The organism is Ruegeria sp. Ofav3-42 (assembly GCF_022347725.1).
Lineage (GTDB): Bacteria > Pseudomonadota > Alphaproteobacteria > Rhodobacterales > Rhodobacteraceae > Ruegeria.
The window spans coordinates 1-113,502 of the sequence record NZ_JAKRGB010000007.1; the positions used below are offsets into that span (position 1 = coordinate 1).

108 protein-coding genes and 1 tRNA gene (1 of these 109 only partly in view) are annotated in these 113,502 nt (G+C 58.0%); 50 read left to right on the forward strand and 59 right to left on the reverse strand.

All coding sequences use genetic code 11. The features are described from left to right. Positions 1-391: 391 nt before the first annotated feature. Both katG and MHN28_RS11690 read right to left on the reverse strand, forming a co-directional pair. Positions 392-2,593, reverse strand: coding sequence for a catalase/peroxidase HPI (katG, locus tag MHN28_RS11685; RefSeq protein WP_239339281.1), 2,202 nt, complete (start codon positions 2,591-2,593; stop codon positions 392-394). A 268-nt stretch (positions 2,594-2,861) separates the two neighbouring features. Further along, entirely contained in the window at positions 2,862-3,707 is an 846-nt protein-coding gene (locus MHN28_RS11690) for an SDR family oxidoreductase (protein WP_239339284.1), read from the reverse strand. 90 nt (positions 3,708-3,797) lie between these two features. Here MHN28_RS11690 and MHN28_RS11695 point away from each other — a divergent pair, with 90 nt between their 5' ends. Further along, the gene (locus tag MHN28_RS11695; RefSeq protein WP_239339286.1) at positions 3,798-4,430 is read left to right on the forward strand and encodes a class I SAM-dependent methyltransferase; all 633 of its coding nucleotides are present in this window, start codon (positions 3,798-3,800) and stop codon (positions 4,428-4,430) included. 6 nt (positions 4,431-4,436) lie between these two features. On the opposite strand, the gene MHN28_RS11700 is transcribed toward MHN28_RS11695, so the two are convergent. The 3 genes from MHN28_RS11700 to MHN28_RS11710 are packed head-to-tail and all read right to left on the reverse strand — an operon-like array spanning position 4,437 to position 8,405. Next, a complete protein-coding gene (locus MHN28_RS11700) occupies positions 4,437-5,216 on the reverse strand; it encodes a carnitinyl-CoA dehydratase (RefSeq protein ID WP_239339288.1) in 780 nt (259 codons plus the stop codon). Then, positions 5,213-7,228: an acetate--CoA ligase family protein gene (locus MHN28_RS11705; protein WP_239339290.1), complete on the reverse strand. Its 2,016-nt coding sequence runs from the start codon at positions 7,226-7,228 to the stop codon at positions 5,213-5,215. The genes MHN28_RS11700 and MHN28_RS11705 overlap by 4 nt, the downstream gene beginning before the upstream one ends. Positions 7,229-7,244: 16 nt before the next feature. Beyond that, positions 7,245-8,405 (reverse strand): acyl-CoA dehydrogenase family protein, encoded by a 1,161-nt coding sequence (locus tag MHN28_RS11710; RefSeq protein WP_239339292.1) that lies wholly within the window; start codon positions 8,403-8,405, stop codon positions 7,245-7,247. A 77-nt stretch (positions 8,406-8,482) separates the two neighbouring features. Here MHN28_RS11710 and MHN28_RS11715 point away from each other — a divergent pair, with 77 nt between their 5' ends. Beyond that, positions 8,483-9,424 (forward strand): GlxA family transcriptional regulator, encoded by a 942-nt coding sequence (locus MHN28_RS11715; RefSeq protein ID WP_239339294.1) that lies wholly within the window; start codon positions 8,483-8,485, stop codon positions 9,422-9,424. Here the strand turns inward: MHN28_RS11715 and MHN28_RS11720 are convergent. Both MHN28_RS11720 and MHN28_RS11725 read right to left on the reverse strand, forming a co-directional pair. Further along, positions 9,421-10,410 (reverse strand): sterol desaturase family protein, encoded by a 990-nt coding sequence (locus MHN28_RS11720; protein WP_239339296.1) that lies wholly within the window; start codon positions 10,408-10,410, stop codon positions 9,421-9,423. The genes MHN28_RS11715 and MHN28_RS11720 overlap by 4 nt on opposite strands. 22 nt (positions 10,411-10,432) lie before the next feature. Then, entirely contained in the window at positions 10,433-11,188 is a 756-nt protein-coding gene (locus tag MHN28_RS11725) for a class II aldolase and adducin N-terminal domain-containing protein (RefSeq protein WP_239339301.1), read from the reverse strand. Between the two features lie 118 nt (positions 11,189-11,306). Between MHN28_RS11725 and MHN28_RS11730 the strand changes: the two genes are divergently transcribed. The 4 genes from MHN28_RS11730 to MHN28_RS11745 all read left to right on the forward strand — a co-directional run bounded on the left by MHN28_RS11730 (position 11,307) and on the right by MHN28_RS11745 (position 16,006). Next, positions 11,307-12,182, forward strand: coding sequence for a LysR family transcriptional regulator (locus MHN28_RS11730; RefSeq protein ID WP_239339303.1), 876 nt, complete (start codon positions 11,307-11,309; stop codon positions 12,180-12,182). A gap of 143 nt (positions 12,183-12,325) precedes the next feature. Next, the gene (gene ade / locus MHN28_RS11735) at positions 12,326-14,128 is read left to right on the forward strand and encodes an adenine deaminase (protein ID WP_239339305.1); all 1,803 of its coding nucleotides are present in this window, start codon (positions 12,326-12,328) and stop codon (positions 14,126-14,128) included. Continuing rightward, positions 14,125-15,588, forward strand: coding sequence for an AMP nucleosidase (locus MHN28_RS11740; protein ID WP_239339307.1), 1,464 nt, complete (start codon positions 14,125-14,127; stop codon positions 15,586-15,588). The genes ade and MHN28_RS11740 overlap by 4 nt, the downstream gene beginning before the upstream one ends. 130 nt (positions 15,589-15,718) lie before the next feature. After that, positions 15,719-16,006 carry an HU family DNA-binding protein gene (locus MHN28_RS11745; RefSeq protein ID WP_039533371.1) on the forward strand — a complete coding sequence of 96 codons (288 nt, stop codon included), beginning with the start codon at positions 15,719-15,721 and terminating at the stop codon, positions 16,004-16,006. Positions 16,007-16,132: 126 nt separating this feature from the next. On the opposite strand, the gene MHN28_RS11750 is transcribed toward MHN28_RS11745, so the two are convergent. Both MHN28_RS11750 and MHN28_RS11755 read right to left on the reverse strand, forming a co-directional pair. Then, a complete protein-coding gene (locus MHN28_RS11750) occupies positions 16,133-16,600 on the reverse strand; it encodes a nuclear transport factor 2 family protein (protein WP_239339309.1) in 468 nt (155 codons plus the stop codon). Between the two features lie 230 nt (positions 16,601-16,830). Beyond that, complete coding sequence (locus MHN28_RS11755; RefSeq protein ID WP_239340337.1) at positions 16,831-18,027, reverse strand: BCCT family transporter; 1,197 nt, start codon at positions 18,025-18,027, stop codon at positions 16,831-16,833. A gap of 181 nt (positions 18,028-18,208) precedes the next feature. Between MHN28_RS11755 and MHN28_RS11760 the strand changes: the two genes are divergently transcribed. Further along, on the forward strand, positions 18,209-19,096 hold the full coding sequence (locus tag MHN28_RS11760) for a DMT family transporter (RefSeq protein WP_239339311.1): 888 nt from the start codon (positions 18,209-18,211) through the stop codon (positions 19,094-19,096). Here MHN28_RS11760 and MHN28_RS11765 read toward each other — a convergent pair. Further along, the gene (locus MHN28_RS11765; RefSeq protein ID WP_239339313.1) at positions 19,072-19,593 is read right to left on the reverse strand and encodes a glutathione peroxidase; all 522 of its coding nucleotides are present in this window, start codon (positions 19,591-19,593) and stop codon (positions 19,072-19,074) included. The genes MHN28_RS11760 and MHN28_RS11765 overlap by 25 nt on opposite strands. A 144-nt stretch (positions 19,594-19,737) precedes the next feature. Here MHN28_RS11765 and msrB point away from each other — a divergent pair, with 144 nt between their 5' ends. After that, positions 19,738-20,187, forward strand: a complete 450-nt coding sequence (msrB, locus tag MHN28_RS11770; protein WP_239339315.1) for a peptide-methionine (R)-S-oxide reductase MsrB — start codon at positions 19,738-19,740, stop codon at positions 20,185-20,187. Further along, positions 20,184-20,696, forward strand: a complete 513-nt coding sequence (msrA, locus tag MHN28_RS11775) for a peptide-methionine (S)-S-oxide reductase MsrA (protein ID WP_239339318.1) — start codon at positions 20,184-20,186, stop codon at positions 20,694-20,696. The genes msrB and msrA (MHN28_RS11775) overlap by 4 nt, the downstream gene beginning before the upstream one ends. A 24-nt stretch (positions 20,697-20,720) precedes the next feature. On the opposite strand, the gene MHN28_RS11780 is transcribed toward msrA (MHN28_RS11775), so the two are convergent. The 8 genes from MHN28_RS11780 to MHN28_RS11815 all read right to left on the reverse strand — a co-directional run bounded on the left by MHN28_RS11780 (position 20,721) and on the right by MHN28_RS11815 (position 32,974). Next, positions 20,721-22,724: a hydantoinase/oxoprolinase family protein gene (locus tag MHN28_RS11780; RefSeq protein ID WP_239339320.1), complete on the reverse strand. Its 2,004-nt coding sequence runs from the start codon at positions 22,722-22,724 to the stop codon at positions 20,721-20,723. Between the two features lie 72 nt (positions 22,725-22,796). Continuing rightward, positions 22,797-23,834 (reverse strand): tRNA epoxyqueuosine(34) reductase QueG, encoded by a 1,038-nt coding sequence (gene queG / locus MHN28_RS11785; RefSeq protein WP_239339322.1) that lies wholly within the window; start codon positions 23,832-23,834, stop codon positions 22,797-22,799. 74 nt (positions 23,835-23,908) lie between these two features. Beyond that, the gene (locus MHN28_RS11790; protein ID WP_239339325.1) at positions 23,909-24,574 is read right to left on the reverse strand and encodes a glutathione S-transferase family protein; all 666 of its coding nucleotides are present in this window, start codon (positions 24,572-24,574) and stop codon (positions 23,909-23,911) included. A gap of 58 nt (positions 24,575-24,632) precedes the next feature. Next, on the reverse strand, positions 24,633-25,367 hold the full coding sequence (gene mtgA, locus MHN28_RS11795; protein ID WP_239339328.1) for a monofunctional biosynthetic peptidoglycan transglycosylase: 735 nt from the start codon (positions 25,365-25,367) through the stop codon (positions 24,633-24,635). Between the two features lie 39 nt (positions 25,368-25,406). After that, a complete protein-coding gene (locus MHN28_RS11800; protein WP_239339331.1) occupies positions 25,407-26,357 on the reverse strand; it encodes a Hint domain-containing protein in 951 nt (316 codons plus the stop codon). Positions 26,358-26,544: 187 nt separating this feature from the next. Then, positions 26,545-31,077, reverse strand: coding sequence for a glutamate synthase large subunit (gltB, locus tag MHN28_RS11805; protein WP_239339333.1), 4,533 nt, complete (start codon positions 31,075-31,077; stop codon positions 26,545-26,547). Further along, on the reverse strand, positions 31,074-31,511 hold the full coding sequence (locus MHN28_RS11810) for a GFA family protein (protein WP_239339344.1): 438 nt from the start codon (positions 31,509-31,511) through the stop codon (positions 31,074-31,076). The genes gltB and MHN28_RS11810 overlap by 4 nt, the downstream gene beginning before the upstream one ends. Positions 31,512-31,540: 29 nt before the next feature. Further along, positions 31,541-32,974, reverse strand: coding sequence for an NAD(P)-dependent oxidoreductase (locus tag MHN28_RS11815; protein WP_239339346.1), 1,434 nt, complete (start codon positions 32,972-32,974; stop codon positions 31,541-31,543). Positions 32,975-33,204: 230 nt separating this feature from the next. On the opposite strand from MHN28_RS11815, the gene MHN28_RS11820 reads away from it, so the two are divergent. Further along, positions 33,205-34,008 (forward strand): undecaprenyl-diphosphate phosphatase, encoded by an 804-nt coding sequence (locus MHN28_RS11820; protein ID WP_239339348.1) that lies wholly within the window; start codon positions 33,205-33,207, stop codon positions 34,006-34,008. On the opposite strand, the gene MHN28_RS11825 is transcribed toward MHN28_RS11820, so the two are convergent. Further along, a complete protein-coding gene (locus tag MHN28_RS11825; protein ID WP_239339349.1) occupies positions 34,009-34,992 on the reverse strand; it encodes a complex I NDUFA9 subunit family protein in 984 nt (327 codons plus the stop codon). It abuts the gene before it with no gap. 198 nt (positions 34,993-35,190) lie between these two features. Here MHN28_RS11825 and MHN28_RS11830 point away from each other — a divergent pair. Continuing rightward, a tRNA-Leu gene (locus MHN28_RS11830) sits at positions 35,191-35,277 on the forward strand. 105 nt (positions 35,278-35,382) lie between these two features. Here MHN28_RS11830 and MHN28_RS11835 read toward each other — a convergent pair. The 11 genes from MHN28_RS11835 to MHN28_RS11885 form a co-directional block, all read right to left on the reverse strand. Further along, positions 35,383-35,835 (reverse strand): carbon monoxide dehydrogenase subunit G, encoded by a 453-nt coding sequence (locus tag MHN28_RS11835; protein ID WP_239339351.1) that lies wholly within the window; start codon positions 35,833-35,835, stop codon positions 35,383-35,385. A 106-nt stretch (positions 35,836-35,941) separates the two neighbouring features. Beyond that, positions 35,942-36,754 (reverse strand): XdhC family protein, encoded by an 813-nt coding sequence (locus MHN28_RS11840; RefSeq protein ID WP_239339353.1) that lies wholly within the window; start codon positions 36,752-36,754, stop codon positions 35,942-35,944. A gap of 11 nt (positions 36,755-36,765) precedes the next feature. Further along, positions 36,766-37,905: a VWA domain-containing protein gene (locus MHN28_RS11845; RefSeq protein WP_239339362.1), complete on the reverse strand. Its 1,140-nt coding sequence runs from the start codon at positions 37,903-37,905 to the stop codon at positions 36,766-36,768. 47 nt (positions 37,906-37,952) lie between these two features. Continuing rightward, on the reverse strand, positions 37,953-38,819 hold the full coding sequence (locus MHN28_RS11850; RefSeq protein WP_239339364.1) for a MoxR family ATPase: 867 nt from the start codon (positions 38,817-38,819) through the stop codon (positions 37,953-37,955). 52 nt (positions 38,820-38,871) lie between these two features. After that, positions 38,872-41,289 carry an aerobic carbon-monoxide dehydrogenase large subunit gene (locus tag MHN28_RS11855; RefSeq protein WP_239339366.1) on the reverse strand — a complete coding sequence of 806 codons (2,418 nt, stop codon included), beginning with the start codon at positions 41,287-41,289 and terminating at the stop codon, positions 38,872-38,874. After that, positions 41,286-41,780, reverse strand: a complete 495-nt coding sequence (locus tag MHN28_RS11860) for a (2Fe-2S)-binding protein (protein ID WP_239339368.1) — start codon at positions 41,778-41,780, stop codon at positions 41,286-41,288. Before MHN28_RS11860 ends, MHN28_RS11855 begins: the two co-directional genes overlap by 4 nt. A 14-nt stretch (positions 41,781-41,794) precedes the next feature. Beyond that, positions 41,795-42,628 (reverse strand): xanthine dehydrogenase family protein subunit M, encoded by an 834-nt coding sequence (locus MHN28_RS11865; protein ID WP_239339371.1) that lies wholly within the window; start codon positions 42,626-42,628, stop codon positions 41,795-41,797. Between the two features lie 139 nt (positions 42,629-42,767). Next, positions 42,768-43,865, reverse strand: coding sequence for an MHYT domain-containing protein (locus MHN28_RS11870; protein WP_239340339.1), 1,098 nt, complete (start codon positions 43,863-43,865; stop codon positions 42,768-42,770). A gap of 155 nt (positions 43,866-44,020) precedes the next feature. Beyond that, complete coding sequence (locus tag MHN28_RS11875; protein ID WP_239339374.1) at positions 44,021-45,025, reverse strand: ABC transporter substrate-binding protein; 1,005 nt, start codon at positions 45,023-45,025, stop codon at positions 44,021-44,023. Beyond that, entirely contained in the window at positions 45,004-46,371 is a 1,368-nt protein-coding gene (locus MHN28_RS11880) for a sensor histidine kinase (RefSeq protein WP_239339376.1), read from the reverse strand. Before MHN28_RS11880 ends, MHN28_RS11875 begins: the two co-directional genes overlap by 22 nt. Beyond that, positions 46,361-47,029, reverse strand: coding sequence for a response regulator transcription factor (locus tag MHN28_RS11885; RefSeq protein WP_239339379.1), 669 nt, complete (start codon positions 47,027-47,029; stop codon positions 46,361-46,363). The genes MHN28_RS11880 and MHN28_RS11885 overlap by 11 nt, the downstream gene beginning before the upstream one ends. Positions 47,030-47,137: 108 nt before the next feature. Between MHN28_RS11885 and MHN28_RS11890 the strand changes: the two genes are divergently transcribed. The 5 genes from MHN28_RS11890 (at position 47,138) to MHN28_RS11910 (ending at position 52,131) form a co-directional block, all read left to right on the forward strand. Beyond that, positions 47,138-48,115: a tripartite tricarboxylate transporter substrate binding protein gene (locus MHN28_RS11890; RefSeq protein ID WP_239339382.1), complete on the forward strand. Its 978-nt coding sequence runs from the start codon at positions 47,138-47,140 to the stop codon at positions 48,113-48,115. Positions 48,116-48,182: 67 nt separating this feature from the next. Then, positions 48,183-48,665, forward strand: coding sequence for a tripartite tricarboxylate transporter TctB family protein (locus MHN28_RS11895; RefSeq protein WP_239339386.1), 483 nt, complete (start codon positions 48,183-48,185; stop codon positions 48,663-48,665). 1 nt (position 48,666) lies between these two features. Further along, on the forward strand, positions 48,667-50,178 hold the full coding sequence (locus MHN28_RS11900; RefSeq protein ID WP_239339389.1) for a tripartite tricarboxylate transporter permease: 1,512 nt from the start codon (positions 48,667-48,669) through the stop codon (positions 50,176-50,178). Continuing rightward, positions 50,168-51,355 (forward strand): CaiB/BaiF CoA-transferase family protein, encoded by a 1,188-nt coding sequence (locus MHN28_RS11905; protein WP_239339392.1) that lies wholly within the window; start codon positions 50,168-50,170, stop codon positions 51,353-51,355. Before MHN28_RS11900 ends, MHN28_RS11905 begins: the two co-directional genes overlap by 11 nt. After that, positions 51,352-52,131: a citryl-CoA lyase gene (locus tag MHN28_RS11910; protein ID WP_239339395.1), complete on the forward strand. Its 780-nt coding sequence runs from the start codon at positions 51,352-51,354 to the stop codon at positions 52,129-52,131. The genes MHN28_RS11905 and MHN28_RS11910 overlap by 4 nt, the downstream gene beginning before the upstream one ends. A gap of 76 nt (positions 52,132-52,207) precedes the next feature. Here MHN28_RS11910 and MHN28_RS11915 read toward each other — a convergent pair whose 3' ends face one another. Genes MHN28_RS11915 through MHN28_RS11925 form a run of 3 tightly spaced genes read right to left on the reverse strand, consistent with a single transcriptional unit; the run spans position 52,208 to position 55,742 of the window. Then, on the reverse strand, positions 52,208-53,716 hold the full coding sequence (locus MHN28_RS11915; protein WP_239339398.1) for a heme biosynthesis protein HemY: 1,509 nt from the start codon (positions 53,714-53,716) through the stop codon (positions 52,208-52,210). 10 nt (positions 53,717-53,726) lie between these two features. Then, the gene (locus tag MHN28_RS11920; protein ID WP_239339401.1) at positions 53,727-54,974 is read right to left on the reverse strand and encodes a COG4223 family protein; all 1,248 of its coding nucleotides are present in this window, start codon (positions 54,972-54,974) and stop codon (positions 53,727-53,729) included. Positions 54,975-55,028: 54 nt separating this feature from the next. Beyond that, positions 55,029-55,742, reverse strand: a complete 714-nt coding sequence (locus MHN28_RS11925; RefSeq protein WP_239339414.1) for a uroporphyrinogen-III synthase — start codon at positions 55,740-55,742, stop codon at positions 55,029-55,031. Positions 55,743-55,838: 96 nt separating this feature from the next. Between MHN28_RS11925 and tsaD the strand changes: the two genes are divergently transcribed. The 4 genes from tsaD to MHN28_RS11945 are packed head-to-tail and all read left to right on the forward strand — an operon-like array spanning position 55,839 to position 58,588. After that, positions 55,839-56,936 carry a tRNA (adenosine(37)-N6)-threonylcarbamoyltransferase complex transferase subunit TsaD gene (tsaD, locus tag MHN28_RS11930; RefSeq protein WP_239339426.1) on the forward strand — a complete coding sequence of 366 codons (1,098 nt, stop codon included), beginning with the start codon at positions 55,839-55,841 and terminating at the stop codon, positions 56,934-56,936. Beyond that, on the forward strand, positions 56,933-57,895 hold the full coding sequence (locus MHN28_RS11935) for an NAD(P)H-dependent glycerol-3-phosphate dehydrogenase (protein WP_239339428.1): 963 nt from the start codon (positions 56,933-56,935) through the stop codon (positions 57,893-57,895). The genes tsaD and MHN28_RS11935 overlap by 4 nt, the downstream gene beginning before the upstream one ends. Position 57,896: 1 nt before the next feature. Beyond that, complete coding sequence (locus MHN28_RS11940; protein ID WP_239339433.1) at positions 57,897-58,166, forward strand: YciI family protein; 270 nt, start codon at positions 57,897-57,899, stop codon at positions 58,164-58,166. Continuing rightward, the gene (locus MHN28_RS11945; RefSeq protein WP_239339435.1) at positions 58,166-58,588 is read left to right on the forward strand and encodes an EVE domain-containing protein; all 423 of its coding nucleotides are present in this window, start codon (positions 58,166-58,168) and stop codon (positions 58,586-58,588) included. Before MHN28_RS11940 ends, MHN28_RS11945 begins: the two co-directional genes overlap by 1 nt. 9 nt (positions 58,589-58,597) lie before the next feature. Here MHN28_RS11945 and MHN28_RS11950 read toward each other — a convergent pair whose 3' ends face one another. Both MHN28_RS11950 and MHN28_RS11955 read right to left on the reverse strand, forming a co-directional pair. Then, complete coding sequence (locus MHN28_RS11950) at positions 58,598-59,587, reverse strand: alpha/beta fold hydrolase (protein ID WP_239339446.1); 990 nt, start codon at positions 59,585-59,587, stop codon at positions 58,598-58,600. A gap of 280 nt (positions 59,588-59,867) precedes the next feature. Then, entirely contained in the window at positions 59,868-60,209 is a 342-nt protein-coding gene (locus MHN28_RS11955) for a DUF2853 family protein (protein WP_239339448.1), read from the reverse strand. Positions 60,210-60,408: 199 nt separating this feature from the next. On the opposite strand from MHN28_RS11955, the gene MHN28_RS11960 reads away from it, so the two are divergent. Then, entirely contained in the window at positions 60,409-61,056 is a 648-nt protein-coding gene (locus MHN28_RS11960; protein WP_239339459.1) for a DUF899 family protein, read from the forward strand. 58 nt (positions 61,057-61,114) lie between these two features. On the opposite strand, the gene ahcY is transcribed toward MHN28_RS11960, so the two are convergent. After that, positions 61,115-62,503 carry an adenosylhomocysteinase gene (gene ahcY / locus MHN28_RS11965; protein ID WP_239339479.1) on the reverse strand — a complete coding sequence of 463 codons (1,389 nt, stop codon included), beginning with the start codon at positions 62,501-62,503 and terminating at the stop codon, positions 61,115-61,117. 100 nt (positions 62,504-62,603) lie between these two features. Continuing rightward, the gene (locus MHN28_RS11970; protein WP_239339490.1) at positions 62,604-62,918 is read right to left on the reverse strand and encodes a hypothetical protein; all 315 of its coding nucleotides are present in this window, start codon (positions 62,916-62,918) and stop codon (positions 62,604-62,606) included. Positions 62,919-63,124: 206 nt separating this feature from the next. On the opposite strand from MHN28_RS11970, the gene MHN28_RS11975 reads away from it, so the two are divergent. Then, positions 63,125-63,718, forward strand: coding sequence for an HD domain-containing protein (locus MHN28_RS11975; protein WP_239339492.1), 594 nt, complete (start codon positions 63,125-63,127; stop codon positions 63,716-63,718). 94 nt (positions 63,719-63,812) lie between these two features. Here the strand turns inward: MHN28_RS11975 and MHN28_RS11980 are convergent, their stop codons facing one another. From MHN28_RS11980 to MHN28_RS11990, 3 genes are all read right to left on the reverse strand, one after another. Further along, positions 63,813-64,268: a hypothetical protein gene (locus MHN28_RS11980; protein WP_239339494.1), complete on the reverse strand. Its 456-nt coding sequence runs from the start codon at positions 64,266-64,268 to the stop codon at positions 63,813-63,815. Positions 64,269-64,381: 113 nt separating this feature from the next. Further along, entirely contained in the window at positions 64,382-64,936 is a 555-nt protein-coding gene (locus MHN28_RS11985; RefSeq protein WP_142637470.1) for an ActR/PrrA/RegA family redox response regulator transcription factor, read from the reverse strand. Positions 64,937-65,022: 86 nt separating this feature from the next. Continuing rightward, positions 65,023-65,643: an SCO family protein gene (locus tag MHN28_RS11990; protein ID WP_239339497.1), complete on the reverse strand. Its 621-nt coding sequence runs from the start codon at positions 65,641-65,643 to the stop codon at positions 65,023-65,025. Between the two features lie 92 nt (positions 65,644-65,735). Here MHN28_RS11990 and regB point away from each other — a divergent pair, with 92 nt between their 5' ends. The 8 genes from regB (at position 65,736) to trxA (ending at position 77,573) form a co-directional block, all read left to right on the forward strand. Next, the gene (gene regB / locus MHN28_RS11995) at positions 65,736-67,133 is read left to right on the forward strand and encodes a sensor histidine kinase RegB (protein WP_239339500.1); all 1,398 of its coding nucleotides are present in this window, start codon (positions 65,736-65,738) and stop codon (positions 67,131-67,133) included. Between the two features lie 78 nt (positions 67,134-67,211). Then, on the forward strand, positions 67,212-68,720 hold the full coding sequence (locus tag MHN28_RS12000; RefSeq protein ID WP_239339504.1) for a PAS-domain containing protein: 1,509 nt from the start codon (positions 67,212-67,214) through the stop codon (positions 68,718-68,720). 41 nt (positions 68,721-68,761) lie between these two features. After that, the gene (gene tsaE / locus MHN28_RS12005; RefSeq protein WP_239339508.1) at positions 68,762-69,235 is read left to right on the forward strand and encodes a tRNA (adenosine(37)-N6)-threonylcarbamoyltransferase complex ATPase subunit type 1 TsaE; all 474 of its coding nucleotides are present in this window, start codon (positions 68,762-68,764) and stop codon (positions 69,233-69,235) included. Continuing rightward, on the forward strand, positions 69,232-70,236 hold the full coding sequence (locus MHN28_RS12010) for an aminoglycoside phosphotransferase family protein (protein WP_239339510.1): 1,005 nt from the start codon (positions 69,232-69,234) through the stop codon (positions 70,234-70,236). The genes tsaE and MHN28_RS12010 overlap by 4 nt, the downstream gene beginning before the upstream one ends. Then, complete coding sequence (locus MHN28_RS12015; RefSeq protein WP_239339513.1) at positions 70,233-70,919, forward strand: nucleotidyltransferase family protein; 687 nt, start codon at positions 70,233-70,235, stop codon at positions 70,917-70,919. The genes MHN28_RS12010 and MHN28_RS12015 overlap by 4 nt, the downstream gene beginning before the upstream one ends. Continuing rightward, positions 70,912-73,839 carry a double-strand break repair protein AddB gene (gene addB / locus MHN28_RS12020; protein ID WP_239339547.1) on the forward strand — a complete coding sequence of 976 codons (2,928 nt, stop codon included), beginning with the start codon at positions 70,912-70,914 and terminating at the stop codon, positions 73,837-73,839. The genes MHN28_RS12015 and addB overlap by 8 nt, the downstream gene beginning before the upstream one ends. Next, the gene (gene addA, locus MHN28_RS12025; protein ID WP_239339549.1) at positions 73,836-77,192 is read left to right on the forward strand and encodes a double-strand break repair helicase AddA; all 3,357 of its coding nucleotides are present in this window, start codon (positions 73,836-73,838) and stop codon (positions 77,190-77,192) included. Before addB ends, addA begins: the two co-directional genes overlap by 4 nt. Positions 77,193-77,252: 60 nt before the next feature. After that, positions 77,253-77,573: a thioredoxin gene (gene trxA / locus MHN28_RS12030; RefSeq protein WP_170410773.1), complete on the forward strand. Its 321-nt coding sequence runs from the start codon at positions 77,253-77,255 to the stop codon at positions 77,571-77,573. Positions 77,574-77,627: 54 nt separating this feature from the next. Here the strand turns inward: trxA and MHN28_RS12035 are convergent, their stop codons facing one another. After that, entirely contained in the window at positions 77,628-78,392 is a 765-nt protein-coding gene (locus tag MHN28_RS12035; RefSeq protein ID WP_239339552.1) for an FkbM family methyltransferase, read from the reverse strand. 221 nt (positions 78,393-78,613) lie between these two features. Between MHN28_RS12035 and MHN28_RS12040 the strand changes: the two genes are divergently transcribed. Then, positions 78,614-78,964 (forward strand): Lin0512 family protein, encoded by a 351-nt coding sequence (locus MHN28_RS12040; RefSeq protein ID WP_239339555.1) that lies wholly within the window; start codon positions 78,614-78,616, stop codon positions 78,962-78,964. Further along, entirely contained in the window at positions 78,961-79,323 is a 363-nt protein-coding gene (locus tag MHN28_RS12045) for a Lin0512 family protein (protein ID WP_239339558.1), read from the forward strand. The genes MHN28_RS12040 and MHN28_RS12045 overlap by 4 nt, the downstream gene beginning before the upstream one ends. 61 nt (positions 79,324-79,384) lie before the next feature. On the opposite strand, the gene MHN28_RS12050 is transcribed toward MHN28_RS12045, so the two are convergent. Then, positions 79,385-79,579 (reverse strand): DUF1127 domain-containing protein, encoded by a 195-nt coding sequence (locus MHN28_RS12050; protein ID WP_239339561.1) that lies wholly within the window; start codon positions 79,577-79,579, stop codon positions 79,385-79,387. A gap of 197 nt (positions 79,580-79,776) precedes the next feature. Here MHN28_RS12050 and hslV point away from each other — a divergent pair, with 197 nt between their 5' ends. After that, on the forward strand, positions 79,777-80,328 hold the full coding sequence (gene hslV, locus MHN28_RS12055; RefSeq protein WP_239339564.1) for an ATP-dependent protease subunit HslV: 552 nt from the start codon (positions 79,777-79,779) through the stop codon (positions 80,326-80,328). Here hslV and MHN28_RS12060 read toward each other — a convergent pair. Together MHN28_RS12060 and MHN28_RS12065 are read right to left on the reverse strand one after the other, a co-directional pair. Continuing rightward, complete coding sequence (locus MHN28_RS12060) at positions 80,325-81,566, reverse strand: MFS transporter (RefSeq protein ID WP_239339567.1); 1,242 nt, start codon at positions 81,564-81,566, stop codon at positions 80,325-80,327. The genes hslV and MHN28_RS12060 overlap by 4 nt on opposite strands. Before the next feature lie 116 nt (positions 81,567-81,682). Then, the gene (locus MHN28_RS12065; protein WP_239339572.1) at positions 81,683-82,084 is read right to left on the reverse strand and encodes a DM13 domain-containing protein; all 402 of its coding nucleotides are present in this window, start codon (positions 82,082-82,084) and stop codon (positions 81,683-81,685) included. A gap of 199 nt (positions 82,085-82,283) precedes the next feature. Between MHN28_RS12065 and hslU the strand changes: the two genes are divergently transcribed. The 3 genes from hslU to MHN28_RS12080 all read left to right on the forward strand — a co-directional run bounded on the left by hslU (position 82,284) and on the right by MHN28_RS12080 (position 86,007). Next, positions 82,284-83,591: an ATP-dependent protease ATPase subunit HslU gene (gene hslU / locus MHN28_RS12070; protein ID WP_239339574.1), complete on the forward strand. Its 1,308-nt coding sequence runs from the start codon at positions 82,284-82,286 to the stop codon at positions 83,589-83,591. A 98-nt stretch (positions 83,592-83,689) separates the two neighbouring features. Then, positions 83,690-84,790: an alpha/beta fold hydrolase gene (locus MHN28_RS12075; RefSeq protein WP_239339586.1), complete on the forward strand. Its 1,101-nt coding sequence runs from the start codon at positions 83,690-83,692 to the stop codon at positions 84,788-84,790. Continuing rightward, positions 84,787-86,007 carry an MFS transporter gene (locus tag MHN28_RS12080; RefSeq protein WP_239339589.1) on the forward strand — a complete coding sequence of 407 codons (1,221 nt, stop codon included), beginning with the start codon at positions 84,787-84,789 and terminating at the stop codon, positions 86,005-86,007. The genes MHN28_RS12075 and MHN28_RS12080 overlap by 4 nt, the downstream gene beginning before the upstream one ends. Here the strand turns inward: MHN28_RS12080 and MHN28_RS12085 are convergent. Genes MHN28_RS12085 through MHN28_RS12095 form a run of 3 tightly spaced genes read right to left on the reverse strand, consistent with a single transcriptional unit; the run spans position 86,004 to position 88,281 of the window. Then, complete coding sequence (locus MHN28_RS12085; protein WP_239339599.1) at positions 86,004-86,591, reverse strand: Smr/MutS family protein; 588 nt, start codon at positions 86,589-86,591, stop codon at positions 86,004-86,006. The genes MHN28_RS12080 and MHN28_RS12085 overlap by 4 nt on opposite strands. Continuing rightward, the gene (locus MHN28_RS12090) at positions 86,591-87,625 is read right to left on the reverse strand and encodes a murein transglycosylase A (RefSeq protein ID WP_239339602.1); all 1,035 of its coding nucleotides are present in this window, start codon (positions 87,623-87,625) and stop codon (positions 86,591-86,593) included. The genes MHN28_RS12085 and MHN28_RS12090 overlap by 1 nt, the downstream gene beginning before the upstream one ends. Next, entirely contained in the window at positions 87,622-88,281 is a 660-nt protein-coding gene (locus tag MHN28_RS12095) for a Tim44/TimA family putative adaptor protein (RefSeq protein ID WP_239339614.1), read from the reverse strand. The genes MHN28_RS12090 and MHN28_RS12095 overlap by 4 nt, the downstream gene beginning before the upstream one ends. Positions 88,282-88,388: 107 nt before the next feature. On the opposite strand from MHN28_RS12095, the gene MHN28_RS12100 reads away from it, so the two are divergent. Both MHN28_RS12100 and secB read left to right on the forward strand, forming a co-directional pair. Next, positions 88,389-88,889: an FxsA family protein gene (locus MHN28_RS12100; RefSeq protein ID WP_239339625.1), complete on the forward strand. Its 501-nt coding sequence runs from the start codon at positions 88,389-88,391 to the stop codon at positions 88,887-88,889. Between the two features lie 54 nt (positions 88,890-88,943). Next, a complete protein-coding gene (secB, locus tag MHN28_RS12105; RefSeq protein ID WP_239339633.1) occupies positions 88,944-89,441 on the forward strand; it encodes a protein-export chaperone SecB in 498 nt (165 codons plus the stop codon). Between the two features lie 27 nt (positions 89,442-89,468). Here secB and dnaQ read toward each other — a convergent pair whose 3' ends face one another. The 4 genes from dnaQ to MHN28_RS12125 are packed head-to-tail and all read right to left on the reverse strand — an operon-like array spanning position 89,469 to position 92,203. Beyond that, entirely contained in the window at positions 89,469-90,191 is a 723-nt protein-coding gene (gene dnaQ / locus MHN28_RS12110; RefSeq protein WP_239339635.1) for a DNA polymerase III subunit epsilon, read from the reverse strand. Beyond that, positions 90,184-90,777: a dephospho-CoA kinase gene (gene coaE, locus MHN28_RS12115; RefSeq protein ID WP_239339640.1), complete on the reverse strand. Its 594-nt coding sequence runs from the start codon at positions 90,775-90,777 to the stop codon at positions 90,184-90,186. Before coaE ends, dnaQ begins: the two co-directional genes overlap by 8 nt. Next, positions 90,774-91,607, reverse strand: coding sequence for a shikimate dehydrogenase (locus MHN28_RS12120; RefSeq protein WP_239339643.1), 834 nt, complete (start codon positions 91,605-91,607; stop codon positions 90,774-90,776). The genes coaE and MHN28_RS12120 overlap by 4 nt, the downstream gene beginning before the upstream one ends. Further along, entirely contained in the window at positions 91,604-92,203 is a 600-nt protein-coding gene (locus MHN28_RS12125; RefSeq protein WP_239339646.1) for a nucleoside triphosphate pyrophosphatase, read from the reverse strand. Before MHN28_RS12125 ends, MHN28_RS12120 begins: the two co-directional genes overlap by 4 nt. Positions 92,204-92,607: 404 nt before the next feature. Here MHN28_RS12125 and MHN28_RS12130 point away from each other — a divergent pair, with 404 nt between their 5' ends. The 7 genes from MHN28_RS12130 to MHN28_RS12160 all read left to right on the forward strand — a co-directional run bounded on the left by MHN28_RS12130 (position 92,608) and on the right by MHN28_RS12160 (position 99,973). Further along, the gene (locus MHN28_RS12130) at positions 92,608-93,057 is read left to right on the forward strand and encodes a CopD family protein (RefSeq protein WP_239339650.1); all 450 of its coding nucleotides are present in this window, start codon (positions 92,608-92,610) and stop codon (positions 93,055-93,057) included. A 121-nt stretch (positions 93,058-93,178) separates the two neighbouring features. Then, complete coding sequence (gene rho / locus MHN28_RS12135; RefSeq protein ID WP_239339666.1) at positions 93,179-94,450, forward strand: transcription termination factor Rho; 1,272 nt, start codon at positions 93,179-93,181, stop codon at positions 94,448-94,450. Between the two features lie 31 nt (positions 94,451-94,481). Next, positions 94,482-95,768: a tRNA uridine-5-carboxymethylaminomethyl(34) synthesis GTPase MnmE gene (mnmE, locus tag MHN28_RS12140; RefSeq protein WP_239339669.1), complete on the forward strand. Its 1,287-nt coding sequence runs from the start codon at positions 94,482-94,484 to the stop codon at positions 95,766-95,768. Positions 95,769-95,780: 12 nt separating this feature from the next. Beyond that, entirely contained in the window at positions 95,781-97,649 is a 1,869-nt protein-coding gene (mnmG, locus tag MHN28_RS12145; RefSeq protein WP_239339686.1) for a tRNA uridine-5-carboxymethylaminomethyl(34) synthesis enzyme MnmG, read from the forward strand. Further along, positions 97,646-98,260, forward strand: a complete 615-nt coding sequence (gene rsmG / locus MHN28_RS12150; RefSeq protein ID WP_239339696.1) for a 16S rRNA (guanine(527)-N(7))-methyltransferase RsmG — start codon at positions 97,646-97,648, stop codon at positions 98,258-98,260. Before mnmG ends, rsmG begins: the two co-directional genes overlap by 4 nt. Then, positions 98,253-99,056, forward strand: coding sequence for an AAA family ATPase (locus tag MHN28_RS12155; protein ID WP_239339698.1), 804 nt, complete (start codon positions 98,253-98,255; stop codon positions 99,054-99,056). The genes rsmG and MHN28_RS12155 overlap by 8 nt, the downstream gene beginning before the upstream one ends. A 20-nt stretch (positions 99,057-99,076) precedes the next feature. Further along, positions 99,077-99,973 carry a ParB/RepB/Spo0J family partition protein gene (locus MHN28_RS12160; protein ID WP_239339700.1) on the forward strand — a complete coding sequence of 299 codons (897 nt, stop codon included), beginning with the start codon at positions 99,077-99,079 and terminating at the stop codon, positions 99,971-99,973. On the opposite strand, the gene MHN28_RS12165 is transcribed toward MHN28_RS12160, so the two are convergent. The 4 genes from MHN28_RS12165 to rph are packed head-to-tail and all read right to left on the reverse strand — an operon-like array spanning position 99,963 to position 102,788. Continuing rightward, entirely contained in the window at positions 99,963-100,316 is a 354-nt protein-coding gene (locus MHN28_RS12165) for a YbaN family protein (protein WP_239339702.1), read from the reverse strand. The genes MHN28_RS12160 and MHN28_RS12165 overlap by 11 nt on opposite strands. 3 nt (positions 100,317-100,319) lie before the next feature. After that, positions 100,320-101,474: a radical SAM family heme chaperone HemW gene (hemW, locus tag MHN28_RS12170; RefSeq protein ID WP_239339704.1), complete on the reverse strand. Its 1,155-nt coding sequence runs from the start codon at positions 101,472-101,474 to the stop codon at positions 100,320-100,322. After that, positions 101,464-102,078 (reverse strand): RdgB/HAM1 family non-canonical purine NTP pyrophosphatase, encoded by a 615-nt coding sequence (gene rdgB / locus MHN28_RS12175; RefSeq protein WP_239339714.1) that lies wholly within the window; start codon positions 102,076-102,078, stop codon positions 101,464-101,466. Before rdgB ends, hemW begins: the two co-directional genes overlap by 11 nt. Next, positions 102,075-102,788 (reverse strand): ribonuclease PH, encoded by a 714-nt coding sequence (gene rph, locus MHN28_RS12180; protein WP_170735534.1) that lies wholly within the window; start codon positions 102,786-102,788, stop codon positions 102,075-102,077. Before rph ends, rdgB begins: the two co-directional genes overlap by 4 nt. 112 nt (positions 102,789-102,900) lie before the next feature. Between rph and hrcA the strand changes: the two genes are divergently transcribed. Both hrcA and MHN28_RS12190 read left to right on the forward strand, forming a co-directional pair. Further along, positions 102,901-103,965, forward strand: a complete 1,065-nt coding sequence (gene hrcA / locus MHN28_RS12185; protein WP_239339716.1) for a heat-inducible transcriptional repressor HrcA — start codon at positions 102,901-102,903, stop codon at positions 103,963-103,965. Positions 103,966-103,975: 10 nt separating this feature from the next. Continuing rightward, a complete protein-coding gene (locus MHN28_RS12190; RefSeq protein WP_239339718.1) occupies positions 103,976-104,539 on the forward strand; it encodes a nucleotide exchange factor GrpE in 564 nt (187 codons plus the stop codon). Positions 104,540-104,569: 30 nt separating this feature from the next. Here the strand turns inward: MHN28_RS12190 and mutS are convergent, their stop codons facing one another. Next, positions 104,570-107,185 carry a DNA mismatch repair protein MutS gene (gene mutS / locus MHN28_RS12195; protein WP_239340341.1) on the reverse strand — a complete coding sequence of 872 codons (2,616 nt, stop codon included), beginning with the start codon at positions 107,183-107,185 and terminating at the stop codon, positions 104,570-104,572. A gap of 161 nt (positions 107,186-107,346) precedes the next feature. Between mutS and MHN28_RS12200 the strand changes: the two genes are divergently transcribed. Together MHN28_RS12200 and MHN28_RS12205 are read left to right on the forward strand one after the other, a co-directional pair. Then, on the forward strand, positions 107,347-109,602 hold the full coding sequence (locus MHN28_RS12200) for an NADP-dependent malic enzyme (protein WP_239339720.1): 2,256 nt from the start codon (positions 107,347-107,349) through the stop codon (positions 109,600-109,602). Between the two features lie 3 nt (positions 109,603-109,605). Beyond that, positions 109,606-110,478: a ribokinase gene (locus MHN28_RS12205; protein WP_239339722.1), complete on the forward strand. Its 873-nt coding sequence runs from the start codon at positions 109,606-109,608 to the stop codon at positions 110,476-110,478. Here MHN28_RS12205 and msrA (MHN28_RS12210) read toward each other — a convergent pair. The 3 genes from msrA (MHN28_RS12210) to MHN28_RS12220 all read right to left on the reverse strand — a co-directional run bounded on the left by msrA (MHN28_RS12210) (position 110,475) and on the right by MHN28_RS12220 (position 112,897). Continuing rightward, entirely contained in the window at positions 110,475-111,146 is a 672-nt protein-coding gene (msrA, locus tag MHN28_RS12210) for a peptide-methionine (S)-S-oxide reductase MsrA (RefSeq protein WP_239339724.1), read from the reverse strand. The genes MHN28_RS12205 and msrA (MHN28_RS12210) overlap by 4 nt on opposite strands. A gap of 98 nt (positions 111,147-111,244) precedes the next feature. Beyond that, positions 111,245-111,526: an SCP2 sterol-binding domain-containing protein gene (locus MHN28_RS12215; RefSeq protein WP_239339736.1), complete on the reverse strand. Its 282-nt coding sequence runs from the start codon at positions 111,524-111,526 to the stop codon at positions 111,245-111,247. Between the two features lie 144 nt (positions 111,527-111,670). Then, positions 111,671-112,897, reverse strand: coding sequence for an argininosuccinate synthase (locus tag MHN28_RS12220; RefSeq protein WP_239339738.1), 1,227 nt, complete (start codon positions 112,895-112,897; stop codon positions 111,671-111,673). 249 nt (positions 112,898-113,146) lie between these two features. Between MHN28_RS12220 and MHN28_RS12225 the strand changes: the two genes are divergently transcribed. Then, positions 113,147-113,502, forward strand: partial view of a hypothetical protein gene (locus MHN28_RS12225; RefSeq protein WP_239340342.1) — the 5' portion only. 304 nt of this gene lie beyond the right edge of the window; 356 of the gene's 660 nt are visible here — the first part of the coding sequence; it begins with the start codon at positions 113,147-113,149; its stop codon lies off the right edge, out of view.

Sequence of the window (113,502 nt, forward strand, 5' to 3'; positions counted from 1 at the left end):
ACCAGACCGTTGCGCCAATCCCTCAGCGCGCCCGCCTACTCAGTCCCTCAAGATGCCCCCGGTCTCTCCCGAGCGTCTCCGCCGCTTCCGCCGCGTCCCGAGCGCCTCAGCAGCGCCGGTGAAGGGGTATTTACGGATTAGGTCTGGGACCTGCAACCCCTATTTTGGAAAAACTTCACATTTCTCTGCAGAAACTTGTTCATGTTAATGAAAACAACAGGTTAGCTTTAGAATTCACGCCTCCGGTCCGCTCGCAAGCTGCTTGAACAGCGAGAGAATTCAGTCTTTCGGCGGAATCGTACCCAGTGCTGGGTATGCACCCGAGACCCGGACCAAAGAAAACGCCGCCCGAGTCTCCCCGAGCGGCGTAATCACAGTAATGAGCGCGGAATTACTTCAGATCGAAACGATCCGCGTTCATCACCTTGTTCCAGGCCGAAACAAAGTCGCAGACAAATTTGCCTTCGGCGTCGGCCTGACCATAGACCTCAGTCAGCGCCCGCAGTTGCGAGTTCGAGCCGAAGACCAGATCGACGCGGGTGCCGGTCCATTTGATCTCACCACTGGAAAGGTCACGACCTTCATAGATACCATTGCCTGCAGGCTTCCATTCGGTGCCCATGTCCAGAATGTTGGTGAAGAAGTCGTTGCTCAGCACACCAACCCGATCTGTGAAGACACCGTGCTTGGTGTCACCAAAGTTGGCACCCAGAACCCGCAGGCCACCGACAAGTGCGGTCATCTCCGGGGCCGACAATGTCAACAACTGCGCCCGGTCTACCAGCAACTCTTCGGGCGAGACTGCGTACTCGGCCTTCTGATAGTTGCGGAAACCATCAGCAACTGGTTCCAGAACCGCCATGCTGTCCACGTCCGTCTGATCCTGAGTCGCATCGGTGCGGCCCGGAGTGAACGGAACCTCGACATCAATACCCGCCGCCTTGGCAGCTTGTTCAACACCAGATGCTCCGGCAAGAACGATGACATCGGCCAAAGACACTTTCTTGTCGCCCGCCTGCGCATCGTTGAAAGCACTCTGAACGCCTTCCAGAGCGTCTAGCACTTTGGATAGTTTCAGTGGCTCGTTCACATCCCAGTCTTTCTGCGGTGCAAGGCGGATACGGGCTCCATTGGCGCCGCCACGTTTGTCCGACCCACGGAAGGTCGAGGCTGACGCCCATGCGGTCGCGACCAGTTCGGACACAGACAGACCGGTTGCGGCGATCCTGGCCTTCAGGTCTGCCACATCCCCATCATTGACCAGTTCGTGATCCACAGCAGGGACGTTATCCTGCCAGATCAACTCCTCAGTTGGTGCTTCCGGTCCGATGTAATTCGAACGCGGCCCCATATCGCGGTGAGTCAGCTTGAACCAAGCACGGGCGAAGGCGTCTGCGAACTCTTCCGGGTTCTCATGGAAGCGCTTCGAGATCGGCCCATAGATCGGATCCATGCGCATCGCCATGTCGGCGGTGGTCATCATGGTCTTGACCTTCTTGGTCGGATCGCCGGCCGCCGGAGCCATGTCTTCTTCTTTGACACCGATCGGTTCCCAGATATACGCGCCCGCTGGGCTCTTGGTCAGGTTCCACTCATATTTGAACAGCAAGTCGAAATAGCCGTTGTCCCATTTGATCGGATTCGCGGTCCACGCGCCCTCGATGCCCGAGGTTGTAGTGTCGTCACCCACACCCGAGCCGAACTTGTTGATCCAGCCCAAGCCCATCTCTTCGATCGGAGCGGCTTCGGGCTCTGGACCGACCAAATCGGGATCACCAGCACCGTGAGCTTTACCAAAGGTGTGGCCACCGGCAACCAGAGCGACAGTTTCCTCGTCATTCATTGCCATCCGGCCAAAGGTGTCGCGGATATCGCGGCCCGAGGCCAGAACGTTCGGCTCACCATCCGGACCTTCCGGGTTCACATAGATCAGACCCATCTGAACGGCGGCCAGAGGGTTTTCCAGATCGCGTTCGCCCGAATAACGGCTGTGCGGGTTGTCGGTGGGGGCCAGCCAGTCGGTTTCAGAACCCCAATAGATGTCTTCTTCCGGCGCCCAGATGTCTTCACGACCACCAGCGAAACCAAAAGTCTTGCCGCCCATCGATTCAATTGCGCAGTTACCAGCAAGGATCATCAGGTCGGCCCACGAGATCTGGTTGCCATACTTCTGCTTGATCGGCCACAGCAGACGGCGCGCTTTATCGAGGTTGCCGTTATCCGGCCAGCTGTTCAGCGGCGCGAACCGCTGGTTGCCGGTTGAGGCTCCGCCGCGACCATCCGCCGTCCGGTACGTCCCGGCGCTGTGCCAGGCCATGCGGATGAACAGGCCGCCATAGTGACCATAGTCCGCTGGCCACCAGTCCTGCGAATCCGTCATCAGCGCAAAGAGGTCTTCCTTCAGTGCCTTCATGTCCAGCTTCTTGAACTCTTCGGCGTAATCGAAATCAGGCCCCAGCGGGTTCGACGCAGGCGCGTTCTGGTGCAGAAGCGACAGGTTCAGCTGGTTTGGCCACCAATCCCGGTTCGACCGGCTTCCTGCGCCGTGCATTACAGGGCATCCGCCCGTTTGGGGGTTATCACTTCCGTCCATGTCGATCTCCAATCCTGGCTAAAATCCGGCTCAGTCGCGCGGTGGAAAACTCGGGCGATCAAGAACATATATAGATGACACTTTTACCTCTTTTAGATGCGCGGCCTGGATTGCGCGCATTCCAGCAGAGGTATCGGCGACTCTTGTCTTGTCGCCGCCAGAAGTAGCAGATTCAAACCATGCAAATAAGTTTTGTTTATAGATGATTTCTATAATCAAAACCTATCAAAGTAAGCACAGGGCAACTCGCCCCGGAACCGTCCGACCTCTAGTCGTCGATCATCAGAGACTTCAGCCCGACCCTGTAGTCTGGATAATGCAGGGAAACCCCCAACTCATCCTTGATACGGTCATTCCTGACGCGTTTGTTTTCATTGTAAAAGCTGCGTGCCATCGGGGTCATATCCGCCTCGTCAAATGACACTTCGGGCGGTAGCGGTAGGCCCTGCAACTCGGCCGCATAGGCGATGACATCCTGTGGCGGGACTGGTTCGTCATCGCACACATTGTAAATCGCCCCCGGATTGGGCGCGGCCATCGACGCCGAAAGAACCTGCGCGATGTCGGCAACGTGGATGCGCGAAAAGACCTGGCCGGGTTTGATGATCCGCCGCATACCCACACGTTTCAACTTAGAGAACGGACCGCGTCCCGGGCCATAGATACCGGCCAGACGGAAGATATGCGTTGGCAGGCCGGGTATGCCACGCCATTGCTCTTCGGCGTGAACCCGCCACTTACCGCGCTCGGCCGTTGGGGTCGCGGGTGTCGTTTCATCTACCCAAGCGCCTTGATGATCTCCGTATACCGCAGTAGTCGACAGATAGCCGACCCATTCAAACTGCGCCGCACGTTCCGCGATTTCATCCTGCATCGCAGCCAGAACCGGATCCCCCTGCGCGTTGGGCGCCGTCGAGATCAGCAGGTGTGTCACCCCATCCAACTCAGGCGTGTGTCCGGGCCAGATTACCGGCTCGGCCCCGGACGCCCTGATCGCTTGCGATTGGGCCGGGTCACGCGTGGTGCCAAAGATGCGCCATCCATTGGGTTTCAATTGCCGGGACAAGGCCTGCGCCGAATACCCGTGACCAAACGAAAAGAGAGTACCTGTCATGCGTTCCTAGATGATCCGCAAATTCACGGGATGCAAGCATCTGCACGCAGATACTTGATTCGAATCCCTCAATGCGCCTTTCTTTTGGGCATGAGTGAAAAAACACCAGACCTGCAGGCAGCCTATGCGTTGGAATCACCGGAAGGCCACAAGCGTCTTTATGCGGAATGGGCCGGGGATTATGACGAAGGCTTTGCCACGCGTGAGGACTATCAACTCCACATCCACACCGCCCGCGCCTTTGTCGGCGCCGGAGGACAAGGGCCAGTACTAGATGTCGGTGCCGGCACCGGGTTGTGCGGTGCGGTTCTGGCCCGGTTGGGCGTTGGCCCGATCGACGCCACAGATATCAGCGGCGAGATGCTGGAACAGGCGATGCGCAAAGACATCTACCGCGATGCGATCGAGGCCGATCTGAATGAAGGCATCCCGGTTCCGCGCGAAAGCTATTCCGGCATTGTCTCGTCCGGCACATTCACCCATGGCCACCTCGGCCCAGAAGCCCTGCCTGCCTTGTTGCGCGTGGCCCGCCCGGGCGCACAGTTCGCCCTGTCGATCAACGCCCAGCATTACGAGAAACTGGGCTTTGCCGAGGCCCTGCACCTTTTGGCGCAAGACCAGATACGCAATCTGGCCCTGCCCGAAGTCCGCATCTATGGCGATCTTGCCTCCGGTCCCAACAAAGATGACACTGCGCTGATTGCCTTATTCGAACGCGTTTAGGCTAACCTACCGCCCTTTCCAGACAGGATCGCGTTTTTCAGCAAAAGCGCGAGCGCCTTCCAGATTGTCTTCCGATCCGTACAGAGTATCGACTGTTGGCAATTGCCGCCCAGTGATCCGGTTCATGGCGTCCTGAAACTTTGAATCTTCGGCGTCCCGCACGATCTCTTTGATCGCGGCGTAGACAAGGGGCGGTCCGCTGGCCAAAAGACGCGCCAGTTCCCACGCGCGGTCCATCAGTTGATCGCCCGGCATGACTTCGTTGACCAATCCCCAGTTTTTGGCCTCCTGCGGGTCGAACCAACGTCCTGTCAGCAGCAGTTCCATTGCGATGTGATAAGGGATGCGCTTGGGCAGTTTGACACTGGCCGCATCAGCCACCGTGCCCGAGCGGATTTCCGGCAATGCAAAACTAGCGTGATCCGCCGCGATGATCATGTCTGCACTCAGGGCCAGTTCCAACCCGCCGCCACAGGCGATTCCGTTGACGGCTGCGATGACCGGCTTATTCATATCCCGCAGTTCCTGTAAACCGCCAAATCCGCCGACGCCATAATCGCCATCTACGGCGTCTCCATCAGCGGCAGCTTTCAGATCCCAGCCGGGGCAAAAGAACTTTTCGCCCCCACCCGTTACGATAGCAACGCGCAAGTCAGGATCGTCCCGAAAGTTGCGAAACACCTCGCCCATGATGCGGCTGGTCGCCAGATCAATGGCGTTGGCCTTGGGGCGATCCAGGGTGACTTCGAGAATGGCGCCTTCGCGCTTGGTTTTGACCGGGTTCATGAACTTGCCTTTCGGATCAGAGCATCCACCGCCACCGCGCCATCCGGCGTGCAGATCAGGGGATTGATTTCAACTTCGCTGACGTGGGCTGCATTGGCAATGACATAGGCCTGAACGGCCTCAACCGTGGCCAGAACCGATCCCATGTCCGCAGCCGGCTTCCCGCGATACCCCGCCAAAAGCGGGGCGCAGTTCAACCTGCCCAGCGCCTCTTGCACTGCGTTACGAGAGGATGGGATCAGCAAAGACACCGAGTCGCGCAGGATTTCCGTCAACACACCGCCTGCGCCCAAGGTCAAAACGAAACCATGAGCCGGGTCACGCGTTACACCCACCAACAGTTCCGCCACGCCACCGGTTGCCATTTCTTCAAGCAGAACTTCTTCGGTACCGATATCCGCTGCGACCTCGGTGACGTCGGCGATGGCAATCCCAAGACGGACCGCCGCATGCTCGGATTTGTGCGCCAGCCCAACTCCTTTGACGGCGAATGGACCCGTCAGGTCAGCTGCGGCCTCGGTCACCGCTTCTGCAGGCACAACAGTGCTTCTGGGTATGCGGACCCCGAAACCCGCCAATGCGTGCTTGGCCTCAGCCTCGGTCAAAACCTGGTCTGCAACCGAGGCTGAGGGCAGCATGACCGGGTCAGACCCTTCAGTTTGTGGGCATGCAGCAGCTTCCACGGCCGCCAATGCCTCGTGAAGGCCGGAAAATGGGACCACGCCGCCGTCCAACAAACGCTGTGCGATGTTTTCGGGCATCAGCTCCGGCAATGTTGCGGTCACTGCAAATCTGCGCCCCGTCTGTTCCACACAATTCAAAGCGGCCTGCGTGGCACATTCCCAATCCGTCGCATCCGTGTGCGGATAGTCGACGATCGCCATCGTCAGCGCCTGTTCCGGACCCATCATGGCGGCCCATGCCCGCGTCATCGCCGCAGTGTCCCGCCAAATATAGGTGTGGTAGTCCAGCGGGTTCGCTAAAGCCACCATTGGCCCCAATGCGGCGCGCAAATCATCCTTTTGCGTATCTGTCAGCGGCGGAAAATGCACCGCACGACCTTCCGCCATGTCGGCTGCCAGACTGGCTTCGCCGCCGGAGCAGCTGATCGAACCCAGACCATTATGGTCAAGCCGACCGGTCACATGCAGTAGCTTGAGGCATTCAAGAAAGCTGGGAATATCCGCCAATCGCGCGATCCCGAGCCGATCCAGAAACACCTGCGCGCCCGCATCGCCACCGGCCAACGAGGCCGTGTGGGAAATCGCCGCCGCCTGCGCATGGGCTGAGCGACCCATTTTCAGAGCAATGATCGGAACGTTTCGATCCCGCGCCTTTTGGGACAACGCTTCCCATTTGCGCAGATCGCCGAAGCCTTCGATATGCAGACCAATCGCGGTGATCCGGTCATCATCCAGCAGTGCCGAGGCGATGTCGGCCTGATGGGTCTGCGCCTGATTTCCGCTGGTCAGCATAAAGGCCAACGGCAAGGCGCGGCGCTGCATCGTCATATTGATGGCGATGTTCGAGCTTTGGGTCAGGATCGCCACGCCGCGATCCACGGGTCGCATACCATGCTGATCGGGCCAAACGGCGGCACGATCCAACCCATTTATAAATCCATAGCAATTCGGCCCAAGAATGGGCATGTCACCTGCCGCCTGAACCAACTGAACCTGTAGATCCGCGCCCTGATCGTCTTCAGCACGCGCCTCGGTAAATCCCGAGGCAAAACACACCGCGCCCCCTGCTCCCATCGAGGCCAAAACAGCTACTGTTTCGATCGTCGCATGGCGGTTGATACCAATGAATGCAACGTCCGGCGCGCCGGGCAGCGCTTCCAGACTGGCAAAGGCCTGTTCACCCGCGATTTGGCCCGCCTTTGGATGGACGGGCCAGATTTCGCCCCGAAAGCCAAACTTTCGGGCCTGTTCGATGACAGCGGCGCACCATGCGCCGCCGCCGATCACGGCTATCGATGTGGGTTTCAGGACGCGTGACAGCGAAGACATCAGGCCGCCCCTATCGTCACGCACCGAGCGCCCTCAGCAAATCGCGGCTGATGATGTGCCGTTGGATTTCGCTGGTGCCATCCCAAATGCGCTCAACCCGCGCGTCACGCCAGAACCGTTCCAGCGGGTAGTCGTCCATCAGCCCCATACCACCGTGGATCTGAATGGCGGCATCGGTAACGCGCGCCAGCATCTCAGACGCATAGAGCTTTGCCGAGGCGATTTCGCGGTTGGCAGGCAGGCCTTTGTCCAGCCGATCCGCAGCGGCCAGCGTCAACAGGTCCGCCGCGTCGATCTCGGTAATCATGTCCGCGATCTGAAAGGATACGCCCTGAAACTTGCCGATCTTCTGACCGAACTGTTCGCGCGTGGCGGAATAATCCAGCGCGTAATCGAAAGCACGGCGCGCGCGGCCCACGGACATGGCGGCAACCGTGATACGAGTCGCATAGAGCCATGTGTTCATGACGTCGAACCCGCCATCGACTTCGCCCAGAACCTGACTGTCCGGCAGGCGGCAGTCGTCGAAATCCAGCACCATGTTCTTGTAACCACGGTGGCTGACGGACTTATACCCATCCCGGATAGTGAACCCGGGCGTCCCGCGATCAACCAGAAACGCCGTGATCCGCTTTTTTGGGCCTTTCGGCGTCTGATCCTCTCCGGTTGCGATGAAGACGATGATGAAATCCGCATGTTCTGCGCCCGAGATGAAATGCTTGGTGCCATTGACCACCCAATCGCCACCGTCCCGGACGGCTGCGCATTTCATACCGCGCACATCCGACCCGGCACCGGGTTCGGTCATCGCCAGCGCGTCCATCTTTTCGCCCCGCACGGCCGGCATCAAGTAGCGTTCGACCTGTTCGCCCTCACACGCCATCAGAATGTTCTGAGGACGTCCGAAGAAGTGGTTCAGCGCCATGGAACCGCGGCCCAGCTCGCGCTCCACCAGCGCAAATTCGAGATGGTTTAACCCGGCACAGCCCACGCTTTCTGGGAAGTTACAGGCATAGAAACCCAGCTCAATCGTCTTGCGTTTGATCTCATCCGCGATTTCCTGCGGCACCTCGCGGGTGCGCTCGACCAGTTCTTCATGCGGGTAGATTTCGTTTTCGACAAAGCTGCGAACGGTTGAGACGATCATCTCCTGTTCGTCGGACAATCCATATTGCATCGGGCGTCTCCAATTCCGGTGTTGCGCATATCCTGACGCGGCTTGAAATTTGAAACGTGCAGAAATAGACGTTAATCATGCAAGTTTGGACAAAATCACCCTCTGCACCGCAGCAAATAGGGGTTCTTCTGTTCGACGGATTCTCGAACCATTGTCTCGCCAACACGGTCGAGCCCTTGCGGGCCGCAAACACACTGGCGGGGCGCAAGTTGTATGACTGGCAGTTCCTTGCGCTGGACACCGGGACGGTGACATCGTCATCCGGACTGCAGGTTGCACCGCATGGGACCTTGCAGACCGCCAGCGGCGACATGCTGATGGTGATGCCATCCTATGGGTTCCGCGCGCATGGGGGTTGGCGCACCCTCTCGGGCCTCCGCTCTGCCGACCAACGTTTTACGGTTCTGGCGGGGCTCGACACCGGCAGCTGGCTGTTGGCTTTGGCCGGGCTTTTGGACGGGCATCGCGCTACGATCCACTGGGAAGAGTTGACCGGATTCACCGAAAGTTTCCCAGAGGTCGATGCGCAACGCGAACGCTATGTCATCGATCGAAACCGCGTCACCTGTTCGGGGGCCATGGCGGCCTTTGATCTTGTCCTGCATCTGGTCGGTCGGGATCAGGGGCAGGCGCTGGCCCTGGAGGTATCTCAGCTGTTCATGACCCGTGATTCCGCGCGCTCCCATACTGGCGGCGTAGGCGCGACGAGCGGTTACGTCAACAAGGCGCTGGCCCTGATGCAGGAGAATCTCGAGTCGCCTTTGCCTGTGTCCGAGATCGCCCGTCGGGTCGGACGGTCGCAAAAAGCGCTGTCCGTCCGGATGCAAGCTGAGCTTGGTGCTGGGCCCGCGCAGGTTTATCGGCGTCTGCGGCTAGATCTGGCGCGCAAGCTGGTTTCCGAAACCGACATGAGCATTGGCGAAATTGCCCTGCGCGCGGGCTATGACGACCCAAGCGCCCTGACACGTGCGTTCAAAGCAGAGTTCGGCATCACGCCGCGCGCTTTACGGGCAGGCTAGGTGTACATCTGCTTTTTGTAGGCGCGCGTGCGTGTCGTCGCCTCGGCCGAGCCGTCATGATACGTTCCAAACCACTTGTCGAAAGGGATCTCAGAGGTGCCGTAGTTGCACTCGAAGTACCGGTGATGGAGCTGGTGAAAGAAATCTCCGGCCCGGGCGGCCTCCGCGTCGCCTGCTTTCAGCTTTTCGAAACCGGAATGAGACAACACGGGGCTGATCTGCTGGAAATATGCATGGAACAGCACGTGCATCGGGTGCGAGGGCACAATCAGATGGACAAAGTAGGTCGAGAAATACAGCAGGTTTTCGTACCAGTGGTTTGATATCCCCGACCATGGACCAGTGTTCACATTGCGATGATGCACGGCGTGAACGTGTTTATAGAGCTTGGGATGATGCTCCAACCTGTGCACCCAATAGAAGTGAAGGCCCGACCACATGGGTATTAACGCCATCCAGACGACGCACCATACCGGCGCACTGGCCCATGTGACGGTTGGCACATATCCGTTGGCCATCGCCCAGTAGATGATCCACTGATACACGGTCGCCACAGACATCGCGCTGCCCAGCGTCCACCAGATATTGTCCAGAACCTGACTACGGAACGTGAACGTACCGTTGTTGCGGGTCAGGTCTCGGCGGTCGAACTTTTTGTACATGCCCTGCCCTTTTCGCATGTACAGCCACCAGTGCAGCCCACCCGCGACCAGAATCTGAGGCACCATGTTCATCAGCCAGATGCGGAACATCCACCCCGGAGCAAAACTCTGCATCGATTCTAGCGAAGGGAAGAAGAACGCGTAGGCAATGACGGCCATTGTCAGACACAAGGTCAGCGACGTGATCTGAAGCCATGCCCCGCCGTACCATTTCAGCACGGCGGAAGGGCGCGGGGGCCAATTGAACAAAGGGTTCAGCTTCACCGGACCTTCAGGGTGATAGTTCCAGCGGGCAGCTTCAGGATCCTGGGCAGTGTCAGACATGGCAAATACTCTATCGAGGTGGTCAGGTGGCGTAGTCCGAGCCTTCCGCATCCAGCAGAGCCTTGATCTCTCGCAGATGCGCTTCGGCCTGATCCGGATAGTCTTCCAGTTCCTGCGCGGTCTTCTCGGCGATCTCGTCTGGCAGCACACGCAATGGCTGGCCGGTTTGCAGCACGCGAATGTAAGTTTCTGCCGCACGCTCGAAATAATAGAGCCTGTTAAAGGCATCTGCCGGGTCACTGCCGATCACGAGCACACCGTGATTGCCCATGATCATGACCTTCTTTTTGGGGTCCGACAGCATGGATGCACAGCGTTCACCCTCGCTTTCGAATGCAAGGCCACCGAATTCCTGATCGATGACATACCGGTTGTAGAATGTGGCTGTGTTCTGATCGATCGGAGGAAGCGTGCTGTCCGCCAGCGAGGCCAGAACTGTCGCAAAGATCGAATGCACATGCATCACGCAGCGCGCATGCGGGCAATGACGATGGATTGATCCGTGCAATCCCCAAGCCGTTGGATCGGGGGCACCAGGCTGGTTCATGACCTCGGCGTCATTGGCATCCAGAAACAGCAGATTTGATGCTTTGACCCGAGCAAAATGCATCTGGTTCGGGTTCATCAGAAACTGGGTACCGTCCGGGTTCACCGCAAGGCTAAAGTGGTTGGCCACGCCTTCATGCATGTTCAAACGTTCGACCCAGCGAAACGTTGCGGCAAGGTCCACGCGTTCGGCCCAATGGTCGATATTGGCGCGCAGGTTGGTGACACTCATTCCGTGCTCCTTTGCGGATAGCTGAGAACTTTGGGAAATCGTGCCTGCGACGCAAATGTTTGACCAACGAAAAAAACGCAACTATCCCATAAGCTGAACTAATGGCAAGGTTATGCACATGCAGAAGACGCTCCCTCCGCTGGGTTGGCTGCGCACGTTCGAGGCTGCGGCCCGGCACTTGTCCTTTACAGGTGCCGCCCGGGACCTGAACATGACCCAAAGCGCGGTCAGTCAGCAGATCAAGTCGCTGGAAGGATACCTTGGCCAGCCGCTGTTTTTGCGGCGTCCGCGAGCGCTGGAACTGACCGAGGCAGGGATCACCTATCTGCCCGTTGTACGCGAGGCTTTTCGGACGCTGGTTCGCGGAACGCAGGCCGTTACCGGAGCTCAACAGAACGCCGTACAGGTTCAGAGCAACATCACCTTCGCGGTCAATTGGCTGGCACCAAGACTGCCGGATTTCCGCGCCCAGCATCCGGAGGTGCAACTGAACATCTTCACCGAACTTTGGGAGCCCCGGGAAATGGCCGACGGGGCTGCGGTGGAAATTCGCTACTCGCTGCGGCCTTCGGATACGGTTCGGACCGAGTTGCTGAGAACCGAATACTATTATCCGGTCTGCGCGCCGGGATTCGAGGTGACACTGGAGACGCTGCAACAACAGCCGCTTTTTGATTGCTCGAACCTGTTGTCGAATTGGCAGGAATGGGTCGAAGACCAGGGTCTAAACTGGGAGAATCCCGCAATAACCTACTCGACCACATACCTCGTCAGCCTATCCGTGGCGATGGTAGGAGGTGGGTTGTGTCTGGCCCATGACACCATCGCGCGCAGCCTGATCAAACAAGGTCGGTTGGTCGCTCCTTTCCCTCACCGCTCAGCCATGCCCGAAGCATATTACTTGCTGCTGTCACCACGCGCAGAGGAAAGCCCTGGTGCCGTCGCTTTTGCCGATTGGGTCCGCCGCGAAATGGCCGCTGACCTGCCAATGTAGGCGGAGCGCTCCCGCCCATCATCAATGCCCTTTCAGGGCACCTCTTCTGGTTGGGCCGGGCAGCGCTGGCGCGCTGCGTGACGGTTTGATGATACGTGTTCGCGAGGGGTTGAACCTTTCCGCGCATTCGGGAAAGTTGGGCCATGGAATACACACCTTTCCCAAGTTGGCCCGATGTCGCCCCTCGTTTGATTGCTGTTGCCGCTGGTCGCGAACCTGCGGACATGGTGATCCGTGGCGGAATCTGGGTAAACGTTCACAGCCGCGAATGCCTGCCTGATCATGACATTGCCATAGCGAATGGGCGCGTGGCCTTTGTCGGCCCGGATGCGTCGCATTGCGTGGGGCCCGACACGCAGATCATCGAAGCGGCCGGCCGTTATATGATCCCTGGTCTGTGCGACGCGCATATGCATATCGAATCAGGGATGCTGACACCCGCTGAGTTTGCGCGTGCCGTTATTCCGCATGGCACCACCAGCATGTTCGCCGACCCGCATGAAATCGCCAATGTGCTGGGTCTCGATGGCGTACGCATGATGCATGACGAAGCAATGATGCAGCCGGTGAACATCTTCACGCAGATGCCATCCTGTGCGCCGTCGGCGCCCGGGCTGGAAACCACCGGATACGAAATCACACCTGAGGACGTGGCCGAAGCCATGAACTGGCCCGGAATCATCGGACTGGGTGAGATGATGAATTTCCCGGGTGTTATCAACGGCGACCCCAAGATGCTGGCCGAAATCGCCGCAACGCAACGCGCGGGTAAAACCGTTGGCGGTCACTACGCTTCCCCTGATTTAGGGCCTGATTTTGCGGCTTATGTGGCCGGAGGTCCGGCGGACGATCACGAAGGCACCTGCGAGGCCGATGCCATTGCGCGCGTTCGTCAGGGCATGCGGTCGATGATGCGGCTGGGTTCGGCCTGGTTTGATGTGGAAAGCCAGATCACGGCGGTCACCGAGAAAGGCCTGGACCCGAGGAACTTCATCCTGTGCACCGATGACTGCCACTCGGGCACATTGGTCAATGACGGGCATATGAACCGCGTCGTTCGGCACGCCATTGCCTGCGGATGTGATCCTCTGGTCGCGCTGCAGATGGCAACGATCAACACCGCGACTCATTTTGGACTGGAGCGTGAAATCGGGTCAATCACACCGGGGCGACGTGCGGATGTCATCCTCAGCTCGGACCTGAAGGAACTGCCCATCGAAACCGTGATCGCACGCGGCCAAATCGTGGCCGAGCATGGTGAGATCACCGTGGACTGCCCACACTACAACTGGCCGGATTCGGCGCGGAACACTGTTCATCTGGGGCACGCTTTGACCGCGACCGATTTCGAAATCGAAGCGCCAACCGGCGCCAACCGGGTGCAGGCCAATGTGATCGGAGTGGTTGAAAACCAAGCCCCAACCAAAGCCTTGAAAGCCGAACTTCCAATCATTGAAGGGTTGGTCGAAGGCGAAGGCGATGTCTGCCAGATCGCACTGGTCGAACGACACCGGGCCACGGGCGGCGTGACCAATGCCTTTGTCTCGGGATTTGGATATCAGGGCAAAATGGCCATGGCCTCGACCGTTGCGCATGACAGCCATCACATGATTGTCGTCGGTACCGACCGCGAGCAAATGGCACTGGCCGCCAACCGATTGGCCGAAGTCGGCGGCGGCATCACCATCTTCCGCGATGGGCAAGAACTGGCACTTGTCGAATTGCCCATCGCGGGCCTGATGTCAGACAGCCCTGCCTCCCAAGTGGCTGCCAAAGCCGAAGACATGGTCGTGGCGATGGAAGCCTGCGGTTGCACGCTTAACAACGCATATATGCAGCACTCACTGCTGGCGCTGGTTGTTATTCCCGAATTGCGGATCTCAGACCTGGGCCTGGTGGACGTGCGCACCTTTGAAAAAATCGATCTTCTGGAACCACTTGCATGACAATAATAAAAACACCCGACGCACCAAAACCCGAGCAATTCACCGATCCCAAGGCCGCCGTGGCCCGTCTGGAAGAACTATACGAACAAGCGACACGTTTTCTGTGCGACAGCTTTGCCGAAGCGATGAAGCAAGGCGCACTAACAGCCCGATACAGAGCCTATTACCCGGAAATTCGCATAAGAACGTCGTCCTATGCCCATGTCGATAGCCGGTTGAGTTTCGGTCACGTCTCGGAACCGGGCATTCACGCAACGACGGTCACCCGACCCGACTTGTTTCGGTATTACCTGACCCAGCAGATCGCATTGCTGATCAAGAACCACGATCAACCGGTGACGATTGGTGCATCAGAAACACCGATTCCGGTTCATTTCGCGGTGGCCAACAACCCCGATCTGCACGTCCCGCAACAGGGCGCAGCCGGGTTCACATTGCGCGACGTTTTTGACGTGCCCGACCTGACCACCACCAATGATGACATCGTGAACGGAGTGTACGACCCCGAGGCCGAGGTCGGCCCGCTGGCTCTGTTCACAGCGCAGCGTGTGGATTACTCACTGGCCCGGCTGGCGCATTACACTGCGACGGACCCCAGCCATTTCCAGAACCACGTCCTGTTCACGAACTACCAGTTCTACGTGTCCGAATTCGAAAATTACGCGCGCGAACAACTGGCCGATCCCGAAAGCGGCTACACCAGCTTTGTCTCGACCGGCAATGTCGAGATCACCGATCCCAAGGCCGAGCTTATCCAGCCGTTGAAACTGCCGCAGATGCCGACCTACCACCTGAAACGGGCGGACGGGTCGGGGATCACGCTGGTCAATATCGGCGTCGGTCCATCAAACGCCAAAACGGCGACCGATCACATCGCGGTATTGCGACCCCATGCCTGGCTGATGGTCGGCCACTGCGCTGGCCTGCGCAATACACAGGCACTTGGCGATTTCGTACTGGCCCACGCCTATCTGCGCGAGGACAAGGTGCTGGACGATGATTTGCCGGTCTGGGTCCCGATCCCACCACTGGCCGAAGTTCAGGTCGCGCTGGAAAGCGCTGTCGCCGAAGTGACGGAACTGGAAGGGTATGAGCTCAAACGCATCATGCGTACAGGCACCGTCGCCTCAGTCGATAACCGAAACTGGGAGCTGCGTGATCAATCCGGCCCGGTACAGCGGCTTAGCCAATCCCGCGCGATTGCGCTGGATATGGAAAGCGCCACCATCGCTGCAAATGGCTATCGCTTCCGCGTTCCCTACGGCACATTGCTGTGCGTTTCGGACAAGCCCTTGCACGGCGAATTAAAGTTGCCCGGCATGGCTTCTGCGTTTTATACCACGCAGGTGAGCCGCCATCTGGCCATCGGAATTCGGGCGATGGAGCATCTGAGAGGCATGCCGCTGGAGCGTCTACACAGCCGGAAATTGCGTTCATTCGACGAAACGGCCTTTCTCTGACGCAAAAAAGCAACGTTTTCCCCATATTTTTAGGGTTTTCGGCGCTACTATTCGTTGTGTTCGCCCACAATATCCCGTTACAGTTACGCGGTGAGGCCCTATGTTTCGGGCACGTTAAGGAGACCAAGAAATGGCAAAGCCTATGACAAAGACTCAGCTGGTGGCTGCTCTCGCTGAGGAAATGGGAACGGACAAAAAAGCCGCGAACGCTGCGCTTGAGGCCATGACCGGCCTGATCACACGCGAAGTTTCGGCTGGTGGCGCAGTGACCCTGCCCGGCGTTGGTAAAATCTACTGCCGCGAACGCCCCGAGCGCATGGTGCGCAACCCCGCCACAGGCGAGCAGTTCAAGAAAGAAGCGGACAAAGTGGTCAAAATGACCATTGCGAAAGCTCTGAAGGACAGCGTGAACGGCTGATTTCAGCTTTCACTGCGATATGATCAAGGGCCGCCGTTTGGGGGCCCTTTTTCATTTCCGCATCTAGACACCGATCTTTCGTAATTCCTTACTTCAGGCCCTACTTTCTGTTTCGGCGGCCCGAAATCACTGCTTCGGTGTGTATGCCGGATTGTAAATCGAATACACTCTGACATAGGTGAACTTGTTGTTAGGGCTTACGTCGTAAAACGCACACATCATTAGGCGGAATTTTGTACCCGCTTTGTAAGGAACTCCGTTCCACTCAACGTCCTCTCTGCACAGGAAGTCTATCGGTGCTTCTGACGCCACTGTAGTTTCGTTTGCCAGGTAGTGCGTGTGGGCAAGAATAACCTCTTGCATCTTGTCGCCAACCCCGCCCCAAAATTTCAGAACTTCTTCTCGACCAATGTTTTTACGGGCCTGCGGCACATACTCAAATGTAGCATCTTGTTCGTAGTACTTATCGAAAAATTCTGGCAGAGACAGCCCGCCGACAAAAGTTGAGTTAAAGTCACTTATGTATTCTTGGTATCTGGCTTCGCTGAACATGTTCCAACCTCGTTGCAAAAATACGCTGGTGATTGCTGCCACACTGCCCTCAGCAGCGCGTTGGCTGCAGTTAGTGTAGTCCCATGACCACTTAGAATGCACGCCCCACCGTTCTAGCTTTGCCCGCTGCCTAGTTGCACGAAAGTCTCTGCGGCACCATTCTTTCTCGTCCGACGAAAAACCGACGCTACGAACACAGCCGCAGATAGAAATCGCGAGTACAAAAAAACGGGCGCTAAAAGCGCCCGTTTCTGATTCTTACCTACGACTGATCAGTGAACCGTCTCGACCTTATGGAAGTCCAGATCGCGGTCCTCGGGCATTGAATCGATGCTCAGCACCTCTTTTCGCTTGGCGATCAGGATATAGACCACGCAGGCCAGGTATAGCCCAACAACAACGGCACCGATCCACTGGATCTGCAGCCACTGGCTCTGGAACAGCAGGGTCAGGACGAACAGCAGCGCGACGTTGCCGCCCACATAGATCGCCTTGCCGAAGCGCTCGACCGTCAGGTTCAGGTTGTCGGTGTAGAGACGGATCAACGAGTCCAGCGAGTTGATCACGAAGGTTACGCCCACGATCACCATAGCAATGTTGGTGATGCCTGCGGTGCTGATGCCGTTCAGGTGATAGTAGTAGAGAACGGTGAACCAGATACCCAGCGGGATCGACGGAAAGATTAGCAGAGCAGCCAGTAGCTGCCATGTGGTCAAACCACCGACAAAGCGCGAGGTGAACTGGCCGATCATGATCGACCATGCGAACCACCAGAACAGGTAGAAGGCGTGGTAGTCGGTCAGCGGCAGTACGAACTTGTGGATATTCGCGAAATAGGCGCCAATATTGCTGCCGGTTTCGACAAATCCGGTCATTCCCATGCCCGCGGCCGCCCACATGCCGATGATCAGCGCAAGGAACAGGAAGGTCGAGCCAACCGACAGGATACGCACGTATTTCAGGTCGGTCGACGAGTACGCCGCCGCCAGAATGACCACAAACACGATGATGTAGAAGGTCGAAACAACAGATTCACCATCGCCCACTTCAGGCAGGTAGCCTGGCAGGTAGATCAGGAAAAGGCTGGCGGTGAAGGCGCAGGTGCCGATGATCACCACGTTGTTGATCAGCTTGACCAGTGGGATCTCAAAGAACTTTACGCGGGGTTCAATGACGCAGAAGTAGAATGCTGTCAGGAAGTAGAAAGCCCAAATCAGAAAGCCCCAGAACCCGAACTCGATGGCCAGCGGGTTGGCGAACGCATAGGCCGGTTCCTCGGCATAACCGCCGAATTCGGTCAGCGGGAACATGATCAGCCCCACGTCCAATCCGGAAGTGAACAGGATCGCGATGAAGGTGAACAGATGCACGGGCGTCACGCCCACACAGCGCAGGTTCCACCACTTCACGACGAAGAAAGCGACCAGGCCCAATGCCAGCAGGACGCCAAAAGACAGAATGTACTCCAGAAGCACCAACATACCTCCCTTGGTTAGTCAGAGTGCGGATCGCATAGCGTTAATTGACCAATCAATCAACAATCATGACGCCGTTGTGCCCGACAGACCTGACCTGTGATGTTTTTGACGCGTGGCGCTTGCGCGACGCAGGAATTTCGGAAACAGTCGCGGCGTTCGGGAAGGGGTCGCCATGGATCTGCGCGCCATAGCCATGGGGCTGGCATTTGCCTTTATCTGGTCATCAGCCTTTACCTCGGCGCGGATCATCGTTGCCGACGCCTCGCCTTTGTTTTCGCTGGCATTGCGGTTTCTGATTTCGGGACTTCTGGGGGTCGCGATTGCCCGCGCCATGGGCCAAAGCTGGAAGCTGACCCGCGCCCAGTGGCATGCAACCATCCTGTTCGGAATTTGCCAAAATGCCCTTTATTTGGGCCTGAATTTCTACGCGATGCAAACGGTCGAAGCGTCCGTTGCGGCCATTATTGCATCAACAATGCCATTGATCGTCGCCCTTGCCAGTTGGGCGCTGTTTCATGAAAAACTGCGGCCATTGGGTGTAGTCGGATTGCTGGCCGGATTCGCCGGCGTGGCGCTGATCATGAGCAGTCGGATCAGTGCGGGTGCCGACCTGTTCGGCGTCATGCTGTGTGGGCTGGGGGCACTTGCGCTCAGCTTTGCGACCCTCGCCGTGCGCGGGGCAACCTCGGGCGGCAATTTCATGATGGTGGTCGGGCTTCAGATGCTCGTGGGCGCGGCCGTTCTGTTTGTTGCCGCCCCCGTCTTCGAGGCCATATACATCCACCCCAACGTACCGTGGATGCTTGCCTTTGCTTACACAACGCTGTTCCCGGGACTGCTTGCGACACTGATCTGGTTCTTATTACTGAACCGAATTGGTGCGATCCGCGCTGCAACATTTCACTTTCTGAACCCGGTGTTCGGTGTCGCAATTGCAGCGCTGTTGTTGGGCGAAAAACTCAACCTCATGGATGCAGTAGGGGTGGGCATCACAACGCTGGGCATTCTGGCAGTGCAGCTGTCCCGGCAACCCGATCAACGCAGCAAAGCTTCAACCTGACGCAACAACTTGGGCGAGTCCGGTTTGACGTTGGACCCATAGGTCGCAACCACCTCGCCTGCCGGATCAATCAGGACCTTGTTGAAATTCCACTTGGGCACAAAACCCGTTTGCTGGGCGACCGCCCTGTAAAACGGATGCGCGCCGGCCCCTTTGACCGGAGTGATGTCGGTCATGGGCAGGGTCAGGCCATAGTTCATCTCGCAGAATTGCTTGACCTCTTCGGCTGATCCCAGTTCCTGATTGAACGAATCCGACGGGACGGCCAAAACCACCAAGCCCCTCTCGGCATAGATATCATGAACCTTCTGCAAACTTGCATACTGCCCTGTGAACCCGCATTGGGACGCTGTGTTGACCACCAGAACGGGCTGCCCTCGCCAGTCTTCGATAGACAATGTGCCCCCGTCGATCGAGTTAAACTCTCCGGTCAAAGGTGCAGCTTGCACCGCGCGGGCGACCAACAGCAGGGCAAATAAAAGAAGCATTCTGAACATGGCGGCACCTCCTTTATTGTGAATTACGTGCCCTTTCGGCAATCGGATCACACGCACGAGCGCGCGAGGTGGTTGAAATATGATTTTGATTTCCGCTTCGTTATGACCAAATAGAGCCCCAAGCCCAACAAAACCGGAGGAGCCATGACCCGCTACACCAAAGACCCCGAGGCCATCGCCGCTCTGTCTCCCGAAGAATACCATGTTACACAGCGCAGCGGTACCGAACGCCCCGGTACAGGCAAACTGCTGGGTAACAAGGAACCGGGGATTTATGTGGATATCGTTTCGGGCGAACCGTTGTTTGCCTCGACCCACAAATACGAATCCGGATGTGGCTGGCCCAGTTTTACCAAGCCGATCGTGCATGAACACGTCGAAGAGTTTCGTGACGCGTCTCTTGGTATGGTCCGGACCGAGGTCCGCTCGAAACATGGGGACAGCCATTTGGGGCATGTGTTCCCCGACGGCCCGCGTGAACATGGCGGGCTGCGCTATTGCATCAACTCTGCCGCCTTGCGGTTCATCCATCGCGATCAGATGGAAGCCGAAGGATATGGCGAATACCTGATCCATGTGGAGGAAATCCAATGACCGAACAACGCGCTGTTCTGGCCGGTGGCTGCTTTTGGGGCATGCAGGACCTGATCCGCAAACTGCACGGCGTTTCCCGTACTCGTGTCGGCTATACCGGTGGCGATGTGCCGAACGCGACCTATCGCAACCATGGCACTCATGCCGAAGGAATTGAGATCTGGTTTGACCCGGCACAGATCACCTATCGCGATCTGCTCGAGTTTTTCTTTCAGATCCACGACCCCACTACACTGAACCGACAGGGCAATGACCGCGGCATGAGCTACCGCTCGGCCATTTACTACGTGGACGACGCCCAGAAACAGGTGGCCGAGGACACGATTGCCGATGTGAACGCCAGTGGCATCTGGCCCGGCAAAGTCGTGACCGAGGTCGAACCCGTCGGCGATTTCTGGGACGCCGAGCCCGAGCATCAGGATTATCTGGAGCGTATCCCCAACGGATACACCTGCCACTTCCCGCGCCCGGATTGGGTTCTGCCGAAACGGTCCAGCGCAGCTGAGTGAAATATCTGGTAGCCCCGGTTGGGGCTACCCAACCGCCACCCGGGGCCGACCGCTGGCCTCAACGGTGACCTGCGCCTCGACAAACACGTCCTGTGCTTCGACGCGTGCGGTGCGGATGTCGCGGTCAACGACCACACGGATGTCTGATGCCCCCGCCTGCCGCACGGCACCCTCGGCCTGATCTCGCAGCACGGATTCCAACAGCGCCAAGGCCTTGTCGGATTCGCTGAAATCCTGTGGACCGTCTTCCAGATGCACCCGAAAGCGACCCTCGGACGGGGACGTCACGGTCCCGGATTTGCGCAGGGTCAGCCGACCGACCACCGCCCCGATGGCATTCGCAACACCGGCATGCTCGGGCAGGATCATCTTGCAATGCAACCGGTCCCCGACCGCGGGATAATAGCTCGGCGCAGACGCGCCCAAGCCCACGACATCCACGTTCAACGCGGCGTCCAGCGCCAGCAAACCACGATGTTTCGCTAACCCTCTTTGCGTCAGGACATGCCGGGCCAGATCAGCAGACGGGATACCAAAATCGTCAGCCTCTTCCGCAAAAGCAGTCTCTAACAAGGTCAAAGAGGTCTGCTCGGTCAATTGATCCACGATCACTTGCGCCAGCTGCTCGGGCGTGGCGGCAAGCCTGTCGCCGGTCCCAACGCGCTTGCGCGCGACCAGCTCCAGCGCTTTACGCGCGGCATCGGCATCCCATGTGTCCAGACGGCCCAGAACATGGCTGGCATCCGATGGCGTCACGCCCGAAACCTGAACGACGCCCCGGTCCACCAACCGAGACAGAGCGCCGTTTTCCATACGAGTGCGCAACAAATCACTCAGGGGCAAGACGTTTTCGCCCAACCGCTCCAACAAAGATTCTTCGCGTAATCCCAACCCTTCGGCATTGATACCCGGAACACGGCGGGCAAACCGCGTGTCATGTTCGCCAACGGTTGTTGCGCGCAATTGCATATCCAGAACAGCGTGGACGATATCTGGTGCCTCGGCAGCGATCAGAGATACTGGTAGCACCCTCCGGGGGCCGAGGAACACACCGCCGCCTAGCCCTTCGGTCACTACGTGAACTTGGCTGTCACCCCCCAATCCATGGGTCCGCATTGCCACAGCCTCGACCATGGTTCGGAACCCGCCAACCTGCGCGCCGGCAGGATCAATCGCGGGTTTTCCAGCCCGAATTAGCGCGACATCGGTTGTTGTGCCGCCAATATCCGACACCAGCGCGTTCTCGACCCCTGTCAGCCAGCTTGCGCCAACGATCGAGGCCGCAGGCCCACTGAGGATGGTTTCAATCGGGCGCTCGCGCGCCTGTTCCGCGCTCATCAAAGCGCCGTCGCCGCGCACAACCATCATCGGCGCGGTGATGCCCAAGGTAAAAAGCTGATCCTGCGCGCGCCCAATCAGACGATCTATCATCCCGATCAATCGCGCATTCAGAACGGCCGTTACCGCACGCTTTGGACCATTCAACTTGGCTGAAAGCTGGTGTGAACAGGTAACCGGAGCGCCGGTTTTCTCACCAATGATACGAGCGGCCTCCAATTCATGCGCCGGGTTCCGTGTAGCGAATTGCGCGGCAACCGCAAAACCGGAAACGTCTTTATGTGATTCCAGGAAAGCCGCGAGCGCTGCGGCGTCCAGCGGTGCCGCCTCACCTCCGGCATGGCTATGCCCGCCACCGATCACCAACGCCGGGTCGCCCTTCAGCGCGTCCCGTAGCCCGTGCTTTTCCAGATCGGTGTCCTTGAACCCGATATACACCAGTGCAACGCGGCCGCCCTGCCCTTCGACCAGTGCATTGGTCGCCAGCGTGGTCGACAAAGACGCCATCGAGATCTGATCGGGTCCCACCTGCGCCTGATCCAACACCGCCGAGATCGCCTTGCCGACGCCGATAGCCAGATCGGCCCGCGTGGTCAAGGACTTGGCCGAGGCGATCACCTCTTTCTCGTCCCGGATCAGCACCGCATCCGTGTAGGTTCCACCCGTATCCACCCCCAAAGCCAACGCCATCGGGATCTCCTTCCTGTTCGCTGAGCACGGGTGTAGCGGTTTGGACCGACACGTCCAGCCTGTTTGCGGCACTTATGGCAATCGTTTCACCGCCCAGCGCGCCGCATCAGCCACCGTCGGGTCGGGATCATTGGTCAGCGACTGCGCCACGGGCTTCAGATCGGGCCGCTGTGCGTTGCCGATGGCGTACAGCACGTTGCGCACAAACCGGTCCCGGCCGATCCGCTTGATGGGCGAGCCCGAAAACTTCGCCCGAAACGCTGCATCATCCAACACCGCCAGTTCCGCCAAGGCAGGCGCCTTCAGATCATCGCGGGCGGCATAGCGTATATCGCTCGCAGCAACGGCAAACTTGTTCCACGGGCACGCGGCCAGACAATCGTCACATCCATAGATCCGGTTTCCCAGCTTCGGGCGCAGCTCTTCGTCCACGGGTCCTTTGTGCTCGATCGTCAGATAGGAAATGCAGCGCCGCGCATCCAACTGATACGGCGCGGGAAAAGCGTCTGTTGGACACGCATCCAGACAGGCCCGACACTTCCCGCAATGATCCGTTTCCGCCATATCGGCGGGCAGATCCAAAGTGGTGAAAACAGACCCTATAAAGGCCCAATTTCCCCAATCGCGACTGACCAGATTGGTGTGCTTCCCCTGCCACCCCAAACCCGCAGCATGACCCAATGCCTTTTCCGGAACGGGCGCGGTATCGACAAAAACCTTCACTTCTCCACCCGCTTCGGCAATCAACCAGCGGGCCAGGCGTTTCAGCCGCTTCTTGACCAGATCGTGGTAATCTTTGTTCTGCGCATAGACGGATATCGCCGCCTTGTCGGGATGTCGCAGAACTTCGGTCGGATCATGCTCGGGCGTATAGCTTTCGGCCAGCATGATCACAGACCGGGCCTCGGGCCACAGCGCCGCCGGATCGCCACGCCAGTGGGTCCGTTCGGCCATCCACGCCATTTGCCCGTGGTGTCCTGCTTCCAGAAACGCCTCTAACCGAGGCGGTACTTCGGGTACGTCCCATGGGCGACACACCCGGCAGGAAACGAATCCTTCGCCCAGCGCCTGTACCACCAGTTTTTCCTTTAAACCCGATCCGTTCTTCATCTGGCCCAAAATACCTTCGGGGGTGAATTGGCCCAAGGGGCCAAGAGGGGGCAGACAGCCCCCTCAACACCCTATCAGAAATCCAGATCGGCGTAATGGGGCGGAGGCCGGAACCCCGGCACCTGATCTGCGAGGATCGACCGGAACGCGGGCCGCGACTTGATCTTTGCGTACCAGTCCTTGACCGCCTGAGAGCGGTTCCAATCCACGTCCGAGATATAATCCAGCGCCGACAAATGCGCAGCAGCCGCAAAATCCGCGAGCGACATCTGATCCCCGGCCAACCAACGGCGATGATCCAGCAACCATGCCATGTAGTCCAGATGATACTTGATCGCCTTTGCCCCGGCTTTGACATTTTTGCTGTCCGGGTAGCCCTGCCCGGTCACTTTCTTGTTCACCCGCTCATACAGAAGTTTCGAGGTTACCTCGTGATGGAACTTGTCATCGAACCACCCTACCAGACGCCGCACTTCGTACCTTGCTTCGGGTGATTTTGGCATCAGCGGGGGCTCGGGCCGCGTTTCCTCGATGTATTCACAAATAGCCGCGCTCTCTGCCATGACCTGCCCGTCCAGCCGCAGAACCGGTACTTTTCCGGCCGGGTTGCGGCGCAGGAAATCGGGGTCCTGTTCCCAGTATCGTTCCTCGACCAGCTCAACTTCGATCTTTTTTTCCGCCAGCGACAGGCGCACCTTGCGGCAGTACGGGGACAGGGGAACGTGAAACAGACGCGCCATGGGCTTCCAATCGGAACAGTGAATACCCCCCAGCTTTAGCCTTGAGGGGCCTGGGGTTTCAATCCTCGAAACAATCCGCGCGACCATCTGCGCGGATGGTGGCCGCTCCGTCCAGAATGGCTGCCGCCCGGCGGCGGGTACGCACCGAGGGGTCCGTGACCGATCTGTTACGCGGAGACGGCAGGATTGCCGCCAGCCGCGCCGCTTGCACCGGAGATATATTGGCCGCGCTGACACCGTAATAGCGCTGTGCCGCGGCCTCGACCCCGAACACCCCCTGACCGGTTTCGGCAACGTTCAGATAGACCTCGAGGATTCGCTGCTTGCTCCAGAAAATTTCGACCACAGGCGTGATCGATGTCTCGAGCGCTTTTCGTATCCAACTACGCCCCTGCCACAGGAACACGTTCTTCACCACCTGCTGGGTTATGGTCGAAGCGCCCCGATTGCCTCCGTCTTCCAGTGCATCACGGATTGCTTCGACATCGAACCCCCAGTGCAGACAGAAATTCGCATCCTCAGCCGCCACAACAGATCGCGCCATGATCGGAGAAATCTCTTCGATCGGCATCCAATCCCGCTCAACCTTGCCCAGACGGCGCCACTCGGACCAGATCGTATGGGTCACCGGCGGATTGATCACCGAATAGAGTAAGATCAGACCAACGACAAAAACCACGGCACCCAAAGCCACGCGAACCGCCCAGAGGCGCAGCCGCGGGACAAGTGATTTCCTAGTTTTTGACGCCTTGCTTTTTTTACTGCTCGACTTGCGCGCTGCTTTTTTTGCCATGCTGTTGCTATACGACGCGGCGATCGGGTTTGGAACGGATTAAATCACGATTGCCCGCGCCTCGCGCGGACGCACAACCGGCCGGGCGGTTTCCGGCAAAGTAGGACGACGGCGACCCAGTTCCGGGAACAGGCGCAGAACCTCGGCCTGAACATCCTTGTCCGCCTGCGAAATTGCGTGACCCGGATAGTAGCTTTCGCTTTTCGCCCCATTGGCCGTAACGATCTCATGCTTCGAGAACAGCAGGTGAATATATTCGACCTGTCCGCCTTCCACGCGGGTGACGGTGTCGCCGTTGACCAGGCAATGGGCTGCGATCAACACCTCGGAATGGCCAAACAGGAAGGGGGCACGCCAATCTTCGACCAACATCCTGTGTTGCGGCGAAACCACCAGAGGGCGGCTTAGCCCCAAAACCCCGGCGTCGAACCTGATGGGGGCCAGCTTGCCCGTCGCCTCAACCGTCGTGCGGCCGATCCAAAGCAGGGGCCGGGGGCCGTTATCAGCTGTCAAAACCTGATCTCCGGGTTTCAGGTCCTCGACAGCGCGGGGGCCATCGGGGGTGTCGATCAGTGTTCCGGGCGTAAAACAAGGCGGGCCGAGATCGCCATTACCGATATCGACCGAACCGAAGGAATCCCCGGAATCGCTGACATCCGTGAAGGACGAGCTGACGAACGTTCCATTCTGCAGCACCTGGTCCCCATCGGGCGTAAAGACCCTGCGCCCGTCGGCCAGATAGAATGTGACCCCGGAATAGGTCACCTGGGTCCCGTTACTAAGTTCGATCGTCACCATGTCGTTGAAGAAAGTCGATGTGATGTCAGACCCATCGACCGAGTCGTCATTCAGCCTGTTGATCAGGCCATCATCGTTCTGATCCACGATATCCAAAGACTGGACCGTCAGCGGTGTCCCAACAACCGTGCCGTTGTTGCCGGGGTTCGCCGGATCCAGCTCAAAGAACTGATCTTTATAGGTCGTAGGCATGCGCCTGCTCCTGCCTGCTCATCACGCTGGGGTGCAGTTTGGCTGCAAATCCCGAAAAATTTATGGCATTAGCTGGGCGCGAATTGCGTAATAACGCAATAAACTAGCGGAATTTGCCAAAAAATAGATGAAACCCGCGTGTTTCTGGTAACACGCGGGTTTCTTTGATCAGAGGTCGCCGGACCGATTATTCCGCCGGGACAGCGGCCGCCTCCGCGGTCAGAGGGTGGCTGAGCTTGTTCAGCATCTCTTTCGGGCAGACCTGCAGGAAATTGGCTTTTTCGACATCCCAATGCTGCAGGATGTCGGCGGCCTTGCGGCTGTAGGTTTCAGCCTGATGCGTTTCGATCAGGGATTTCAGCTGCTCTTCCCAATGGTCCACAGACACTGGGCAGGTCACCAGGGTTTCCATGTTCATCAGCGCTTCGGCCTTGCCTTCGGGGTCGTACAGATAGGCCATACCGCCCGTCATACCCGCGCCAAAGTTCGCGCCGATATCCCCAAGGATGACCGCAACACCGCCGGTCATGTATTCGCACCCGTTCGAACCGCAGCCCTCGATCACCACAGTGGCGCCCGAGTTCCGCACCGCGAACCGTTCGCCAGCGCGGCCGGCGGCGAACAGGTGGCCGTCGGTTGCGCCGTAAAGGACGGTGTTGCCGATAATGGTATTCTCATCCGCTTTCAGCGGGCTGACCTGCGGCGGGCGCACGACGATCATACCGCCCGACAGCCCCTTGCCGACGTAATCGTTCGCATCCCCCGACACTTCCAGTTTCAGACCCGGAGCCGCAAAGGCCCCCAGCGACTGACCGGCCGAGCCTTGCAGTTTCACATGCAGGTGGTCCGGCTGGAACGTGTTCCTCATGCCAAAGTTCTGCACGATATGGCTGGAGACACGGGTGCCCACAGTCCGATGCGTATTTTGGATCGCGTAAGACAGCTGCATCTTTTCGCCGTCTTTCAGGAACCGCGCCGCATCGCGCACGATTTCGGCATCCAGCGTATCCGGCACCGCATTCCGATCCTTGTCACGGTTGTAGACGATGTCATGCGCACCATCGACCGTGATCAGCAGCGGGTTGAGGTCCAGATCGTCCAGATGTGCCGAACCACGGCTGACCTGAGCCAGCAGATCTGCCCGGCCGATGATTTCATCAATCGACCGCGCACCCAGGCTGGCAAGCAGTTCACGCACTTCCTGCGCATAGAAAGTGATCAGGTTCACCACCTTGTCCGCATTGCCGGTGAACTTGGCGCGCAGGGATTCGTCCTGTGTACAAACACCAACCGGGCAAGTGTTGGACTGGCACTGACGCACCATGATGCAACCCATCGCGATCAGGGCGGCGGTGCCGATGCCGTATTCCTCGGCCCCCATCATCGCCGCCATGACAATGTCACGACCGGTCCGCAGCCCACCATCAGTCCGCAGAGTGATGCGATCCCGCAGGTTGTTCATCGCCAGAACCTGATGCGCCTCGGTCAGACCCATCTCCCACGGCAGGCCAGCGTATTTGATGCTGGTTGCGGGAGACGCGCCCGTGCCACCATTATGGCCCGAGATCAGGATCACATCCGCCTTTGCCTTGGCGACACCAGCGGCAATCGTGCCAACGCCAGAAGACGCGACCAGTTTTACCGTCACCTTGCAGCGCGGGTTGATCTGCTTCAGGTCATAGATCAGCTGCGCCAGATCCTCGATCGAGTAGATATCGTGATGCGGTGGCGGCGAGATCAGGGTCACACCCTTGGTCGAGTGCCGCAGGCGCGCAATCAGGTCGGTGACCTTCATGCCCGGCAGCTGACCGCCTTCACCGGGTTTCGCGCCCTGGGCTACCTTGATCTCCAGCTCTTCACACTGGTTCAGGTATTCGGCGGTCACACCGAACCGGCCCGAGGCCACCTGCTTGATCTTGGCGGACGGGTTGTCTCCGTTTGGTTCCGGCACAAAGTGCGCGGGGTCTTCACCGCCCTCGCCCGAATCCGATTTCGCGCCGATCCGGTTCATCGCCACGTTCAGCGTCTTATGCGCCTCGGGGCTCAGCGCACCCAGCGACATGCCCGGCGTGACAAATCTTTTGCGGATCGAGGTGATCGACTCGACCTCTTCGATCGGGACCGGCTTGCCCAGCGGTTTGAAATCCATCAGGTCGCGCAGATGGATCGGCGGGTTCGACTGCATCTTAGCCGAATACTGCTTCCACAGCTCGTACGAGGCGCGGTTGCAGGCCATCTGCATCATATGCATCGAGGTCGCTTCCCACGCGTGGGTCTCACCCGATTTGCGCGCCTTGTAGAAACCACCAATGGGCAGCACATCCAGACCGCTATCCCAGCCTTTGGCGTGGATTTCTTCAAGCTTGGTCTGAATACCGGTCACACCGATACCCGAAATCCGGCTGGTCATGCCCGGGAAGTATTCCGCGACCATTGCCCGGCTAAGGCCCACGGCCTCAAAGTTCAGACCGCCGCGATAGGACGAGATCACCGAAATGCCCATCTTGGCCATGATCTTCAGCAGGCCCTGGTCAATCGCCTCGCGATAACGGGCAACGTTTTCGGTCAACGTGCCGTCCAGCAGGCCGCGATTAATGCGGTCGGCAAGCGAGTCTTCAGCCAGATAGGCGTTCACCACGGTCGCACCGCATCCGATCAATACCGCAAAGTAATGCGGATCGACACATTCAGCCGACCGCACGTTCAGCGAGCAGAAGGTCCGAAGGCCCTGACGCGTCAGATGCGAGTGTACTGCGCTGGTTGCCAGGATCATCGGCATCGCAACCCGGCCTTCGCCCGAGTGCATGTCCGTCAGCACCAGATGCCCCGCGCCCGAGCGCACAGCCTCTTCTGCTTCGGCTCTAACACGGGCCAAGGCGGCGCTTAGTGCGCCTTGACCGGGTTCGAAACTACAGTCGATCTCCGCCAGCGGCGCATCAAAGGTTTCGACCAGCTTGTCCCATTGCGCATTACCGACGAAGGGACTTTCCAGAACCACGATCTCGGTCTGGCTGCTGTCTTCATCCAGCACGTTCTTGAGGTTTGCGAACCGCGTTTTCAGCGACATCACGCGATATTCACGCAAAGAGTCGATCGGCGGGTTGGTCACCTGGCTGAAATTCTGTCGGAAGAAATGGCTGAGCGGTCGATATTGTTTGGACAGAACCGCCGAGGGCGTGTCGTCGCCCATCGAGGCCAGAGCCTCTTTTCCGTCTTCTGCCATCGGGGCGAGGATCTGCTCCAGTTCTTCGACCGAATAGCCCGCCGCAATCTGACGTTTGCGCAGCTCTTCGCCCGAGAACATCGGCTTTTCAGTTACGCCCGCCAGCGCTTCGTCCAGATCGTTGATCTTGCCGACCCACTCACCAAACGGCAGTGCAGCAGCCAATTTGTCCTTGATCTGCGTGTCGCGGAACAGCTTGCCCTTCTTCATGTCGACGGCCAGCATCTGGCCCGGCCCAAGCGCGCCTTTCTCGGTCACGGTGGCCTCATCAATCGGCACCATCCCGGCCTCGGAACCCGCAATGACCAGACCGTCACCTGTCACCACATACCGCATCGGGCGCAGACCATTCCGGTCCAAACCGGCGCAGACCCAGCGACCATCGGTCATCGCCAAAGCGGCGGGGCCGTCCCACGGCTCCATCACTGAGTTGCAGTAGGAATACATGTCACGCCAGGCCTGCGGCAGTTCCACCGCCTGCTTGGACCAGCTTTCCGGCACCAGCATGGTTTTCGCCATCGGAGCGGAGCGGCCGGCCCGCACCAGAACTTCAAAAACCGAGTCCAACGCGGCCGAATCCGATGATCCGCCTGCGATGATCGGCTTGATGTCTTCGGCGTAGTCGCCAAAGGTGCCGCTCGCCATGCGGATCTCATGGCTTTTCATCCAGTTGATATTGCCCTTCAGCGTGTTGATCTCGCCGTTATGGGCCAACATGCGGAACGGCTGAGCCAGCCACCACTGCGGGAACGTGTTGGTCGAATACCGCTGGTGATAGATCGCAAACGCCGATTCAAAGCGTTCATCCATCAGGTCGGGGTAGAAGACGGCGACTTGTTCGGCCAGCATCATACCTTTGTAGATGATCGATCGGCAGGACAGCGAAGCCAGGTACAGACCGGAAATGCCCGCCGCGGCGGCGGCTTTTTCGATGCGGCGGCGAATGACATAAAGTTCGCGCTCAAAAGTCTCTTCATCCACGCCCTTGGAGTTCGAGATCAGGATCTGTTCAATCTCGGGGCGGGTCGCGTTGGCCTTTTCACCCAGACAGGTCACATCGACCGGTACGTGGCGCCAACCATAGATGTAATAGCCCATCCGCAAGACTTCGGTTTCCACGATGGTCCGGCATTGTTCCTGCGCGCCGAAATCGGTGCGGGGCAAAAAGACCTGACCAACAGCGATCAGCTCATCCAGGTTGGGCTCATGGCCCGTACGGCGGATCTGGTCATAGAAGAACGGCACCGGGATCTGGACGTGGATACCCGCTCCGTCACCGGTCTTGCCATCAGCGTCGACAGCGCCACGGTGCCAGATCGCCTTCAGAGCATCGATACCGGCATCGACAACCTTGCGGCTTTTCTTACCGTCAATAGAAACGACAAGCCCCACACCACAAGAGGAATGCTCTTCTTCCTCGGAATAGAGACCGTTTTCCGCCATCCATTGGCGTTTGGCCTCTTCGGCCCGCACCCAATCGGCATCATATTTGGTCATTGGCTGTCTCCTTCTTCGGATGGGGCATACATGGCTTCGACCTGCGTCTTGGTCATCTGGTTCCGTTCGCCTTCGAACGCATAGCCCCCGGGCTTTTTGTCGATATAGAGTTCAAGTTTCAGATCGTTTCCGGCTGCGTCTTCAAACAGGCCGGCCGCCATTTGTGTCTGGCCGTGCATCTCGCCCGGCAGCGTGATCCGATACCAAAGCGCCGAACCGCAGACCTCGCAAAAGGCGCGTTCGGCCCAGTCGGACGAGGTAAAAGTCTTCACCGGTCCCAAGGCGGCATAGCCGGGCTGCGCCGGAAATGTCACCAGCATCGAGCTGGTCCAGCGGCGGCATTGGTCGCAATGGCACGCTCCCAGTGCATCCCGCGCCGGCGTTGCGGTCACCGTCACCGCGCCGCACATGCATTGGCCTTGCAATTCGGTCATTTCTGACGCTCCTGTCGCTGGGCTGATGGTTACTCGGCCGCCACGGCGGCCTTGCTATTGAAACGGTCAATGATCGCGTCGGCGCAATCACGTCCGTCGCGGATTGCCCAGACCACCAGCGATGCACCGCGCACGATGTCACCAATGGCGTAAACGCTGTCCATCTCGGTTTCGCCGGTCTGGAACGCGGCCTTGACGGTGCCCCAACGTGTCACGGGCAGATCGGGTTGGCCAAATAGCGTCGGCAGGTCCTCGGGCTCGAAGCCCAGCGCCTTGATGACCAGATCCGCGTCTTCGACGTAATCCGCGCCTTCAATCACTTCCGGTGCCTGACGGCCTGTCGCGTCGGGCTGACCCAAACGCATTTTCTGAACCATCACGCCAGATACGGTGTCGTCTCCGGTAAAGCCCTTGGGCGCGCTCAGCCATTCGAAGATCACGCCTTCTTCCTCGGCGTTCTGGGTTTCGCGTTGCGAGCCCGGCATGTTCGCGCGGTCGCGGCGGTACAGGCATTTGACCGAGGTTGCGCCCTGACGGATCGACGTCCGCACGCAGTCCATTGCGGTATCACCACCGCCGATGACGACAACTTTTTTGCCTTCTGCATTCAGACGACCGTTGTCGAAATCCCCGACGTCGTCGCCAAAGCTCTTGCGGTTCGAGGCGGTCAGGAAATCGATGGCTTTCTCAATCCCGTTCAGACCGCTGCCGGGCATGGTCAAATCGCGAGACTTGTAGACACCGGTCGCAATGATCACGGCGTCATGCTTGGCACGGATTTCGTCGAATTTGGCCGCATCGACGTCACAGTTCAACACAAACTCGACTCCGCCATCTGCCAGCAGATCGTTGCGGCGTTGGACGATGTCCTTTTCCAGTTTGAAACCCGGAATGCCATACATCAGCAGGCCACCAGCGCGGTCGTAACGGTCATAAACGGTGACTTGGATACCGGCACGGCGCAGCATGTCAGCAGCCGCCAGTCCTCCGGGACCACCGCCGATGATACCGACGCTTTCGCTACGCTCTGACCCCGGGGCCGTTGGCTTGACCCAGCCTTTGTCCCACGCGGTATCGGTGATGTATTTCTCGATTGTGCCGATGGTAACCGTGCCGTGACCCGATTGCTCAATCACGCAGTTACCTTCGCACAGACGGTCCTGCGGGCAGATGCGGCCACAGATCTCGGGGAAAGTGTTGGTGGCCTGACTCGTCTGATAGGCCTCTTCCAGCCGCCCGGTCGCCGTCAGGCGCAACCAGTCGGGGATGTTGTTGTGCAACGGACAATGAGACTGACAGTAGGGAACGCCACACTGGCTGCACCGGCTAGCCTGTTCCTTGGCCTTCTCAGCTGCGAATTCGGCATAGATTTCGTCAAAATCTTCTTTGCGATCTTCTGCAGCACGCTTTTCGGGCATGACACGGTCGATCTGCACAAATTTCAGCATCGGTTGCTTGGCCACGGGTCAAACTCCATGAATTGGCTTGGTCGGGTCTCTTTACGAGATGCGAATTCAGATGAAAAGTCAACCGTACTGACCTAATTTGGAAAAAATCTCCGAACTTTTGAAGCGCGCTGGAATTTATTGCGTTTTTTAGTTCCGATTCGGACCTATATGCACGCTTTTCTTTTCGACAACACACTTATACCCATTGAACCCAAACAAGACGTAACGATTACGCGGCAGGGCAGATGAGTCTTTTTCAATTGATTCTCGCGGCAATTATTCAGGGTATCACCGAATTTTTGCCGATTTCTTCGTCTGGACATCTGATCCTTTTGCCCAGCCTAACCGGACTTGATGATCAGGGGCTGGCCATAGACGTGGCCGTGCATGTGGGCACGTTGGGTGCCGTGATCCTGTATTTCTGGTCGGACGTAAAGCAAGCCATCGCGGGCCTGCCCCGAGCATTGACAGGCCGGGTTGACACGCCCCAGGCGCAGCTGGCCATGGGGTTGATCATCGCTACAATCCCCACGGTCATCGCCGGAGCCATTCTGTACAAAACCGGGCTGATCGAGTCATTTCGGTCGATGGCGGTCATCGGTTGGACAATGCTGGGGTTCGGCCTTGTGTTGTATTGGATGGATCAGAAAGGCCCCCAAACCAAAGAAGCCAGCGACTGGGGCATGCGCGACGCGCTGATCATGGGGCTGTGGCAGGTTCTGGCGCTGATACCGGGGACTTCCCGATCAGGCATCACGATCACCGGTGCCCGACAACTGGGCTACACGCGCGAAGATGGCGCACGGATTGCGATGCTGATGTCGATCCCGACCATTCTGGCCTCCGGCGTCTTGCTGTCGGTCGACGTGATCCGCGAAGCAGACGCCCAACTGGCCCGCGACGGAGCTATCGCGGCTTTCTTTGCCTTTATCTCGGCCCTGCTGGCTTTGACCTTGATGATGCGCCTTCTGCGCAGCGTTAGCTTCACGCCTTATGTCATATACCGCGTGATCCTTGGCGCCATCTTGTTGGTGATTGCCTATAGCTGATCAGGTGCGCAGGTTGTCGGCCGAGTTCTGGATGTCGTCGTACTGACCCGAAGGGCGGAATTTCCAAAGGTAGTCCGGCAGCACTGATTCCAGCGTCGCAGGTTCGATCCCAAGATCAGCAAACCCTTTGGCCCCGTCGGACACCACATTGTCGCGACGCAGGTTCTTCAGCTGATCGCGCGTCAGAATGTGGTTCGGGAATAATTGGAAGCTGACGAATTTCAGGATATCCAGCACGCCCGCCATGATACGGGCCACAATGAATGGGATTTTGACGATAACACGGCGGCGATGAATTACCTCAAGCATCTGCTGCATCAAGGCGCGGAAGGTTTTCACCTCTGGGCCGCCCAGTTCGTACACACCGGGACCTGCCTGTCCAAGAACACCCTGAACTGCAGCCTTGGCCACGTCATCCACAAATACCGGCTGGAACTTCGTCTCTGCCCCCACTAAAGGCAGGAATGGCCCCATCCGGGTCATCCCGGCAAAGCGGTTAAAAAACTGATCCTCGGTTCCGAAAATGACGGACGGCCGCAGGATGATTGCGTCTGGCATATGGGCCAGCACTCCGGCCTCTCCATGCGCTTTGGTTCGCGAATACATGCTGTTGGACTCGGCGTCTGCTCCGATGGCTGAAATATGTACCATCCGGAAAATGCTCTGTTCTGCAGCTAGGCGCGCGATCCGCTCGGCCCCGTCAGCCTGCACCGCGTCGAATTCATTTTTGCCCAGTTCGTTCAGCACACCCACGCAGTTCACGACCGCGTCAGCCCCGTGCATTGCCGCTGCGACCGAAGCATCGTCACGAATGTTGCAGAGAATGGGCTCAACCTGGCCAACGACACCGTAGGTTTTGACGAACATTGCCTCATTTGGTCGCCGAACCGCGACCCTGACGCGCCATCCTTCGCTCGCCAAACGCCGCGCAATGTACCTTCCGACAAATCCGGATCCGCCATAAATCGTGACCATTTTGGACATGAGTGGGCTCCTGCTGATGGGTCCTGATCCGATCTACCGCCCTGCGGCTTGCCAAACAAGGCGCAATAACGCCGCGCGTCAGCGAAAAGACCAGTCAATTCAAACAGAATCTAGGTGGGTTGAAAAAACTTTCAAAAAACTTCCCGAATCTGGTTGACCCTCCCTGCCAGTAGGCTTAAACGCCGCTCCACGACACCTGCCCAGGTGGCGGAATTGGTAGACGCGCTAGCTTCAGGTGCTAGTGTCCGTATGGACGTGGAGGTTCGAGTCCTCTCCTGGGCACCAAATCCCTTATACTCGAATAATTGTACCCGGTGATCGCAATGATTGCGTTCATGTTCACCGGTATTGGCCGGGTTCGGGCCGGACAGGGCTAGTCCGGCCATTCATTCAGGTGACCGGTTGTTCCGAAACTACCTCGCCGAACCGGGTGAAGAACTTGCCCGAAAGCTTTTTGGCGGTGCCCGCGATCAGGCGACTGCCCAGTTGGGCGATCTTACCGCCCACGTCGACCTTGGCGGTATATGCCAACACGGTTTCGTCGCCATCCTCGGTCAGCGTCACGTCTGCACCGCCCTTGGCGAATCCGGCGGCACCCCCTTTTCCTTCGCCCGACAGCGAAAAACCGTCGGGCGCATTGGAGTTGTCCAACGTGACTGCACCCGCAAAACGTGCTTTGACCGGGCCGATTTTCAGAACCACCTTGGCTTCTAGCTCTTCGGGAGAGTTTTGGATCAGTTCTTCACAACCCGGAATGCACTCTTGCAGGATTTCAGGGTTGTTCAGCGCCTGATACACCACGTCCCGCGGCGCAGCGATGCGGACTTCGTCACTCAGTTCCATTCATATTTCCTTTGTTCAACAACATCTTGGGTAAACCAAAAGCGCGGTTTCCGTCGCCTCTTGTGGAGTTTGTTCGGGACGCGCGGGCCACAGGGACCGCAAGCGCTTAAGCACGTTTCTCATCATGGGACTCGCTCTTCGATTTGTCACTGTTTCGCCAAAGCACAATTTCGGCGAGGATCGAGACGGCGATTTCATGCGGGTCGATCGCATGGATATCCAACCCTGCCGGCGATTTAAGCTGGGCCGCCCGCACCGGATCCAGGCCTTGAGTGATCAGTTTCGCCGTCAGCGTCTCAGCCTTGCGGCAGCTGGCGACCATCGAAACATGGGCGGCATCCGTTTGCAGCGCCGCAGCCAGAGCTGCCGCATCCCTATGTCCCTGCGAAGCGACAACGACAAAATCCCGCGCTTCGATCCCCAGATCCCCAATGGTTTCAGGCGTGAAACGCTGGAAGTCACCACTTATCTCAGCCTCTTCACTCAGACAAACACGGAACCCGGCCAACGCCGCATGTGCCGCCAGAGCCGTCGCGATCGGTGATTCTCCAAAAATCACCAGACGCGGAGCTTGCTGGTAGGGTTCCACGAGCAGATCGACCGTACCACCAGACGGGCAACCGCTTTTGAACGTCTGAATGCCGTCAGGGTCGGGCATGTTCACCACCTTTTCCGAAGGTTTGACCCGGATCATCTGCGGCTCGCCACTGGACAGAGCCTGCTGGGCCGAGGCCTTCACCGCACGTTGAACGCAGCCCCCGCCCAGGTGCCCCAGGATCTGTCCATCTTTTGTGATCGCGGCCTTGCCTCCAGCTTTGGCCGAAGTTGCATCTGCGGTGCGCAACACGGTGGCCACGCAGAAGGCTTCGTCGGTTTGGCGCAGCTGCTCTATTGTGTCGAATATGTCGAAACTGGCCATGAGAGTTCCTTTCACAGCTTACGGAATTGCGGTTCCAACGCCGCCAACGCCTCAAGCGTATTGGCGGGCAGATGCGCGTCCAGATGGGGTTCGGCCGCCTGCATAGCGGCTGCGATAGGTTGATAGTTGCGCCAGCCTTTCAGCGGGTTCAGCCACACGATCCGCCGCGCCTTGCGCCGGATGCGCGCCAGCACATCGCCCAGCGCCTGCGGGTCGGAACTGCAATACCCGTCTGACAAGATCAGGACGATGGTCCGCCCGTTCAAAGCCCGCGCGCCGTATCCGTTCAGAAGGTGCTCGAGACTGCCCGAGATATCCGTGCCGCCGCCAAACCCCTCGGCCATCAGCGATAACCGTCCTGCCGCGCGTAACGAGTCGTGGTCGCGCAGCGCATCCGTGACGCGCATCAGGCGGGTATGGAAGAGGTAAGCATCCGCCTCTGTTCCGCTGCCGATCAGACCTTTGAGGAAGGCCAGAAAAACCCGCGAATAGACTGTCATTGATCCACTGACATCGCACAGTGCCACGATCCGCATCGGACGAGGCGGTCGGGCGCGACGGTACAGGTCCATTGGTTCTCCGCCCCGCGCAAGGCTGGCCCGCTGTATGCGACGCATATCCAAAGCAGGCCCTCGCAGCGCCTGTTTGCGCCTGCGCGAGCGCCGGTCGAGAATAGCGCGCGCGATGGCGGCTGCGGCTTGCTCGGCCTGCCGCAGCGCTTCTTCATCCATCAACTCGCGCAAATCCCGGCGCGACAGGTTGGCCGTACGGGTTGCAATCAGCTTCCCGTCTCTCCCCACGGCCTCCCCGTCGCCGGAATCAGGTGCGGCGGCCTGATCCGTACCGGTCTCAGTTTCCTGAGCATCCTGACTTTCCTGATGCCAGATCATCGGCTTTGCAGACTGAACCTGCACATGAGCCGTTTGGGCGGTTCCCGTGCGTTGCTTGCCTGCGTTGAACCAATAGGCTTCGAACAGGTCACCGAACCGCCGCCAATCGTCGGCGTCACCGGCCAGCAACACGCAAAGAGCCTGCTGGGCCTGTCTGACATCCGTCGCCTCAACCGCCGCCAGCGCAGCCAATGCGTCCCCCGTCTCAGCCGGCCCGACGCGCAGTCCGTTCATACGCAAATGCGCGATGAAACCAGACATTCGGTCCGCCAAACCAGACGCGCGAGAGGGGAATCGGGTGACATGCATTACGCCACCTTTCCGATCAGGCGATCCATCACTTCGGGCGGGGCAGCGTCATAGTCGGCTGCAGTTTTAAGAAGACAGACAAGGGTCGCCTGAACCTCTTCGCGGGACTGCGCCATGTCGTTGACACCCAGCCCCGAAAGGGCGGCCGCCCAGTCCAGCATCTCGGCGATGCCGGGGGTCTTTTCCAAGTCTTCTTTGCGCAACGCTTGCACAACGCCAATGATCTGGCGCGCCAGCAGGCCTTCGACTTCTGGCATACGGGCTTTCAGGATCGCCATTTCCGTTTCACGCGACGGGTAGTCGAGGAAACTATACAGGCACCGACGCCGCAGCGCGTCCGACAGGTCCCGCGTCCCGTTTGCCGTCAGGATCACGATGGGCCGCGACCGCGCCTTGATGGTGCCGAGTTCCGGAATGGTGATCTGAAAGTCAGACAGGATCTCAAGCAGATAGGCTTCAAACTCCTCATCTGCCCGGTCGATTTCATCGATCAGCAGAACTGGTGGGTCTTCTTCGCTGATTGCTTCCAGCAAAGGTCGTTTCAGCAGATAATCGTCAGTGAACAACTGCGCTTCGATGGTGCCGCCCTGTGCCTCACTTGCACGGATGGCCAACAACTGGCGCTGGTAGTTCCACTCGTAAATCGCGTGGCTGGCATCCAACCCTTCGTAGCATTGCAACCGGATCAACCGTGCCGCGCGCTGTGCCGCCAACGCTTTGGCAACCTCAGTTTTACCAACCCCAGCCGGGCCTTCCAGCAGCAGCGGACGCCCAAGGGTCTGCGCCAGATGCAACGCCATAGCCAATCGGTCATCGGCAACATAGCCCACCTCGGCGAGGCCTTGCTGTATGTTCTGCAAGCTCATGCCATTCTCCCGGATTGCCGCCGCGCCGTTTTCAGCGCGGCGGATTTTCCTGTTAGCCATGCATTCCCAGACCGTTGGCGATCTTCCAGATACGCCAGTGGTCATGCGGCATGTGGCTCTGAACAAGGCCAAATGGGCGGAAAGCATCATGCACCGCGTTCGAGAACGCGGGCACACCGCCGACATTCGGGCTCTCGCCCACGCCTTTGGCCCCGATCGGGTGATGCGGAGATGGCGTCACCGTATGATCGGTGGTGTAGTTGGGCGTCTCCCATGCCGTGGGCAGGAAGAAGTCCATCAGAGTACCGGTCTTGACATTACCCATCTCATCATAGGCGATTTCCTGACCCATCGCGATGGCCAGCGCTTCGGTCACGCCACCATGGACCTGCCCTTCGATGATCATCGGGTTAATCCGGGTTCCGCAGTCGTCCAGCGCATAGAACTGCCGGACGTCCCATTCGCCGGTATCCACATCGATCTCCATGACGCAGATATAGGCTCCGAACGGATAGGTCATATTCGGCGGGTCATAGTAGCTGACAGCTTCAAGGCCGGGTTCCAGCCCCGGGATTGCCTGATTGTAGGCGGCGAAGGCGATTTCCTTCATCGTCTTGAAACGCTCTGGCGCACCTTTGACCGAGAACCGATCCACGTCCCACTCGACATCGTCATCGTGGACTTCAAGCAGATAGGCGGCAATCATCTGCGCCTTGGCGCGGATTTTGCGGGCAGCCATTGCTGTTGCCGCGCCGGCAACGGGTGTCGACCGAGACCCATAGGTCCCAAGCCCGTAAGGCGCGGTGTCGGTATCACCTTCCTCCAGCGTAATATCGTCGGCAGGCAAGCCGATCTCGCTGGCGATGATCTGCGCAAAGGTCGTAGCATGGCCCTGACCCTGACTGATCGTCCCCAGCCGCGCGATAGCCGAGCCCGTCGGGTGGATACGGATTTCACAGCTATCGAACATGCCCAGCCCAAGGATATCGCAGTTCTTCACAGGACCCGCTCCGACGATTTCCGTGAAATGCGTCAAACCAATGCCCAGCAGCTTGCGGGTCTTTCCGGCCTTGAAGTCCTCGATCCGCTGCGCCTGTTCCGCCCGCAGACCTTCATAGTCGACAGCCTTCAAAGCCTTGTCCCACGCGGTGTGATAATCGCCCGAGTCATATTCCCAGCCCAGCGCGGATTGGTATGGAAACTGATCGGCCTTGATGAAGTTGATCCGGCGCAGCTCGGCCGCGTCCATGTTCAGCTTGATCGCCAGAACCTCGATCATCCGTTCGATGAAATAGGCGGCTTCGGTCACGCGGAAGGAACAGCGATAGGCCACCCCGCCCGGAGCCTTGTTGGTATAGACCCCATCCACAGCCAGATAGGCGGTCGGGATATCGTACGAACCTGTGCAGATGTTCATGAACCCGGCTGGGAATTTGGTCGGGTCAGCACAGGCGTCAAATCCACCATGATCCGCTGTTGTATGGCACCAGAGACCAGTGATTTTGCCGTCTTTGGTCGCGGCGATCTTACCCTGCATCCAGTAGTCCCGCGCAAACGCGGTGGACATCAGGTTTTCCATCCGGTTCTCGACCCATTTCACCGGTTGGCCGGTGACAATGGACGCGACAACCGAGCAGACATAGCCTGCATAAGCACCAACTTTGTTACCGAAGCCACCACCGATATCAGGGCTGATCACCCGGATATTGTGCTCGGCGAGGCCAGAGATCAGCGACACAACCGTTCGGATCGCGTGGGGGGCTTGGAAGGTGCCATACAACGTCAACTTGCCTGTCACCTTATCCATCGAGGCAACACAGCCACATGTCTCCAGCGGGCATGGGTGGGTCCGATGGTAATAGACCATCTCTTCGGCCACGACATCCGCCTCACCCAGTACGGCCTCGGTCGCTTCTTTGTCGCCCTGTTCCCAGGTGAAGATGTGGTTGTGATGCTTACGCGGCCCGTGTGCGCCCTCGGTCTGACCCGCAAGGTCTTCGCGCAAGACAACATCGGATTTCAGCGCTTCGAACGGGTCGGTCAGAACCGGCAGTTCTTCATACTCAACCTCGACCAGTTCCGCCGCATCCGCCGCGATGTATCGGTTTTCGGCGACGACATAGGCGACTTCCTGGCCCTGGAACAGAACTTTGCCATCGGCCAGAACCATTTGCTTGTCACCGGCCAGCGTCGGCATCCAATGCAAACCCAGCGGAGCCAGATCCTCGGCGGTCAGCACAGCAACAACACCGGGTACAGCCAGCGCAGCCTCTTTGTTCACACTGACAACGCGGGCATGGGCATAGGGCGAGCGGACAAAGGCGCCGAACAGCATCCCGTCCAGCTTGATGTCATCGACGTAGTTGCCCTTGCCTTGGGTAAAGCGCACATCCTCGACACGTTTGCGCGAACTTCCCATCCCTTTGAGATTGGCGGCGCGTTCTTCGGGGGTCATGGTTTGATCGTTCATTCCGCGGCCTCCTTCTGAGCGTTCAGCATGTCAGCGGAGGCCGAGATTGCCTTGACGATGTTCTGATACCCGGTGCAGCGGCAGAGGTTCCCGGACATGCCAAAACGGATGTCCTCTTCGGTCGGGTTCGGATTTTCCTGCAGCAGGCGATGCGCGCGGGTGATCATGCCCGGCGTGCAGAATCCACACTGCAACCCGTGATGTTCGCGGAACATCTCCTGCAGAACGCCAAGGCTGCCATCATCATTGGTCAGCCCTTCGACCGTGGTGATCTCGGCCCCGTTCACCTGCGCCACAAAGGTTGTGCAGGATTTGACCGACTTGCCGTCGATATCCACGGTACAGGCCCCGCAATGGCTGGTCTCGCACCCGATATGAGGGCCGGTGATTTTCAGATCTTCCCGCAGGAAGTGGATCAACAGCGTGCGCGGCTCGGCCAATCCTTCGACCTCTTTGCCGTTCACGGTGAGTTTGACGTGCATTTTCGACATGAGTTTTCCTCCCCTCAACTCGCGCGGCTTTGCGCACGGTCGATGGCGCGGCGCAGCATCACGGCGGCCACGTGTTTCTTGAATTCGACGGGGCCGCGGTTGTCGGCCACGGGATCAATGGCGTCGAGCATCGCGGCGACGCAGCCGCTGACATCCCCATCAGCCAGCGCGTTGCTTGCGCTTTCGGACCAGATAGGTGTGTCTGCCAGATTGGTCATCGCGACCGAGGCCTGACCATTGCCAACCATCACCGCCGCCGCAGCGGTCGCGTAATCGCCGATCTTGCGCTTCTGCTTCTCATAGGCCTGACCAACACCAGCGCCCGGCACAGGGATCGAAATCCGGGTCAGGATTTCCTCATCCTCGCGCGCGGTGAAATATGCAGCCTCGTAGAAATCCCGCGCCGCTACGCTGCGTGCACCGTCAGGCCCGGACAGTTCAAACGTCGCGTTCAGACACTGCATCAGCCCCGGCATGTCATTGCCCGGATCACCATTGGCCACGTTTCCGCCAACAGTACCTACATAACGCACCTGCGGGTCCGCGATCTGCAGCGCGGCCTCGCGGATCAATGGAATGGTCGAAGCCAAACCGTCATGGGTGATCAATTCATGCTGGGTCACCATCGCGCCAAGTGTGGCGGTGTCGGAACCGACCTCGATGCCCTTCAGCTCATCAATTGCCTGCAGATCGACCAGGTGGCCCATCTCGGCCATGCGCAGCTTCATCATCGGAATCAGGCTGTGGCCGCCTGCGATCACGCGCGCTTCATCTCCATGTTCCTGTAAAATGCCAATGGCCGAGGCGATATCGCCTGGCCGGTGATACTCAAAACCGGCTGGTATCATGTTTTTCCTCCCTGGGTCCGAGCGGTATGCCTTGGGGGACCTGGGGTAAGGAAAGAACGCTAAGGTCTGCCATTCCAGCCAGTGGGAACGGGGCGCGCAGCTTGTTTCACGAAATGCGAATGGGCTGCACGAGCTGCGATCAGAGGCCCAGCGCCTCGCGAATGTCCGTCAGACGAGATCGGCTGACCGGCACCTTGGTCAAGGCGTCAACACGGTCAAAATAGCAGGTGCCGTTGTCCTTGTGCCGCTCAAAGCTTGAGACATGCTTGGGGTTCACCAGATAGCTGCGATGCGCCCGTAGGAAACCATCTGGTTTGAGACGCGATTCAGCTTCGGTGATCGACCAGGGGCAGAACAGTTTTTCGGCATCCATATAGAGGACCGTGTAATGCCCCTCGGCCCGGATGGCGGCGATCCGGGCGGGTTCGGCGAAAAAGGTCTGGCCTTCGCGCTCGAATGGAACGCCAGCACGCAGAGCGGGTTCTGGCTCGGGCGCAGGGTCCGGAGTGGCGGGCGGCGCGTCTGACGACGCAGGCTCGATGAAGGTGATACCGGTCAAAAGGAACGCGCCGCAAATCAGGAATACGGACACAGTGACACCCATCGCCAGCACCTGATTGTTCAGCGCAGGCCCTGCGCGGCCCGGACCATCGCTTGCGACGAAATCGGTCAGACCCGTGGCGACGAAATGCATCGTGAAGACCGCCAACCCGAAACACACCGTCCCCAGCAGGATGTTGCGTTGCGTGCGATTGTCGTAAGCCACCCAGATTGCCAGCACCGACAGAACCACAGACGCCAGCGTCGAAATTGCCACATCCCAAACGTTGTAAACGGGGCGGCACAGCTCCATCCCGGCCATGCCGACATAGTGCATAACAACAATACCGAGGCCCACGATCACCCCAGCGACAAATATTGTCCCCATCGTGCGCGGGCGAAAATGCAGGATCAGCAGCGCCAGCCCAACCATCAGGATCGCAACCAACGCAGAAATCAGGGTGATCAACGCGTCATAATAGAACAGGATCGGCAATTGCAGACCCAGCATGGCCACGAAATGCATCGACCAGATTCCGCCGCCCAGAATGATCGCGGCCAGCGCTACGACCAGTTTGCGCTTCTGATCGTCCAGCTTGGACGCCCCATGCGTCAGATACAGCCCGGTGAATCCGGCCATCATCGCCACAGCGAGCGACGCCGCAACAAGCCAGGCGTTATGCGAATAGTCCAGCATTTGGGTTTGCACGCCCTCCCCGACGCGAAGGCGACGTTAGCAAACGGAATTGATTGGGACAATTGTATGTTAGGCAGGAATACCGATTGTCGCCAGAATGACAGGCCCCGCCTGTTTTGTGCCTTGCATTTTCGCAGCCACGACCAATACGGGCATTACTGAATGACCGCATCTTCCCAGGCGGACAGAAATTTTGCTCTTTTTAAACCGTCCAGGAACGTCAGCAACGCGGGATCGAGGCTAATCGTTTCTTGTCCGTTAGCTCCGGCTCTTGGCTGCAAGAGGGGAAGAGGGCTGCTTCCTTCGGGCACGGCAGATCCGTCGGCAACAAGATAACGCAACAGCAATTCCGCCGCCTGTGGTTCAGCTGTCGCATTCGAGACCATGGCCGTACGCATCATGACTGTTTGAAAATCTGACGGCAGCACGACCTCAAGGGCATCCTTGCCCTCGGTACGCACAGCCGCGTAACTCCCCAGAACATTGTAGGCAACAAGTATGGTTCCGTCCGCAAGGTCATTGATCATTTCGCCCGAGCAGCAATACAGCCGCACGTCCAGGCCGCCCATGACCTCCATCAGCCGCCAATAGGTCTCGGACGCGCGCGCGTCTTGCGTTGCGAACAGGTACCCCAGACCCGACTGTCGCACGTCATAGGTGCCGACCTTGCCCCGAAACTCATCAGGTCGGTTTCGCAAAGTCTCAATAAGGCCCTGCCGGGTCTGTGGTATCGGCTGACCCTCGAAAGCGGCGCGGTTGATCACGATGGTTGCCGGTTCCGAGGTGAAGGCAAAAAGGCTGTGGTGCCACTGCGCCCAGTTTGGCGCCGGGACATCCTCGATCGGTAGGGCAAACCCGTCATTTGCCAGTTTCAACTGCAGATCCATGGCGCTGGAGATGATCACGTCGAACGCCTCGGGTGTGGCCCGGACCCGCCTGTTGATGTCAGCAGTGCCGGAGACAAGATATTCGACACTAATCAAGGGATTTTGGGCCACAAATCCTTCGATCACAGGGGCAAACAAAACGGTATCGGTACTGGAGATGACACGTAGGCGTGGACCCTCGGCACCTTCGTTGAAGATCAGGCGATCTTCCCAATCATCTGCCCACCCGACAAAGGGGAGAAGTGTTACGACTAGAGCGATAAGATAACGCATGCGCCCCCCTTTGCCCGGTTCTTGAGTATCAACGACCCTCCGTGCGCCGTCGCCACATCCTGCGCGATCGTCAACCCCAGACCGGACCCGATAGTCCCTGCCGCGTTCTGACCACGTTCGAACCGGCGCGTCAGCGTGTCGATTTCATCAGGCGGAAAGCCGGGACCCGCATCGCGTACTTGGATCTGCGGGTCCGGATATGCGATGATCGTGATCGCTACAGTGCTGTCCGACGGCGCGTATTTCATTGCATTATCAATCATGTTCCGCACGGCATTCTGGATCAGGATCGGGTCGCCCGAATAGGGAACCGACGGCTCGCCGGTTAGGGACAGCGTCAGCTCTTTCATTTCGGCAATCGGGTTCAGGCGTTGAACCAGTTCACGGATCAGGATGACCAGATCGATCTCCTCACGTTCCAGATGGTCCGCCCGAAAGGTAATCATGGCGTGATCCAGCAACTGCCCCGCCGCGCGCGAGCTTTCGTCGATGGCCCGCACCATGGCCTTCAGCGCCTCGCGGTTGTCTTCTCGTTCGACGCGGTGAAGGGTCGCCTCAGCATACGATCTGACCGTCGCCAGCGGAGTCCGCACCCGGTGCGCGGCCTCTGCAATAAAGTCCTCTGACTGGCTTAGCGACTGATCCAGACGACCCATCAGGGAATTCAGAGACATCACCAGCGGTGCCATCTCTTTTGGAACGGGCTTTTTGAACGGGCTCAGATCCTGTGGACCTCTGCGCGTGACCGAGGTCGTCAGTTTGTTCAATTGGCCGATCGTTGTGGACGTCACCCAGAACGATAACGCCGCAGTCAGCAGAAAGAACCCGATCCCAAGATAGGCTGCGTTCCGCGAAATCTGATCCAAAGTATCCGCCAGCGCGTCCTGCGTTTGCCCCAACGCAACCTCAATCTCGGTTTGGCGGCCCAACCCGACCAACGTCCGGCTGGCGCTGACTTGCCGAATACGTTCGCCACGCACTTCGCCGGTTTGAAACGTCCATCGGTCCTCGACGGGACCTTCCGCAATGCTCAGGTCCTCGTATCCGGACAGGAACTTGCCGTCCTGAAAAATGGCATAGAACACCCGATCATCAGACGGAGTGGTCAACATGGAGAAGGCGGCATAGGGAATGTCGACCTCAAGCTGGCCATCCCTAAGCGCGGCGGCGTCAAGGATGGACGTCACCGAGGCCCCCAATATGTCATCCTGACCCTGCTGAGCCACCTTTGCGGCATAGTTGCGCACCGTAAAGAACAGAAGAATGGCCAGAACCGCAGCCCCGCCGATTAGCGTCAACACCAGACGGTTTCTCAGCGATCCCGAGACGGTTGGGTTAGTCGTCATGATCCAGCCTATAACCCAGCCCGCGCAGAGTGGTGATTTTCATGTCGGATTTCTCAAGATGTTTGCGCAGGCGACCGACATAGACCTCAATCGCGTTGTCCGAAACGTTGTCGTCATAAGAAAACAGCCTGTCCGCCAGTTTCTGCTTTGAGAACACCTGACCCGGCGCGTTGATGAAAAGTTCGATCATTCTCAGTTCGCGATTGCGGAGTGAGACCGTTTCGCCATCAACCGTCAAATGACCCGCCACCGGGTCAAAAACAATTCCACCAATCTCGATCGTCGACTTCGCGCTTCCGGATCTGCGGCGCAAAACGGCGCGGCAGCGCGCTTCAAGCTCGGCATGATCGAAGGGTTTCGTCACGTAGTCATCCGCCCCCAGATCAAGTGAGCCGATTCGATCCGAAACCTGACTGCGCGCGGTCAGAACGATCACCGGCGTGTCCAGACGGCTGGCGCGATGCTGTCTGAGGAACTCACGCCCATCGCCGTCGGGCAACATGATATCCAGAAGGATCAGGTCATACTCTTCGGTCGCAACAAAAGCGCCCGCGTCCCCCAAATCTGCTGCATGATCAACGACATGACCGTCCAGGCGCATACGGGAACTGATCGCATTCGCGAGGTCCAGATTGTCTTCGACGAGCAGAAATTTCATGGGCTGTGGACAGTTTCTTTTCACATGACAGGTTGATGTCAGGTTGGCGTGTTTAGTTGCAGGATAATCTGTGCCGCTGAGCGGCCGGTTGTCAAATGGGAGGACATAATGACAACATTTAACCTGGGCCGTCGGGCCCTGATCGCAGCGGTTGCAGCAATCGGTCTGGTTGGACCTGCCGCATCCGAGGAAGTCGTCGACAGCATCCACTTTCTGATCCCCGGCGGTGCCGGCGGTGGCTGGGACGGAACTGCACGCGGAACTGGCGAGGCCCTGACCAATGCAGGTCTGGTCGGCACGGCATCTTATGAGAACATGTCGGGCGGCGGCGGTGGCAAGGCCATCGGCTTCCTGATTGAAAACGCCGACAGCAACCATGGCACACTGATGGTCAACTCGACCCCCATCGTGATCCGCTCGCTAACCGGCGTGTTCCCGCATAACTTCCGCGACCTGACACTAGTGTCGGGAACAATCGGCGATTACGCAGCGATTGTTGTGGGCAAGGACAGCCCCATCAACTCGATGGATGATCTGCTGGCCGCTTATGACGCTGATCCCGGTGCTACTGCGATCGGCGGGGGTTCCGTGCCGGGCGGTATGGACCACCTGGTTGCAGCGATGGTTATGGAAGCCGCCGGCAAGGATGCGCTGGGCGTGAAGTACATCCCTTATGACGCCGGTGGCAAAGCCATGGCGGCTCTGCTGTCAGGAGAGATCGCGGCCCTGTCGACCGGTTTCTCGGAAGCCGTCGATCTGGCCAATGCGGGCGAGGTCAAAATCATTGGTGTGACCGCTGAAGAACGCGTAGACGCCGCGCCTGATGCACAGACCATGAAGGAACAGGGCATCGACACCACCTTCGTGAACTGGCGTGGTTTCTTTGCAGCCCCCGGCCTGCCCGAGGACAAGCTGGTCGCCTATCAGGAAGCCATCACCAAGATGTACGATACTCCTGAATGGGAAGAAGTTCGTGCCCGTAATGGTTGGGTCAACATCCACAACTCGGGTGCCGATTTCGAAGCGTTTCTGGAAGATCAGGAACAGCAGATCAGTGACCTGATGAAGAAGCTGGGCTTCCTCTAAAATAATCTGCGGCAGAGCGTTTGGTCGCTCTGCCGTCCCCAATAAACGAAAAAAGGGAGGGGACGCTATGGCGCTGGATCGCTGGATCGCGCTTGTTTTACTGGGTGTTTGCCTGACATACGGGTACGCCGCCTGGTTCACGATGGATGGAAGTCTTCCTCCTTTCATGCAAAGAAACCCAATCTGGCCCAGCACATTTCCCAAGGTGCTTTCGGTTCTGGGCGTAGTCGCGTGCTCGATCATCCTGCTGGGCTTTGAAAAGAGCGAAATCAAAGAGGCCGACATCGATTACCGCAGACTTGGGGACTATCATCTGGGTCAGGCGATTTCGCTGCTGGTTCTGATGGTCGTCTACGCCCTGTGCCTGCGCCCTGTCGGTTTTCTGATCGCGACATCCGGTTTTCTGATCCTCGGGTCCTACATCCTTGGCGAACGCAAATGGCACATCATGCTGCCTGTCGCGTTCATCGCAACCGGATCTGTCTGGTATCTGGTTCAGGAAGTTCTTGGAATTTACATGCGCCCCCTGCCGGGCCTGTTCGGAGGCTGACATGCTTGAAGGACTTCTGATCGGCCTGCAAACGGCATTCTCAATTCAAAACCTTTTGATGGTCATCGCCGGATGCCTCATCGGCACATTCATCGGCATGCTTCCAGGTCTGGGGCCGATGTCGATCATCGCAATCATGATCCCGGTTGCGATTTCGATGGGCGATCCATCTGCTGCGCTGATCCTTTTGGCCGGCGTCTATTATGGGGCGATCTTTGGCGGATCGACCTCATCCATTCTGCTCAACGCGCCGGGGGTCGCGGGCACCGTTGCTTCAAGCTTTGACGGCTATCCGATGGCCCGACAAGGCAAGGCGGGCAAAGCGCTTACCATCGCCGCAATCGCCAGTTTCGCAGGTGGTACGCTGGGCGCAGTGTTGCTGATGATCTTTGCGCCGGCTTTGTCTTCCGTCGCGCTCTTGTTCCACTCTGCCGAATATTTCGCACTTATGGTGGTCGGCCTTTCGGCCATCGCCGCTTTTGCCGGTTCGGGGCAAGTGGCCAAGGCCATCATCATGACGACCTTGGGTTTGATCATGGCCACCGTCGGAGAAGGCGCCTTATTCAATCTTCCGCGATTCACAATGGGAATCATGGACCTGCAATCCGGGTTTGGCTTCATCACCCTAGCCATGGCCATGTTCGCCCTGCCCGAGGCCTTGTTTCTGGTTCTGAAACCGAAAGACCTGAAAGGCGACGACGGAGAAATCAAAGACCTGCGTGTGACCAAAGACGAGGCCAAGGCAATCGCTCCGGTCATCGGTCGCCAATCGGTGCAGGGCTTCTTTATCGGCGTCCTGCCCGGAGCAGGCGCGACCATCGCAAGCTTCCTCGGCTACGCGGTCGAGCGGAACATCGCCCCCAAGGAAGAGCAGGAGGAATTCGGCAAGGGCTCGATCAAAGGACTCGCCGCACCCGAGTCGGCCAACAACGCCGCCTGTACCGGGTCGTTTGTTCCGCTGCTGACGCTGGGTATTCCCGGATCCGGGACAACGGCGATCCTGTTGGGTGCCTTGATTGCTTTGAACGTGACTCCCGGGCCCCGGCTTATGGTGGACGAGCCCCAGATCTTCTGGGCCGTGATCATGTCCATGTTCATCGGAAACCTCGTCCTGCTGATCCTGAACCTGCCGCTGATCCCTTACATCGCCAAAGTGCTGGCTGTACCGCGTAACTACCTGATCCCGTTCATTTTGTTCTTTACTCTAATGGGGGCCTATATCGGGCAGAACAACGCAACGGAATTGCTGATCCTTGTGGGCTTCGGCGTCTGCGCGACAGCACTGAAATTCGCGGACTATCCGCTGGCTCCACTGCTGATCGGCTTCATCCTTGGCGGCATGATGGAGGATAACTTTGCGCGTTCCATGCAGCTGTACGATGGTATCGCCTTTATCTGGGAACGCCCGATGACATTGGGGCTCCTGGTGATCGCTGCCTTGCTTGTGCTTCTACCCAGCTACCGTGCACGTCGTGCACGGGCCCGCGCTGCTGGTGTGGCCGATGGCGACTGAACCGCTCAGGGGCGTTCGGGTCCTTGATCTGACAAACGTGCTTGCAGGCCCGTATTGTTGTTACCAGCTGGCCCTGATGGGGGCAGAGGTGATCAAGGTCGAACGCCCCGGCAGCGGTGATCTGGCGCGTGTGCTTGGGGCTGATCCTGACCGGAACAAAGCCGGCATGGGGATCAGCTTTCTGGCGCAGAACGCTCAGAAGAAATCGATCACGCTGGATATGAAATCCAGCCGGGGCAAGGCTCTGCTGAAACTGTTGGTGCAATCGGCTGACGTGCTGGTCGAGAATTTCAGGCCCGGCGTCATGGATCGTTTGGACCTGGGCTATGAAGTTCTGCGCGCCGAAAACCCCGCTTTGATCTACTGCGCAATCAGCGGTTTTGGGCAAGATGGGCCGCGCCGCGATGACCCGGCCTATGATCAGATCGTCCAAGGGATCAGCGGGGTCATGTCGATCACCGGCGCGCCGGACACCGCGCCCTACCGTGTTGGCTATCCGTTGGCCGACACAGTTGGCGGGCTTACAGCCGCCTTCGCGGTGAGCACGGCGTTGAACGCAAAACCGCGCGGCACATTCCTGGATATCGCCATGTCCGAGGCCGTGATCTCGACCATGGGTTGGGTCGTGTCCAACTACCTTGTCGGAGGCGTGATGCCGGGCGCGCATGGCAACGAAAACACAACCTCTGCACCGTCCGGTACATTTGCCACATCCGACAGCCCGATCAACATCGCCGCAAATCGCGATGAGCAATGGCAGGCTCTTGCCCGACATCTTGGCCGGGAGGAACTGTTGGATGACCCCGATTACGCGACGCGCGAGGATCGCAAGCGAAACCGTCATGCGCTGAGGGGCGAGTTGGAGAAGTCATTGAAATCACGCCGGGCAAACGAATGGGTCGCCGAACTGAACGGATTGGGCGTGCCAACTGGGCGAGTCCAGACGGTTCCCGAGGCTTTGGCGGACGAACAACTGGCTGGGCGCGGATTGATCGGCACGCTACAGGTAGATGGCGAAGACATGCAGTTGGCTGGCAGCCCCGTCGTGATGGATGGGCAGCGAAGCATGCCACAAGCGGCACCACCGAAACTCGGCGCGGATAACGCTGCAATCTGGTCCGAACTTGGCCTGTCTACGGACGAGCTCAACGAGTTGGCAAAGGATGGCGTGATATGAGCGACGTTTCCGACTGGTGGCGCACATCCATCATCGACATGGAACCCGGTCGCATTGCTTTGCGCGGTGAACCGATTGAGGGACTGATCGGCAATCTGAGCTTTGCCGAGATGATATGGTTTCTGGTTCGCGGCGACCGCCCCTCATCGGCGCAGGTGGACCTGTTCGAAGCAGCCTTGGTGGCCGCCGTGGATCATGGACCGCAAGCGCCTTCAATCGCAACTGCCCGAATGGCGGTGACCTGCGGGTTGCCTTTGAACAACGCGATGGCAAGCGCAGTGAATATGCTGGGCGACATCCACGGCGGAGCGGGTGAGCAGGCGGTAGAGCTTTATCATTTTGTCGGCTCCCACGCGGGCGAGCTGGGTGCAGCGCTGGACGACTGGATCGCAGAACGCGAAAAGATCCTGCCGGGTTTCGGCCACAGGTTTCACACACCGACCGATCCGCGCGCACCACGACTGATGGCTTTGGTCTCGGAGGCCATAGAAAATGGCGCGTGTGATGGACGATTCAGAAAAATCGCACTTGATATCGAAACCGAACTCGCGCGGCGCAAAGGCAAGCCCGTCCCGATGAACATCGACGGAGCCACTGCGGTTATCTACGCAGAGCTTGGGTTTGAACCACCCCTTGCGCGCGGTCTGTTCTGCCTGTCCCGGTCAGTTGGAATACTGGCACATGCGTGGGAGCAAACGCAGCAAGGCGGACGCAACAAAGGGCCGACTCCGCCCAAGTACCGCTGGACCTACGTTAAGGCCACGTCCCAGGAGTAGGAACTGGCCGGACCCGCTCGCTGTCGCAAACACCATGGCATTTGCGACAGTCGGGTCGGCAGGGGAATTAACGGGATCAGGCCTGTTTTTCGACGGCCGGCTCGACGTCGGGTCGGACGGGTTCAACCTCGGCTTCGATGACCTCGGGATCAACTGCATCCTCGACCTCTTCCGCTTCCGGCTCGGCCTCGGGTTCAGCCTTATCTTCCAACGCGCCGACAATCAGAGGCAGCATGTGAACACCCGTTGCAGTGGCAATCTCTGGCGTTTGCGGTGTTTGCCAGCTGAGCGTGTCAAAGCTACCGCAGTTCTGACAGACAGGTGCCCATTCGGGCTGAATGTCATGGCAGTTATCGCAGACCCATTGCGGTCCGCGCGGCGCGTTCAGCGCCTTGGCCAGCCAACCCTGCACCACGGCATCCGAAGCGCCTTCGCCCCGTTCGATGGCCGCCATCAACGTATAGCCGCGTGCATCCGCCTGTTTTTCGACTACATCGCCCAGCGCCCGGCGCGCCTCGGGGAAGTCTTCGGCCACGATGTTCAGTTCGGCCAGAATCAAGCGTGTTTCCATGTTCTCTGGGTGGATACGCGTCAACGCTGTAAAGCGTTTGATCCGCTCATGCGGAGTTTCATCCGGCACAATCTCGGCAAAAGCATGGGCAAGATCGGGATGCGGCTGCACTTCCCACGCTTTCTTCAGGATCTTGGTGGCGTAACGCGGCTTGCCCTTTTCGATGTAAGCACGCGCGGCCATTGCGGCGGCCGGCACCAGGTCAGGCGACAGGCGGTTTGCCTCTATTGCGCGTTCGCGTTGTTCGATTGTGGCGTCTTCATCCAGAATGCCCTTGGCCTCGGACAGGGCAAGCACAGCATCGCGGCGCTTGAACACGTCACGTGGCAGGTGACCGGATTTCAGCTTGGCTGTCAGGGTCGAGCGTGCCCCAGCCCAATCATGCGCTTTGGTCTGCAGGCCCAGCAAGATATCCTGCGTTTCCTGATGGCGCGGTTTCATGACCAAAGCTTTCTCGGCCAGTTTGCGCGCTGTCTCGTCATCACCTTCAGCCAGCTTCTGTTTCATGATGCCACGCACCCCGACAAAGCGGGTCGCGTTGTTAGTCACCAGCTTTTTATAGGTGTCCGCCGCTTTCTGGGTGTCGCCATTCATCTCGGCAGCCTGCGCGACCAGCAGGTTGGTCAACTCGGGCTTGTTCAGCAGTCTTTCGGCTTTGGTCGCTTTGTTCAGAGCCACGCGCCCTTCGCCCGAAGCCAGCGCCATAAGCCCATCGGCCAGCGCCTGATACCCGCGCTTTTCGCGGCTGCGGTCGAAATAGCGTGACAGGGCGGTTTCGTCGCCATTGAGGAAATGAAGCGTTGCGATAAGCAGGGTCAGCAGCTTGAAGAACAGCCAGATCGCAAGAACCAAAACGCCCAGCGCGATCACGGATTGCAGCGGGCCAAGCGTGTATTCTGTACCGCCCGCGGTGATCTGCACGCCACCGCTGGTTTCCATAAGTAGCCCGGCGCCCATGGCCAGAAGGCCAATAATCGCAACAAAAACAAGAATCTTAAACAGTGACCACAGCATGGCAGGTCCTTCAGTTCGAGTTCACGCTAGGCTGAAGCGCGTTGGCGGCATCCACCGCGGAAACCCGCGTCTGTGCTGCCTGCGACCAATCAGCCATGGCTGCCTGCGCCGCGTCGGGCAGGGATTTCAATTCGGTCAAAGCCGTCGCAACGTCGCCACTGGACAGGGCGGATTCGGCGCGCGACAGGACCGCATCCGGGTCATCGCCCTCCTGTGGCGTGACTGATCGCGCGCCGGTCTGGCGTTGCAGGAATGCGACCAGCCCTGTGGTTTTGGTTGCATCCCGCGCATCTGCCAAGGCCGTTCGTGCGGCAGGCGAAAACGATGCGCGCAACGCCGACAGCGTCGCGACGCCCTCGTTTGCCGGGGCGGACAGCGCCTGGGGCACATCAACACCCCCGGCCGTCAATTCCGCGACCAGATCAGCATAAGGCTGACCGGCATCCAGCTGACCGTGCAATTGTGACAGGATAGAAGCGTTATTCGCAGCCAAGGCCTCAGCCGAGGCTTTGGCCTCGAGCGCCTGTGCATCCGACACCATCTTTTCCACTTCGGCCCGCTGCGCAGCCAATGATTCCTGCAGTTTTTTCAACTCAGCCTCAAAGGCTGCCGAAACCTCGGGGGAAGCGCCCTGCGTAAGCGCGCCGCTTTCAAGATCGCTCAGACGGCTGGCCAGAGGGCCAATCTTGCCTGACAGACCATCAACGCTGGACTTCAAATTTGTCAGCTCGGCACCCAGCGGAGTGACCTGATCAGCCAGCGCAGCAATTTTGCTGTCCACATCAGACGTGTCGGGCAGGGACTTCGTCAGCGCTTCAATCTGGCTGGTTTGGTCATTGAGTTTGGCTTCAAGCGCTGCAAGGGCGTCTTTATCGCCCGATCCGAACAGGCCCGCGCTGCCAGCGGCAAACCCAATCCCCGCTGCAAGCACACCGCCAAGCAAGGCGGGTACGAACTCACTGCGCTTCTCTTCCTTTGGCGCCTCTTCTGCGCGCGCAACCGGCTCTTCCTGGGTTGGCTCCATGTCGGCTTCGGCTTCGGCTTCGGCTTCGGCTTCGGCTTCGGCTTCGGCTTCGGCTTCGGCTTCGGCTTCGGCTTCGGCTTCGGCTTCGGCTTCGGCTTCGGCTTCGGAAAGGACCTCGTCTACCGGCTCATCCTCGTCAACAGGCGTCTCTTCACGTTGCGATGTGAATTCAACCGTTTCGTCCGACTTGGGGTCTTCCACCGGCTTTTGATCGGTTTTTTTCTTACGAGCCACCGCGACGTTCCCCTTATCGAATCCAATTTCGCATGAATAACAGGCCACTCTAAGTTAATCGGTGGCCCCTCCACCCTCAACCCGCATCGCATGTTTCACAAGCTTTTTGACGGCTTTCCGCATTTTCTTGGGTGTGGGTTCTTTGGCAATCTTCAGACGCTCATACGCCAAGGAATTAAGGGGTTCAGCCGTCGCTTCGCTGATAGCAACCAGCCACAAAGGCGCCGGTCCGGCCCAAATCTCGGCAAATTGTCGCGCCGTTCGAGGTGAAAACAGCGGCGCGATCACGGGCCTGTCACCTGCGGCTGCGTCGGCAGCTTCGGATGTCAGCGGTAACAGGCGCTGTTGATAAACGACCTCTTCGTGAACCGTCAGGCCCGATTCGGTCAGTCGTCCGGCGACATTGCCCCGGGTATGTTCACCGCGCAGGTGCAACAACGGACTTTCAGGTCGGTGTTTCAGCAGATAGGCCACCAATTCTTCGGCGGTGTTGCCAACCATCATCGCATCCCACCCGGCCCCTTTTGCGGTTCCGGTGGTCGCAGGGCCGACGCAAAATGCAGGCAAATCGCGTCTGACCCCCAGCGAGGCCGCAGCATTGACCGAATTGGCCGAGGTAAAGATCAAACCCCGAACACCATCTGTGTCGATCTCAACCCGCAAGGGGAGAATCTCAAGAATCGGAGAATAAATGACGTCGACCCGAGACCTGACGCGGGTCGGCAACTGCGCGACAAACCTCTCAGAGGCGGCGCGAGGGCGGGTCATCAACAAATACAATGGCGGGGCCTTCGGCCTTGGGATTGTTTGCGTCCGCGCAGGGTGATACCCCGCTTGGGTGTCATGATGCAACGGATCAGGCCTATGGTGCAAATACTTACCGTACTTGGATTGGAAAGTAGCTGTGATGACACGGCTGCTGCAGTCGTGCGCCAATCCGACGGAGCAGGGGCCGAAGTGTTGTCGTCGGTCGTTTACGGCCAGACCGAGCTGCACAGCGCCTTTGGAGGCGTCGTACCGGAAATCGCTGCACGCGCGCATGCGGAAAAACTGGACACCTGCGTGGTGCAAGCGCTTGAGGCCGCCGGCCTGACGCTGGCGGATATGGATGCGATTGCTGTCACCGCTGGTCCGGGCCTGATCGGCGGTGTGATGTCAGGCGTCATGTGTGCCAAAGGGCTGAGCGCCGCGACGGGTCTGCCCCTGGTCGGCGTGAATCATCTGGCTGGCCATGCGCTGACGCCCCGCCTGACAGATGGCATCGCGTTTCCCTATCTGATGCTGTTGGTTTCAGGCGGTCACTGCCAGTACCTGATCGCGCACGGGCCTGAGCAATTCACCCGATTGGGCGGTACAATCGACGATGCCCCCGGTGAAGCTTTCGACAAAACCGCCCGCCTGTTGGGCCTGCCTCAACCCGGTGGTCCTTCGGTAGAGGCCGAATCACGCTCTGGTGATCCCAAGCGGTTCCGATTTCCGCGACCACTACTGGATCGGCCGGGATGTGATCTGTCCTTCTCGGGGCTGAAAACTGCTTTAATGCGGATGCGGGATCAGATCGTTGCCGAAAAAGGCGGCTTTACCCGTCAGGACCGCGCTGATCTGTGCGCCGGGTTCCAGCAAGCCATCGTGGACACACTGGCTGAGAAAACCCGCCGTGCGATTGATACATATCTCGAGGAAAACCCCGCAGACCCGGTCATTGCCGTCGCCGGTGGAGTCGCTGCAAATTCGGCAATTCGGGCTGCGTTAGAGACTGTTTGCGCTGAAAAAGGTGCGCGGTTTACCGCTCCACCAATCAGCCTTTGCACCGACAATGCCGCCATGATCGCTTATGCCGGGATGGAACGCTTTCGCACCGGCGCGCGCGATGGTCTGGACCTGACCGCCCGCCCGCGCTGGCCCCTGGACAAATCCAGCCCGTCCATGTTGGGCGGCGGCAAGAAAGGGGCCAAGGCATGAGCGTTTCCGTTCTGGGATCCGGCGCCTTCGGCACCAGCCTGGCCATCTCTCTGGCAGGCAACGGGCCGGTGACGCTTTGGTCTCGGGACGAGGATCAGGCCCGGCACATGCAGGACAGTCGCGAGAACGCCCAGCGCCTGCCGGGCGTGGCTCTGCCTGCGGAAATCACGGTGACTTCGGACATCCAGAAATTCGCCAAAAATGACATCCTGTTGGTGGCGGTGCCGATGCAGAAATTGCGCGGCGCTCTGCAAGAACATGAATCGGTGCTGGCAGGTAAATCTCTGGTGGCTTGCTGCAAGGGCATTGAACTGTCATCCGGGCTTGGGCCGATTTCAGTCATCCGGCAAACGATCCCGGACGCGCACCCGGCGCTGCTGACAGGGCCCAGTTTTGCCGACGACATTGCCCGGGGTCTGCCAACCGCGTTGACCCTTGCCTGTGCGGATGACGCGCTGAGCCTGACGCTGCAGCACGACCTGACTACCGCGAACCTGCGCCTTTACCGCACGTCTGATGTGATCGGGGCTGAATTGGGCGGGGCCCTCAAGAATGTGATGGCCATCGGGTGCGGTGCCGCAATCGGGGCGGGTTTGGGTGACAGTGCCCGCGCCGCCTTGATGACCCGCGGATTTGCCGAGATGCAGCGTTTCGCTCTGATGCGCGGTGCACGTCCCGACACCCTGATGGGGTTGTCCGGATTAGGCGACCTTGTTCTGACATGTTCGTCCGAATTGTCGCGCAACTATCGCTATGGGCTGTCTCTGGGGCGCAATAGCCAGTTCGACGCCCATACTACAGTCGAAGGCGTCGCCACTGCGCGCGCCATGACGGAAATTGCCACCGCCGAAGGGCTGGACATGCCTATCAGTACGACGGTGGCGGACCTTAGCAGTGGCGCCTACAGTGTGACCAAAGCTATCCAAACCCTGCTCAACCGACCCCTGAAGGAGGAATAACATGCTGATCGCCCTTATCGCTCGTGACAAAGACGGCGCGCTGCAAACCCGGCTGGACAACCGGGCGGCTCACCTTGCCTATATCGAGGAGACCGGAGTTGTTTCGCAGGCAGGTCCGCTGTTGGACGGAGACGCGATGATCGGTTCGCTGATTATCCTGGAAGTCGAGGATATGGCCGCAGCGCAAGGCTGGGCGGACAATGACCCTTATGCCAAGGCCGGGTTGTTCCAGTCGGTCGACCTGATTGCGTGGAAAAAGGTCATAGGCTGATGGCGTATTGGCTGTTCAAATCCGAGCCATCGACCTGGAGCTGGGACCAGCAGGTTGCCAAAGGTGATGTGGGCGAAGAATGGGACGGTGTGCGCAATTACCAGGCGCGCAATTTCATGCGGCAGATGGCAGTCGGCGACCGCGGATTCTTCTATCACTCGCAAAAGGACAAGGCGATTGTCGGCATCGTCGAGGTTTGCGCCGAGGCGCATCCCGACAGCACCACCGATGATGAGCGTTGGGAGTGCGTCGATATCAAGGCGGTCCGCCCCTTTACGACGCATGTCACTCTGGACCAGATCAAAGCAGATGAACGCCTGTCAGAGATGGTGCTGGTGAAAAACTCACGCCTGTCCGTTCAACCGGTTAGCGATGCGGAATGGCAGGTGATCTGCGGGCTGGGGGACACGCAGGCGGATTAAGCAATTCGTTTATACGGAAAGCTCGTTCTTCTTGATCCAATCAAGCACCAGTTCGGCGATCTGGTCCGAGTTGTCATCCATCATCATCACATGTGTATTCCCGGTGATCCCCTCGCTGGGTAGGTCGAGCAGTTGGACCGACCCTCCATTTGATCGCAATTGGTCCGCATAGCGATCCGCCTTCTTGCGATAAGAAATCCAGATCGCAAACTCGTCGATAAAATCGCCCCAGATGAACAGATGCGGTACCTGTGCGGCTTTCCCTGTGGCAGGGGGTGCCGAGGCCGGTTCGATGACAACAACTCCTTTAAAGAACTCCGGATGTGTTGCGGCGGCTTCCAAGGCAAGGTTGCCACCCTGGCTATGCGCGATCATCCAGACCGGACCAACCCGCGCGAGCACCCGATAATAGGCGTCGAGTGTCATTTCCGCATGCGCCGTCCAACGCGGCACCAGTTGTGCACCCAGCATATCCAACGCGTTCAGGGGAAATCTGTTCCCGTCAAAAGGATGTCGGGCGGCTTCCTCTGACTTGTACGCACCCGCAGGCCCAAACCGGAACATGGTCCAGACGTCGTTCTGGGTGCGAAACACCGGGTTGTCCTTGTAGATCTGCGGGTAGGGCGACCAGCTTGCTCGCCCGCGTTCGACCGCGTCGCAGAGATATGTATCAAAGCCTGCGTTCAGAAAGAAGTTGTGCCACCCGGGGCGACCGTCAGGCGTGGTTTCCCACGTGGCACCTGTCATACCGCCCCCGTGCCAGAACATGAGCGGCGCGTCGAATTCGGGTTCGGATTGGAGAAGATACTGAACGTAACATTGCCCGGTGATGTAATCCCCGTTCATGTCGACCGTTCGGGCCGGTGCGTTTCGCGCCACTTGTATTTGCTGAACCGGCTGACCGGTAAGGGTCACCCGGCGCCCACCGGTAAAAAAACTTCCCGCCTCTTTGATCGATACACCCGGCGTGTCTTGGCTGGTTCGGTTCTTGAGTGACATGGAACCCCCATAAACAACTTTGAATATCGACCGAGCCTATCCGGCGATACCGTTGATCTCAAAGCAGTATGTACAAAAAGGGAAGGTCCTGACGGATTCAGAACCTTCCCTACCCCGCGTGCTCCCAACTCACCACACGCGTATGGAAATTTTTGGCTCTGACCATCCTGGTCGCGTTTTGACACTAACCGATCAGCAGCGCACAGTTCAAACGGCAAGTGTCTAAAATTGAAAACGCCCACCAGTGATCTGGCGGGCGTCGCAAGGAAATCTATCGGGATCAGCCGTAGACCGACTCTTTACCGAAATGCTTGGTCAGCATGTAATAGACGACTGCGCGGTACTTGTTGCGCTCGGACATGCCATAGGTTTCCATAACCTTGTTGATACCTTCCATCAGTTCCGGACCATCGGACAGGCCCAGCTTTTTGATGAGGAAGTTGTTCTTGACCGTTTCAAGCTCACCTTCCTGAGTTGCCGCAACGGTTGATGCATCGGCGTCATAGATAGCAGGACCACAGCCGATGGTAACTTTGGTCAGCAGATCCATGTCGGCATCCACACCACATTTAGATTTCAGGTCCTCGGCATATTTGGCGATCAGCTCGTCGCGTTTTCCCATAGTCGTCTCCTGGTTCGAATGTGTTTTTGGCCACTCCAGCGCCGAAGACACGGTAACCAGCCGCGAAAAATGCACAAAGGGAAAAATTGGCAGCATTCCCCCTAGGCCCGGTCCTGCCTGACTAGGGACTTGATTTTGGCGTCTCTTTATTTAACAATAATGTTAAATATCTTCTTCTTTCCGGGATCAGGAGGTCACCATGCCCGTATCGCTACCCAATGAAAGCCCGCAATACAGAGCCGCCCGAAAAACCTTGCTGACGGCTGAAGCCGAATTGCGCGCCCAGGTCGAAAATGTTGCAAACCTGAGGCGCAGATTACCCAAGGGCGGGACCATCCCGCAGGATTATGCATTTCGGTCAGACCGGGGTGTGCCAGCGCCGCTATCATCTTTGTTCGGGTCACATGACACCTTGGCGATTTATTCGCTTATGTATGGGCCGAATGCCGAAACTCCCTGTCCAATGTGTTCGGCCTTTCTGGATGGGCTGAATGGGCAAGTCGCGCATATTTCCCAAAAAATTGCATTTGCCGTCGTGGCTCAGAACACCTGTGAAAAGCTGGCGAAACTGAAAGCGGATATGGGATGGAGTGATCTGCCGCTCTATTCAGCCTTGGGCACGGATTATCAGCGCGATTATCTGGCCGAGGCCGAGGACGGCAGCCAACTGCCGATCCTGAATGTCTTTCAGCGCGACCAAGACGGCGTTAGCCATTTCTGGAGCTCCGAATTGTTCTTTGAGCCCAGCGACTGGCATCCCCGGCATGTTGATGCGGCGTGGCCACTATGGAACATTCTGGATTTCACTCCGCAAGGGCGCGGGGATTTCTTTCCGTCATTGCGCTGACCGCAAAAGAAAACGGCGGCCAAACTGGCCGCCGTGTCTTCTCTGCTAGGTGCAGAGATCAGTAGCGATAGTGCTCGGGCTTGTACGGGCCTTCGGGCTTGACGCCGATATAAGCCGCCTGCTCGTTGTCCATCTTGGTCAGCTTTACGCCAATGCGATCCAGGTGCAGGCGCGCAACCTTCTCATCCAGATGCTTGGGCAGAATGTAGACGTCGTTTTGGTATTCATCACCCTTGGTGAACAGCTCAATCTGAGCCAGCACCTGGTTGGTGAACGAGGCCGACATCACGAACGAAGGGTGACCGGTGGCGTTGCCGAGGTTCAGCAGACGGCCTTCGGACAGCAGGATGATACGGTTGCCCGAGGGCAGCTCGATCATGTCCACCTGTTCTTTGATGTTGGTCCACTTGTGGTTCTTCAGGTTGGCCACCTGAATCTCGTTGTCGAAGTGACCGATGTTACCAACGATGGCCATGTCCTTCATCTCGCGCATATGCTCGATGCGGATCACGTCCTTGTTGCCGGTGGTGGTGATGAAGATGTCGGCATTTGCGACTTCGTCTTCCAACAGGGTGACTTCAAACCCGTCCATAGCGGCCTGCAGGGCGCAGATCGGGTCAACTTCGGTCACTTTCACACGGGCACCGGCACCGCGCAGTGACGCGGCCGAACCTTTGCCCACGTCGCCATACCCGCAGACAACGGCAACCTTACCGGCCATCATGGTGTCGGTGGCGCGGCGGATACCGTCGACCAGCGATTCCTTGCAGCCGTATTTGTTGTCGAACTTCGACTTGGTGACCGAGTCATTCACGTTGATCGCCGGGAACGGCAGGTGGCCGTCTTTCACCAGCTGATACAGGCGATTCACACCGGTGGTGGTCTCTTCGGACACGCCCTGGATCTGGTCGCGCATCCTGGTGAACCAGCCCGGTGATGCCGCCATGCGCTTGGCGATCTGGGCCTTGATGACCTCTTCCTCTTCCGAACCCGGAACAGGGATGATGTCCTCACCTGCTTCGGCACGTGCGCCCAGTAGGATGTACAGCGTCGCGTCGCCGCCATCGTCCAGGATCATGTTCGGGCCTTCCTCGAACAAGAAGGATTTGTCCAGATAATCCCAGTGCTCTTCCAGAGTCTGACCCTTGATGGCGAAGACCGGAATGTCAGCCGCCGCAATCGCAGCTGCCGCGTGATCCTGCGTCGAGAAGATGTTGCACGACGCCCAGCGCACATCGGCGCCCAGCGCAACCAGCGTTTCGATCAGAACAGCGGTTTGGATGGTCATGTGCAGCGAGCCGACGATGCGAGCACCCTTTAGGGGCTTGCTTTCGCCATATTCGGCGCGCAGGGACATCAGTCCCGGCATTTCTGTTTCGGCAATATCCAGTTCCTTGCGGCCGAAATCGGCCAGCGAAATGTCCTTAACGATATAGTCCCCGGCCATCAGATGCTCCACTCCGGTAAATTTCGATCCGGAGTGCCACTAGCATCCCTTTATGCAAGTGGCAACGAAGATAGGCAGAAACAGGTCTTACGCCCTCAAATCAGCTTGGCGTTCCATCAATCTTGATCTTTGGTATCGCTTCAAAAAAATCCGTGCCGACGGCCACAATGCAGCTGATGCCGTTGGCTTGGGTCAACAGAACGGTATAAGTTCCCGTCTCTTTCGATGACCAGACTTCCAGAACTGACTGCGCGCCACGGGTTTTCTGCAGGCCGCCAAAGGTCAGTTCCTCGGCATAACTGTTCTGCAGTTTGGCAATGACATCCTCGCGTTGCGCACAGCTTTGGGCGAATGCGGGCGGCGCGGTGGCAGCCATTCCAAAGGTCAGGGCGATTGCAAACAAGCGTTTGAACATAACAAGCTCCTTTCGATTCAAACTTCGACTCGAGAGGGGCGCAACTGGGAGGAGTGTGCACCCCCCTCAGTCCATATGTCGGGATCGTTTCGTGTAGGTTCAAAGCACGAATGCTCAAGAAAATGTTGGCAGCTGGTGATCCAGACAGGTACATCATAACACAAAAGCGCGAATATAACGTGTCCAACTTCACAAGGCATGGCAGAATGGCAACACAACCCAGAGCATGGCAACGAATGCTGTCGGGCCGCCGGCTGGATTTGCTGGATCCGACCCCTGTGGACATCGAAATCGAAGATATTGCGCACGGATTGGCCTTTGTAGCGCGCTGGAACGGGCAAACAGCCGGAGATTTTGCCTATTCCGTGGCCGAGCATTCCCTTCTGGTTGAAGAGCTTTTTGGCCGGATTGCACCCAAAGCCCCTGTTAAATGGCGGCTCGCGGCTTTGTTACATGATGCGCCGGAATATGTGATCGGAGATATGATCTCGCCGGTCAAATCCGCTGTCGGCCCCGATTATGGCGCGCTGGATGACCGTCTGGCTGCGGCGATCCACATCCGGTTCGGACTGCCTGCTGAGGTGCCGAAAACGGTGAAACGGCAGATCAAAAAGGCCGACAAGATCAGCGCCTGGATGGAAGCGACGCAAATTGCGGGGTTCTCCGAGATCGAGGCAAGTAAGTTCTTTGGCCGCCCGGACAAGTCGGTGATGGAGGGGTTGGGGATCAGGTTGAGGCCGCCGGTTGAGGTTCGGCGGGCGTATATGGAAAGGCATGAGGTGTTGTTGGCGGAAGTTTGAAGCAGTGAAAGACAAGTACTACCAAATTGATTGTGCACCAGCCAACATATCATAGAATTAAATCGCTAGGCTCCTCAATTTTCATGCTTTAAAGTCAACAATCCAACATGATTGGCTGCTGAAAGAATGGCCATCTGGCAAGAGACTCGTTAGCCTCGCCAGAAAGATCATAGCGCACACCTACGGGTTTTTTCCCCATCTTTTCATAGACTATTCGGAAGTAAACGTTTCCCACTCTCGGTGAATTTAGTACTATAAAATGCTCAATGAATAGATCATTCACTCTGCCTACTTCTGCGATTTGATATTCATCAAAACTTTCGGGTAGCGGGTCCAGACTTTTGACGATAGCATCTATTGTGGTTTCATCTGCAGTAGAAAAAATCTCATTTAAGGAAACTACTGCACTTTTCTTGCTCTTTTTGTAAGATTCCGCAAAGTCGCAAGACAAATCCGAAGCTGAAGACGCCAAGCCAGAAGACGCAATTGAAATTAAAATGCTGGCAACCAGAGTTATGGCACCGACATGAATGGCGCTATTAACCTTCATCAAATCACTCCAAAGATAATTAATGCTATTCTGTGCTGATGGATGAGTGGCCAGCAACGTTACTCAGGCTCTAATTTTCTGGCATTTGGGGAATCTTTGGTCTGGACTTAAAGTCACCGCGGGCTGCGCTTCGCCAAAATCCGCTGCAAGGTCCGCCTGTGCATGTTCAGGCGGCGGGCAGTCTCGGAGACATTCCGGTCACACAGCTCATAGACCCGCTGAATATGTTCCCAACGCACGCGGTCCGCGCTCATGGGGTTTTCCGGTGGTGGGGGCAGTTCGTCGCCCTTGGCCAGCAATGCGTTGGTGATGTCGGTGGCGTCTGCGGGTTTGGACAGGTAATCCGTCGCTCCGATCTTGACCGCTGCCACGGCGGTGGCGATGGCTCCGTACCCGGTCAGGACCACAACCCGGCTGTCGGGCCGCTTTTCGCGCAGCACTTCGACCACGTCCAGACCGTTTCCATCCTCAAGACGCAGGTCAACCACGGCATATGCAGGCGGGCGAGCGGTGGAAATGGCGCGGCCTGCTGCAACGGACCCTGCGGTTTCAACTTCGAACCCGCGTTTTTCCATGGCCTTGGCCAGACGTCTCAGAAACGGTTCGTCATCGTCCACCAGAAGAAGGGATTTATCGGGACCGATGTCGAGGTCAGAGCTGTCCGCCATATTCTGTTCTTTCCGCTATTTCACGCCTTTGGCTTAACCATGAGTAATAGCAGCGCCATCCCAAAGGTCAAACAACCCGTTGTTCCTCAGATTTTGTCAAGAAAGCAGCCGACCTTGTCAGCCATCTGTTCGGCGGTGTCGTCGCGGTTGAAGAATTCGATGAATCCGTCCCCGGGCGTGACCAGATAGGTAAAGGTCGAATGGTCGACCAGATAGAACTCATCACTTTTGTCATGGGCCTTGTAGTAGGTCTTGTAGGCCTGACTTGCGGCTTTGACCTGTTCGGCCGATCCGGTCAGCGCGATGGTTTTACCGCCGAGGTTGAAGGCATAGTCATCCACCACTTCAGGCGTATCCCGGTCCGGGTCGATCGAAATGAACAGCGGTGTCACCGACTGGCCACGCTCGGCCAGAATGTCCACGGCCTCGGCATTGCGGGACATGTCAAACGGGCAGACATCCGGGCAGAAGGTATAGCCGAAGTAAACCAGCGTCGGCTCGGTGATCACGTCCTTGTCGGTGACCGTTTCGCCTTTGCCGTTGATCAGTTCGAACGGCCCTCCGATGGCGGCCGCTCCGCCGGCAATCTGACTGGTTCGGCATTGCGCGAACTTGTCGTCTGAGCCTGCGCCGCGCGTCAGCAGCCACATGGCGCCCAGGCCAACGGCCAGAACAACGGTTGCGAGGATGGCATAAAGACGAACCATGACATCAATCCTGACAAAAGAGGGGTTGTTGATCGTTTCGGCCGGGACACCTATCAAGAAGTTCAGCCGATGCAACAGGACATAATCGACCGATGGCAAATTCCAACATCACATTATGGAGCGGTCAGGAACGCAGCAGCTGGATTCGGCTGCGCACACTGATCCTGTTGCGCTGGGTCGCGATCATCGGCCAGATCACCGCCATTACTGTTGCGCAGCAGACCTATGACATCCAGTTGGATGCCATACTGTGCTATCTGGCGATCGGGGTGTCGGTCATGGGGAACCTGACCGCGATCCTTCTGTTTCCCCGCAACAAGCGTTTGTCTGAGTTCGAAAACTTCCTGATGGTGCTGTTCGACCTGCTGCAGCTGGCCATCCTGTTGTATCTGACCGGCGGATTGAACAACCCCTTTGCGTTGCTGCTGGTGGGGCCGGTCACAATCTCGGCCAGCGTCATGAGCACCCGGTCGACCCTGATCATCGGGGGTGTCGCGATTGTCCTGACCACCCTACTGGCCGAATTCCATCTGCCATTGCGCACCGCGCTGGGGGCTGAACTGGACATCCCGGCGATACTGCTGTTCGGAAACTGGGCCGCAATCGTCATCGCCATCGTGTTTCTGGGCGCTTATTCGCACCGTGTCAGTTCCGAGGTGCAATCCATGTCTGAGGCGCTGGCTGCCACCCATATGGCGCTGGCGCGCGAGCAGAAGCTGACCGATCTGGGCGGGGTCGTTGCCGCCGCCGCGCATGAGCTGGGTACACCGCTGGCCACGATAAAACTGGCCAGTTCCGAGCTGATCGAAGAACTGGATGATCGACCCGACCTAATCGAAGACGCCGCCCTGATCCGCGAGCAGGCGAACCGATGCCGCGATATCCTGCGCGATATGGGTCGGGCGGGCAAAGACGACCTGCATCTGCGGCAGGCCCCACTTTCAACCGTTGTTCACGAAGCGGCCGAGCCGCATATCAACCGCGGCAAAACCGTTCACTTTGCTGAAGGTCCGGCCGAGGACGGCGATGTCCAGCAACCCTCGATCCTGCGCAAGCCCGAGATCATCCACGGCCTGCGGAACCTGATCCAGAATGCCGTTGACTTTTCGCGCGGCAATGTCTGGGTCGAGGCCGAATGGACCTCAAAGCAAATCACCGTCAGCATCATGGATGATGGACGCGGATACCCGTCACAGATGATCGGACGAATTGGCGACCCTTTTATGCGCCGCCGCCGGACCGAGACGGACAGGAAAACCCGCCCTGAATACGAAGGAATGGGGCTTGGCCTTTTCATCGCCAAAACGCTGCTGGAACGCAGCGGAGCGGAACTGGATTTCGCGAACGGTTCCGACCCCTATCAGACTTTATCGGATAATCCGGAACGCCGTGGTGCGATCGTCAGGGTCAGCTGGCCGCGAAATCTGGTAGATGCTCAGACCGGCGATACACCCGTACCTTCGGGCGTCAACCAGCGTTTCCAGACCTGACCAGCGGAATCTCGGGTTAAGACCCCGTTAACCATTGCGGCGCATAGTCCCTTTTTGTGGTTTTGCACCGGAGCGCACATGGTCGACTGGATCATTCTGGCCATCATCAGCCTTGTTTCAGCCAGTCTTGCCGTACAATGGCTGCTGCCCCGCCGACGGCAAAGGGGCGACAATTTTGGCCTGTCCTCACAGGCATCCCTGTTTGATGCGGTGTTCCTGTTTGATGGCGACCGGCTTATCAGCCACTCGGACATCGCGCTGGAAGGGTATGAACAGGTGCGCGATTGGTCCGATCTGTGCCGCCTATTAAACAGGGATTTTCCGTCATTTCCTGAAACACCTGATAGGATTCGACGCGAAGGAAACATGGTCATTCCGGCTATTGACTGCACGGTTGAACGCGATGTGCTATGCGAATGGATAGACGGCATAGTTCGGATTCAACTGCGCGACCGAACCGAATGTCCCTCGACAATGCAGCGCGCACCGAATGATCCGAACCGTCTTGCGATGGAAAAGGCACCCTACCCTGTCTGGCTGCTGGACCATCAGGGTAATGTGCGCTGGTGCAACGCGGCCTATGTTTCACTTGTGCGTAAAGTGAGGGGCCAGGATACCGATCTGACCGCACCACTGTTTCCGTGCCCAGATGAAGATCAACGGCTAAGCGCAAAGACTAGGGTCTCTATCACGTCTGAATTCAGCGACAACAAGATGTGGTTCGACCTGACCCTCGTTGATCACCCTGAGGGTCATCTGTCGTACGCCGTGGATATCAACGCAATTGTTGAAGCGGAAACAGCTCAGCGTAAGTTCGTTCAAACGATGACAAAAACTTTTGCGCAGCTTTCGATCGGGCTGGCCATTTTCGACCGTAACCGTCAGTTGGCGCTGTTCAATCCGGCGCTGATCGACCTGACCACCCTGCCCCCGGATTTCCTGAGCTGCCGCCCCAGCCTGTCCAGCTTTTTTGACCGGCTACGGGACCAGCACATGATGCCGGAACCCAAGAACTACCGCAGTTGGCGCAGCCAGATGAATGACCTTCTGGAAGCGGCGGAGGACGGAAATTATCAAGAAACATGGTCCCTGCCTTCAGGGTCCGTCTATTCCGTCAGCGGACGCCCGCATCCGGACGGCGCTGTCGCCTTTTTGTTCGAAGACATTACGGCCGAGATCACATTGACCCGCCGGTTCCGTTCGGAAATGGACCTGATGCAGTCCATACTGGACAAACTGGCCGACGGGGTCGCCGTCTTCAGCGACGACGGCACGCTGGCCTTTACCAATTACGCCTACCAACAGCTTTGGGGTGACACTGGCGACGCCGGGTTTGAAGCGGATACCGTTCTGGAGGTCACAAGAACCTGGCAGGAACTCTGCACCGCCACTCCGATCCTTGGTGAAATTCGGGATTTTGTGGAGATGCGGGAGAACCGCGCTGAATGGTCAGGTGAAATCTACCTGAGAAACGGGACTCCGGTGCTGTGCACCGTCAGCCCGATGCAAAACGGCGCAACCATTGTTCGTTTCGCTCCGGATCGTCGCACCGTGATGCGGCAAGAGGTGCAGCAAATCAGCGCCTGAACCGGGTTGCAGCCAATCGGGCACGGGGCCATTGTGGCGCCATGACCAAATCGCCCTGCAAGATCACTTTGAAGTCACCGGAAGAAACGGCGGAATTTGCTGCTCGCATTGGTGCTGCGCTGTCCCCCGGTGACATCCTGCTGCTTGAGGGCGAAATCGGCAGCGGCAAGACTCATTTTGCCCGCAGCCTGATCCAGTCATTGATGACTGAGCCCGAAGATGTGCCCTCGCCCACGTTCACGCTGGTTCAGGCTTATGACACGACGGCCGGAGAAATATGGCACTGCGATCTGTATCGTCTCAGCGCCGTTGAAGAAATCGAAGAACTGGGGCTGAACGAGGCTTTTGAAACCGCAATCTGCCTGATCGAATGGCCAGAAAAGCTGGGTCCGCTGACCCCGGAATCCGCTGCCGTTCTATCGTTCGAAACAGACCCTAACACGACGGAAATACGCCATCTGACCCTTTCGTGGTCGGATCCAAAATGGCCTCAGAAACTAAGGATTCCTGCATGACAAACCGGGCGGTTTTGGCCGAAGCGCTGATTGCGCAGACACCATGGGCCAACGCAACGCACGTGCCATTGGCCGGCGATGCCTCAAACCGTAGATATGAACGGCTGACGGATCCGGAAACCGGCAAAACGGCGGTCCTCATGGACTCCCCCCCGGGCAAGGCAGAAAGCGTCCAGAGCTTTGCACGCGTGGATGAATATCTGCGTTCCATCGGGCTGAACGCACCGGAAATCTACGCCGAAGACACGCAGTATGGATTCCTGCTGCTCGAGGATCTGGGCGATGACCTGTTTGCCCGCGTGTTGCGGCAACGGCCGAACATGGAACGCGAGCTTTACGAAGCTGCAACAGACGTCCTGATTGATCTGCACAATGCGCCAAGCCTGTCCCTGCAGTCTTACGACCCGACGCTGATGACCGAACTGGCCGCGCTGTCCTTTACCAAATACGCACAGGCGGTGCTGGGTACTCATGACACCGACGCCAGAAACCGGTTCGAAAACCGGTTCTCGGACATTCTGCATCGTGAGACGTCGGGCTCCAAAGTTGTTGTGCTGCGCGATTACCACGCCGAAAACCTGATCTGGCTACCCGATCGCGAAGGGGTAAAACGCGTCGGCTTACTGGATTTCCAAACAGCCATGCTGGGTCATCCGGCCTATGACCTTGTGTCCCTGCTGCAGGATGTGCGCCGTGATGTGGCACCCGGCACCGAGATGCGGATGGTAAACCGCTATATTGCGGCCACCGGCGTGAATGATCACGATTTCCGCACCGCCTATGCCGTTTTGGGGGCGCAGCGAAACCTGCGAATTCTGGGCGTTTTTGCACGGCTGGCAACCGAATATGGCAAGCCGAGCTATGTTGATCTGATCCCGGCGACCTGGGCACATCTTATGCGGGATCTGGAACATCCTGCACTGGTGTCCGTCGCGGATCTGCTGCGCAATGCCCTGCCCGCGCCCAACTCTGAAAACCTGGACAGGCTCAGACAGAAATGACCCAACACCCCGAAGCCGTCATGCTGTTTGCAGCCGGGTTTGGCACCCGCATGGGCGATCTAACTAAGACCAAACCCAAACCTTTGATCGAGGTCGCCGGCCGACCACTGATCGACCACGCGCTAGACCTGGTGACCGAACTGCAACCCGCGCGCGTGGTGGCTAACCTGCACTACCTGCCCGATCAGCTTGAGGCACATCTGAGCCCCAAAGGCGTCCTGCTGTCCCATGAGACCCCGGATATCCTTGAGACCGGGGGTGGAATTCGCGCTGCTTTGCCTTTGTTAGGCTCAAATCCTGTGTTCACACTGAACCCCGACGTAATGTGGTCAGGGCCGAACCCTTTATCGATGCTCCGCGACGCATGGGACCCTGATCAAATGGACGCGCTGTTGATGTGTGTCCCTGTGGCGCAGACCGTCGGACACACAGGATCGGGCGATTTCACTGCGGATTCGACTGGTCGGATCACCCGCGGCGGCGGTTTGATCTATGGTGGGGCGCAGATCATGAAGACCGAAGGTCTGATGGACATCCCTGAAAAAGCGTTTTCCCTGAACGTGCTTTGGGACCGAATGAAACAACGGGACCGCCTGTTTGCTTTGACCTATCCGGGCCGCTGGTGCGACGTTGGTCATCCCGACGGAATTGCACTTGCCGAGGGGCTGATCGCCGATGTTTGATCCCTGCCCCACAGCGCGCGTTTTTGCCGTGCCACCTGGTGCGGATTTTCCGAGAATGTTGGTTCAGGGGTTGCGTGACCGCAGCACCGGGCAGCCGCCCGAAGCGCTGGCGCGGGTACAGTTGGTCGTTAACACCCGGCGCATGGCCCGGCGAGTCCGCGATCTGTTCGATCAGGGTCCGGCCTGCCTGCTGCCGCGTCTATCCCTAGTCACCGATCTGGGTGAAAGCCTAGATCTGGCGCAGTTACCACCTGCTGTCCCACCGCTGAGGCGCAGGTTGGAGCTGACGCAGCTGATCGCCAAACTGTTGGAACAACAGCCCGATCTGGCCGCGCGATCCTCATTATTCGACCTGTCCGACAGCCTGGCGGTGCTGATTGATGAAATGCAAGGCGAAGGCGTTTCCCCGGACGCGGTCCGGCAGTTGGATGTCAGCGACATGTCCGGACACTGGGCGCGTGCGCAAGCTTTCATCGGGATTGCGGATAATTTCATCGACGCTGGTCAGAACGCGCTGGACGTTCAGGCCCGCCAGCGGCGCGTGGTCGAGAATCTGATCGCGCGTTGGGAGGAATCTCCACCGCAGCATCCGGTCATCCTCGCCGGTTCGACCGGATCACGCGGCACCACGCTGATGCTGATGGAGGCGATTGCGCGTCTGCCGCAGGGCGCGCTGATTCTACCCGGATATGATTTCGACCAGCCAGATCACGTTTGGCGAGGACTGGATGACGCGCTGACGTCTGAGGACCACCCTCAGTACCGATTTCGCAAGCTGATGACTCAGCTGGAGCTGGAACCGGATCAAATACAGCCGTGGACGGGCGATCAGCCTCCTTCAGCCTCTCGCAATCGTTTGATTTCACTTGCATTGCGACCGGCGCCGATCACCGATGCCTGGATGTCCGAGGGCCCGCAGCTAACCGATCTGGACAGTGCCACAAAGGACCTGACCCTGGTCGAGGCGCAATCCCCACGATCTGAGGCGCTGGCCATCGCACTGCGTCTGCGCCAAGCTGCTGAAACCGGACAGACCGCCGCCCTGATCACACCTGACCGGATGCTGACGCGTCAGGTCAGCGCCGCGCTGGATCGCTGGAACATCCTTCCTGATGACAGCGCCGGGTTGCCGTTACAGCTGTCGCCACCCGGCCGGTTTCTCCGCCATGTAGCGGGCTTGTTCGCGCGGCGTCTGGATGGCGAGGCGTTGTTGACCCTGTTGAAACACCCGCTGTGCCACGACGGTGGCGAACGCGGTGCGCATTTGCTGCATACCCGCGATCTTGAACTGGATTTGCGCCGTCACGGGCCGCCATTTCCGGACAGTATCAGCCTGACCGCTTTTGCCATCCGCAAAGACGTGCCCGAGGACTGGGTGCGCTGGCTGACGGCTCATTTCTGCGATCAGCAGATCTCGGGCGAGCTTCCATTAGCGGATTGGGTCATAAGGCTGCGCACCTTGGCCGAGGCGATTTCGGCAGGAAGCAACGACGAAACCGGAACACTTTGGGACAAAAACGCAGGTCAAAAGGCGCTTGGTGTTCTGACAGCCCTGGAAGATGAGGCAGACCATGGCGGCCCGATGACCGCCCACGACTTCGCCGATCTGTTGGGTGCGCTTCTGGCCAGCGAAGAGGTCCGCGACCGAGACGCACCACATCCGCACATCATGATCTGGGGCACGCTTGAGGCGCGCGTGCAGGGTGCAGATCTGCTGATTTTAGGCGGGCTGAACGAAGGCAGCTGGCCCGAAGCCGCCGCACCGGACCCTTGGCTGAACCGCCAGATGCGCGACAAGTCCGGGCTTTTGCTGCCCGAACGCCGGATTGGCCTGTCGGCGCATGATTTCCAACAAGCCATCGGCGCGCCCGAGGTCTGGCTGACACGCGCGACCCGGTCCGATGACGCAGAAACCGTGCCATCGCGTTGGCTGAACCGGATGACGAACCTGCTGCAAGGCTTGCCCGGGCAGGGTGGGCCTGACGCCCTAGCCGGAATGCGCGCGCGTGGGCGGCAATGGCTGCGCTGGTCGGAGCAGCTGGAGGATGCGCCGTCAATCGAACCCGCCACGCGGCCATCACCGCGACCGCCTGTGGCATCGCGTCCAAACCGCTTGAGCGTGACGGAAATCAAACGTCTGATCCGCGATCCATACGCAATTTACGCCAAGCATGTGCTGCGGCTGAAACCGTTGAACCCGCTGGTGCAGGCCCCGGATGCGTTACTGCGCGGGATCGTCATCCACGAAATTCTCGAACACTTCGTCAAAGACAGCGTTCTGGATGGCGCCTTGTTGACCCGTGAGAACTTTCTGAAACGCGCAGAATCACTTTTGGATCAGCATGTTGCCTGGCCTACGGCACGCAAATTGTGGCTGGCGCGGCTGGAACGTATCGCCGATGATTTTCTGGCGGCAGAAACCGCGCGACGTGGTGATGGTGGGCCGGTGGCGTTCGAAGCCGCGATGAAGCTGGTGCTGTCCCCGCTGGACTTTTCCATCGTAGGTCGTGCGGACCGGATCGACCGGAACTGTAGGGGTGCGCTGCGGATCGTGGATTACAAAACCGGTACGCCGCCCACCGAAAGCCAGCAGGCCAAATTCGACAAACAGCTGCTGATCGAAGCCGCGATGGCCGAGCAGGGCGGCATTGAAGGGTTCGATCCTTCACCCGTGGCCGGAGCGGTCTTTATCGGCATGGGCGGTACGTACAAAGAGGTGCCCGCGCCCTTGGTCAAAGAGCCGCCCGATAAGGTTCTTGCCGAGCTGAAAGAGCTGATTTCGGCTTATTTAGAGCCTGATCAGGGCTTTTCTTCCCGACGGATGCTGCACAAGGACACGGATATTGGCGACTATGACCATCTGGCACGGTTCGGTGAATGGGATCGCACCGACGACACAATGCCTGAGGACATGACATGAGCGCCCGCAACGACGCAACCGAACGGCAGGTTCAGGCCGCGCGGCCCGATGCCTCGACCTGGTTGGCGGCGAACGCGGGCTCGGGCAAGACTCGGGTTCTGACCGACCGGGTGGCACGCCTATTGTTGGGCGGGGTGCAGCCTCAGCACATCCTGTGCCTGACCTACACCAAGGCTGCGGCCAGCGAGATGCAGAACAGGTTGTTCAAGCGGCTCGGCGAATGGGCCATGCTGGGCGATGACCCTCTGTTGGCACAACTGACCGAACTGGGTGTGCAGGGCATGATCGACCCGCAGAGACTGGCGCAGGCCCGAACCCTTTTTGCCCGAGCCATCGAAACACCCGGCGGGTTGAAAATCCAGACAATCCACTCGTTCTGCGCATCGCTATTGCGACGGTTTCCGTTGGAGGCCGGGGTCAGTCCGCAATTCTCGGAAATGGAAGATCGCGCCGCGGCGCTGTTGCGTGAAGAGGTCGTCGAGGATTTCGCCGAGGGCCCGCAGGCGGGATTGATCGAAGATGTCGCCCGTTTTGTCACCGATACCGGGTTCGACAAGCTGACGGCGGCCATTACGCAAAAGCGCAATCAGTTCGCGCATGCGATGGATTGGTCTGATCTGTTGCAACAGTTCGACCTGCCGGAGGGGTTCGACGAAGATGCCCTGCTGGACCGCGTTTTCCTGGGCGGTGAAGTTGATCTGATCCAAAGCCTGTTGCCTGCGTTGATGGAAAGCGGCGGCAATAACGCCAAGGCGGCAGCAAAACTTGCAACCTTTACCGAGGCCCGGATCGGCAGCCTGCCCGTATTGGAAGGCGTTCTGCTGACCGGAAAGTCCGCCAAAGAACCATTCACAGCAAAGATCAACAGCTTTCCCACCAAAGCCCTGCGCGAAGGGGCGCTGGCCGATCAGATACCCCAGCTCGAGGCGCTCATGCTGCGCATCGAAGCCGCAAGGGAGCACCGGCTGGCGTTGGTTGCCGCGCGCAAGACGCTGGTGCTGCATCGTTTCGCCGCCGCCTTCCTGCCAGAGTACGAACGGCGCAAACAATTGCGCGGGTGGCTGGACTTCGACGATCTGATCCTGCGCGCCCGGCAAGTGCTGAATGATCCGGCTGTGGCCGAATGGGTACTGTACCGACTGGACGGTGGTATCGACCACATTCTGGTTGATGAGGCGCAGGACACCAGCCCCGACCAATGGGACGTGGTTGAAAAACTGGCACAGGAGTTCACAAGCGGCGAGGGGGCCCGTTCCGGCGTTGAGCGCACCATTTTCGTGGTCGGGGACAAGAAGCAGTCGATCTATTCCTTTCAGGGTGCCGACCCGCAGGCCTTTGACCGGATGCAGGCGGAGTTTGGGAAGAAACTGACGGAGTCAGGCTCTAAACTGTGGGATTCCACCCTTGAGTACTCGTTTCGGTCGTCCAACGCGATCCTGTCTTTGGTCGATATCCTGTTTGAAAACCGCTCCGAGGCCGGGTTTCACAAGGAAAGCCAGCATCGGGCGTTCAAGGCGGATCTACCCGGACGGGTGGACCTGTGGCCGGTCGTTGAAAAGGTCGAAGAAGAGGATGACGGCGATTGGACGGATCCGGTGGATCGGCCCGGTGCGCGGCACCACACTGTCATTCTGGCTGAGCAGGTCGCCGAGTCGATCAAGGTCATGATCGACAACGGCGAAACGATTCCCGAGGATGATAAACCGGGCACATTTGTCCGGCGCAAAGTCCAGCCGGGGGATTTTTTGATCCTCGTTCAGCGCCGCTCGGACCTGTTTGCCGAGATCATCCGCGCCTGTAAAGCCGCTGATCTACCGATCGCAGGGGCGGATAGGTTGAAGGTTGGAGCGGAACTCGCGGTCAAAGACCTCGCGGCACTGCTGAGCTTTTTGGCCACACCCGAGGACAGCCTGTCGCTTGCCACCGTCCTGAAATCTCCGCTGTTCGGCTGGACCGAGCAGCAGTTGTTCGACCTGGCCCACCGGCGAAAGGAACAATTCCTTTGGGCTGCGCTGCGCCAGCGCGCCGAGGAATTCCCGGAAACGCTTGCTGTTCTAAACGACTTGCGCGGCCAGATCGACTTTTTGCGCCCTTATGACCTGATTGAGCGCATCCTGACCCGCCATGACGGCCGCCGAAAACTGCTGGGTCGCCTTGGTGCCGAAGCCGAGGACGGTATCAACGCGTTGCTTTCGCAGGCCTTGGCCTATGAGCGCACCGATGTTCCCAGCCTGACCGGATTTCTGGTCTGGATGCAAACGGACGATCTGGAAATCAAACGCCAGATGAGCGGTGTTGGCAACATGATCCGGGTGATGACTGTGCATGGCTCCAAAGGGCTTGAGGCCCCGATCGTCATCCTGCCCGATACTGGAAAACGGCAAGCGCCGCGTGACGCCGAAATCATGGTCTCGGACAATACTCCTTTGTGGAAGGTGCCTGCGGATGCCTCTCCGTCGCTGATCGCCCGCGCGCGGGACGAAGCGCAGGCGCGCGAAGAGAATGAGCGGCTGCGCTTGCTTTATGTGGCGCTGACACGTGCGGAAAAGTGGCTGATCGTAGGTGCCGCCGGAGATGTCGGGAAGGACGGAACCAGCTGGTATCAGATGGTGCAAGCTGCGATGGAACGGGCAGGGGCCGTGGCACTTCCCGGGACAGAAACTCTGCGCTTGTCGCATGGGGACTGGGACGCGCCGGCACTTGTGGAAACCGAAGAGGCAACCCTAGCCGAGCTGGAATTGCCTACCGCGTTCCTTTCGCCCGCAAAATCACCAGCGCCCGAACCCGAAACGCTCAGCCCGTCGGATCTGGGTGGTGCCAAGGCGTTGCCCGGCGATACCGGGCAGGATGAAGAGGCGGCAAAGCTGCGCGGTACGCGCCTGCATCTGCTGCTGGAGCATTTGCCCTCGGTCGCGCGGGAAAACTGGCCGCAGCTTTGCGCCCGGGTTCTGCCCGATATGCAGGATGCGGAACGGCAAGAGCTGTTGGATGAGGCCTGCGACGTTTTGACTGCCGCTCATCTCCAACCTGGTTTTGCGCCGGGCACGCTGGCCGAGGTTCCGGTGACCGCCGATCTGAACGGGCGTCGCATGCACGGTGTAATCGACCGGTTGATCGTCACCGATACCGAGGTTCAGGTCATTGATTTCAAATCAAATGCAACGGTTCCTGACAACGTGCAATCATGCCCCGAGGGGTTGCTGCGGCAGATGGGCGCTTATGCCCAGGCGCTGTCGCAGATCTATCCGAACCACGAAATTCGAACCGCCATCCTGTGGACCAGGACAGCTGACCTGATGTGGTTGCCACACGATCTTGTGACGCAAGCATTGTCTCGCACCCAGATATCTTGACCTTGGAATGTCCGGCCCCTACGTTCAGTTCCCGAGTTTACCCCATTCAGGAGACAGAATATGTCGACCGTTGCCGTTACCGACGATACCTTTGACGCCGAAGTCAAGAATTCCGATGTCCCCGTCGTGGTGGATTTCTGGGCCGAGTGGTGTGGCCCCTGTAAGCAGATCGGCCCCGCTCTGGAAGAGCTGGCCAACGAATACGGCGGCAAGGTGAAAATTGCCAAGGTGGACGTGGACAGCAACCCAAATTCGGCAGCTGCCATGGGCGTACGTGGCATCCCTGCGCTGTTCATCTTCAAGGACGGTCAGGTCGTGTCGAACCGCGCAGGTGCGGCACCCAAGGCCGCACTGCAAAGCTGGATCGACGAATCCATCTGATCTGAGCCAATTTCTGTCAACGGGCATCGCAATGCGGTGCCCGTTTTTCTTTGGTCAATCTGTGACGGCTGCAGACCCGATCCACTCCTGCGGCAAATTCAGCAATGGTCCGTTTGGTCGATGACGGCGGTCCAGTGCATGAGGGAAATCGGTCGCGGGAACACACTGTTTCACACGATCCCGACGTACAAATGTAGCCTCGATCACACGAGGAAACGTCTCACCTTCGATGTCCACAGTCCCTGACGCATTGTTGGGGTGGATATGTGCGCATGCAAAACCGTCCTTCAAGGCAGACAGGGCCGGATACGCCCGTTTGAATGCTCCGGGTTTCATCAGGATCGACGGAATGCGGTGAAGCTCAAGCACGATGATCCTGAACCGGTTCAGAAGCTCGGCGGGCAGGGTCGAAAGAACGGGGTATTCAGCTCCTTCGATATCCATCTGCAGGATCATGTCGCCTTCGGTCGGAGCATACGTGCTTATCCAATCCTCAAGCGAGATGACGTCGGGACCGCTTTTGGCAGCCAGGTGCTTTTTGATGAAATTCGAATCCGGAATCTTCAATACCGGCTCTTCAACAGAACCATCAGCCATGAAAGAGGGAATCCCATGTTTTGCGAGGTCCATTTCGAAGCTGGATTGCAGCGAAACACCCGGTGAAAAACAGGCGACTATGTCTTCCAGATCGTTGGGCAGGAGATATCCGCCATCGCCGAAATCGCCCACACGGATAAGCTTGTAGCCCAGATCATAAGGCCTGATCACATCGGCAAAAAATGTCCGGCGGGCGGCGTTCGTCGTTTCAGATCCGGGCATTGGAACTCCGCTTAGACTGAATTCTGTCGGTTACCATGTCCCGTTACGCGGAAATGCACAATAGCAGTACTATTTTTCCGCAAAACGCATCGCAAATCGAGGGTTTCTCGGGATTTAACCAAATTTAGAACCGCAACCACGTTGCTTTTGGTTTGTGCTCAACTGGGATATCAGATTGCTTTGGGTACAGCGGCAATCTGTCGAAAACTGATGAGGTAAAGATGGTAAAAACACGGGTTCTGGTGGAATTCGGGATGGGAACATCCCTCAGGCGCGAGGATTATACCGAGGCCGCCTTGCGGGCGATCAAGGATGCGTTGTGGCACAACTCGGTGAATATGGCCGAGCTGTTCGGCTTTCCAAAAGAGGCTATGATCATTGATGCCGAAGTTGGCGTTCAACAGCCGGACAAAGTCGATACCGAGGCGCTGAAGGCGATCTTTCCTTATGGCCAACCAAACATCACAGTGACGCAGGGCGGGCTGGATATCGAAAAGCCCCACACCGAAGGCAGCACCGTCATCGCCAATGCTGCCGTCATCGTCTCATTCGACATGGAGCCAGCCCAATGACCGAGAAGCGTATCATTCTGGAAATGGGGACCGGCAATGACCTCTATGGTCAGGATTATACCAAGGCTGCCTGCCGCGCGGTGCAGGACGCTTTGCATCATTCCTCGATCACACTGTTTTCCAAGCTGGGAATCGACCACACGGAAATGCGGGTTCAGGTGACGATTGCGGTGCAACAGCCCGATCAGGTTGATTGTGACAAGGTCGCGGCCGATCTGCCAAGGGGCCGTGCCGAGGTGCGGGCCGTCATGGGTGGGTTAGACGTCGTGGACGATGACGCGGGTACACGCCATGTGGTTGCCACAGCCGCGATTGAGGCGTTCCTGCCGGATCTGGCAGGCAAATACGTACAGAGCTGACAAAGAAAAAGCCGCTCGGATCTCCGGGCGGCTGTTCCAAATTCTGGTTCTGATTGCGGGATCAGATCTTTGCGATGTCCGCACGTACCAGGCCGATATCATCCAGCTGGGCGTCAGACAGTTCCGACAAAAGATTGCGCGTCTTGCGGGTTTCGTTCCATTCAGCGACGGCGCCGAAGAAATTGCTGATCGCGTCCACTACGTGCAGGATGGTAGCTGCTCCGAGCGGCGCATGGATGTTTGCGGTGGTTGCCATGTGTCCGGTCCTTTTTTCTGAAACAGCCGACCCGTTGTCGGTTGTGAGCCTCATGTAGTCCCGCAGCCTCGGACTCACAATTGCTGGTCCGGTAACCCCGAATTGCGTTTTGTGCATATCGTTTGGGCAGATTTGCAACGGGTTGCGCCAATCCCGTGCCCGGCCCATATATAGCGCCTGAGAACACGGAGGCTTTCATGGCGGACAGCGATTTTCCCGGATGGCACGGGACAACGATCATTGGTGTCAAAAAGGGCGGGCAAGTCGTCATTGCCGGCGACGGGCAGGTCAGCCTGGGCCAGACCGTGATCAAAGGCACCGCACGCAAGGTGCGACGCCTGTCGCCGGGCGGGTTCGAAGTTGTCGCCGGGTTCGCCGGATCAACGGCGGATGCGTTTACCCTGTTGGAACGGCTTGAAGCCAAGCTGGAATCGACGCCGGGTCAGTTGGCCCGCGCCTCGGTTGAGCTGGCCAAGGACTGGCGCACTGACAAGTACCTGCAAAAGCTTGAGGCGATGCTGATCGTCACCGACGGCAAAGATCTGTTGGTAATCACCGGAGCAGGGGACGTGCTGGAGCCCGAACACAACGTGGCAGCCATTGGATCAGGCGGCAACTTTGCCCTGGCTGCAGCCCGCGCAATGATGGACAGCGACAAGACGGCTGAAGAGGTCGCCCGCGAAGCCATGGCGATTGCCGCCGACATCTGCGTTTACACCAACGGCAAGCTGACGATTGAGACGATCTAGGCCAACAGGGCCGAGATCTCTTTCCCTTTCCAGCGCCGGTACATTCCAATCAGGCCCAGCACGGCCGTGAAGATGACGATGTAGTAAGGCAGGCGGATATCGATGCTCATCAATCCGCCGCCGATCAGGGACATGACGCCACCCGCAAGGCAGAAAACGGCTGTTGTGACACCCATGACCCAGCCCTGATCCGCCTCGCCAACGCTGGATGAAAACACGCCCAGCAGAGTCGGGTACGCGACCCCAAAGAAGAAGTAGAAGAAGAAGACAGGAACGTAACTCAGCACACCGTTCGGGCTGAAGGCGAAGGCAAAGCCGCAGATCACCATCACCACCAAAGAGGTATGGATGATCGCATGCTTGCTGAATCGCTCTTGCGCCGGTTTCACAAGGAACGTGCTGGAAAACGCCAACGCAAAGCCGATCACCACCATCGCCATGCTGCCACCAATCACGCCGTAGCCCCATGCGCTGGTCAGGAAGTTGTCGACGAACACGTAGAATGTGACGTTGGCGATCATAAACAACGCATAGACGGGTAGGATTTTCAGAACCATCGGGTGTTCGCGCACCGCAATCAGGCTGTCGGTGACGTCGCGCGGGCGGAATACGAAAGCCGCACGTTCGGTGCGGGTGTCCTTGAAAAAGACAGTCACAAGGAAAATGGCGATCAGCACCAGAACAAACGCGCCATAAAACGGCATCTTGAGCGTGGCATAGCTGCCCAGAATCGCCGCATCGGACAGAACAGCCCCGATTATCGGGCCGCCGACCAGACCAAAACTGACGCCGGTAATGATGTAGCCCATGTTGCGGTCACGGTCTGCGGCATCTGTGCTGCCGTCAATCATCGCTGCCTGCGCGATGGGCTGGTTGCCGGCGGTAAACCCGGTGATTGATCGGCCAAGGATCAACAGAAGCAAGCTGTTGAGATACAGCGCCACGATGGTGATGGCATAACCGGCCAAAGCCCCGCCCAGACAGACCAACAAGGCATTCTTGCGCCCGATGGAGTCGGACACCTTCGAGACGTAAACAACGCCCAGAAACCAGGACAGAAAGAAACATCCGATCACGAGGCCATAGTAGAAATGGCGCCGTCCCATCGGCGTGGTTTCCGGCAGAAACCCGGACTTGGTTTCCATGATCAGAGAGTTGATGATGGGAAAGACCAGCCCTTGCCCGATCAAATCCACGAAAACTACAAACAGTAATGTAATCTTGGCAATCTTCGTCATCAAACACACCCCGGAACTGGTTCCTTCGGGTGAGTGTAACAGACAGGCGCTTTGCCACCTAACGGCTTGTCAGAGGCCGGAAATTTCCCGGCCTCCGGGCGTCTTTCGATGTTGGGTTACGAAAGCGCCGCGACGCCCAGCGGAACGCCGGCAACTTCGCACCAGATGTAAACTTCGTTGTAGCCCGAGATATCCATGGTCGGCGGTACTGCATACTGCTGCTTACCTTTAAGGTTCAGCAGCGCGCCCAGCTTGGAGTTGGGATCGTAGGTGCCGTCCTTGCCGAAGGCCACGCGCGGGTCAGGGCCATTGTCCAGCGAAAAGTCCTCGCCCAACTCGACTATGTAGCGTTCGCCATCCTTGACCACTTTGACCGAACCGGTGGTCACGTGCTTCGAGCGGCCCTCAAATGTGCCCTTTTTCTTGGCACCGCCGGCCACGGCGACATTGGCGCTGACCAGGGTCAGGGCCGCGCCGGTGGCGGCCGCATTCAAAAAGAGCGAACGACGAGTCATCATGATTTGGGTCTCCCATTAAACTGTGCAGGCAAATTTGCCCGTCGACGCTCACCATGCAGCATGGAACCCTAAACTGGCGATTCACATCACCACGATTTTCCGTGTGCAGACCGTGTGTTGGCGTGAGTTTTTTGTGATCGGGTTGTGTTTTTGCTCGGTATGATTAGGTTCCGCTGCGAAACAGACGGATAGATTAGACATGACCGACCTGACCCCGCGCGAGATCGTCTCGGAACTGGATCGCTTTATCATCGGGCAGAAAGACGCCAAGCGCGCCGTGGCCGTGGCGCTGCGCAACCGCTGGCGGCGCAAGCAGCTGGCCGACGACATCCGGGACGAGGTCTATCCCAAGAATATCCTGATGATCGGCCCCACCGGCGTCGGCAAGACCGAGATCAGCCGCCGTCTGGCCAAGCTGGCCCGCGCGCCGTTTATCAAGGTCGAGGCCACCAAGTTCACCGAGGTCGGCTATGTCGGGCGTGACGTTGAACAGATCGTGCGCGATCTGGCGGATGCCGCGATCCTGCAGACCCGCGAATTCATGCGTGATGACGTTAAAGCCAAAGCCCATCAAGCCGCCGAAGATCGCGTGATTGAGGCTATCGCCGGCACCGACGCCCGTGATGGCACCCGCGAGATGTTCCGCAAAAAGCTGAAAGCGGGTGAGCTGGATGACACGGTGATCGAGCTGGAGCTGTCTGACACCTCGAACCCGATGCCGATGTTCGACATTCCCGGACAGCCGGGCAGCCAGATGGGCATGATGAATCTGGGCGATATCTTCGGCAAGGCCTTTGGCGGGCGTACCGTCAAACGCAAAATGACCGTCGCCGAAAGCTATGAGGCCCTGATCGGCGAAGAGGCCGACAAGCTGCTGGATGATGAGATCGTTAACCGTGTTGCTCTGGAATCGGTCGAACAGAACGGCATCGTTTTTCTGGATGAGATCGACAAGGTCTGTGCCCGCTCGGACGCGCGCGGTGGCGATGTCAGCAGGGAAGGGGTGCAGCGCGACCTGCTGCCCCTGATCGAGGGCACGACCGTTTCCACCAAGCACGGCCCGGTCAAAACCGACCACATCCTGTTCATTGCGTCCGGTGCGTTCCACATCGCCAAACCCTCGGACCTGTTGCCGGAACTTCAGGGCCGTCTGCCGATCCGCGTTGAACTGCGCGCGCTGACTGAAGAGGACTTTGTGCGCATCCTGACTGAAACCGACAACGCCCTGACCCTTCAGTATACGGCTCTGATGGGGACTGAAGAGGTCACTGTCAGCTTTACCGAAGACGGGATCGCCGCCCTGGCGCGCATCGCGGCGGACGTGAACCAGAGCGTGGAAAATATCGGGGCGCGGCGTCTCTATACGGTGATGGAGCGCGTTTTTGAGGATCTGTCCTTTGTTGCCCCCGACAAAGCCGGGACCTCAATTACGGTCGATGCGCAGTTCGTGAACGACAATCTCGGCGAGCTGACTAAGTCGACAGACCTCAGCCGTTACGTTTTGTAACACGGCCAGCCGGTTTTTGCCGTTTTTTCCGCCTCGTGTCGCTGGACGCGGGGCGAGAATTCATTAGCGTAGGCGCAATTCACCCTGAGGGCTGGCCCGTGCTGCGCTATCTGATCATTTTACTTTTTTCCTTTTCGCTTAGCGCCTGTGTCGATCGCACGGTGACCGAGATCGTTCCGTCAGCCGCGACTGTCGGAACGCCTGAAAAGATATTCGTAAGCACGACCCGAGCGCACGAAGCAGATGGTTCCTTTGGGTTTCGCCGGGGGGAAACGCTGAAGTTTCTGGAAACTACCGTATCGATCCCACCAACGCACACGCCGGGTACGCTGAAATTTTCCTATGCGAACCCCAACCCGCAGAAAGAGTTCGTTCTGGCAAATGTGACCGAACTGGACGGAGTACAGGGGCTACGCGAACATCTGCGCGGTCAGGATGACGTCACGATCTTTGTGCACGGTTACAACTCGACCCAGACTGAAACGATTTTTCGCGCAGCACAGCTGACCCATGACATTGGTCTTCCCGGATCCACGCTGGTCTATTCCTGGCCCAGCCGAGCGACGGGTTATGGGTATGCCTATGATCTGGACAGCATGTTGTTCGCCCGCGACGGGCTGGAGCGAACCATCCGAGATCTGAAAGCCATGGGGGTCAAACGCGTCATTCTGGTCGCCCATTCCATGGGTGGCGCCCTGTCAATGGAGATGATGCGACAAGCTGAACTGCAGGAGCCCGGATGGTCCAATCGAAATATCGAAGGGGTCGTCTTGATTTCCCCCGATCTGGATGTCGATCTGTTCCGATCGCAGATGAGGCGGATCAAGAATCCGCCCGATCCATTCGTTGTGATGGTTTCGCAAAAGGACAAAATCCTGAACATCTCGGCCCGCCTTCGCGGAACGGATGAAGGTGAGCGGCTGGGCAATATCAGCTCGATCGAGACCCTTGAAGAGTTCCCGATCAACGTCATTGATACCACCGCCTTCAGCAGCGATGCACAGTCTTCGCATTTCGTTGCCGCCACGTCTCCCGCGCTGTTGGCGATCCTCAGCTCGGTCCGGCGCGTCAGCAACACGTTTGGGCCTGATGAGCGGCCAGGCATCGATATTCTGGTTCCCCCAAGCCAACGCAACCCCGACGGTGCAACCGAAATTATTCTAACTGAAACAGGGCAGGCGCAGGTCACGACCCCGTGACACGGTTCAGTCTGCGTCAGTATCTAAGGGACAACGCGACCTGGCTGAGCGCGGGAGTTCTGTTGACCTTTCTGTCCAGCTTTGGACAGACCTTTTTCATCTCGGTCTTTGCTGGGAACATCCGCGCAGAGTTTGGCCTTGGGCACGGGGCGTGGGGCGGTCTCTATTCGTTGGGCACCACTGTATCTGCCGTGGTGATGATATGGGCTGGCGGGCTGACGGATATCTTCCGCGTCCGAGTATTGGGGCCTGTGGTCCTGGCCGGTTTGGCACTGGCGGCGCTTGCGATGGCTGTGAACAGCTGGCTCATCCTGTTGCCGCTGGTGGTTTTCTTGTTGCGTCTTTTCGGTCAGGGGATGAGCATCCACCTCGCTCAGGTCGCCATGGCGCGGTGGTTCACCGTCACGCGCGGCAAGGCGCTGTCGATTGCCTCGGTCGGTTATGCGATAGGCGAGGCGCTGCTGCCGCTCGCATTCGTGGCCGCAATGGCCTTGTTGGACTGGCGCTGGCTTTGGGTGGTTTCAGCGGTGATAGTATTGATGGGAATACCGGTTCTGACACGTCTTTTGCGTCAGGAACGCACACCGCAGAGTCTGGCCAGCGAATACTCGGCAACCGGTATGATGGGTCGCCATTGGACCCGAAAGGAGACACTGTGTCATCCGCTGTTCTGGTTCATGGCTCCGGCGTTGCTGGGTCCGTCGGCATTTATCACCGCGTTTTTCTTCCAACAGGTGCATCTGGCCGAGGTGAAAGGTTGGCAGCATATTGATCTGGTGGCGCTGTTTCCGGTCTACACCGGCGTATCGCTGATATCGATGTTTGCGGCCGGTTGGGCGCTGGACAAATGGGGCACAGCACGGTTGATGCCCTATTACCAAATCCCGATTGCGATTGGCTTTGTCATTGCGGGAATGACGAGTTCAATCGCAGGGGCCATGATCGCGATGGCCTTTCTGGGCCTCACCGTGGGGGCCAACAACACCTTGCCCAGCGCCTTTTGGGCCGAGTTTTATGGCACCAGACATATTGGGTCCATCAAGGCGATGGCTACGGCTGTCATGGTTCTGGGATCGGCCATCGGCCCCGGTCTGACCGGCGTTCTTCTCGATGCTGGTATCTCGCTGGACGCACAGTTCCTGTGGATCGGAGGGTTCTTTATCCTCGTTTGCCTCTCAGCAAAAATCGGAATTTTACGGGCAGAGCGCTCGTTTTAACGCGTACGTCGCAAGTAGACGTAGTAGGCCCCGTCGCCACCGTGGCTGATATGGGCCGGTGCCACTTGGAGTACGGCCTGCGCCAATGGCGGAAGAGTCAGCCATTGCGGCACCTGATTGCGTAGCACCCCGCGCGGCGTCGGGATGGGGCCGGGTTCGTCCCGATCCTTGCCCTTGCCGGTGACAACTAGAACTAGGCGCTTGCCAGATGCCTGCGCAGACAGAATAAACCGGATCAACGCCGGATGCGCGGTGTCCACGCGCATGCCATGCAGATCCAGTTTGCCCTCTGGCTTGATCTTGCCCCGCTTCATACGGCCAAACGCCTTGGTGTCCATCTGCACGGGGCTGGCCCGCAAACTGTCTCCAATCGTCGGCTTTAAGGCATGCCGCGCTGGTTTGCCTGCTGCGGTTTGCCCGACCTCGAATGCTTCAAATCGTGGCTTTGGAGTTTTGGTCGGCTTCGGTTTCGGCAATGTAGCTGGATGAACCGATTGCGGGATTTCCGGGTGCATACGCTCAGCCTGTTTGGCGACCTTGCGCCACAGCTCGATCTCTTCTGCCGTTAGTTTTCGCCGGGACATCAGAATTCATCCGGTAACAGGGCATAGGCCCGCTGGATCGGAAGCAGCAGAACCATCCGGCCCGGATCCTTCAGGCGGCCTGCGGCCTGACCGGCCTCATCGCCGGTGCCAAAGAAGATATCAGCACGCTGCGCGCCCTTGATGGCCGCACCCGTATCCTGCGCGATCATCAGCCGACGCAACGGGGCCTTGCCGTCCTTTTCCACCCAAACCGGGGCACCCAGCGGCGTATACGCCGGATCAGCCGCAATGCTACGCATCGTGGTCACTGACCGATTCATGGCCCCAAGCGGCCCAAATTCGGGCGCGACACGCGAGACTTCGCGAAAGAACACATATGAGGGGTTGTGGAACAACAGCTCGGCCCCGGCCTCGGGGTTCTTGCGCACCCAGGCGCGGATCATCTGGGCACTGACCTCATGCGCACCCAACGCGCCCTGACGGATTAGTTCGGCACCAATCGAACGGTAAGGATGACCATTCGCACCGCCATAACCGACGCGCAACGCGCTGCCGTCTGGCAAGCGGACACGGCCCGAGCCCTGAATTTGCAGAAAGAACAGCTCGACCGGATCATCGACCCAGGCAATCTCAAGCCCGCGTCCCTGCATGGTGTCCCCGGTCAGGATCTCGCGACGGCTCAGCCATGGACCAGCTTCACGCGCCTCGGGTGGCATTTTGTAGATCGGGTATTTGAAACGATCCGTCCGTGTTTTTGACCCGTCCAGTTCAGGTTCGAAATAACCGGTGAACAGCGCCTTTTCACCGTCCTCTACCAGAACCGGTCGAAAGAACAGCTCAAAGAAGGACCGGGCGGCGTCTGCCTCATAGGTCTGGGCAACGCCACACAACGCTTGCCAGTCCGGATCATCCAGATCACCGCAGGTATTCAAAAAAACCGAAAGGGCCGCCCCGTGATCGTCGGCAGCCCATCCATCCAGATCGACAAAAGAAAGAATTGATCGCGTCGGTTCAGCGCTGGCGGCAGTGGTCATAGCTGCCACCAGAAATAGCGACCTGAGCGCGCCAATCATGCGTCCGTGGCAACAAGCAGCCAGTTCGGATCATCAGAGCCCATCACTCGGGCAAAGGTCCAGCTGTCCTTTTGGCGTTTGACGGTGTTCGGGTTGCCTTCGATGATGTCGCCACCACGATCACGTACAACCGAGGTCAGCTCACCCACAAACTTCATGGTGATCTCGGCCTGGTTGGTGTCCTTGTCGAACTTCGCATCGGCCAGCGTGGTTTCACGCACACCGATGAACTCGGCCTCGATTGTCAGACCCTGATCTTCGCGGGCCGCAACGACCGAGACAAATGTGTCGAACACTTCTTCGGACAGGAAGGGCTGGATTTCGTCCAGATTGCCCTTTTCGAACCCCATGACGATCATCTCATAGGCACCGCGCGCACCCTGCACGAACTCTGTGACCGAGAAACTGGGTTCAACCCGCTTCATCGCGGCCAGCGTTTGTGCCTGCTCGCTGTCTTCAGCAACATGGTCTGTGATGTCATGATCCGGGCCGCCCTCGATCACTTCGAACCCGCGACGAGACTTGCTCGTGTCGGGTTGCTGCTCAACGGGGGGCTTCTCAAAGCCCTCACGCGTACCCAGCACGCTTTTCAGGCGCAGGATCAGGAAAACGGCAATTCCGGCCAGGACCAGCAACTGGATCATCGGTTCGTTCATTTCATCCTCTTTTCAGACCGCGACTTTGTATACGCAGCCTCTTGCCACTATGTAGGTGACAGTTCGTGGCAAGTCCACAGCCCGGCCTATGGTAAAGGATAACGCAAATGTATCTGTTCTTGGCATTTTTATTGGTGCCCATCATTGAGATCGCCCTGTTCATACAGGTTGGCGGCCTGATCGGCCTGTGGCCAACGCTGGCGATCGTAGTCCTGACAGCCGTCATCGGCACTGTTTTGGTCAGGACACAAGGTCGCATGGCACTGGCCAATCTGCAGCGATCCTTTGCCGAACTGGACGATCCGACCGAGCCACTGGCTCATGGCGCGATGATCCTGCTGTCCGGAGTTTTGCTGCTGACACCGGGGTTCTTCACCGATGCTGTTGGTTTTGCGCTGCTTATTCCCGGTGTTCGGGTGGCTGTTTTCCGCTATCTGAAATCCAAGGCCACCATCACGCACTTTCAGATGGGCACCGGGGCGCAGTTTCGCACTGGTCCTGCCCAGTATGATCAGGATGACGTGATCGACGGCGAATTCACCGAAGTTCGCCCGCGTCAGAACCCCTCAAAGCCATCCAAATGGGTCGAAGGTCCGCACCAGCATTGAGGTGTCGCGCCCAACTTGCTAAGCAATGGCGAATTTCATTTTCGGAGTAGATCCATGGCTGACGAAAGCCCTGCAGAAAACACCGCGGCACAGGCCGCCCCGCAAATTCAGATGCGCGTTCTGGGACAGTTCATTCGGGATTTGTCTTTCGAGAACGTAATGGCGCAAAAAGGCGTGTCGGGCGACGTTCAGCCTGAGATTGCCGTGCAGGTGAACCTGGACGCCAAGAAGCGCCCGACCGAGCATCAGTACGAAGTTGCGGTGAAATTGAACCTGACGTCCAAAGCCAAAGGCATGGAAGACGTTCTGTTCCTGTGCGAGCTGGACTATTGTGGCCTGTTCCACATTGAAGGCGTGGCGGAAGACCAACTACACCCGTTCCTGATGATCGAGTGCCCGCGCATGCTGTTCCCGTTCCTGCGCCGTATCGTCAGCGACATCACCCGTGACGGTGGCTTCCCGCCGGTCAATCTCGACAACATCGACTTTGTTGCACTGTACCGCAACGAACTAATGCGCCGTCAGGCCGAAGCTCAGAAAACCGAAGCTTAATTGGTTACACCCGCGCCGGGCAGGGGCTCAGGCGCGGGTCCACAGGGCGTTTTCGCCCAGTTTCTCTACAAAAGCATCATGCGCCGCGCGTTCTTCCGCAGTGATCTTTGACGGCAAGGCCGTCGGGCGCGCTGTCGGACGCCAATCTTCTCCACCACCAGACGCTGCAGCCGCGCTGGTCGACAGGCCGAAATCCGGCTGCCGACCGCCAATCAGCTCAAGATACACCTCGGCCAGAATTTCCGAGTCAAGCAACGCCCCGTGCAGAACCCGGTTTGTATTGTCAATGTTGAAGCGTCGGCACAACGCGTCCAGCGATGCAGGCGAGCCCGGAAACCGTTTACGCGCAATCGCCAGCGTATCCAGCGCCTGATCCATCGGAAGGGTCGGCAAACCCATCCATCTGAGTTCCGCGTTCAGGAATTTCATGTCAAACGACGCGTTGTGGATGACCAGCCTGGAATCCCGGACGAAGTCCAGAAACCCCTGACCAACTTTGGCAAAGACCGGCTTGTCCTTAAGCGTGACCTCACCCTTTTCCGGCGGGCGCTGGTTTTCCAGCAGGTCGGGGCCGATGCCGTGCACCCCGAATGCCTCATCAGGCATTGAGCGTTCGGGGTTGATATAGACGTGATAGGTCTCACCCGTGGCGACATGGTTCCACAGCTCAACCGCACCAATTTCAACGATCCGATCGCCGCTTTCGGGATCAAACCCCGTGGTTTCGGTATCGAGTACAATCTCACGCATCTGCCATCCTCGCCCGTATCTGCCTGACCACATCCTGCACCTGCGTGCGGGCGTGGTCCAGCGTATCCGTCACGATCACGAAATCCGACCGTGCGCATTTTTCGTCATTCGGCATCTGTTTGGCCCGAATTTGTTCGAACTGCGCCTCAGTCATCGTGCCGCGCTCCATCACGCGGCGTTTCTGCTCGTCCGCTGGGATCGAAACGCAGGCGACCGCGTCCATCGCTGCATCACCACCGGTTTCAAATAACAGAGGCACGTCAAATACCAGAATATCCGTGGAGGCGGTTTCCCGAAACTCGGCCCGGTCAGCGGCCACTAGCGGGTGGACGATCGCCTCTATCCGTTTCAACGCGGTGGGATCCCGCGCGATGATCTGCTTCAGAGCATCCCGGCTGACATACCCATTAACAACGGCATCCGGAAAATCCGCACGAATGGGCTCAACCGCAGCTCCATCCTTTGAATAGAGTCTATGTACAGCCGCATCCGCATCCCACAGCGCACAGCCTTCGTCCACGAACATTTGCGCCGTGGTGCTTTTGCCCATACCTATCGAGCCCGTCAGGCCAAGAGCAAAGCTCATTCCAGTACCGCTGCTCGGAGGTCTTCCGTCACTTCGGGTCTTCGACCGAACCAACGCTCAAATCCCGGAACTGCCTGATGCAACAACATACCCAGACCGTCGACTGTTGTGCATCCGGCATCTTCGGCCGTTTGCAATAACCGGGTTTTCAGCGGTGCGTATACCAGATCGGTGACCACAGCACCCGGCTGCAGCCCGTCCAGAGGAACCCGCAATTCAGGCTGCCCCTGCATCCCCAAAGAGGTTGTGTTCACCACCAGTTCGGCGTTTTCGATGACGTTGCCTGCTTTGACCCAATCGATCACCTTGATACGCGGCCCGAACTCTTCTTTTAACTGATCGGCGCGTTCGCGTGTGCGGTTGGTCAGCAGGATTTCAGGCACTCCGGCATCCACCAATGCCTGCAGAACGGCCCGTGAGGCACCGCCTGCACCGAACACCACGGCAGGCCCATCTTCCGGGTTCCAATCCGGCGCACCGGCGCGGAGGTTCTCCATAAAACCGTAGCCGTCTGTGTTATCTGCGTGGATCGAGCCGTCATCCTGAAAGACCAGCGTATTCGCCGCGCCTATTTTGGCCGCGCGATCCGACACGTGACCTGCCAAGCGTAAAGCCGCCTCTTTATGGGGGACGGTTACATTTGCACCGACATATCCGGCCTTGGGCAAAGTCCGCAGAACACTCTCCAAATCCTCTGGCGCAACGTCCATAGGAATATAGTGACCCGCCAATCCGTGTGTCTTTAACCAATGCCCATGCAGCTTGGGGGATTTTGAATGTGCTATCGGATGCCCGATCACCCCAGCCAGTGGAATTCGGTTCTTGGTCATTGATCGATCACCCCTTTGACGGCCAGATAATTGAGCAGTTCCAACAAGGGCATACCCAAGACATTAAAATAGTCGCCGTCAATGGTGGCGAATAGGCGAACACCTTCTTCTTCCAGCTTATACGCCCCCACCGCGTGACGAATGCTGTCCCAGTTGCGGTCAATATAGCTGCGCAGATACGCATCCGAACTCATCCGCATCCTCAGGCGTACTTGCCCTACATGCCGCCAGATTGGTTCGCCATCCTGATAGATCACAGCTGCAGACAGCAGCATATGACGCTTGCCCCGCATCGCCTTGAGCTGCGCCAGCGCCTCTTCTGATGATTCCGGTTTGGACAGTAACCGCCCATTAAAATCCAGCACCTGATCACAGCCCAGAACCATCGCACCGGGGGACTTGTCGCTGACCTTGCGGGCCTTCATCTCAGCCAGGGTATCCGCGATGTCGCGCGGCGGTGCGTTTTCGGCAAGCAGAGCCCGTTTAGCGGTGTCCTCGTCCACCCGCGCGGTTTGCACAGCAAAGGGCACGCCTGCGTTGCGCAGCAACTGTGCGCGGATCGACGACCCCGAGGCAAGGATGATGGGGACAGACATGTGGAAAACCCCATGAGCAATTCGTTAAGTGTTCTGGGATGGTTTGTATGGTTTTCCGGTTGACACGCAACCCCGGGAATTTCGCAAAATTCTTACCCGAGTCGCCCGAATACCGTCCATTTGGGACAAGGATAACTTTGTGACACGGGAAAACCGGGATGTCCCAATTTACTCAAACGGTTATCCACAGAAGCTTCCCTGATGTTAACGTTTAAGTATCTGAAAATAAAAGATTTAATTTCCGATCAACAGAATCAACCCCTTGTAAGGCAATTCTATCCACCTGGGGAAAACACATGAGTAAAAAAGTAATCCACGGATTTTGCTCACCCTACAAAACCATCTTCCTTTTTCTTTTCTTATTTTTTTATTAGGGAGAGTTCCGAGCAACGTTCGGAGCCAGAATGACTGATCTTCTTTTCACGATTTACCCGTGGGTGAAGTCTGTACACATCATGGCCGTGATCTCATGGATGGCCGGACTATTCTATTTGCCCAGACTGTTCGTCTATCACGTAGAAAAGGCGCAATCGGTCGACGGCGCACAGGAAATCTTCTTTGAAATGGAAGAGAAGCTGCTGCGTGTGATCATGCGCCCGGCAATGTACGTAGCGTGGGTGTGCGGTCTGATCATGGTCTTCACGCCGGGCATCGTCGGATGGGACTGGTCTTGGCCCTGGGTCAAGGGGGCTGCCGTGATTGGTATGACCTGGTTCCATCACTGGCTGATGGCACGACGCAGGGATTTCCTTGAGGGCCGAAATAAGCTCACTGGGCGGCAGTTTCGCATGATGAACGAGGTTCCGACCGTTTTGATGATTGTCATCGTTCTGGCGGTCGTTCTGAAGTTCTGAGAGCCTGTTTGACTCGCGCGACAGTCGCGCTTATGTAGGGATCAACACGCCCGTCCGGGCGGCGTATCTTCCGTACTGAAATTCCACTTCGTGCCGCGCGTCAGCGGTGAAGGTATATATCATGTCCTCTGAATCCCTGAATCTGGCCGACCTGAAGGCCAAAAGCCCCAAAGACCTTCTGGCGATGGCCGAAGAGCTGGAGATCGAAAACGCCTCGACCATGCGAAAAGGCGAGATGATGTTCCAGATCCTGCGCGAACGCGCGGATGAGGGCTGGACCGTTGGAGGCGATGGCGTGCTTGAGGTCCTGCAGGACGGCTTTGGCTTTCTGCGCTCGCCCGAGGCAAACTATCTGCCGGGCCCGGACGACATCTATGTCTCGCCCGATATGATCCGTCTGCACTCGCTTCGCACCGGTGATACGGTCGAAGGCGAAATCAAGGCACCTGATGATAATGAGCGTTACTTTGCGCTGACCAAAGTCACCAAGATCAACTTTGAAGATCCTGAAAAGGCCAAGCACAAAATCCTGTTCGATAACCTGACGCCGCTGTATCCGGATGAGCGTCTGAAGATGGAGATCGAAGATCCCACCATCAAGGACAAGTCGGCACGCGTGATTGACCTGGTCGCGCCGATCGGTAAAGGACAGCGTTCGCTGATTGTGGCGCCTCCGCGGACTGGTAAAACGGTGATCCTGCAGAACATCGCGCACTCGATCGAACAGAACCACCCCGAGTGTTATCTGATTGTCCTGCTGATCGACGAACGCCCGGAAGAGGTGACCGACATGCAGCGTTCGGTGAAGGGTGAGGTTGTATCCTCGACCTTCGACGAACCGGCAACGCGCCACGTGGCTGTATCGGAAATGGTTATCGAAAAAGCCAAGCGTTTGGTCGAGCATAAACGAGATGTTGTTATCCTTCTCGACTCGATCACAAGACTTGGTAGGGCTTTCAACACTGTGGTCCCTTCCTCAGGTAAGGTTCTGACCGGTGGTGTGGATGCAAATGCTCTGCAACGCCCCAAACGTTTCTTTGGTGCCGCGCGGAACATCGAAGAAGGTGGTTCGCTGACCATCATCGCCACCGCCCTTATCGATACCGGCAGCCGGATGGACGAAGTGATCTTTGAAGAATTCAAGGGCACTGGTAACTCGGAAATCGTTCTGGATCGTAAGATTGCAGACAAGCGCGTGTTCCCGGCGATCGACATCCTTAAATCCGGCACCCGGAAAGAGGACCTGCTGGTCGACAAGGGCGATCTGGCCAAGACATTTGTCCTACGTCGGATTCTCAACCCGATGGGTACGACCGATGCAATCGAGTTCCTGTTGTCTAAGTTGAAACAGACGAAGACAAACGGAGAGTTCTTCGATTCGATGAACACCTGACACAGGTCTTAAACCCACGCGAGGCCTTCGAATGGATACGATATTCGCCTTGGCCAGCGCGCAAGGCAAAGCCGGGGTGGCGGTCATCCGCCTCTCTGGCCCTCAGGCGCATTCCGCTGCGGCCAAATTAACCGATAGCACGTTGCCGGCCCGTGGTATGCGGGTGCGGTCTTTACGCGCGGCCGATGGCTCGCGCCTGGATGATGGTTTAATCCTGACATTCCAAAGTCCGGCCAGTTTTACAGGTGAAGATGTGGCCGAGCTGCAAATCCATGGTAGCACCGCCTCGGTAAACGCAGTGATCCGAACCTTGTCCGATATGTCCGGGCTACGTCTTGCGGAGCCCGGGGAATTCACACGCCGAGCGCTGGAAAACGGCAAGATGGACCTGACACAGGTCGAAGGTCTTGCCGATCTGATAGACGCTGAAACCGAAGCGCAACGCAAACAGGCGCAGACCATTCTTGCGGGTGAGTTGGGCACATTGGCCGAGCGTTGGCGCCGCGATCTGATTCGGGCGGCATCGTTGCTGGAAGCCGTTATTGATTTCGCGGATGAGGAAGTTCCGACCGACGTCACTCCCGAAGTGAAATCCCTGGTCTCTGGCGTCATGGCCGATCTTCACAGAGAAGCAGAGGGAGTGAAGATCGCAGAACGTATTCGAACTGGGTTTGAAGTTGCGATTGTGGGTCTTCCGAACGCAGGGAAGTCGACGTTGCTGAATGCGTTGGCTGGGCGTGAAGCGGCGATAACGTCTGAATACGCCGGTACGACGCGGGACGTGATTGAGGTCCGAATGGACCTTGCTGGATTGCCGGTCACGTTGCTGGACACGGCGGGTTTGCGCGAATCCGAAGACCACGTTGAAAACCTCGGGATCGAGCTGGCAAAGAAGCGGGCGGATTCAGCCGATCTACGTGTGTTTCTGACTGAAAACCCCGCAGAACTGGGTGTATCAATGCTCGCTGACGATATCCAGGTATTGCCCAAGTCCGATCTTCGGGAGCCGTCCGAAGGGGGAATTTCTGGAAAAACCGGGCAGGGCATCGATCAGCTAATCTCCCAGATTTCGGGTGTGCTTAGCAATAAAACTACAAGCAGTGGTATTGCGACGCGCGAACGACATCGTGCAGCGCTGATTACGGCGCGTGAGTCGCTTGCCGCTGCAATGGCGGTTCTGGAATCAGGCCCAGACTTGTATGATATCGCAGCAGAAGAAATGCGCACGGCGATCCGTGCCCTTGAAACTTTGGTTGGCAGAATAGGTGTGGAAGATCTCTTGGATGAGATCTTCTCGAGTTTTTGCCTGGGTAAGTAAGGAGTGTTTCACGTGAAACATCCAGAATTCGATGTGATTGTTGTTGGCGCGGGCCACGCGGGAACCGAAGCTGCGCACGCGTCGGCCCGTATGGGAGTTAAAACAGCCTTGGTGACATTGTCCGCCTCGGATATCGGAGTAATGTCCTGCAATCCGGCAATTGGCGGACTGGGAAAAGGGCACCTGGTCCGAGAAATCGATGCGCTTGATGGTGTAATGGGACGCGTCGCAGATCAGGCAGGTATCCAGTTCCGGTTGTTAAACCGCCGAAAAGGGCCAGCAGTTCAGGGCCCGAGAACTCAGGCCGACCGCGCTTTGTATCGGGCGGCAATGCAAAGAGAGACGCAAGATCAACCGAATCTGTCCGTTGTTGTTGGAGAGGTAGCCGACTTTCTAATGGATGGAAGCCGCATTGCTGGCGTCAAACTGGCCGACGACACAAAATTTAAAGCGAAAGCTGTCATTCTGACATCAGGTACGTTTCTGCGCGGCGTCATCCATATCGGAGATGTATCGCGACCTGGCGGACGTATGGGAGATCGCCCGTCGGTTAGATTGGCGGAACGCCTCGACAGTTTCGAACTGCCATTAGGGCGGTTGAAGACGGGCACGCCACCGCGACTGGACGGACGTACCATCGATTGGAGCGATCTTGAGTCACAGGACGGTGACGATGAACCAACCCTGTTTTCCTTCCTGTCGACTGATGTGATTGCCCCTCAGATTTCCTGTGGAATCACGCATACAAATGCGCGGACGCACGAAATCATTGAAAAGAACCTGTCCCGCTCTGCTATGTACGGTGGTCATATTGATGGGGTGGGGCCCAGATATTGTCCGTCAATCGAAGATAAGATCGTCCGCTTTGCCGATAAGGACTCGCATCAGATATTTCTTGAACCTGAAGGCGTAGAAGATCACACAATCTACCCGAACGGGATTTCAACGTCCTTGCCTCAGGATGTTCAGCTGGAATATGTGCGATCCATTAAAGGTCTTGATGCCGCGGAAATTCTGCAACCGGGTTATGCGATCGAATATGACTATGTTGACCCCCGCGTTTTGACATCATCTCTCGCGTTGCCAGAAGTTGAAGGCCTATATTTAGCGGGTCAGATAAATGGCACCACAGGATACGAGGAAGCGGCGGCCCAGGGCCTTGTTGCTGGTTTGAATGCAGCCCAAAAGGTGCTGGGTCGGGAACCTATTCATTTCACACGGGCAGACAGCTATATCGGCGTCATGATCGATGACCTGACAACGCGCGGAGTTGCAGAACCCTATAGGATGTTCACTTCTCGGGCGGAATTCCGACTTTCTTTGCGGGCAGACAACGCAGACCAGCGCTTGACACCCATTGGCCTAGGCGTCGGGTGTGTTGGTGAGGACCGGCGGTCAAAATTCACTGAAAAGATGGAAAAACTGTCGGATGCAAAAGCTAAGCTGACCGAACAGACGTTTACGCCAAAAGAAGTTCGCGCGGCGGGTATCAACGTCAACCAAGACGGAAACCGTCGGGATGGTATGGCGATTCTCGCCTTTCCGGACGTTCATTTTGATGACCTGCTGCCCTTGGTTCCGGAAGTTTCTGATGTAGATCGTGATATCCGCCTGCAAGTGGAGCGGGACGCGCTATACGCGAACTACATTGCGCGGCAGCTAAAAGACGTAGAGGCGATGAAACGCGACGAATCTTACGAGATTCCGAGAGATTTCGACTATTTTTCGATGGAAGGGTTGTCTTCTGAAATGAAGCAAAAGCTCTCAAACGCAAAGCCTCAGAACATAGCACAGGCCGGGCGCGTCGAAGGGGTTACACCTGCAGCGCTTACACTGGTGCTGGCTAAACTTCGCCGCGATCAGAAGGTTCGCAAAGCATGAACGAGGCCATTTTCGACGACTTGGGTGTTTCACGTGAAACATTCGGGCGTCTGACGACCTATGTAGAACTCGTGAAACGCTGGAATCCAAAAATCAATCTGGTTTCACGAAAAAGTCTGGATGAAATCTGGGTTCGACATATCAAGGATTCGGTTCAGGTTTACAGATGCGCAATGTCATTTAATAACTGGGTGGATCTGGGAAGCGGAGGAGGCTTCCCCGGAATGGTCTGCGCCATAATGGCTGTAGAAGGTGCGCCGGACGCCCGATTTACCTTTGTCGAAAGCGACCAACGAAAATCTGCGTTCCTGCGTAACGTCTCCCGGGAATGTGGCGTGAATTGCAGCGTGCTTTCAAAGCGAATCGAGGCAGTTGATCCCTTGAATGCTGATATCCTGTCCGCACGGGCTTTGGCAGATCTGCGTACGCTATTATCCTTTTGTGACAGGCATTTGAGCAAAACGGGGCTGGCTCTGTTGCCTAAAGGCGAAAAGTGGAAAAAAGAGCTGGAAGAGGCGCGTGAAGAATGGAATTTCGACGTCGACCCGATTACAAGTTTAACTGAGCCTCAGGCCGTTATCCTTAAAATAAAAGGAGTTTCACGTGGTTGATTTGTCTCGTCCCTCAGGGCCCCGAATTATAGCGGTTGCCAATCAGAAGGGCGGGGTGGGGAAGACCACAACAGCGATCAATCTTGCAGCGGGCCTGGCTGAAGCCGGGTGCAAGGTATTAGTTGTGGACCTTGATCCGCAGGGAAATGCGTCCACCGGGTTGGGGGTCGAGGATCGAGACTGGACAACCTACGATTTGATCCTCGATGATGCGCCTTTAGAAGCCGTTGTCCAGGAAACGGAAATCGAAGGCTTGTTTGTCGTTCCGGCGACGGTTGATCTAAGTTCGGCTGATATCGAGCTGATTTCCAACGAAAAACGCAGCTATCTTTTGCATGACGCCTTGCGTCAGACGGCCATCGACAAGTTTGATCTGGACTTCGTGCTGATCGATTGCCCTCCATCCCTCAATTTGTTGACTGTGAATGCTATGGTCGCGGCACATTCCATTTTGGTTCCGCTGCAAAGTGAGTTCTTTGCGTTGGAAGGGTTGTCACAGCTGATGCTGACCATTCGAGAGGTTCGTCAGACTGCGAATCCGGACCTCAGAATCGAAGGTGTTGTGTTGACCATGTATGACAACCGCAACAACTTGTCCCGACAGGTCGAAAAAGACGCGCGTGACAATCTGGGTGAGATGGTATTTAAAACCAAGATACCCAGAAATGTGCGGGTGAGTGAGGCTCCGTCATACGCATTGCCTGTTCTGCAATATGACTCGGGATCTCTGGGGGCGATGGCCTATCGGCACCTGGCCCGAGAAGTCATGCATAAAAACAAGAAAATCGCCGCTTAAGCGGCAGTGAGGAGGGCACCGTGGCCGTCAAAAAATCAAAACCCAGAGGTTTGGGCCGGGGACTGTCCGCCCTGATGGCGGATGTGACCCAAGATACAGAAGGCTTGATGCCATCGGAGCCCCACCGTCCGGACATGAAAGTCCCGATCGAAAAGCTGCGCGCCAATCCAAATCAGCCCCGCAGAACCTTCTCGCCCGAGCAATTGGATGAGCTTGCCGCCTCGGTCAAGGAAAAGGGTATCATTCAGCCGCTGATCGTGCGTGAGACTGGCGGCGGAAACTATGAAATCGTAGCGGGCGAACGTCGGTGGCGGGCTGCTCAGATGGCGCAGTTGCACGATATTCCCGTTATTGTGCGGGATTTCGACGATACCGAAGTTCTTGAAGTCGCCATTATCGAAAACATTCAGCGCGCGGACCTGAATGCGGTTGAAGAGGCGGCAGGTTACAAGCAATTGATGGATCGCTTTGGCCATACGCAAGAAAAGCTTGCTGAAGCTTTGGGAAAAAGCCGCAGCCATATCGCGAATCTCTTGCGGTTGTTGTCCTTGCCCATGGATGTTCAGATGCTGGTTATCGAAGGGAAACTGTCTGCAGGACATGCGCGTGCCCTTATTACCGCAGAAAACCCGTCTGAACTGGCGAAAATCGTCGTCAAAGATGGGCTTTCCGTGCGTGCGACCGAAGCTTTGGTGAAAAAACAACAACAGGGTGATGCTCCTCAAGCGGCACCGCGATCCAGAAACCTGAATGCGGGAAAGGATGCAGATACGCGCGCGCTGGAAAAAGATCTTTCGGCGATATTGGCGATGAAGGTGGCGATCAACCACAAGGCGGGATCGGAAACAGGGCAGGTCGTTCTGACCTATGAGAACCTGGATCAGCTGGACGATCTGTGCGCCAAGCTCAGCCGCTAGGACGGGTCCAGATAAAGATCATCACGCCGCTGAGGACGACTGCCTGAATGAGCAGGACGTGGCTCGGAAGCGCAAGAATAACCGACAATCCAAAGACAGCGGCGACCGACAAGGTGGCCGCTTTTTTTGCGGCTGGACGAATGGCGCCGGAACGTTGCCAGTCCAAAATCATCGGTCCGAAAGTCCCGTGGCTGACCAGCCAGTTATGCAGCCGGGAAGAGGACCGGGCAAAAAAGAACGCGGCCAGTAAAAGAAACGGGACTGTCGGCAAGAGGGGCAGTACGATTCCAATCACTGCCAGTCCAACACAAAGTAACCCCAACGCGGCCCAGAGGTATTGCATCTGCTATCCCAACAACTCTCGGATGACCGCATTCAGAACTGCGCGGCCGTCTTTGGTGGCAACCAGACGACCATTTTCCTGATTTATCATACTAAGTTCTTTCAGATCATTAACCTTGTCTTCCGGCAATGGCTGCTGAGACAAAGTATTGTAACGATCTATATTTAGACCTTCAGCAACCCTTAACCCCATCATAAGGTATTCACTAGCCTGATCTTGAGTGGGAAGCACGGTTCTTTCTTTCTCGCCATTCCCCTTTGCAACGGCATCCAGCCATGCGTTGGGCGATAAATAGGTTTCGGTCGCCATTTTCTGACCATCGAGCGTAACGCGGCCGTGTGCACCAGGGCCAATACCGACGTAATCTCCATAGCGCCAATAGATCAGGTTGTGCCGGGATTCCGACCCGGGGCGGGCATGGTTTGATACCTCATAGGCAGGCAGACCATGCGCTTCGCAGATCTCCTGCGTGGCCAGATACATATCTGCGGCGTGTTCATCCTCGGGCAGGCCACGCAGCTTTCCAACGGCATAGCGATCCCCGAAGGCCGTGCCTTCCTCGATCGTGAGTTGGTAGAGCGAGAGGTGATCGACAGCCATCGACAACGCCTCAGTCAGTTCGGCGCGCCAGGCGTCCAATGTCTGATGTTGGCGGGCATAGATGAGATCAAAGCTGACGCGGTCAAAGCAGTTGCGGGCGATATCAAAGGCGGCACGGGCTTCGGCTACCGAATGGATACGACCCAGACGCCGCAGATCTTCGTCGTTCAGGGCCTGAATACCTATCGAGATTCGGTTCACACCCGCATCCCGATAGGCGGCAAACCGGCCGGCTTCTACCGATCCCGGATTGGCCTCGAGTGTAATTTCCATGTCATTGGCAGGCCGCCAATGAGAGCGGGCCTCGTCAATAATGGCAGCGACAGTATCAGGCGCCATCAGGGACGGCGTTCCCCCACCAAAGAATATCGTATTCAGAACCCGGTCCGGCGTCTCGGATGCCGTTCTTCGCAGTTCGTCTAGATATGCTTTAAGCCATTGTTTTTGATCAATGTTTTTTGAAACGTGGCTGTTAAAGTCGCAATAAGGGCATTTGGCCTCGCAAAAAGGCCAATGCACATACAGGCCAAAGCCCCCGTTGCGCCAATCATCCGTCAAAGCAGCCCTTCACGAACATCTCCACCGCGCGACCGCGATGGCTGATCTTGTTCTTTTCCCAGCGATCCATCTCGGCAAAGGTAATGTCGTATCCATCAGGGACAAACATTGGGTCATAGCCGAACCCTTCGGAGCCGCGGATCGGCCAGACAAGGTGGCCTGGCGCAACGCCTTCAAACACTTCATCATGACCATCGGGCCAGGCCAGAACCAGCGTGCTGCGGAATTGAGCGGTGCGCGGGTGTGGGGCGTCTTTGGCCTCCAATTCGTTATGCGCGCGCGTCATCGCCATCAGGAAATCACGGCCATTGCCGGTTTCTGCCCAGTCGGCAGTGTAAACACCCGGCGCGCCGTCCAGCGCGTCGATGGTAATCCCGGAATCGTCCGACAGGGCGGGCAGGCCGGTGGCCTTGGCAGCGGCATGCGCTTTGATCCGGGCATTGCCGACGAAAGTATCTTCGGTTTCCTCGGGTTCCGGCAGGTTCATATCGCCTGCGCCAACAACCGTCACACCAAAGGGTTCGAGGAGATGAGTCATCTCCTCAAGCTTGCCCTTGTTATGCGTGGCCACCAGCAGCCTGTCCCCGTCGAACTTGCGGGTCATGCGGTGGCGGCCTTTTGGGCGGCGGCCAGCTCGGCCACGCCTTTTTCGGCCAGGTCCATCAACTGATCCATCTGGGCGCGGCTAAAGACCGAGCCTTCGGCGCTCATCTGAACTTCGATCAGTTTGCCCGAACCGGTCATGATGAAATTGCCATCGACGCCGGCTTCGCTGTCTTCCGGGTAGTCCAGGTCCAGCACCGGTTGGCCTGCATAGATGCCACAGGACACCGCGGCCACCGGATCGACCAGCGGATCCGAGATCACGTCGCCCGCTTTCATCAGCTTGTTCACGGCCAGACGCAGCGCTACCCAGCCACCGGTGATCGAAGCACATCGCGTGCCGCCGTCGGCTTGAATTACATCACAGTCGACGGTGATCTGACGCTCACCCAAGGCGACGCGATCTACACCGGCACGCAGAGCGCGACCGATCAGGCGTTGGATTTCCACCGTGCGACCACCTTGTTTGCCCGAGGCCGCTTCGCGTCGCATCCGAGTGTTGGTCGCACGGGGCAGCATCCCGTATTCCGCGGTGACCCAACCCAGGCCCGAGCCTTTGATGAACGGCGGCACACGATCCTCGATGGTGGCGGTGCACAACACATGGGTATCGCCCATCTTGATCAGGCAGGAACCTTCGGCATGTTTGGTAAAGCCCGTTTCGATTGAAACGGCGCGCATTTCGTTTAAGTCACGTCCTGAGGGTCGCATGGAAAATCCTTTGTTTGCTGGCTTGGGGATAACGTCCCCGTGCCTTAGGATGCAACCCCGATTGACCTTTCATACGCCTGCGATTTAATGCCAATCCAGCAGGGGATTGCCGATGAGCGAAGCAAGCAGAGTTCTGGACGAAATGAATGACCGGTCACGTGAAGTGTTCCGGCTGATCGTCGAGAGCTATTTGGACAGCGGCGAACCGGTTGGCAGCCGCACACTGACCCGCACGTTGTCGGAAAAGGTCAGTGCGGCGACCGTGCGCAACGTGATGCAGGATCTGGAGTTTCTGGGCCTGCTCGACAGCCCTCATGTCAGCGCGGGTCGAATTCCGACGCAGCAAGGGCTGCGGATGTTTGTCGACGGTCTGCTTGAGGTCGGTGATCTTGGGGCCGATGACCGGCAGAAGCTGGATGAAACTTTAGGCTCTAACGCAGGCGATGTGGGCGGAATGCTGGATCGTGTCGGGTCGGCTTTGTCACACGTGACACATGGTGCATCGCTGGTTCTGACCCCCAAGCATGAGTCTGAGATCAAGCATATCGAGTTCGTTTCGCTGGCCCATGACCGCGCTTTGGTGGTTCTGGTCTTTGCGGATGGGCATGTTGAAAACCGTCTGTTCACGCCACCTCCGGGGCAGACGCCCAGTTCGATGCGCGAGGCGGCGAATTTTCTGAATTCGCTGATCGAAGGACGCACGCTCAGTGAAGTGCGTCGCCAGATGCAGACACAGATCACTGCGCGCCGGCAGGAAATCGATGTGCTGGCTCGCGAGATGGTGGAAAGCGGCATGGCCGCGTGGGATGGAGATGGGACCGACTCGGCCCGTCTGATCGTGCGCGGGAGGGCGAATCTGTTGGGCGAACCGGGCGCAGCCGAGGAACTTGAGCGAATCCGCACCCTGTTTGATGACCTCGAACGCAAGCAGGACATCGCCGAATTCCTCGAATTGACCGAAGAAGGCGAGGGTGTGCGCATTTTTATCGGGTCTGAGAACAAACTTTTCTCACTTTCGGGTTCCTCTTTGGTGGTGTCTCCTTATATGAACGCTGATCGAAAGATAATTGGTGCGGTCGGGGTCATCGGACCCACGCGTCTGAATTATGGACGGATCGTGCCGATCGTGGATTATACGGCGCAACTGGTCGGCAAGCTGATTTCCGACCGGAGCTAGAGGGTAAGAGATGGCAGAGCCCAAGAACGAAGATTTTCTGGACGATATCGCAACCGCCGAGGCGGAAGAGCTGGCCGAGGAATTTGCCGAGATCAGCGAAGAGGCGTTGGAAATTGATGCGCTGCGTGCTGAGCGGGACGATTTCAAGGACAAGTTCATGCGCGCGCTGGCGGATGCCGAAAACGCGCGCAAGCGTGGCGACAAGGCCCGTCGGGATGCTGAACAGTACGGCGGATCGAAACTGGCCCGCGACATGCTGCCGGTTTACGACAACATGAAACGTGCGCTTGAGGCTGCGACCGACGAGCAGAAAGAAGTGGCAGGCCCGCTTCTGGAAGGCGTCGAACTGACCATGCGCGCTTTGAAGGACGTGTTCCAAAAGCACGGTATCGAGGTGATTACGCCTGAAGTTGGTGAACGGTTCGATCCGAATATCCACGAAGCGATGTTCGAAGCGCCTGTTCCCGGCACCCGTGCTGGCGACATCATTCAGGTTTCAGCCGAAGGCTTCATGCTGCATGATCGTCTGCTGCGCCCGGCGCAGGTTGGCGTGTCTTCGACCCCGGCAAGCTGAGCGATTCAGCTCAAACGACTATTGAGGCGGTCAGGTTCTGGCCGCCTCTTTTAGTTTGTAGATCAGGTCCAGCGCCTCACGCGGGGTCAGTTCGTCCGGCAGAATCTCATCGAGCATGTCAGTGACAGGTGACGCCCTGGGCGCTGGTGGCGGCGGAGGCGGCGCGGCCGAAAACAAAGGCAGATCGTCTATCAGAGCTTTTTGCTTTCCGCCCTCGCGTTCGGTCTTTTCCAGCTGATCCAGAACGATACGGGCGCGCTCGACCACGGATGACGGCAGTCCGGCCAGCTGGGCGACCTGCACACCGTAGGATCTGTCCGCCGCGCCTTTGTGGACCTCGTGCAGGAAGATAACTTCGCCTTCCCATTCCTTGACTGCGACGGTTGCGTTTTCGACGCCTTCCAGTTTTCCGGCCAGCGCGGTCAGTTCGTGGTAGTGCGTGGCAAACAGGGCACGGCATTTGTTGGAGGCGTGCAAGTGTTCCAGCGTGGCCCAGGCGATGGACAGGCCGTCATAGGTGGCTGTTCCGCGCCCGATTTCATCCAGAATGACCAAGGCGCGATCGTCGGCCTGATTGAGGATTGCGGCGGTTTCGACCATCTCGACCATAAAGGTTGACCGCCCGCGGGCCAGATCGTCTGACGCTCCGACGCGGCTGAACAACTGGCTAACAAGGCCGATGTGCGCCTGCTCTGCGGGAACGTAGCTGCCCATTTGGGCCAGCAGGGCGATCAGCGCATTCTGGCGCAGGAACGTCGATTTACCGGCCATGTTGGGACCGGTCAGCAACCAGATCGCCGCGCCATCATTGGCACTGAGATCGCAGTCATTGGCGATGAAGGCGTCGCCGCTTTGCTGACGCAGAGCATGTTCGACAACCGGGTGACGGCCACCTTGGACATCGAACGCACGCGAGGCATCCACTTGCGGGCGACACCAGTTCTCACCGCGCGCAAGATCGGCCAGAGCTGTGGTCAGATCCAATTCGGCCAAACCGCGGGCAGCCTGGTTGAGGCGGGCGGCGAGGGACAGAATTTCGTCAGAAAGTCTTTGATAGAGACGTTTTTCGATCTCTAACGCCAGATTTCCCGCATTCAGAATACGGGTTTCAATCTCGGACAGTTCGACCGTGGTGAACCGCACCTGATTGGCTGTGGTCTGACGGTGGATATAGGTTTCGCTGAAAGGCGGATTCAGCATTTTCTCGGCATGGGTGGCCGTGGTTTCGATGAAATAGCCCAGCACATTGTTGTGCTTGATCTTCAGTGATGTGATGCTGGTGTGTTCCGCGTATTTCTGCTGAAACCCGGCGATGACCGAGCGGCCTTCGTCGCGCAGGGTGCGGGCTTCGTCCAGCTCTGTGTCATACCCCGGTGCGATGAATCCGCCGTCGCGGGCTAGCAGCGGGGGTTCGGCAACAAGGGCTTCATCAAGCAGGTTCAACAGGTCGTCGAAACCAACCAGATTTTGCAACGCGGTCGCCAGAAGGGCGGGTAAGTCCTTATCTGCGCAAAGCTCGGCAATCGCAGTTGCTTGTGTCAGGCCGTTGCGAATAGCGGCCAGATCACGGGGCCCGCCGCGATCAAGTGACAGGCGGGACAGGGCGCGGTCCAGATCAGGGGTTTTGCGCAACGCCTCGCGCAGGTCTGAGGCAATTAGGCTGTCTTCGGCCGCAAAACTCACCGCGTCTAACCGCCCATGGATGACGTCCAGATTGCGGGAGGGGCTGGAAAGCCGTTGTTCTAACAGCCGCGCGCCGCCCGGTGTCACAGTGCGATCCACCACGGACAGCAGCGAACCGGCGCGGCCCCCGGACAAGGATCGGGTCAGTTCCAGATTGCGCCGTGTTGCGGCGTCGATCTGAACCACACGGTCCTCGGATTCCTTGAGCGGGGTCTGCAGCAGCGGCAGTTTGCCCTTTTGCGTGATCTCCAGATAGTCGATCAGCGCGCCCATGGCCGAGATTTCGGCGCGCCCAAAATTGCCGAACGCGTCCAATGCTCCCACGTGAAACAGGCCGCAGATGCGCTTTTCCGCCGCAGTGCTGTCGAAGCTCGCGCGCCCGATCGGGGTCAGCGAGATACCCAGATCCATGACAGGTTCGTTCAGCTTGTCCTGAACCCCATCAGCGACGATCAACTCTGATGGTGCCAGCCGGGCCAGCTCGGGGCTGAGACGCACGGATGTCAAAGGCATCACGTGAAACGCCCCGGTCGAGATGTCGGCCCAGGCCAGTGCAGCCTCATCCCGGACCTCGGCATACGCGGCCAAAAAGTTGTGGCGGCGCGCCTCCAACAGCGCGTCCTCGGTCAACGTGCCGGGCGTCACCAGACGCACAACATCGCGCTTTACCACCGATTTAGAGCCTCTTTTCTTCGCCTCGGCCGGGCTTTCCATCTGCTCGCAGACGGCAACGCGGAACCCTTTGCGGATCAGCGTCAGCAAATAGCCCTCAGCGGCATGAACAGGCACACCGCACATCGGAATGTCGGTTCCGTTGTGCTTGCCGCGCTTGGTCAGGGCGATGTCCAGCGCCTCGGCGGCGTTGACGGCGTCCTGAAAGAACATCTCGTAAAAGTCGCCCATGCGGTAAAACAGCAGGGCGTCGGCATGGGCCTCTTTGATTTCGAGATATTGCGCCATCATCGGCGTGACTGTGGACAAGGCTGACCCCTTTTGGCGTATTCCGGACGCGACCTTACAAATCCACCCTTGTCGACGAAAGGTGAAAAGTATTCTCGTTGAGGCGCGCCGCTGCCTGCGCTATGAGGCAAAAGTCCCGCAGATGTAAAGAAACGACCCATCACATGCCCAAAGCGAAGATCACCAAAGAAGAGGCGCTGGCCTTTCACCTCGACCCGACCCCCGGCAAGTGGGAGGTGCAGGCCACCGTTCCCATGACGACGCAGCGCGATCTGTCGCTGGCCTACAGCCCCGGCGTCGCTGTTCCATGTGAAGCAATCGCCGAAGCGCCGGAAACTGCGTATGACTATACCAACAAGGGCAATCTGGTCGCCGTGATCTCGAACGGTACCGCTGTTCTGGGCCTCGGAAACCTGGGTGCGCTGGGTTCGAAACCGGTGATGGAGGGGAAATCCGTTCTGTTCAAACGGTTTGCCGATGTGAACTCGATCGATATCGAACTGGATACCGAGGACCCGGACGAATTCTGCCGCGCCGTGCGGCTGATGGGGCCGACGTTTGGTGGCATCAACCTTGAAGACATCAAGGCACCGGAATGTTTCATCATTGAACAGCGCCTGAAGGAAGAGATGGACATCCCGGTCTTCCACGATGACCAGCACGGCACGGCGGTGATCTGTGCGGCGGGCCTGCTGAACGCGCTACATATCTCGGGCAAGAAGATCGAAGATGTGAAAATCGTCCTGAATGGCGCTGGTGCGGCGGGTATCGCCTGTATCGAGCTGCTTAAGTCGATGGGTGCGAAGCACGAAAACTGCATCGTCTGTGACACCAAGGGCGTGATTTATCAGGGTCGGACCGAGGGCATGAACCAGTGGAAATCGGCGCATGCGATCACGACGGAACTGCGCACGCTGGAAGAGGCAATGAATGGCGCGGACGTCTTCCTGGGCGTTTCGGTCAAAGGGGCCGTGACGCAGGATATGGTTGCGTCGATGGCGGACAATCCGGTGATTTTCGCCATGGCGAACCCCGATCCCGAGATTACCCCGGAAGAGGCACACGAAGTTCGCGTTGACGCCATCGTTGCCACCGGACGCAGCGATTACCCGAACCAGGTGAACAACGTTCTGGGCTTCCCCTATCTGTTCCGCGGCGCGCTGGATATTCACGCCCGCGCCATCAATGACGAGATGAAGATTGCCTGTGCCCACGCGCTGGCCCGTCTGGCGCGTGAGGACGTGCCAGATGAGGTTGCTTTGGCCTATGGTAAGACGCTGACTTTTGGCCGTGATTACATCATCCCGACACCGTTTGACCCACGCCTGATCCACCGCATTCCGCCCGCCGTTGCCAAGGCTGGTATGGACACTGGTGCGGCCCGCCGTCCGATCATCGACATGGACGCCTATGAGCTGAGCCTGAAGTCCCGCATGGACCCGACCGCCAGCATTCTGCGTGGCCTGAACGCTCGTGCCCGCGCCGCACAAAGCCGGATGATCTTTGCCGAGGGCGACGATCCGCGCGTATTGCGCGCAGCGGTCATGTATCAGCGCTCGGGCTTCGGAAAGGCGCTGGTTGTCGGTCGTCCCGATGACGTCAAAGAAAAGCTGGAAGCCGCTGGTCTTGGCGATGCCGTTCGCGAGCTTGAGGTGGTGAACGCCGCCAACACCACGCATCTCGATGCGTATAAAGACTTCCTGTACCAACGCCTGCAGCGGCAAGGGTTCGACCGCAAGGATATTCATCGCCTAGCCGCACGGGACCGCCACGTTTTTTCGTCGCTGATGCTGGCGCATGGGCACGCTGATGGTCTGGTGACCGGGGCGACCCGTAAATCTGCACATGTGTTGGATCGAATCAACCACGTTTTTGATGCAGATGCAGAACACGGTGCCGTGGGCGTGACCGCGTTGCTGCATAAGGGGCGGATCGTTCTGATCGGTGATACGCTGGTGCATGAATGGCCGGATGAAAGCGACCTGGCAAACATCGCTGAACGCTCTGCTGCCGTGGCACGACATATGGGTCTTGAGCCGCGCGTTGCCTTTGTCAGTTTCTCGACCTTCGGTTACCCGGTGTCCGAACGTGCCGAAAAGATGCACGTTGCGCCCGAGGTTCTGGACAAGCGCGGCGTCGACTTCGAATACGAAGGCGAAATGACTGTGGATGTTGCGTTGAATGTCGACCAACAAGAGGCCTATCCATTCTCGCGCCTGACGGGTCCCGCGAACATTCTGATCGTGCCTGCGCGCCACTCGGCCTCGATTTCTACCAAGCTGATGCAGGAAATGGGCGAGGCTACTGTCATTGGTCCGATCCTGTCAGGGATCGACAAGCCGATCCAGATCTGCTCGACCGTGTCGACCGCGAATGACATCCTGAACATGGCCATTCTGGCCGCTTGCGATATTGGATAAGCTGTGACGATCTGGAACCTCGGCTCGATTAATGCGGACATGGTTTACGCCGTACCGCACCTACCTGTTGCCGGTGAATCCCTGGCCGCCTCGAATCTGGAGCGGTATCTGGGCGGCAAAGGCGCCAACATGTCAGTGGCGGCGGCCCGTGCGGGGTCGCGCGTCTCGCATATCGGTGGCGTTGGACCTGACGGCCGCTGGGCGCGTGATCGGCTGACTGAATATGGTGTCGATACAAGGTTCATTGCCGAGGCCGATGTGCCGACGGGGCATGCCATCATTGCAGTGGATGCGCAGGGCGAAAACCAGATTGTTCTGTATCCGGGGGCAAACCACGCTATTGGGCAGGATCAATTGGGGCAAGCTCTGTCGCAAGCGAATCCGGGTGATCTGCTTGTCATGCAAAATGAAACCAACGCCCAGGTCGAAGCTGCCCGCATGGGGTGTGATCTGGGTTTAACGGTCTGCTATGCCGCCGCGCCGTTTAAGGCTGACGCGGTGCAGGCCGTGTTGCCGTATCTCGACTTTCTGATTCTGAATGAGGTAGAGGCCGAACAGTTGCGGCAGAGTACGGGTCAGTCAGTTGCCGATTTGCCTGTAAAACATGTTTTGGTCACGCTGGGGTCCAAAGGCGCACGCTACCTGACACAGGATGGTGAGGTGTTTGAAGTACCGGCGCATAAGGTGCAGCCCGTGGATACGACCGGCGCGGGTGATACGTTCACCGGTTATGTTCTGGCGGGAATGGATCGCGGGCTGCCGATGCCGCAGGCGATCGCGCAAGCAAATCGTGCCGCGGCCCTGATGGTCACGCGGCACGGTACGGCGGATGTGATCCCTGACCTCAAAGAGGTGCTGGACGCCCGGTTCGGTTAGGATCCTGCGAAGGGCGCGTTGCTGCCCCAAAGCTGCTTGACCCGCGCATCGCGGCCGCAGGCCTTGCGGTAGGCTTTGTACGCGTTCTTCTGGCGCTTAGGACCAAAGCGGGTGAACACCAGCTTGTCGCCCTTGTAGTAATCCTGATGGTAGGATTCGGCCGGATAGAACGCGCCAGCTTGCAGAATGGGCGTGACCACGGTTTGACCCAGCGCGCTTTGCGCATTGGCTTTGGCCTGCTGCGCAAGCGCCTTTTCCCCAGTGTTAGAGACGAAAATCGCCGTCCGATAGCTGTTGCCCCGATCGCAGAACTGACCACCTGCGTCGGTCGGATCGACCGAGCGGAAAAACATGCTCAGCAGCGTTTCACGGGAAACCCGCGCGGGGTCGAAAGTGATCTGGACCGCTTCGTAATGGCCCGTGCCCCCCTTGGTCACCTGATCATAGGTTGGATTGGCGGTTTTGCCGCCGGTATAGCCCGAGACTGCGCCGATCACGCCGGGAACGGATTCAAAATCGGATTCAACGCACCAAAAACAGCCTCCGGCCACTGTCAGGGTTTCGGTTCCGGCCGCAGGTGCAGGCAGGGCGCGCAGCATGGCAACCAGCGTGATCAGTACAAACAGAAGGCTTGGTTTGACGAAATCGAGGTAAGCAGTCCGGTTCATGGCAGATCTCCTTTTCAGATCAGGCTGCCCGGACTTTTTCGTTGTGGCAATCCGCTGACATCGTTTGTCACGCGCTGGTGAGACGAGTTTATCGTCCCTTAGCCCAGCAGCTGCCCCAACTTCATCGCCACACCCATATTACCCGAGATCTTGAGCTTACCCAGCGCAACTCCGGTCATCGGGTTCAGCTTGCCGGTCAGCAGCTTGGTCAGGTTTTCCTGTGAAATACGGATGGTGCAGTCCGTATCCTGATCCTGTGTTGTCGCCTGATTGTCCATCAGTACGATCACCCCATCGTCGCCGCAATCGAACTTGAGCGAGCCGTCAAATGTCTTGCCGTTCAGGCCCTTTTGAATTCCCTCGGCGATGTCCTGAAGCATGATATACCCTTTCCCTATTGACCTTTGGGTAAAGACAAACAGGCGAAACTGGCAAGGGTGACGCTGCTGGAACTGACAAGTTGGAAAAGAAAAACCCGGCATCCACAAAGGACACCGGGTTGTTCGTCGTAGCGATGGCCTGAACTACTTGGACAGACGCTTTTCGCGCGAGGCCAGCAATTTCAGGCGCAGGGCGTTCAACTGGATGAAGCCTGCAGCGTCTTTCTGATCATATGCACCGGCGTCGTCTTCAAAGGTCACATGCTCTTCGGAGTAGAGCGAATGATCCGACCAGCGGCCAACGGTCGAGGCCAGACCTTTGTACAGTTTCACGCGGACGGTGCCGGTGACGTGCTCTTGCGATTTGTCGATTGCGGCCTGCAGCATTTCGCGCTCGGGCGAGTACCAGAAACCGTTATAGATCAGCTCGGCATATTGCGGCATCAGCTGGTCCTTCAGATGCATCGCGCCACGGTCCATGGTGATGGATTCGATACCACGGTGTGCTTCCAGCAGGATGGTGCCGCCCGGGGTTTCGTAGATACCGCGCGATTTCATTCCGACGAAACGGCCTTCGACCAGGTCCAGACGGCCAATGCCGTGCTTGCCGCCATATTCGTTCAGCTTGGTCAGGATGGTGGCCGGGCTCATCGCCTCGCTATTGATGCTGACCGCGTCGCCTTTTTCAAAGCCGATCTCGATGTATTCCGGCTCGTTCGGCGCATCCTCGGGGTGGACGGTGCGCTGGTACACATAGTCGGGCGCCATATCGGCGGGGTCTTCCAGAACCTTACCCTCGGACGAAGTGTGCAGCAGGTTGGCATCGACCGAGAACGGAGCCTCGCCGCGTTTGTCCTTGGCGATCGGAATCTGGTGCGCTTCGGCCCATTCCAGCAGACGTGTCCGGCTGGTCAGATCCCACTCACGCCACGGCGCGATTACTTTGATGTCGGGGTTCAGCGCGTAAGCCGCCAGCTCGAACCGTACCTGATCGTTGCCCTTGCCGGTCGCGCCATGCGCAACGGCATCGGCACCGGTTTCTTCGGCGATCTCGACCAGACGTTTGGAAATCAGCGGGCGGGCAATCGATGTGCCCAGCAGGTACAGTCCTTCATATTGCGCATTGGCGCGAAACATCGGGAAGACGAAGTCGCGGACGAACTCTTCGCGGATATCCTCGATATAGATGTTCTCGGGTTTGATCCCCAGCATCTCAGCCTTTTGGCGGGCGGGTTCCAGTTCCTCACCCTGACCAAGGTCGGCGGTGAAAGTTACGACCTCACAACCATACTCGGTCTGCAGCCATTTCAGAATGATCGAGGTATCAAGGCCACCGGAATAGGCCAGAACAACTTTCTTGGGCGCGGACATCTGACTTCCCTTTATGCGTAGAACGACTGGCCCCTAGCGGGTTTTGGACGCGGGGGCAAGTTATGAGCGTTGACGCAGGGTGCGAATTGGGGTGAAACCTTTGCATACAAAACAAGGATTGGTTGAGAGGGCGGTTAGAAGATGTTGGGCTGGCAGATTTTTGTCCATTCCGTGCGGATGGTGTTCGGAAACATCAAACAGGTATTGCAAATCACCGTAGGCCCCGCATTGGTCGCGACAGCATTGATTGTGGCGCTGTTCTTGGTGTCCGGCATTCCATTGGAAGCCTTTGAAGAAAGCGCCGGAGATCTACCGCCGGGGACGTCGACAGGGGGCATCTTTCTTTTTGTCCTGGGGTTGATTGCTGTGATTTTTGTCACCGTTTTCTGGATCGCCGTTTCGTGGCACCGTTTTATCCTGCTTGAGGAATACCCCAGAGGTATTTTTCCCACTTTCCGCTTCGATAGAATTCTCGCCTATCTGGGGCGCGTGTTGATGCTGGGCCTTCTGTTTGCAATTGCTTGGCTGCCAATGGGCCTGGTTTTGGCAATGCTTAGCAAAAGCCTAACAATTCTTTCGATCATCGTGGTGGCGGTCTACCTGGT

What these genes read in the sequence shown, in the direction of transcription:
- katG (WP_239339281.1), bottom strand. Translation starts at nt 2,593, where the DNA reads ATGGACGGAAGTGATAACCCCCAAACGGGCGGATGCCCTGTAATGCAC.
- MHN28_RS11690 (WP_239339284.1), bottom strand. Translation starts at nt 3,707, where the DNA reads ATGACAGGTACTCTCTTTTCGTTTGGTCACGGGTATTCGGCGCAGGCC.
- MHN28_RS11695 (WP_239339286.1), top strand. Translation starts at nt 3,798, where the DNA reads ATGAGTGAAAAAACACCAGACCTGCAGGCAGCCTATGCGTTGGAATCA.
- MHN28_RS11700 (WP_239339288.1), bottom strand. Translation starts at nt 5,216, where the DNA reads ATGAACCCGGTCAAAACCAAGCGCGAAGGCGCCATTCTCGAAGTCACC.
- MHN28_RS11705 (WP_239339290.1), bottom strand. Translation starts at nt 7,228, where the DNA reads ATGTCTTCGCTGTCACGCGTCCTGAAACCCACATCGATAGCCGTGATC.
- MHN28_RS11710 (WP_239339292.1), bottom strand. Translation starts at nt 8,405, where the DNA reads ATGCAATATGGATTGTCCGACGAACAGGAGATGATCGTCTCAACCGTT.
- MHN28_RS11715 (WP_239339294.1), top strand. Translation starts at nt 8,483, where the DNA reads ATGCAAGTTTGGACAAAATCACCCTCTGCACCGCAGCAAATAGGGGTT.
- MHN28_RS11720 (WP_239339296.1), bottom strand. Translation starts at nt 10,410, where the DNA reads ATGTCTGACACTGCCCAGGATCCTGAAGCTGCCCGCTGGAACTATCAC.
- MHN28_RS11725 (WP_239339301.1), bottom strand. Translation starts at nt 11,188, where the DNA reads ATGAGTGTCACCAACCTGCGCGCCAATATCGACCATTGGGCCGAACGC.
- MHN28_RS11730 (WP_239339303.1), top strand. Translation starts at nt 11,307, where the DNA reads ATGCAGAAGACGCTCCCTCCGCTGGGTTGGCTGCGCACGTTCGAGGCT.
- ade (WP_239339305.1), top strand. Translation starts at nt 12,326, where the DNA reads ATGGAATACACACCTTTCCCAAGTTGGCCCGATGTCGCCCCTCGTTTG.
- MHN28_RS11740 (WP_239339307.1), top strand. Translation starts at nt 14,125, where the DNA reads ATGACAATAATAAAAACACCCGACGCACCAAAACCCGAGCAATTCACC.
- MHN28_RS11745 (WP_039533371.1), top strand. Translation starts at nt 15,719, where the DNA reads ATGGCAAAGCCTATGACAAAGACTCAGCTGGTGGCTGCTCTCGCTGAG.
- MHN28_RS11760 (WP_239339311.1), top strand. Translation starts at nt 18,209, where the DNA reads ATGGATCTGCGCGCCATAGCCATGGGGCTGGCATTTGCCTTTATCTGG.
- MHN28_RS11765 (WP_239339313.1), bottom strand. Translation starts at nt 19,593, where the DNA reads ATGTTCAGAATGCTTCTTTTATTTGCCCTGCTGTTGGTCGCCCGCGCG.
- msrB (WP_239339315.1), top strand. Translation starts at nt 19,738, where the DNA reads ATGACCCGCTACACCAAAGACCCCGAGGCCATCGCCGCTCTGTCTCCC.
- msrA (WP_239339318.1), top strand. Translation starts at nt 20,184, where the DNA reads ATGACCGAACAACGCGCTGTTCTGGCCGGTGGCTGCTTTTGGGGCATG.
- MHN28_RS11780 (WP_239339320.1), bottom strand. Translation starts at nt 22,724, where the DNA reads ATGGCGTTGGCTTTGGGGGTGGATACGGGTGGAACCTACACGGATGCG.
- queG (WP_239339322.1), bottom strand. Translation starts at nt 23,834, where the DNA reads ATGAAGAACGGATCGGGTTTAAAGGAAAAACTGGTGGTACAGGCGCTG.
- MHN28_RS11790 (WP_239339325.1), bottom strand. Translation starts at nt 24,574, where the DNA reads ATGGCGCGTCTGTTTCACGTTCCCCTGTCCCCGTACTGCCGCAAGGTG.
- mtgA (WP_239339328.1), bottom strand. Translation starts at nt 25,367, where the DNA reads ATGGCAAAAAAAGCAGCGCGCAAGTCGAGCAGTAAAAAAAGCAAGGCG.
- MHN28_RS11800 (WP_239339331.1), bottom strand. Translation starts at nt 26,357, where the DNA reads ATGCCTACGACCTATAAAGATCAGTTCTTTGAGCTGGATCCGGCGAAC.
- gltB (WP_239339333.1), bottom strand. Translation starts at nt 31,077, where the DNA reads ATGACCAAATATGATGCCGATTGGGTGCGGGCCGAAGAGGCCAAACGC.
- MHN28_RS11810 (WP_239339344.1), bottom strand. Translation starts at nt 31,511, where the DNA reads ATGACCGAATTGCAAGGCCAATGCATGTGCGGCGCGGTGACGGTGACC.
- MHN28_RS11820 (WP_239339348.1), top strand. Translation starts at nt 33,205, where the DNA reads ATGAGTCTTTTTCAATTGATTCTCGCGGCAATTATTCAGGGTATCACC.
- MHN28_RS11825 (WP_239339349.1), bottom strand. Translation starts at nt 34,992, where the DNA reads ATGTCCAAAATGGTCACGATTTATGGCGGATCCGGATTTGTCGGAAGG.
- MHN28_RS11835 (WP_239339351.1), bottom strand. Translation starts at nt 35,835, where the DNA reads ATGGAACTGAGTGACGAAGTCCGCATCGCTGCGCCGCGGGACGTGGTG.
- MHN28_RS11840 (WP_239339353.1), bottom strand. Translation starts at nt 36,754, where the DNA reads ATGGCCAGTTTCGACATATTCGACACAATAGAGCAGCTGCGCCAAACC.
- MHN28_RS11845 (WP_239339362.1), bottom strand. Translation starts at nt 37,905, where the DNA reads ATGTCTGGTTTCATCGCGCATTTGCGTATGAACGGACTGCGCGTCGGG.
- MHN28_RS11850 (WP_239339364.1), bottom strand. Translation starts at nt 38,819, where the DNA reads ATGAGCTTGCAGAACATACAGCAAGGCCTCGCCGAGGTGGGCTATGTT.
- MHN28_RS11855 (WP_239339366.1), bottom strand. Translation starts at nt 41,289, where the DNA reads ATGAACGATCAAACCATGACCCCCGAAGAACGCGCCGCCAATCTCAAA.
- MHN28_RS11860 (WP_239339368.1), bottom strand. Translation starts at nt 41,780, where the DNA reads ATGTCGAAAATGCACGTCAAACTCACCGTGAACGGCAAAGAGGTCGAA.
- MHN28_RS11865 (WP_239339371.1), bottom strand. Translation starts at nt 42,628, where the DNA reads ATGATACCAGCCGGTTTTGAGTATCACCGGCCAGGCGATATCGCCTCG.
- MHN28_RS11870 (WP_239340339.1), bottom strand. Translation starts at nt 43,865, where the DNA reads ATGCTGGACTATTCGCATAACGCCTGGCTTGTTGCGGCGTCGCTCGCT.
- MHN28_RS11875 (WP_239339374.1), bottom strand. Translation starts at nt 45,025, where the DNA reads ATGCGTTATCTTATCGCTCTAGTCGTAACACTTCTCCCCTTTGTCGGG.
- MHN28_RS11880 (WP_239339376.1), bottom strand. Translation starts at nt 46,371, where the DNA reads ATGACGACTAACCCAACCGTCTCGGGATCGCTGAGAAACCGTCTGGTG.
- MHN28_RS11885 (WP_239339379.1), bottom strand. Translation starts at nt 47,029, where the DNA reads ATGAAATTTCTGCTCGTCGAAGACAATCTGGACCTCGCGAATGCGATC.
- MHN28_RS11890 (WP_239339382.1), top strand. Translation starts at nt 47,138, where the DNA reads ATGACAACATTTAACCTGGGCCGTCGGGCCCTGATCGCAGCGGTTGCA.
- MHN28_RS11895 (WP_239339386.1), top strand. Translation starts at nt 48,183, where the DNA reads ATGGCGCTGGATCGCTGGATCGCGCTTGTTTTACTGGGTGTTTGCCTG.
- MHN28_RS11900 (WP_239339389.1), top strand. Translation starts at nt 48,667, where the DNA reads ATGCTTGAAGGACTTCTGATCGGCCTGCAAACGGCATTCTCAATTCAA.
- MHN28_RS11905 (WP_239339392.1), top strand. Translation starts at nt 50,168, where the DNA reads ATGGCGACTGAACCGCTCAGGGGCGTTCGGGTCCTTGATCTGACAAAC.
- MHN28_RS11910 (WP_239339395.1), top strand. Translation starts at nt 51,352, where the DNA reads ATGAGCGACGTTTCCGACTGGTGGCGCACATCCATCATCGACATGGAA.
- MHN28_RS11915 (WP_239339398.1), bottom strand. Translation starts at nt 53,716, where the DNA reads ATGCTGTGGTCACTGTTTAAGATTCTTGTTTTTGTTGCGATTATTGGC.
- MHN28_RS11925 (WP_239339414.1), bottom strand. Translation starts at nt 55,742, where the DNA reads ATGACCCGCCCTCGCGCCGCCTCTGAGAGGTTTGTCGCGCAGTTGCCG.
- tsaD (WP_239339426.1), top strand. Translation starts at nt 55,839, where the DNA reads ATGGTGCAAATACTTACCGTACTTGGATTGGAAAGTAGCTGTGATGAC.
- MHN28_RS11935 (WP_239339428.1), top strand. Translation starts at nt 56,933, where the DNA reads ATGAGCGTTTCCGTTCTGGGATCCGGCGCCTTCGGCACCAGCCTGGCC.
- MHN28_RS11940 (WP_239339433.1), top strand. Translation starts at nt 57,897, where the DNA reads ATGCTGATCGCCCTTATCGCTCGTGACAAAGACGGCGCGCTGCAAACC.
- MHN28_RS11945 (WP_239339435.1), top strand. Translation starts at nt 58,166, where the DNA reads ATGGCGTATTGGCTGTTCAAATCCGAGCCATCGACCTGGAGCTGGGAC.
- MHN28_RS11950 (WP_239339446.1), bottom strand. Translation starts at nt 59,587, where the DNA reads ATGTCACTCAAGAACCGAACCAGCCAAGACACGCCGGGTGTATCGATC.
- MHN28_RS11955 (WP_239339448.1), bottom strand. Translation starts at nt 60,209, where the DNA reads ATGGGAAAACGCGACGAGCTGATCGCCAAATATGCCGAGGACCTGAAA.
- MHN28_RS11960 (WP_239339459.1), top strand. Translation starts at nt 60,409, where the DNA reads ATGCCCGTATCGCTACCCAATGAAAGCCCGCAATACAGAGCCGCCCGA.
- ahcY (WP_239339479.1), bottom strand. Translation starts at nt 62,503, where the DNA reads ATGGCCGGGGACTATATCGTTAAGGACATTTCGCTGGCCGATTTCGGC.
- MHN28_RS11970 (WP_239339490.1), bottom strand. Translation starts at nt 62,918, where the DNA reads ATGTTCAAACGCTTGTTTGCAATCGCCCTGACCTTTGGAATGGCTGCC.
- MHN28_RS11975 (WP_239339492.1), top strand. Translation starts at nt 63,125, where the DNA reads ATGGCAACACAACCCAGAGCATGGCAACGAATGCTGTCGGGCCGCCGG.
- MHN28_RS11980 (WP_239339494.1), bottom strand. Translation starts at nt 64,268, where the DNA reads ATGAAGGTTAATAGCGCCATTCATGTCGGTGCCATAACTCTGGTTGCC.
- MHN28_RS11985 (WP_142637470.1), bottom strand. Translation starts at nt 64,936, where the DNA reads ATGGCGGACAGCTCTGACCTCGACATCGGTCCCGATAAATCCCTTCTT.
- MHN28_RS11990 (WP_239339497.1), bottom strand. Translation starts at nt 65,643, where the DNA reads ATGGTTCGTCTTTATGCCATCCTCGCAACCGTTGTTCTGGCCGTTGGC.
- regB (WP_239339500.1), top strand. Translation starts at nt 65,736, where the DNA reads ATGGCAAATTCCAACATCACATTATGGAGCGGTCAGGAACGCAGCAGC.
- MHN28_RS12000 (WP_239339504.1), top strand. Translation starts at nt 67,212, where the DNA reads ATGGTCGACTGGATCATTCTGGCCATCATCAGCCTTGTTTCAGCCAGT.
- tsaE (WP_239339508.1), top strand. Translation starts at nt 68,762, where the DNA reads ATGACCAAATCGCCCTGCAAGATCACTTTGAAGTCACCGGAAGAAACG.
- MHN28_RS12010 (WP_239339510.1), top strand. Translation starts at nt 69,232, where the DNA reads ATGACAAACCGGGCGGTTTTGGCCGAAGCGCTGATTGCGCAGACACCA.
- MHN28_RS12015 (WP_239339513.1), top strand. Translation starts at nt 70,233, where the DNA reads ATGACCCAACACCCCGAAGCCGTCATGCTGTTTGCAGCCGGGTTTGGC.
- addB (WP_239339547.1), top strand. Translation starts at nt 70,912, where the DNA reads ATGTTTGATCCCTGCCCCACAGCGCGCGTTTTTGCCGTGCCACCTGGT.
- addA (WP_239339549.1), top strand. Translation starts at nt 73,836, where the DNA reads ATGAGCGCCCGCAACGACGCAACCGAACGGCAGGTTCAGGCCGCGCGG.
- trxA (WP_170410773.1), top strand. Translation starts at nt 77,253, where the DNA reads ATGTCGACCGTTGCCGTTACCGACGATACCTTTGACGCCGAAGTCAAG.
- MHN28_RS12035 (WP_239339552.1), bottom strand. Translation starts at nt 78,392, where the DNA reads ATGCCCGGATCTGAAACGACGAACGCCGCCCGCCGGACATTTTTTGCC.
- MHN28_RS12040 (WP_239339555.1), top strand. Translation starts at nt 78,614, where the DNA reads ATGGTAAAAACACGGGTTCTGGTGGAATTCGGGATGGGAACATCCCTC.
- MHN28_RS12045 (WP_239339558.1), top strand. Translation starts at nt 78,961, where the DNA reads ATGACCGAGAAGCGTATCATTCTGGAAATGGGGACCGGCAATGACCTC.
- MHN28_RS12050 (WP_239339561.1), bottom strand. Translation starts at nt 79,579, where the DNA reads ATGGCAACCACCGCAAACATCCATGCGCCGCTCGGAGCAGCTACCATC.
- hslV (WP_239339564.1), top strand. Translation starts at nt 79,777, where the DNA reads ATGGCGGACAGCGATTTTCCCGGATGGCACGGGACAACGATCATTGGT.
- MHN28_RS12060 (WP_239339567.1), bottom strand. Translation starts at nt 81,566, where the DNA reads ATGACGAAGATTGCCAAGATTACATTACTGTTTGTAGTTTTCGTGGAT.
- MHN28_RS12065 (WP_239339572.1), bottom strand. Translation starts at nt 82,084, where the DNA reads ATGATGACTCGTCGTTCGCTCTTTTTGAATGCGGCCGCCACCGGCGCG.
- hslU (WP_239339574.1), top strand. Translation starts at nt 82,284, where the DNA reads ATGACCGACCTGACCCCGCGCGAGATCGTCTCGGAACTGGATCGCTTT.
- MHN28_RS12085 (WP_239339599.1), bottom strand. Translation starts at nt 86,591, where the DNA reads ATGTCCCGGCGAAAACTAACGGCAGAAGAGATCGAGCTGTGGCGCAAG.
- MHN28_RS12090 (WP_239339602.1), bottom strand. Translation starts at nt 87,625, where the DNA reads ATGATTGGCGCGCTCAGGTCGCTATTTCTGGTGGCAGCTATGACCACT.
- MHN28_RS12095 (WP_239339614.1), bottom strand. Translation starts at nt 88,281, where the DNA reads ATGAACGAACCGATGATCCAGTTGCTGGTCCTGGCCGGAATTGCCGTT.
- MHN28_RS12100 (WP_239339625.1), top strand. Translation starts at nt 88,389, where the DNA reads ATGTATCTGTTCTTGGCATTTTTATTGGTGCCCATCATTGAGATCGCC.
- secB (WP_239339633.1), top strand. Translation starts at nt 88,944, where the DNA reads ATGGCTGACGAAAGCCCTGCAGAAAACACCGCGGCACAGGCCGCCCCG.
- dnaQ (WP_239339635.1), bottom strand. Translation starts at nt 90,191, where the DNA reads ATGCGTGAGATTGTACTCGATACCGAAACCACGGGGTTTGATCCCGAA.
- coaE (WP_239339640.1), bottom strand. Translation starts at nt 90,777, where the DNA reads ATGAGCTTTGCTCTTGGCCTGACGGGCTCGATAGGTATGGGCAAAAGC.
- MHN28_RS12120 (WP_239339643.1), bottom strand. Translation starts at nt 91,607, where the DNA reads ATGACCAAGAACCGAATTCCACTGGCTGGGGTGATCGGGCATCCGATA.
- MHN28_RS12125 (WP_239339646.1), bottom strand. Translation starts at nt 92,203, where the DNA reads ATGTCTGTCCCCATCATCCTTGCCTCGGGGTCGTCGATCCGCGCACAG.
- MHN28_RS12130 (WP_239339650.1), top strand. Translation starts at nt 92,608, where the DNA reads ATGACTGATCTTCTTTTCACGATTTACCCGTGGGTGAAGTCTGTACAC.
- rho (WP_239339666.1), top strand. Translation starts at nt 93,179, where the DNA reads ATGTCCTCTGAATCCCTGAATCTGGCCGACCTGAAGGCCAAAAGCCCC.
- mnmE (WP_239339669.1), top strand. Translation starts at nt 94,482, where the DNA reads ATGGATACGATATTCGCCTTGGCCAGCGCGCAAGGCAAAGCCGGGGTG.
- rsmG (WP_239339696.1), top strand. Translation starts at nt 97,646, where the DNA reads ATGAACGAGGCCATTTTCGACGACTTGGGTGTTTCACGTGAAACATTC.
- MHN28_RS12165 (WP_239339702.1), bottom strand. Translation starts at nt 100,316, where the DNA reads ATGCAATACCTCTGGGCCGCGTTGGGGTTACTTTGTGTTGGACTGGCA.
- rdgB (WP_239339714.1), bottom strand. Translation starts at nt 102,078, where the DNA reads ATGACCCGCAAGTTCGACGGGGACAGGCTGCTGGTGGCCACGCATAAC.
- rph (WP_170735534.1), bottom strand. Translation starts at nt 102,788, where the DNA reads ATGCGACCCTCAGGACGTGACTTAAACGAAATGCGCGCCGTTTCAATC.
- hrcA (WP_239339716.1), top strand. Translation starts at nt 102,901, where the DNA reads ATGAGCGAAGCAAGCAGAGTTCTGGACGAAATGAATGACCGGTCACGT.
- MHN28_RS12190 (WP_239339718.1), top strand. Translation starts at nt 103,976, where the DNA reads ATGGCAGAGCCCAAGAACGAAGATTTTCTGGACGATATCGCAACCGCC.
- mutS (WP_239340341.1), bottom strand. Translation starts at nt 107,185, where the DNA reads ATGATGGCGCAATATCTCGAAATCAAAGAGGCCCATGCCGACGCCCTG.
- MHN28_RS12200 (WP_239339720.1), top strand. Translation starts at nt 107,347, where the DNA reads ATGCCCAAAGCGAAGATCACCAAAGAAGAGGCGCTGGCCTTTCACCTC.
- msrA (WP_239339724.1), bottom strand. Translation starts at nt 111,146, where the DNA reads ATGAACCGGACTGCTTACCTCGATTTCGTCAAACCAAGCCTTCTGTTT.
- MHN28_RS12215 (WP_239339736.1), bottom strand. Translation starts at nt 111,526, where the DNA reads ATGCTTCAGGACATCGCCGAGGGAATTCAAAAGGGCCTGAACGGCAAG.
- MHN28_RS12220 (WP_239339738.1), bottom strand. Translation starts at nt 112,897, where the DNA reads ATGTCCGCGCCCAAGAAAGTTGTTCTGGCCTATTCCGGTGGCCTTGAT.